Origin of the sequence: Kaistella sp. SH40-3 (assembly GCF_030686865.1) — a bacterium.
GTDB lineage: Bacteria > Bacteroidota > Bacteroidia > Flavobacteriales > Weeksellaceae > Kaistella.
Genome location: NZ_JAQYUS010000008.1, coordinates 55,597 through 143,022 on the forward strand (window position 1 = coordinate 55,597; position 87,426 = coordinate 143,022).

Here is an 87,426-nt window from a genome sequence, read left to right on the forward strand (position 1 = left end):
TGGTTGGTCTTCTCGGTTTTAAAGATGAACTGTTCAGCAGAAAATTCTATTATAGTTTTGTTGATGCGGATCGAAACTCCAAGATTAATGCTGAATTACAAGTACAGATTCTTAAACAAGACGAGTCCCCAATTTTATATACAGCAAAACCAAACGAGCCATTTGTTTATACCACCAAATCTAAAACTCTTACGATGGTGGTTTCTTCTCCTTATTATAGAACAGATACCATTCAGCGAAATTTAGAAACAGCACCTGAAGCAGAAACGATCGAACTAAAACCAAACGATTATGCGATTATGCTTTTCTACTATTCTAAATCGATTAAAGATTTAAAAAGAAAAAGAGAATCTTTGAATTATCTCATCAGCGACAACGCTCTAATTTATCAGGTTTATGACAATGAAACCTATGGCGTGGAGACGATGGATAAGCAACGGTACATCAATTTGGTGACTTTGCCCTCAACCTCTCTGGAAAACCTGGAAGTTATTGATACCAAAAATGATAAGAATAATAAAATAATTATGATTAAATTTAAAATTGCAACAGATGAAAAACCAAAATAAAATAGTTATTCTCCTAATAAGTTTACTTTTAATTACTTTCTCTTGCAATAAAGAAAGTGCGCAAAGATCTGATTTAGAAATCGTTCGAAACAATAATAATAAAAAATCTTATCCTGTAACTAAAATGGATAGTGCGCAAGCAATTACGTTTATTACGAAACAAAAAATCCAGGAGTTGCTTGATTTATCAACTTTATATACCGCTGGAAATCGAGACACCGAAATCGATTCAGTAATTTTCGCGCAGATGAAAAGCTATTTTGTAGATCAAGATTCTAGTAAATTAAGTCCGCTCCTTTTACAATTAGATAGTTTAAAAGTACAAACTGCGAAAGTGGGTAACATTTCAGTAACGAAAGAAATTAGAGGAAAAGACACTTTGGATCTAGCGAAGTTCTATGTAGAATATTTTGATTTTAAAAACAGATTAATCGGCTCATTTGAAAAAAATGCGCAGTATGTTTTGAAACCTTCACCCGTTAAGTTTGTAAAAGAGTTCAAGTTTTACTTCGTTGATTTTGATTCTAAATTACCAAAAGACAGCACTTCCGTTGGCGTAACCAAATAATTTAGGGGAACATCAAATTCTGATACATCTTCAACCTTTTCATTAGGAGGAAAAAAACTTACGCCTACTTTCATGGCGTTTGAATTAATTTCTGCAAAGAAACGGTCATAAAAACCTTTGCCGTAACCTACTCTGCTTCCAAATTCGTCACAATAAAGAAGCGGTGTAATGATAAAATCATAATCTTTTACTCCACAATCTTCATTACCAGCAGGTTCTTTAATTCCCCAGGAATTTTCAATTAAAGGAGTTTCTTCGGTAATTTCTAAGGCGATTAGTTTTCCTTTGACAATTTTAGGGACAAAAACACGGATTTTACTTTTAAAGAAATAATTTAAAAATAATTTTGTCTCAACTTCACCTTTCTCAGGAATAGATAAGAAACAATGAATTTTCTGATTTTCTTTTAGATTAAATTCAGAAAAGAAGTTTGCGAATATTTTTTCTGATAAAGAATGAACTTCAGATTCAGTTAAAGATCCTTTCTTTTCTAAATAGACTTTTCTGATTTCAGATTTTTTCATTTTTAAAGGTATTAAAAAAATTGCGTTCCACTGAAACGCAATTTACAAATTGATATTTAAATTTCTTTGACTGAAATAATTTTAACCGGACAAGCCTTTGCTGCTTTATCAAGCGATTCAAATGCTTCATGATTTGGAATCTTCAAAGTATAAAATCCTTTTTTATTTTCGGTTCTCAACAAAACCGATTTCCCATCTTTCTTGGACATCCGAAAATACTCCGGCGCAAATTCTGCGCAGTAATTACAGCCAATGCATTTCTCACGTTGAAGCGTTACGATGATCATTTTTTATAATAAGTAATGAGCAATAAGTAATTAATCTACTGCAACAATTTTATATAATTTATCTGAAGGTCTCACTTTGAAATCTGTTTTAAAAGTAACCACATCAGATTTCGTGGCTTTTTCTGCATCGGGTTTCTCATCAACTCGCATTGATTCTAAAATCATTTCTTGCGAACCTGTTGTTGGACCTTGAATTAAAACTTTATCGCCAACGGTTAAATCGTAGGCTTCAATTAAAAATTCTGCGATATTCGATTTTGGGTAGAAATGTCTTCCTTTTCCGATATATACTTTTTTCTGAGTTGCGGCTGAACCGTTTTCTGCTGACCATTCTCCGAGTTCTTGACCGAGATAATAACCACCCCAGAAACCTCTGTTATAAACGGTTTCGAGTTGTTTCATCCACTCTGCCACTTTTTCTTTGGTGTAAGTTCCGTCTGCAATTGAATCGATGGCTTCCCGATAACATTTGGTTACAGTTGCTACATATTCCGGTGCTCTACCACGGCCTTCGATTTTTAGAACACTCACTCCAGCCTCAACGATTTGATCTAAAAAACTGATGGTACACAAATCTTTAGGAGACATCATGTATTCGTTATCGAGTTCTATTTCGAAACCGGTTTCCTGATCGATGACGGTATATTTTTTACGGCAGTTTTGTTTGCAAGCACCTCTGTTTGCGGAAGAATTCGCTGAATGTAAACTCAGATAGCATTTTCCTGAAACTGCCATACAAAGTGCGCCATGTCCGAAAATCTCAACTTCAACCAAATTTCCAGATGGACCTTTTACTTGTTCTTTAATAATTTGATCACAGATTTTTTTAATTTGAGACATGCTCAATTCACGGCTCATCACCATCGTATCGGCGAAAAGCGCGTAGAATTTTACGGTTTCAATATTGGTAATATTAATCTGGGTGGAAATATGAACTTCCATCCCGATTTGTCTTGCGTAAGAAATTACCGCCTGATCCATCGCAATTACTGCAGTCAAATTTGCTGCTTTGGCTTTATCTAAAAGCGTTTTAATTAAAGATAGATCGTGGTCATAAATAATCGTATTTAAAGTAAGATAAGTTCGAACTCCTTTCTCTGAGCATCTTCTGGAAATTTCCGGTAAATCATCTAAAGTGAAATTCATGGAAGCTCGCGCTCTCATATTTAATTGTTCGACTCCGAAATAAATTGAATCTGCACCGTTATCGATTGCTGCCTGCATAGAAGTGAAATCACCGGCAGGCGACATCAATTCTATTTTTCCTGATTTCGTCATTACCCTAAAATTTTATATAATTTGTCAGATAAACGAATTCTAAACGGAGTTTCGAAAGTGACTTGATCTCCTACTTTAGCCGTTTCACAAGGACCTCCATTTGCGAAAAGTTCCGTAACCTTCAATTCTTGTTCGCCAGTTGTTGGACCAGAAATCAACACTTTATCACCAATTGAAAGTTCATTGTTTTCAATTAAAAACTGAGCGATTTTGGATTTTGTATAATAATGTTCGGCCTTTCCAATCAATACTTTTTTGATGGCTATTTTTTGTCGGATATTTTTTGTTTCGGCTTGTGCTAAAGTTTTCTTTGGTAAATCGCCTGAGTTCTTAAATTTCAAAGCATCTGATTTCCCTTTTCTGAAAACTTTATTACCAACTTGGATTCCCCTTCTTAATTTTATTTGTTCTGCTAAAGGTAAATGGATGATTTCTAAACATTCTGTAGAACAGCAGTTTTCCATCGCGGCTTTACAATCATCACATTGAATAAACAGTAAATGACAACCATCATTCGCACAATTCGTGTGATTGTCACATGGTTTTCCACACTGATGACATTGTGAAACAATATCGTCTGTGATTCTTTCTCCTAAACGATGATCAAACACAAAGTTCTTTCCAATGAATTTACTTTGAATATTTTCTTCTTTGATCTGACGGGTATATTCGATAATTCCGCCTTCCAACTGATACACATTTTTAAAACCCTGATGTTTAAAATAAGCGCTCGCTTTTTCACAACGGATTCCACCTGTGCAATACATGAGCAGGTTTTTATCTTCTTTGAAATCCTGTAACTGTTCGTTAATAATCGGTAAACTTTCTCTAAAAGTTTCAACATCCGGCGTAATCGCACCTTCAAAATGTCCGACTTCACTTTCGTAATGATTTCTAAAATCAACTACAATTGTATTTGGATCTTCGAGCAAACTGTTAAATTCCTTTGCTTTGAGGTGAATTCCTTTATTGGTGACATCAAAGGTTTCATCATTTAAACCGTCAGCAACAATTTTATGTCGGACTTTTATGGTGAGTTTTAAGAAAGAATGATCATCATGCTCAATCGCTACATTGAGTCGAATTCCTCTCATAAAATCACAAACTTCCAGCGTATCACGGAAAGCATCTATGTTTTCGGCAGGAATACTCATTTGAGCATTGATTCCTTCGTGCGCAACATAAATACGGCCAAGCGCATCGAGTGCGTTCCAGGCTATAAATAATTCGTCGCGAAATTGTTTGGGATCTGAGATTTTGGCATACGCATAGAAAGACAAAGTAAGACGTTGCTTACCGGCTTCATCAATAAGTTGAGCTCTTTCTTCTGCGCTTAAGGTGTTATACAGTTGCATGCTATAAACGGTTTAAGTGAGAATTTTAATTTGCAAAGATAAGAAATTCTGATCGGTTGACTCTGAGACCACATCAATTGATGATGTGATAATAGTCAGATTTTAATTATTAAAACGCTGTGTAAATATGTTTTAATATCTTTTGATCGACTTCTGTAAAAGGAACTTTTCTTCTGCCCATCGCTAATTCTGCAACTTCGTATGCTTTTTCTAATTTGAATTTTTCGTCGCCTTTCATTCCGCCCCAAGAAAAATTATCGATTAAATTGGGTGGAAATCCGCTTTTGAAAATATTGGCAGCAACTCCTACAACTGTCCCAGTATTAAACTGAGTGTTAATCGCTGCTTTGGAGTGATCACCCATAATTAAACCCGCAAACTGCAATCCTGTACTTACAAATTTTTGGGCTTTATAATTCCACAATTTTACAATGGCGTAATTATTTTTTAGGTTAGAAGAATTGGTATCTGCACCGATATTACACCATTCACCGATGACAGAATTTCCGATAAATCCATCATGACCTTTATTAGAATATCCAAAAATGACGATATTATTAACTTCACCACCAACTTTACAATGCGGACCAATCGTTGTTGCGCCATAAACTTTGGCGCCTAAATTAAATTTAGATCCTTCACAAAGTGCAATTGGACCACGAAGATTACAACCTTCCATTACTTCGGCATTTTTACCGATATAAATTTTTCCAGTTTTGGTATTTAAAGTTGAGAATTCGATTTCCGCTCCTTCTTCGATAAATAAATCTTTTTCATCTCCTAAAAACCCATTAGTCTCAGAGAGTTTCGCAGATGTCTTTTCTTTGGTCAATAAATCGAAATCAAAATTAATTGCCTTTTCATTATATGTAAATAAATCGGTTGGCTGCTTAAAGAACAAAACATCTTCTTCAACATCAGTCATTTTACTGATCTGATTTAAAGAAAAATTTTCCATATTGATTCTGACCGCCAGCAATTCATCTTTGTAAACCAATGCTTCTCCTAGTTGCAAATCTTTAATCTGCATCAAAAGATTTTCGCTCGGCAAAAAATTGGGAACAATAAATAAACTTTCTTTTGGTTCGTATTTTTTAAATTTTTCCTGCAGATAATCTTCGGTGAGATAAGAAACTTCCGATGAATTCAACAACTTTTGCCATCTTTCTGAAAAGGTTAAAATCCCACAACGCATTTCTGCGACAGGTCGGGTAAAAGTTAATGGTAAAAAATCTTCCCAAAACTGGGCATCTGAAAATACGAGTTGCATAGATTATAATTGATGGTTAAAAATGATTGATTGAATGCCATCAAATACAAAATTTCTAACAAAATAATTTGTAGAAAATTCGTGCATTCGCGGTATTTCTAAAAACTTTGTCAAAGATTTAAACTTTGACATAGTGCTTGAAATCAAATTTACAATAAAAAAAGTCTTTCAAAAAACTTGAAAGACTTTAATTATCGTTAAAATTCGAAAATTATTTCGCGAATTTTTTGTACTTGTTCATGAATTTATCAACTCTACCTGCTGTATCAACTAATTTCACTTTTCCGGTATAGAAAGGGTGAGAAGTTGAAGAGATTTCCATTTTGATCAATGGGTAAGTTGAACCTTCGTATTCAATAGTGTCTTTGGTATCTGCAGTAGATTTGCAAAGAAACATCTCGTCGTTACTCATATCTTTGAAAACAACAAGTCTATAATTTTCTGGGTGGATTCCGTTTTTCATAACTTATTTTATTATTAATAATTAAAGCTTTGCTTTCGAAATAGTAATGGTATTTCTCTGCTAAATTTTAGACCGCAAAAGTACAAATATTTTTCTAATCTCCAAATACTATATCAACTTAATTAATAATTTTTCTGTTCAACAATTTTAATTAAATTTGAAATCTATATCTATTCCCTATAAAATGAATAAATTCAAACTCATACTCGCCTTTTCTTTTTGGATTCTTTTAACGACAATCAGCTGCAACAGAGACGATATCAACTTTGAAAGCCCAACCCAAATGTTGCGTTTTTCACACGACACTCTATTCCTCGACACGGTTTATAATCAGGTTCGCTCCGAAACTTATGCTGTAAAAATTTACAACACAGAAGATAAAGATGTCATGATTCCAAAAATTAACCTGGAAAAAGGCACTGGTTCCTTATATCGAATTAATGTTGATGGAAAAGCAGGAACCGATTTTACTGATATTCCTTTAAGAAAAAACGACAGTCTTTACATTTTCGTAGAAATAGCACCGATTGCCAATGCTCCAGAAGCAATTGCTGAAGATCGGATTAACTTTCAAACTCCGGCCGGAAGTCAGCATGTGACCTTATTTTCTGTGGTTCAGGATGCTGAATTTTATATTCAAAGTAAAACGAATCCAAATGTTCTGACTGCAAATACGACATGGACGAATAATAAAGCGAAAATAATTTTCGGTGATTTAACACTTGATTCAGGAAAAACACTCGATATTCAAAAAGGAACTAAAATTTATTTCCATAAAAACAGTGGATTGAAAATTTCTAAAAATGCCAATCTTAACATTAATGGAACTTTAGGAGAAGAAGTTATTTTCCGTGGAGATCGAAATGATACGCGATACGATACGATTCCTAAAAACTGGCAGGGAATTATGATGGATGCCAACTCTAATTTAACAATGAATTATGCAAAAGTTTTTGGCGGAACTGTTGGCTTAGAAATGAATCAAACGAATGCAACCATTGCTAACTCTATTTTCCACACGCATCAGGAATTTGGGATCATGGCAATTAATTCTGTAGTGACGGCTAAAAACTTAGTCATGAATAATTGCGGGAACGCAGATTTTGCTATTTTCAAAGGTGGAACTTATAATATCATACACTCTACTTTGGCGAATTACTGGAATTTGAATTCTGCACTTCCAGGATTGGGATTGTACGCAGCCAATGAATATGATAATGGCACTTCAATTGAGCAAGGTTCTTTAACTTTAAATATAAAAAACTCGATTATTTATACCGATAATGATAATGCAGTTCTTTTTAAACCAACTGCTGGACAAACTTTTAATTACAGTTTCCAAAACTCATTAGTAAAATACGGTGGCAGTGCAAATTATACTTTAGACACAGGTTCGATTAAAAATCAAGATCCAAAATTCCAGAATTACTTTACCCAAAAAATGAACTTGAGATTAAAAAACGATTCGTCCGCAAAAGGAAAAGGAAACATAGGAACTGCAGGAACAGTTCCGCAGGATATTATAGGAGTTACCAGAACGGTTAGTCCAAGTATGGGAGCCTACCAGTAACACAACTGTTACTTTTAAAATCCCCTAATTTCTAAATTAGCGAACCTTGCAGCCCGACTTGAACGAAGCTCTTTTTGCGACGAGGAACGAGGAACAAAAAAGCGGGAGTGGAAGGCGGAAATGTCTGCCATAAAAAAACAAGATATATGGAAATCACAAAACTTCAACAGGAGGTTGATGAATGGATAAAAAAAATAGGTGTTCGGTATTTTAATGAACTCACCAATATGGCGATGCTAACTGAAGAAGTTGGTGAAGTTGCCCGAATAATTGCCCGACGATATGGCGAACAAAGCGAAAAAGAATCTGACAAATCAAAAGATCTGGGCGAAGAATTAGCCGATGTTTTATTTGTTATTTTATGTTTGGCAAACCAAACAGGAACGAACTTGCAGGAAGCATTTGACCGCAAAATGAAAGTAAAAACAGACCGCGATAAAGATCGTCATCAAAATAACGAGAAACTAAAATAAGAACTCGTCATTCTTAATTTTAAAGATAAAAAATAAAAATGAGGCTTGAAAAATCAGAATTAAAAGACAATGAAACCATAGAAATTAGCGGTTCGAAAAGTATTTCGAATCGTCTTTTGATTTTGAGTCATCTGTTTGAAAATATCATCATCGAAAACCTTTCGAATTCCCAAGACACCCAACTTTTACAAAAAGCATTGGAAAGCGATTCTGAAACCATCGACATTCACCACGCCGGAACTGCCATGCGTTTTCTGACTTCTTACCTTTCAATTCAAGAAGGAAGAACCACGATTTTAACTGGTTCTGACCGAATGACACAAAGACCAATTCAATTTCTGGTCGATGCTTTAAGGGATTTAGGAGCGGATATTTCTTATGTCGAAAAAGAAGGTTTTCCACCTTTGAAAATAGTTGGAAAAAAGATCGTTAAAAGCAAAGTCATGATTCCGGCTGACATTTCGAGTCAGTTTATCTCTTCATTAATGTTGATTGGGGCGGAGCTGGAAAACGGTTTACAAATCAATTTGATCGGGAAAATTACGTCACGCCCTTATTTAGAAATGACTTTAAGAATTCTAAGAAGAATAGGGGTTTCCACGCAATGGGAAGGTCAGGTCATTAAAATATTTCCGAATATTCAAACAGATAAAAGTTCGCAAATCACCAAATGCATTGCAGAAAGCGACTGGAGTTCGGCCTCCTATTTTTATTCTTTGGCTGCTATTGGCAGAAAATCGATTAACCTCAAAAGTTTCCGTCCGCACTCGCTTCAAGGCGATTCTGCGATTAAAGAAATCTATTGGAACTTCTTTGGCGTGAATACGATTTCCCAAGGTTCAGAAAGTAAAATTTCATTAATGCCGGAAAGCACTTTTGTCTTCCCAGAAGAGATTTCGCTGGACATGAATGATTGTCCGGACATCGCACAAACGCTTTGTGTAACAGCGACGGCTTTACAAATACCTTTTAAAATCACTGGCTTATCAACTTTAAAAGTAAAAGAAACGGATCGTTTGGTGGCCTTAAAAAACGAACTTTTTAAAATCGGCTGTATTACTGAAATAACGGAAAACTCGATTCATTCGACCAAATTCTTTGAGCCGAATGAAGATCCTTCAATTGCAACATACGATGATCACAGAATGGCGATGAGTTTCGCGCCGTTTTGCTTAATTAAACCATTGACGATTGAAAATAAAAACGTCGTTGAAAAATCCTATCCACAGTTTTGGGAAGATTTTCAAACCGTTACAGAACCTATTCTTTAAACCACATCCAAATTAATTTTGAATAATATAATAAAAAATGAAGACTTTTAAACTTACCGCACTCTCATTTTTAATGGTCGTTTTGACTTCTTGTAAAATCTCAGTCAAAACTTTACCCGAGAAAACTACAGTAAATTCGGCGCAGGAACTTCATAATATTTCATTGAACGGAAAAGTATTCTCTGCGGTTTGGCAACAGAATGCGGGTGAATTTCGAGCTTTGTGCTATCAAGCGTATAATCTTGCGCAGATTAGAATTGATGAAAACTTGAAAATAGCATCAACAAAACCTTTAGCCATTATTACCGATATTGATGAAACTTTTCTAGACAATTCACCTTATGCCGTAACAGAAGCCGAACTTGGTAAAGATTACGACGCAAAAACTTGGATGAACTGGACTGCAAAGGGAGAAGCAAAAGCATATCCCGGCTCGTTGAATTTCTTTAATTATGCTGCTTCAAAAAAGGTGCCGGTTTTTTACATTTCGAACCGTGATGAAAATGATCGAATTGGAACTCTTAAAAATTTAAAAGATTTAGGATTTCCTAATGCAGACAATGAACACCTGCTTTTGAAAAGCACCACTTCTGATAAAGAAGCCCGCCGTTCAGAAGTTCTAAAAAATTATAATGTCATTATTTATATGGGCGATAATTTAGCAGATTTCTCGAAAATGTTTAATAAAAAATCACAAGCAGAACGCAATGAGTTGGTTGATGAAAACTATAGTGAGTTTGGGAAACGTTTTATCATGCTGCCAAACTCGGGTTATGGAGATTGGGAATCGGCTTTAAATGGATATAATCATCAATTAACACCTGCAGAAAAAGATCAAGTTTTCTTGAAAAATTTGCGAGGATATTAATTCAATTTCAGAAAGAAAACTTTTTACATTAAAAAAAATGACAATACTCATCACCGGAACTTCTGCCGGAATTGGATTTACACTGGCTGAATATCTCGGTAAAAAAGGACATACCGTTTTCGGATTGAGCCGTAAAAACGTGGAATCCGAATATTTTAAAACGATTCCAACCGACATCACCGATCATGACCAGGTTCAAAATGCAATTGTTGAAGTTTTAAAGACTGAAACCAAAATTGATGTACTCATCAATAATGCTGGAATGGGAATGGTTGGCGCAGTTGAAGATTCTACACAAGAGGAAATCCTGAAATTATTCAACCTCAATCTGGTTGGTTCGGTACAAATGATGACCGCCGTTTTACCAAAAATGCGCAAACAGAAACTAGGAAAAATCATTAATATTTCAAGTATTGGAAGCGAAATGGGATTGCCGTTTCGTGGATTTTATTCGGCCTCAAAATCGGCTTTGGATAAAGTAACAGAAGCAATTCGTTATGAAGTTTCTCCCTGGAATATTCAAGTTTGTGCTTTGCATTTGGGTGACATAAAAACGAATATCGCTGAAAACAGAGTAAAAACAAAAGTTTCTGAACCGTATCAAAATACCTTTAACAAAGTGTATGGATTGATGAATTCCCACGTTGACGAAGGAACAGAACCGATTAAAGTTGCGGAATACATAGAAAAATTACTGGAGAAGAAATCCTGGAAAGCCCATTTTTATTTCGGAAAATTTGGACAGCGAATCGGAGTTCCCTTAAAATGGCTTCTCCCTCAAAATTTTTACGAAAATTTAATGCGGAAATATAACAAATTAGATTAATTGCTATCTAAAATAAAAGTATATTTATCAGACTTTAAATAGCATAATATGAAACCATTCATCACTTTATTACTCGTTGTTTCTGGAATAATTTCCATGAATGCGCAATCAAGTAACATTAACGAAGCGTATCGATTCAATAAGTTCATGGAGAAAATAAGTACTCCGAAAGGTCAATTAACTTATGCAGACATTCGGGGAAATGCTTATTACAATGCAGTTTTCATGTCAGCAAAAGTTCAAAACGCAACGACTTTAATGAATGTTCGCTACAACAAATACACGGATGCTATTGAGATTTTAAACGATGGAAATATTTATGTTTTGCCAAAAAGCGAAAAATATTCCAGAATCGCTTATGCAAATTCACCAGCCGTTTTTGTTTACTTAGATTCTGGTGAAATGCAAGGATATTTCTATGAAGTTGTTCCTGGAAAAACAAGATTACTTAAAAAACTGAAAACGGAGTTTAGACCAGAAGTTCCTGCAGTTAATACATTTACCTCAGCAATTCCACCAAAATTTGAAAACGTAAAACCGGTTTATTATTTCGAAACCAATAACCAGTTTATAAAAATTCCTAAAAACACCGACGATCTCATCAAGCAATTCACAGAAAACAGATCTGAGATCGCAGCATTCATTAAATCTAACAAACTGAAAATCAGTAAAGAAGAAGATTTAATTCGTTTGGCTCAATTTTTAAATAAGTAAGTTTCTAAAATAATTCCTGCGCAATTTTTTTAATATTATCACTTTTCCCCATGGAGTAAAAATGGAGAACCGGAACTCCAAAATCAAACAATTCACGACATTGATTCACGGCCCATTCAATCCCGATTTGTTTTACAGCGGCATTATCTTTTGCATTTTCTACGGCAGAAATTAAATCTTCTGGTAAATCGATTTTGAAAACCTGTGGCAAAAGTTGCAATTGCTTCTTGGTGGCGATCGGTTTAATCCCAGGAATAATCGGAACTGTAATTCCCATTTCTCGTGCACTTTTTACAAACTCGATGAATTTTTTATTGTCAAAAAACATCTGCGTTACGACGTAATCGGCACCAGCATCAACTTTTTCTTTCAGCCATTTCAAATCATAATTCATAGAAGGCGCTTCAATGTGTTTCTCTGGATAACCCGCAACACCAACACAAAATTTATTATTCTCTTCACAGATCTTTTCATCATGCAAATATTTTCCACGTCCTAAATCATTCATTTGTTGAACCAAATCAGTCGCGTATTTATGACCGCCAAGAGTTGGTTCAAAATACTGCTGCCCTTTCATCGCATCACCGCGTAACGCCATCACATTTTCAATTCCGAGATACATACAATCTACCAAAAGATACTCGGTTTCTTCTTTCGTAAAACCGCCACATAAAACATGCGGAACGGTATCTACATTATATTTATGCTGAATTGCTGCACAAATCCCCAAAGTTCCCGGACGCATTCTGGTGATTTTTCTTTCCATCAAACCATTTCCTTTATCCAGATAAATATATTCTTCTCGAGATGTTGTCACGTCGATAAATGGCGGTTTAAATTCCATGAGCGGATCGATATTTTTATATAAATCTTCGATTCCCGTTCCTTTCGTTGGCGGAATAATTTCTATAGAGAACAACGTTTTTCCGTTCGCGTTTTTTATGTGATCTGTAATTTTCATTTTTTATTTGTCAATGAGAAACTAGCGAACTAATCTCTCTTTAATTTTTTAATGTTTTTTTGGGCAGACAATTCCGCCTTCCGTTCCCGTTTTTTTCTTAAAATTTTTCCACCACCATTTCCCCTGCAAAAATTTCAAGAAAAAAGAGCTCCACTCAAGTCGGGCTGCAGATTCGGTTTTTTTAATAAATCTTGTATCAATTTAGACGATTTCGGTTTTGATAATTGATAATTGATAATTGAATACGCCCTTTCAGGGCTTCGCAACGAATTTCTGATTTTTTCAATTCATCCATTTTGATGATTTCTTTTCAATGGGCTTCACCCATTGCTGTTGATTGCGCCACTTCGTGGCTTTTTTAATCTGCCAAATTTGGACTCAGCCATTTTCTCGCAAATTCCAAATCAACACCTTTTCTGTCAGCGTAATCTTTCAACTGATCTTCAGAGATTTTTCCAACACCGAAGTATTTCGATTTCGGGTTTCCAAAGTAATATCCAGAAACTGCGGCAGTCGGAAACATTGCTAAACTTTCTGTCAGTTCTAAACCGATATTTTCTTTCACTTTAAGCAAATTCAAAATCGTGGTTTTTTCCAAATGATCTGGACAAGCAGGATAACCTGGAGCGGGACGAATTCCTAAATATTTTTCGGCAATCAAATCTTCATTTTCTAACTTTTCATCTTCGGCATAACCCCAGAATTCTGTTCGAACTTTATGATGCAGAAATTCCGCAAATGCTTCTGCTAAACGGTCGGCTAATGCTTTAACAATAATTGCATTGTAATCATCACCATCATCGTAATATATTTTTGCTAATTCCTCCGTTCCAAATCCTGTTGTTACGGCGAACGCTCCGACATAATCTTGTTTTCCTGAAGTTTTTGGAGCGATGAAATCACTTAAAGCATGATATTCTTTTCCGGCAGATTTCTTAAGTTGTTGTCTTAAAGTATGGAATTTTGCCAGTTCATTTTTCTGTTCGTCGTAAACCAAAATATCATCTTGATTATTTGAGTTTGCAGGGAAAATTCCAAAAATTCCTTTTGCGGTAAATAGTTTTTCATCAAGGATTTTATCTAACATTACCTTGGCTTCTTTAAATAATTCAGTCGCCTGTTCACCAACAACCTCATCGGTTAAAATCTGCGGGAATTTCCCATGAAGTTCCCAACTTCTGAAGAAAGGAGTCCAGTCCATAAAGTCAAGCAATTCTCGCAAATCTTGATTTTCGATGATATGAATTCCTAGATTTTTAGGTTTCGAAATGTTTTCATTTTCCCAATCGATGGTGAAATTTTGTTTTCTCGCTTCTTCGATTGTTACATACTCTTTGTCTATCTGTCGGTTCAAAAACTTCTCACGGAAATCTTCGTAATCGATTTTTAAATCTGCTTTATATTGTACATTATTATGATCCAACAATTGAGAAACCACGCCAACTGCTCTGGACGCATCATTCACATGAACGACGGTATGTCCATATTTTGGAAATATTTTTACGGCGGTATGCGCTTTTGAAGTTGTGGCGCCACCTATCAATAATGGAAAGTTTAAATTTTTTCTTTGCAATTCATCGGCAACGTGAACCATTTCATCTAAACTTGGCGTAATCAATCCGCTCAATCCAATCACATCAACCTGATGGTCAATCGCAGCCTGAATGATTTTTTCCGCCGGAACCATCACGCCTAAATCGATGATTTCATAATTATTACAACCCAAAACAACACTCACAATATTTTTTCCAATATCGTGGACATCGCCTTTTACGGTTGCCATTAATATTTTCCCATTGGGTTTTTGTTTCTCATCTTTTTCTGCTTCAATGAAAGGTTGCAAATAAGCGACGGCTTTTTTCATTACGCGCGCAGACTTTACAACTTGAGGCAAAAACATTTTCCCACTGCCGAATAAATCGCCGACAACGCTCATTCCAGTCATTAAATTAATTTCAATAACATCCAAAGGTCTTTTGGAAACAGTTCGTGCTTCCTCAACATCTTCAATAATGAAACGGTCAATTCCTTTGAGCAAAGCGTGGGTAATTCTATCTTGCAATGGTTCTTTCCGCCATTCTAATTCTTCAACGAATTCTTTTTTGGTCGATTTTACTCTTTCGGAATAATCAAGTAATCTTTCTGTTGCGTCATCTCTTCTGTCGAGCATTACGTCTTCCACCAATTCCAATAATTCTTTCGGGATTTCGTCATAAACCTCCAACATCGATGGATTCACGATTCCCATGTTCATTCCGGCTTTAATGGCGTGATAAAGAAAAACGGAATGCATTGCTTCCCGCACATTATCATTTCCTCTAAACGAAAACGAAACATTAGAAACTCCACCGCTCACGGAAACATTTGGTAGATTTCCACGAACCCATTTTGTAGCGTCGATAAAATCCAAAGCATTTCTTCGGTGCTCTTCCATTCCAGTTGCAACAGGGAAAATATTCAAATCGAAAATAATATCTTCGGACGCAAAACCAACTTGGTTCACCAAAATATCATAAGATCTTTTACAGATTTCGATTCTTCTGTCGTAATTATCGGCTTGTCCGTTTTCATCGAAAGCCATTACAATGACTGCTGCTCCGTATCTTTTAATGGTTTTCGCATGATGGATGAATTCCGCTTCACCTTCTTTTAAACTTATGGAGTTCACCACGCATTTCCCCTGAACGACTTGCAATCCTGCTTCCAGAATTTCCCATTTCGAAGAATCAATCATTATTGGAATCCGGGAAATATCGGGTTCTGATGCAATTAAATTAAGAAATTTAACCATGGCATATTTTCCGTCGAGTAATCCATCATCAAAATTAACATCCAGGATTTGAGCACCGCCATCAACTTGGTCACGGGCAACATCGAGTGCTTCAGAATATTTTTCTTCTTTTATCAATCGAAGAAATTTCTTAGAACCGGCAACATTTGTTCGTTCACCAACATTAATAAAATTGGATTCAGGTGTTATAATTAAAGGTTCGAGACCTGAAAGTTTTAGATATTTCATTTTTTCTTATTCTTTTTAATAGCCACGAAGTGGCGCAATCATCATCATCATTGGGTGTAGTCCAATGAAACAGCACATTTTCATATACAAGCCACGAAGTGGCGACATCAATAGCATTGGGTGCAACCCAATGAAAAACACAGGATACGAATCAAAGCCCTGAAAGGGCGAAATCAATTTTAAACATTTATCAATCCCAGATATATCTTTCATCATATTCAACATCATATTTCTTTAAAAATGCTAAAAATTCTTCCTGAAATGATTTCTTTTGATGATGTTCTTCCTGATTAATAATATATTTTTTCACCACTTCAATTTCAGTCGGATTTACCGAAAATGCTCCATATCCATTTTGCCAATAGAAATTTTCGAATTCCTTACCTTTTGTTTTGATCCATTTTGATGAATGTGACTTCACCTCTTCCAGCAGTTTCATTAAGGCAATCTTCTTTGATAATAAACATAAGATATGAACGTGATCTTTATGTCCACCAATTTGAATTGGATCACATTCCAAATTTTTACAAATACCGCCTAAATAATTAAACAATTCTTCTTGTATTTCTTCTGTTATTAGAGGATTTCTGTGTTTGGTACTGAAAACTAAATGCACATAGATTTTGTTTAAAGATTGTCCCATTTTCGTTGTGTTTATTGAAATTATAATAATTCAATTTTTGATTTCATAGGGCTGCACTTCGTTTACCCTATGCTTTTGATTTCGGTCTTTCAGACCTTTTGATTTCTGGTTATTTTCATTAGCATCATTGGGCCGCGCTTCGCTTACCCAATGCTATTGATTTTGCCACTTCGTGGCTTTACGGTGATATTCAACAATTTATCAACGTAACATTTTACCACTGTCTTTTGATAATTCATTCATGTTCAATTGCTATCGGTTTATACAGTTTTAGATTTTGACGCTAATTTTTCGAGGTTCATAATCATTCACCAAATCAGCAATCGCTTTAATGTGTGGTGGCGTAGTTCCGCAGCAACCACCAATAATATTGATGAGACCTTTTTCTGCATATTCACGAATTTGTTCTGCCATGAATTCAGGCGATTCATCATATTGTCCGAAAGCATTCGGTAAACCAGCATTTGGATAAGCCGAAATAAAGAAGTCAGAATTCTTGGATAAAGTTTCCAAATAAGGTGTTAATTGTTTCGCTCCTAAAGCACAGTTTAATCCGACGCTCAGTAAATTCAAATGAGATATAGAAATCAAAAATGCTTCGGCGGTTTGTCCGCTCAAAGTTCGTCCGGAAGCATCGGTAATTGTTCCCGAAACCATAACTGGGATTTTAATATTCCTTTCTTCCTGAATTTCGTCAATCGCAAAAAGGGCGGCTTTCGCATTTAGAGTATCAAAGATTGTTTCAACCAAAAAAATATCTGAACCGCCGTCTAAAAGCGCTTTCGCCTGTTGTTTGTACGCAATTCGCAGTTCATCAAAAGTGATCGCTCGAAAACCCGGATCATTAACATCCGGACTTAAACTTGCCGTTTTATTGGTTGGTCCCATCGAACCAGCCACAAATCTTGGTTTGTCTGGATTTTGACTAGTAAATTCATCACAAACTTTTCGTGCAATTTTCGCTGATTCATAATTAAGTTCGTAAACCAATTCTTCCATGTGGTAATCTGCCATGGCGATGGTCGTTCCTGAAAAAGTATTGGTTTCGATAATATCAGCGTCGGCTTCTAAGTACTTTCTATGAACTTCTTCGATGGCGTGTGGTTGAGTGAGTGAAAGTAAATCGTTGTTTCCTTTTAAAGAATATTCCCAATCTTTGAATCGTTCGCCCCGGTAATCTTCTTCCGAAAATTTATAGCGCTGAAGCATCGTGCCCATCGCTCCATCGAGGATGAGGATTCTTTCGTTTAAGGCTTTATAAAGTGCTGCTGTATTTTTCATTTTTTTTAAATAAAATTAAAATGACCGTTATTTATTTTCAGACAATCTCAGAATATCTCCGAACACTCCCCTGGCAGTAACTTTTGCGCCGGCGCCGGCACCCATAATTACAATTGGATTTTCACCATAACTTTCGGTGTAAATTTCAAATATGGAATCTGAACCTTTTAATTGTCCGAGAGCAGAATTGGCGGGAACAGAAATTAACTGAACATCGAGTTCTCCTTTTTCCTGCTGCAAATCGCCATGTAAATCTCCGACCAAACGCAGGACGTGATTTTCTTTTTGGTTCTTTTTCACTTCATCAAAATGAACATCTAAAAGATCTAAACTCTTTAGGAAATCATTTTTATCAAGATTTACTAAACTTGCAGGAATTAAACTTTGGATATTGATATCGCTAAATTCGTTGCTTAAATCAAGTTCTCTGGCTAAGATTAAAAGTTTTCTGGCAACATCATTTCCTGATAAATCTTCACGCGGATCGGGTTCTGTAAATCCTTGATCCATTGCTTCTTTTAAAACAGTTGAAAATTTCTCGTCTCTCACTGAAAAATTATTAAAAATATAACTGAGTGAACCGGAAAAAACGCCTTTAATTCGAGTGATATTTTCACCGGATAAATGCAGTAATTTAATGGTATCAATTAAGGGTAAACCTGCTCCAACATTAGTTTCATAGAGATATTTTTTATTTTTCTTATTCAAAACATGACGGAAATTGCGGTATTCAGAAATTGGTAAAGTATTAAAAATCTTATTTGAAGAAACCAGATCGAAACCGTTTTCGGCCAAACGCGTATAATTTTTCACAAAATCTACACTCGCCGTATTATCGACTACAATTAAGTTTTCTAATTGGTTAACCTGTGAGAATTTAATTAAAGAATCCATTGTAGATTCTTCTTCTGCAACCAAAATATCATCTGCCCAACTTTTATTAAAGCCACTTTTATTAAAGGCAATCTTTCGGGAATTTGCTACCGCAACGATTTTTAAATCAAGTTTTTTTCGATTGCGGATTACTTCTGAATTTTCTAATACCTGATTAATCAAGGTCGATCCAACTTTACCGTGACCAATCATCGCTAAATGAACGGTTTTGGGTTTTGAAAAGATTTCTGCCTCGATGATATTTTTCGCTTTCTCATCTTGTGAAGAAGTAACGACCAAATTAATTCTATTCTCTGCCAGGACTTGATTTAAAATTAAAGGGAAAATATTATTTCTGGCTAATTCTGACATAATTTTATTAAAATCCTGCGCTACAAATCCCAAGACAGAAACATTATTAATGCTAAAAATCTGACTTACTTTTCCTGACTTTCGTTCTTTTTCAAATTCCTCAATCAAACAGTTTACGGCTTTTTCGGAATCACTTTCGTTAACCAAAACTGAAATCCCATTTTCTACGGCTTGCTGAGAAATAACGCCCACGCTGATTCTTGCGTAAGTCAATGCTTTAAAGATTCTGCCATCAATTCCGACTTCTCCCAAGAAATCTTTTCCTTCGAACTTGATGATTGATTTGTTTTTTAAGATCTTTATTTCGTTCCTATTTTTCATGAATGATTGTATTTAAAATTTGATTAAGTTGGCCGTATTCCATTAAAAATGCATCGTGACCGTGAATGGATTTTATTTCGTGGTAGAAAATATTTGATTTTTTTTGCTTTAAAAATTCTTGACATTTCCGCATTTCAAAAGCAGGGAAAAACAAATCAGAATCAACACCAATGAAATGAATGTTTGCTTTAATATTTTCCAGTTTTTTCTCATCAGTATTAATAGTCATCAACAAATGATTCATGAGCCGATAAGCATCCAAACTAAATCGCTCGTTCAATTTTTCTCCATGGAATTTGAGCCAGTCGTGGGAATTTAAAATCTTCTTTTCAGGATGAATTTCATTTTTAAATCTTTCATTTAAAGATGCCGGCGTTCGGTAACACAACATCGCATGCACTCTGGCTTTTTGCAAAGGTTGAATTGGATGATCCAATAAAAACTGCTGAACCAAACATTGAGCATGCAACCAATCTGAAGTTTTATAATCGCAAGCAACCGGAATGAAGTTTTCTGCCAAATCAGTATTAATTGCTAACATTTCCCAACCAATTGCGCCGCCCAAGGAACCACCAATTAAAGTATGAAGTTTAGAAATATTTAAAAATGATAAACCTTGCAGGAAAATAGTCGCAATATCTTTCGGTGTGAAATCCTGATATTTCTTAATTAAACTCCCATCAAAACCATTTCCTGGAATATTAAAACAAATGACAGAGAAAGTATTGGTATCAATGATTTTATTTTCGCCGATTATAGAATTCCACCAACCATTTTCTCCGGTAACATTTGAATTTCCAGTAAAGGCATGATTCACCAAAACGATTGGCACAGAATGCAATTCCGGACCAAATAGTTGATACGACAAATCGATATCAAGGATTTTTCCTGATACTAACTGATGTTTTTTGAGCGTGATATGTTGTAGCGAAGTTTTCAATTTTTCTTAAAATTAAAATTGAAAATGCTACCTGAGAAAGGTAAAAATAGTTTCTGTTATCTCTTCCCAAATAGGGATAGAATGTAGCACCTTCTCCGTTTCCGAAGGGTTGCCAAGGTTTCATTGAGTCTAATCTCTCCACCTTTCTTAATAACATTTTCAAATATGTAAATGAACTTATTTCGTTGCAAAGGAAAGCATTAAATTATACCCTGACAAATTTTCGGAAATTTTTTATTTCTTAATTTCGCACCAGAAATTTTTATAAATGACGACGGAGAAAGAAAGAATGCTCGATGAAAACTGGAAAACCTGGGGACCTTACGTAAGTAACAGACAATGGGGAACGGTTCGTGAGGATTACAGCAGTAACGGAAATGCCTGGGGACACACCACTTACAATGACGCAATAAGCAGAGCGTATCGATGGAGCGAAGATGGAATTGCCGGAATTTGCGACGCAAAACAGCGACTGTGCTTTGCTTTTTCATTTTGGAATCGCAAAGATAAAATGATCAAAGAACGATTTTTTGGTCTCAGTAATTATGAAGGAAATCATGGTGAAGACGTAAAAGAAATCTACTATTATCTTGATAATACGCCAACTCATTCTTACATGAAAATGGTGTATAAATATCCAATTAATGAATTTCCTTATGACGATTTAATTGCAGAAAACGGAAGAAGATCAAAACATGATCCTGAGTATGAAATAATTGACACGGGCATTTTTAATGATGATAATTATTTTGATATTTTCATTGAATATGCTAAAATTAATCATGATGATTATTTAATTCGTGTCACTGTAAAAAACAGAAGCGGACAAAAAGCACCCTTGGTTATTCTTCCAACGATTTGGTTTAGAAACAACTGGAGTTGGGGTCACGGAGAATATGAACCTCAACTAAAATCTTCGGCGAGTGGCGACATTGAAATTCATCATGAATCTTTGCCGGTTATAAAACTGTATTCAAGAGATCAAAATACAGAAGCACTTTTTTGTAATAATGAAAGTAATCCCGCAATCATTTCCGGTGCAAGCAGCGAACCAAGATACTATAAAGACGGTATCAATAATTTCTTAGTTCATAACGACAAAGATGCAATGAACCCTGACAAAACGGGAACGAAAGCCTGTTTCGTAATCAATACAGAAATCGACGCTGGCGGAAGTCAATCTTTCGATTTCCGATTGAGTCCACATGATATGGAAAATGCTTTCTTTGACTTTGACGACGTCTTTAGTTTAAGAATTAAAGAGGCCAATGATTTTTATGACGGGATTCAAGAAGACATTCACGATGAAGAAGAAAAATTAATTCAAAGACAAGCTTTTGCCGGCTTACTGTGGAATAAACAATTTTATCATTACAATGTTTCAAAATGGTTGAAAGGAGATCCTAAATTTGATGCACCGAGAAACCTGGACCATCACGTGCGAAATTTGGAATGGGAACATATGCAGAATAAGGATATTATTTCGATGCCCGACAAATGGGAATATCCGTGGTTTGCAACTTGGGACTTGGCTTTCCACTGTGTTCCGTATGCAATTTTAGATTCAGGTTTTGCCAAGCATCAATTAAAATTATTGACGAAGGAATGGTACATCCATCCGAACGGACAATTGCCGGCATACGAATGGGATTTCAATGATGTCAATCCTCCTGTTCATGCATGGTCAACATTCAGAGTTTTTAAAATTGATCAAATGATTAATGGAAAACCCGACGTTCCTTTTCTGGAAAGTGTTTTTCAAAAATTATTATTGAATTTTACGTGGTGGGTGAACCGGAAAGATAAAAATGGAAATAATGTTTTTGGCGGCGGATTCTTAGGTCTGGATAATATCGGTGCTTTTGACCGAAATATGGAATTCAAAAATGGAGACCATTTAGAGCAAGCCGACGGCACAAGTTGGATGGCGATGTACGCTTTGAATATGATGCGGATTTCAATGGAACTGTCTCTATATAATCCGATTTATGAAGATATGGCGATTAAGTTTTTCGAACATTACTTATATATTGCCGAAGCCATGGATAATCTGGGAGAAACTAAAAATGGTCTGTGGAACGAAGAAGATGGCTTTTTTTACGACCTTCTGCAATTGACTAACGGTGATTCTGTTTCTCTAAAACTGCGAAGCATTGTGGGCCTTATACCAATGTTTGCGGTGGAAGTTGTAGAACATACTTTACTTGAAAAACTCCCTAATTTCCGCAAGAGAATGGATTGGATTCTGAAGAACAAGCCGGAACTCGCTAATTTAGTTTCCCACTGGGAAGTGGAGGGTAAAGGTGGAAAACACTTAATGAGCGTATTAAGGAAAACCAGGTTGACCCGAATTCTGCAGCGAATGGCTGACGAAAAGGAATTTCTCTCTCCCTACGGAATTAGATCGATGTCCAAAGTTTATGAAGATAATCCTTACACCTTTTCAGTCGATGGAAAAGATTTCAAAGTGAAATATACTCCCGCTGAAAGTGACAGCAGCATGTTCGGCGGAAACAGCAACTGGCGCGGTCCGATTTGGTTCCCAATTAACTTCCTGATTGTAGAAAGTTTACAGCGTTTCCATTATTATTATGGTGACAGTTTGCAAATCGAATATCCAACCAACAGTGGAGAAAGTCGCAATCTAGATTTTGTGGCGACGGATTTAAGCAAACGGCTTTACTCTATTTTCAGTAAAGATGAACATGGAAACCGACCTTTCAATGGTGGAAATGATTTATTAAATCACAATGAATTCTTTAAAAATTACATTATGTTTCACGAGTATTTCAATGGCGATACCGGCGAAGGAATTGGTGCCTCTCACCAAACCGGCTGGACAGCGACGATTGCGAAATTGATTCAGCCGAGAATGGGCTCGAGGTCGAGATAGATTATAAGTTAAAAGCAGCATTTTGAAATGCTGCTTTTTATTTATAGAATTGATTTTATTACTTAAATCTTTTCAATGGAATTCAATTCCTTTAAGGATTTTGTCATGATGAACTTCTGAAATATAAATTTCGTCAAACCAAAGTAAATTACAACTTGCAAGATCATTCCTGTAACCAATCCGATCTTATACGGTAAAGATTCGGATGCATCGTTAATAATCCCGTTACTTTTAATTTGTACTACATCTAGAAATGCTCCGCATCCTTTTATGAATAGGAAAACGCACGCCACATAATAAAATAATTTATTGTTCATTTTTTTCTTTTATTAATTTAACTAAATACCAACTTTATCCCCATTCACAAAAACCTCATAATTTACCGTTACATTCGGTTCCATAGTTTTTGAAACAGAACAGTATTTCTCAAATGAAAGAGCGGCGGCACGTTCTGCTTTTTTCGGATCAACATTTCCTTCAAGATGAAAAGAAACCGTAATTGTTTTAAACGGTTTTGCTTCGTCAACCTGAATTCTTTCACCCACAACTTCGGCAGAAAACTTGGTGATTTCCTGTCTTTGCTTTTTTAGGATTGAAACCATATCGATTCCGCTACAACCGGCAACAGCCATTAAAATCGTTTCCATCGGAGAAATTCCTTTTGTTCCTTCTGATTGAGAGGTGTTGTCTAAAAGTATTTTATTGCCCAAAGAATTGGTGCATTCAAATAAATAATCGTCGTTGATTCTATTTAGGGTAATTTTCATAAAGTTTAATTTTTAAATTTAAAAAGTAAAAATAGCGAATTTAATTAAAGAATTCCTCTCGCTTTTATTTCCAGATATTTATTAATGACTTCAATATTCAAATTTTCGGGCAAAGTATAAACCGTGTAAATTCCATATTTTCGAAGTTCCTGAATAATTAATTTCTTTTCGTACTCAAACTTCTCCGCGATAATTTCATCATACACTTCCTGAATATTTTCAGGATTGGTATTGATTAAACTTTGAAGTTCAGCGTTTTTAAAGAAAATAATTACGAGCAAATGGTTTTTTGCAATTCCACGCAAGTATTTCATCTGTCGGTTTACGGCATCCAAAGTTTCAAAATTGGTAAAAAGCAAAATCAAACTTCGTTGTCCGATAGTATATTTTACATCCTGATACAATCTGCTGAAATCACTTTCGTACGAATTAGTTTGAATATTATAAAGTGCTTCAGAAATCTTTCTCAACTGTCCCGATTTATTATCTGCCGCAACTTTATGTTCTGTTTTTTTGGAGAAGGTCATCATTCCGGCGCGGTCATTTTTTTTAAGAATAATGTGACTTAAAGCCATGGTTGCATTAATCGAATAATCGAGTAAACTCAAACCATTAAAAGGCATTTGCATCGTTCTTCCATTATCAATCAGCATAAAAATCCGTTGTGATTTCTCATCCTGAAACTGATTGACCATCAACTGATTTCGTTTCGAAGTTGCTTTCCAGTTGATCGTTCGCACATCATCGCCGGGAACATATTCTTTAATCTGCTCAAACTCCATCGTATGACCGAGTTTACGGATCTTTTTAATTCCACCCAATAGAAACTCGTTTTGAAGCGCCATCAATTCATATTTTCTTAAATGAATAAAAGACGGATAACTCGGCAACATCGCTTCTTTTTGAAAAGTAAATCTCTTAGAAACCAATCCTAAAGGCGATTCCGCAAAAACATTGAGGTTTGCAAAACTATATTCACCGCGTTCTTTCGGTTCGAGTAGATATTCAAAAAGGATGTTTTTATTTTTATCAATGGTTCTTTCAATATTAAAATCACGCTTCTGAAATTGAAACGGAATTTCATCAATCACTTTGGTTTTAATGGTAAATGGATAATTATTTTTAATATCTATTTTTATTGAGTTCTGATCGCCGTTTGATAACTTCTCCGGTAAAATCCTCTGTGCCTGAACTGCATTTTTTTGATTAAAAAGAAGCATGTAATCCACAATGAAAGCGATCACCACCAAAGTCAATAAACCATGCGCAACCAACATCAACACCGGAAAGAAAAAAGCCAGAATATAAGTAAATCCCACGCCAAAAAGCGTGAAGAAAAAACGGTTATTGATGTACAAATTCCTCATTTTAAAAGTTGACCTTTTTCAAATTACTCATTACCAATTACTTATTGCTCATTAAAACCTATCTCGGAATTTCAATCGCCTCCAAAATCTGGCGAATAATTTCATCCGCAGTTAATCCTTCCATTTCGCGTTCTGGGGAAACCATGACTCGGTGGCGAAGAACGGCGTAACTTGCTTCTTTGATATCTTCCGGCGTTACGAAATCTCGTCCACGAACTGCAGCAAATGATTTAGAAGCCGTCAATAAAGCCAAACTCGCTCTCGGAGACGCACCCAAATAAAGGAATTGATTTTCTCTCGTGTTCACAATAATTTTCGCAATATATTCTAACAACTGAGTTTCTACAACAACGTCTTTTACCAAATTCTGATACGTTTTCAACTGTGCTCCGGAAATCACTTTCTGCACGGCATCAGATTTATCTTCTAATTTATTTTCGTGTTGGTTTTTAATGATCTGTACTTCTTGCGTAAGATTCGGATAACCAACATTTATTTTAAAAAGAAAACGGTCGAGTTGCGCTTCCGGAAGTCGATAAGTTCCTTCATGTTCGATTGGATTTTGAGTGGCGACAACGAGGAAAGGTTCCTGCATTTCGTACTGTTTCCCATCCATGGTGATTTGGCGTTCTTCCATGACTTCAAATAAAGCGGCTTGCGTTTTAGCGGGTGAACGGTTGATTTCATCGATTAAAATAAAACTGGAAAAAATGGGTCCTTTTTTAAATTCAAACTCAGAATTTTTAACATTGAAAATAGAAGTTCCCAAAATATCAGACGGCATCAAATCGGGCGTAAACTGAATTCTGCTGAACCCGACATCAACTGTTTTCGCCAATAATTTTGCCGTAATCGTTTTCGCCACGCCCGGAACACCTTCGATCAAAACATGACCATTCGATAAAAGTGCGACCAATAAATGTTCAATCATCGATTCTTGACCGATAATCACTTTGCCGATTTCTGCTTTTACCTGTTCCAAACTTTTCTGAAGTTCGGTCATATCCAATCGGGAATGAAATTCTGTATTCGTATTTTCTTGATTTTGCTTTTCAAAATTTTCCATAATTATATTGGGTTCAATGGGATTCTATTTTAATTAAAATTGCTGTGATTTTAAAGTAAAATCTCGTCTAACAATTTATTCATTTTTATTAAATCTGACTGCATCACGCTTGCATAAGGATCCTGTCCTTTTTTAATTAGTTCGGTCGCTTCCCTAATTTTTTCTACACTTTTACCAGTTTTCAAATGAAGAAGGTGAATGAACTTTTCATCTAAATCTTTGGTATCAATCAACAAATCCATTCGGACGCGATTGAGGAAATATTGTGCTTTCTTGGCCATCATATCGTGGAAATCACCTTCCTGTAAATAGAGATTCCCGATGCTTTTTACAAATTCTACGGATTTATTTTTCTTCGGTTCGATGATCGGAACAATTCTCTGTTTGCGTTTTGCATTAAAAATGATGAACAGTAAAAGTCCGGCTAATAATAACCACCAAGCATAACGCAAACCAGGATTTGCCAAAATAAATCGCAAGGGTGAACGGGATTCGGCTACATTTTTATTATCACCTGAAAACCAAACAGTTTCACGATCAGGAAGATAAGAAAATACATCCTGAACATATTTTTCATTGCCGGGTTTTAGCAAATAATAGTTGGTTAAAATCAACGGTTCTGAATGCAAATAAAAATGACCTTTTCCATGATTGACTTTAATGAAATTAGCCATTTTGCTATCACTTTCTTCCTTTCCTAAAATTTCGTGATCTTTTGAAATCAATTCAAATCCTTTTCCGGAGGGCAATTTATCTAACTTTAAAGAATCAGCCGCAAATTTATTATCGGTCAGTAATAACAAATTAAAATCTTCATAACTGATCGTCGACAACGAGAAACCTAAAGAATCTGAAATACTCTGATGCAAGAAATCTGAAATAACCATCACATCCGACCCTTTTTCTACGTTCTCCAAAATTTTATTCCAGGATTCCGAATCCAGTTTAGATTCGATAATTAAAATATTATGAGGTTTTAATTTTTGAGTTTTGTAGAAATCGTAAGGTGAAAGATCGGTTCGTTTTACTTTATCATTCAAAAGATGATTCACTTCTTTACTGAAGATAAAAAGTCCAAAAGGTGATTTTTCATTAACATCGAAATTCTTACGCCAGTCGGTCACATCGGATTTACTGAGTTCCAGCAACGCCAAAACTACCATCACGACGATGAAAATTAAACCATATAACTTGAACGTTTTATTCATATTTAACTATTATCCAGAAAGGATTTTCTATATCTTAAAATTTAAAAACTTTTGTTTGAATTGGGTATAATTCTCTTCGTTAACTTCAAATTCGCCATACCAAACGTAATCGAAAATATAAGCCAGTTCTTTGAAATTGGATTTTAAATGATCTGTTTTTAGTTCTGATAAATAATCTTTATTTGTTTTTTCCGGATTCCAATTGATGAGTTTTTTATCCGCCAATTTCTTTAAAACCAACAAAAATTGATAACGAACCGCGGATCGATAATCTTTCTGTCTTTCGAATTTTTCAATGCTTTCATTGAAATTAATTTCGTGGATATTTTCCTGAAGATCCTGATTCTCGATATTAATTTTATTATTCTTCTTGCTAAAAAAGAAATTGCCGTCTTTGCCCAGTAAAAATTTAATTAAAAAGTAAAGTACAAAACCGATAATAATGACTGCGAAAATCCGCATGATATTTTCCGCATAAGAAGCCGTTTTGTTAGGATCTACTTTACCAAAAATGGATTCCAAAATTTTCTTTATTCTTTTCTGAATCTTTTGCCAAATCGATTCTCGGGGTTTTATCGTCGTGTAATCGTAATCTGCACCTTTATATTTGGACTGAAATTTCTCTTCAAAACTTTTAGGGAAAACAATATTATCGGTGGTCGGATTTTTGAGTAAAAGAGAATCGGTGTAAAACTGCTCATTCTTGCGAATTTGAATAGAATCTTTAAAACTGGAAATAGACGGTGGCGGAAGTTCCTGAGAATTTCCACCTATAAATTGTAATAGAAAAAAGAAGAAGAATATCCTAAATTTCATTGGTACCAATCGTGTCGATTTCTGATAAGTCTAAATTACGGTGAAGGTCGGTTCTGCTGTCATAATACTGCAATCCTGAGTTTACAAAAATCACGTTAATCATTAAAAATGAAAATAAAAGCGACACGCCATAAAACAGGAAAAACACAATTCCCATCGGACCTTCAAATGGATTTTGCTGCAATTCACCAGATTCTGGAATGGTCATCATTCCACCAAATATAAACATCATCGGAATCATGGTGAAAATCGATGTAACTACTTGAATAATAAAATACATCACGATCGTTGAACCCCAATATTTCCAAAAAGGAGATTTCTCCCTTCCGTTTTTATAGGAAAATTGCGCCCTCACGGCATAACTCAAAGATTCAAAAAAACCTTTCTTCGTATTGAAATAATCGAACATTAAAAAATTTACGACATTCATTAAAGCAGGTCCCAATAATATCAGTAAAAAGAACCCGATAAGAATAAACATTAAAACCACCGTTAAGCCGAAAACGATCATTGCTAAAGGAGTTACGATGAAAAATAATCCCAGAAACAGAATTAGAAACCGTCCGATATTATTTTTTAAATCACTTAAAATATCGTCGGCTTTAATATTCTTATTTCCCGTTTCTGTCAATCTTTTCAGATAGAGAATCGGATAAGAATAGGAAACCATCGTCACCGCCAAAAACAGTATAAACACGATTGTCGATACCAAAATCAAGATCGCTGAATTTTCTTGAAAGTAGGCTTCAAAATAATGGTTTTGCCCGCTCGTATTGGAACCCATAATTTGCGAGAACAATTCCCGATAACCAAAAACGAAAATGATAACCATCAGAATTAATAAAATCCCGTTGATCAAAAGATAATTTTTGAAATAGTTTTTTCCGTGCTCTTTAAAAAAAGCAAAGGTGTCGCTAATGAATTGGCCGAAGTCCCGTTTCTGATAAAATTGCATCATGTATTTTTGATTTTTTTGCTACTAAATAAGGATAGATAAAATAATAATAACCGATCAAAGAAAGCGTTCCGAAAATAAGAAGTCCATTAATAATTCCCGGCATTACCAAAGCATATCTGGTGACATAACCCTCAATAATTCCCGCGACAATCGTAAATGGAACGGTACTTAAAAATATTTTAAAGGCATCTTTAAAACCTAATTTAAAGGAATTAAAACGAGAATACGTTCTGGGAAATAAAATCGAAGCGCCTAAAATTAATCCTGCCATCGCCTCTACGACCATGCTGAAAATTTCGAAAACACCGTGAAGCCAAATTCCACTCGCACTTTCTTTCAACGCACCATGTTCGTGAAAAAAGTATTGAAATGAACCGAGCATAATACTGTTTTGCAACAACGCATACAAAGTTCCTACTCCACCGAAAACACCATAAATAAAAAGAACAGCGCCGACTTTTAGATTATTAAAAATAATAGAAATCGCACTTCCCCAATTTGAACCTTGCTGATAAACACCGACCGCATTTCCTTTTTCGATATTCTCAATCGTTTTGTTGACATACTCGTCACCCAAAATAATTCTGACAAAATCTTTATCGTAATACGCTGAAACAAAACCAATTAAAGTAAATAGAATAAAGAATCCAAAGGCATAAAATAAGTACCTTCGATAGTGATGTACCAAAAGCGGAACTTCAGTTTTAAAGAACTCAAACAATCGATTTTGCTCTGTTCTTTTGGTTTTATAAATTCTTTGGAAAATAAGTGAAGAAAGATTGTTCAGGTAAACCGTGGTCTTACTTTTCGGGTAATAAGTTTGTGCAAACGATAAGTCATTCACCAGATTAATGTACAGCGAAGAAAGATCATCGGGATTTTTTTTAACTTTTCCTGCGATAACCTGCTCGATTCCCAACCATTTTTCTTTATTTTGTTTGATAAACGCAACCTCTCTCATCTGATGCTAAAATAATAAAAATATGTCGCTGATCGCTATAAATACTTCACAAAATGTAAATATTAATTTCAATACAGCAAGTATTGGCGAGCGAATTTTGGCATTTGTCATTGACATCCTCATCAAAGGGGCGTACGTATTTACGCTTTTCTGGTTCCTGCTCCGAGTATTTAATTTCGGTTCTTATATGGACGGACTCGATAATTGGTCGCAAATGGCAGTTTACATTATCCTTACAATACCAATTCATATTTATACTTTGGTCAGCGAAAGTTTGATGGAAGGACAGACTTTTGGAAAGAAACTGGTCAAAATTAAAGTGGTAAAAATCGATGGATTTCAGGCAAGTTTTGGTGACTATTTGATGCGCTGGTTTTTCCGGCTGATCGATGTTTATTCCAACTCCGGCGTGGTCGGATTAATCAGTATGATCGTTTCAAAAAACAATCAAAGGTTGGGCGATATGGCTTCCGGGACGGCCGTTATTTCCTTAAAAAATCGAGTCAATATTTCGCATACCATTCTAGAAAACCTGAAAGAAGATTACGTTCCACTTTTCCCGCAAGTGATAGCATTGACCGATAACGACGTGAGAATCATCAAGGAAAATTATCAAAAAGCCCTGAAAATTGATGACCGACAAGTGGTTTCAAAACTCTCCACAAAAATCAAAGAAATCCTGAAATTAGAAATCGATCCCACCAAAATGACAGAACGGCAATTCATCAGCGTCGTCATCAAAGACTACAATTTCTACACGGGAAAAGATCTGTAAATTATTTTATTTGGGCAGACATTTCCGCCTTCCGTTCCCAATCTTTTTTTGCCATTTCTAACCTCCTCTGCAAAAAAAAGGATTTCCACTCAAGTTGGGCTGCAGCGTTTGCATTTTAACAAAATCAGTTAAGAGTAGATAAATCTTGTTTCCATTTATTTTCCTTAATTTTAAGGAACTAAATCGATTAAAATGAAATACGAAAATAACAGATCAGGAAATGGCGGTGTTTTAACTTTGAATAAAGAAGACGAAGAAGTGGGCAGATTAACCTACACCATTTTCCCGGATGAAAATAAATTTGTAATCTCTTATGTCTTGGTTCATTCAAAATTTGAAGGAAAAGGAATGGGAAAATATTTGGTCGAAGAAGGCATCAAATTCGCCCGGGAAAACAATTGGAAAGTATATCCGCATTGTTCTTATGCGCGTTCCGTCATGCACAGAATGAAAGATGTTGACGATATATTATTAGAACGTTAAAACACAAAACCCATAGAAATTCTATGGGTTTTGATTTTTTTAGGTATTGTTTCTTAATTCTTATTGATGTGATAATACGCCAACATTTTGTAATACAGTTTAGCCGCTAAGAAAGCAGTTGGTTTCGGCATCGGAGAATCCATTAATTCTACAATATCAAAAGCAACCACATTGCATTTTTCAAATACTTTTCTCAACAGTTCCAAAGTTGGATACCATTGCAAACCGCCCGGTTCCGGAGTTCCCGTTGACGGAGCAATTGAAGGATCAAATGCATCTAAATCAATCGTAATATAAACGTTTCCGGAAACTTTTTCCAAAACGTCATTAATCCAGTTTTCGTTGTTTGCGATTTGGTGCGCCCAGAAACACTGTTCTTTATTTACATACTGCATTTCCTCGAGGTCGCAAGAACGAATTCCGACCTGAACCAAATTATGTTTTTGGCTCGCTTCATAAACTGCACAAGCATGATTAGAAGTTGAACCGTGAAAGTCCGGACGTAAATCGGTATGCGCATCTAACTGCAAAACCGTTAAGTTTTCATATTTCTCGCCAACCGCACGAATCGATCCAATAGAAACAGAATGTTCACCACCAAAAAGGGTAAATAATTTTCCCTCGTTTGCAAGGAGTTCTTTCGTTTTTTGATAAACCGCTTCGGTCATCGCTTCAGGAGAAGATTTCTCGGAGATTTCACCAGCCAGATAAACACCTTCCAAATAAGGCTCAGTTCCAGTTTCAATATCGTACAATTCCATGTTTTCGGAAGCGTCTAAAAAAAGTTCCGGTCCTTTATCAGCACCTTTTCCCCAAGTGGAAGTTCCATCATAAGGAACGGTTACCAGCACTACTTTTGAGGTTTCCAGTTGAGCATTTTCTTCCGGAATATCTGCGTATGTTTTCATATAATCTTTGATGTTAGTTTTGTAATAATTGAGGTTCAAAGATAAATATTTCAAAATAATTATTACTCTTTCCCCAAATTGTAAAAACAACAATAATACATTTTCTAAATTTTCAAGTTAGATAATTAAATTAATCGCTAATTTTATAGTAAACTTTAAATAGCGAATATTAAATCAAAAATGTAAATTGATGAAAACTAAATATTTAATAGGACTACTTTTATTGACTTTCCAAATATTTCTCTCCCAAAACATTACGGGTTCCTGGTACGGAAATCTAGATGTTCAGGGACAAAAACTCCCTTTGGTATTTCATATCGAACAAGAAGGAAATGATTTAAAATCAACTTTTGACAGTCCAACTCAAGGCGCCAAAGGAATTCCGATTCAGAAAACTTTATTTGAAAATAACGAACTGACTTTGAATGCTTCTAACTTAGGAATTACGTTCAAAGGGAAATTAAATAATAAAAAAATCGAAGGAATTTTTTCCCAAAGCGGAATGAACTTTCCATTGATTCTTACCAGAAACGCAGAAACCACAGTTGTCAATCGGCCACAGACACCGAAACCTCCTTTTAATTACAACAGCGATGACGTCACTTTTAAAAATGACACGGAAGGAAATACACTTGCGGGAACAATTGTTACTCCCAAAAACTTCAAGAAAAGCCAACCCATTTTGGTAATGATTACCGGAAGTGGTGCACAGGATCGAAATGAAGAAATGTTCGAGCATAAACCATTTTTAGTCATTGCAGATGATTTGGCTAAAAAAAGAATTGCCACTTTACGTTTGGACGACCGCGGAATTGGCGGATCAGAAAAAGGAAAAGAAGGTGCCACCTCCGAAGATTTTGCGACAGATATAAATTCAGCCGTGAACTATCTCGTAAAAAACGGTTACAAAAACATTGGATTAATCGGTCATTCGGAAGGTGGAATGATTGCGCCGATGGTTGCAGATCTGAATAAAAATGTAAAATTTTTAGTTCTTCTCGCCGCTCCCGGAATTCCAATTCTTGACTTGGTTTTGGATCAGAACAAAAAACTGGCAGAAGGTGCCAATTTACCTCAAGACGCGATTGATGAAGTATTGGCGATAAAATCGAAAACATTTACGTACGCAAAAAACTATAAAGGAAAAGATTTCAAAACCGACTTTACTAAATATTTGGAAGAAAATTTCCCAAAAATGACAGCGCAGGAAAGAGAGGCTTATATTGCACAAATGTCTTCGGCGTGGTTTCAGTATTTCATCAAGTTTAATCCGGACGATTATTTATCCAAAGTTAAGATCCCAGTTTTGGCAGTAGACGGAAGTTTGGATATGCAGGTTTCGGCGAAAGAAAATTTAGCCGGAATTAAAAAATCTTTAACTAAAGCGGGAAATAATAAGTTTGAAACCATAGAATTTGAAGGTTTAAATCATCTTTTTCAAACGGCAAAAACAGGAAACCCTTCTGAATACGGACAAATTGAAGAAACCTTTTCCCCTAAAGTCTTGGACAAGATCAGTTCCTGGATTTTAGCATTGCAATGATTCTAAAAGATTTGTTTAATACAAAATATGCCAACATTTATGAAACCTAACAGTAATACAGAAAACGTTAACAATCCAGATCACTGGATTTTAGGGATTCTTTATTTCAACAAAAATGATCAGCGCTTATTTCCACCGAAAAGATTTAAATATTTTGGCTGGACGATCAATTTTGCAAATCCTTATTCTATTTTTGCATATTTAATTTTAATCGGTGCGGTGCTAGGAATCCTTTATGTACTCCGAAACTTATCCACCTTTAACTAAATATTTATGCCATTAAAAGCAGTTTTATTCGATATGGATGGTGTCATCGTTGACACGGAACCACTACACCGTAAAGCCTATTTCAAAATGTTTGATGATTTGGGAATTGAAGTTTCCGAAGAATTGTACACTACATTTACAGGTGCAGCAACAAAAAAAGTCTGTGAAACGCTGGTTGAAAAATATCAGTTAAAACAATCACCGGAGGAGTTAGCAATTATCAAAAGAAAGTATTTTAAACATTATTTTTATAATGATCCAGATTTCAATTTAATTGCAGGGGTTAAAGGTTTGATTGAGAATTATTTTGAAAATAACATCAAACTGGTTTTGGCGTCTTCTGCGAGTATGACGACGATTAAAATGGTTTTTGAAAAATTTGATTTAGAGAGATATTTTATCGGTAAAGTAAGCGGCGATGACCTGAAAGAATCAAAACCGAATCCAGAGATATTTTTAATCGCCGCTAAAATTGCCGCCGAACCAAAAGAAAACTGCATGATCATCGAAGATTCTACAAACGGAATTATCGCCGCACATTCTGCCGGAATTTTCTGTACGGCTTATAAAAGTGAGCATTCCATCAATCAACATTACGAGAAAGCGAATCTGGTCATTTCAGATTTTTCAGAGATTGAAGTTGAGAAGATCTCTAAATACTTTTGATCTTTTTGAGAAGCAAAAAAAACTTTTATCACATTAGTGCACAGAAGTTACCTTAGTTTTTCATTGAAATACGAAGTGTACATTAGTTTACATATTGTAATTCCTGAGGGAGATTTAAAAAAATATTTCTTATGAAACTCCTTTGAAAAGAATCCTGAACATTATTCTAGCCCCGATGGAAACGGCATCCTTTTTCTTTTCACGAAAGTGAAAGGAAAAGATAGAGTGGACAGCGGGACCGCAAATAAATAAGGAGCAACGTTTTTGTTGCTCCTTATTCAGTTTAATATCCTAATAATTTCAAGACATCTTCCGGTTGCTGTTCGTCCCGAAACATGGTGTAGACAAAATTACCTTCTTCATCTTTATCAATCAAAATATGCTTTGGCTGTGGCATCAAACAGTGATGAACTCCGCCGTAACCGCCAATGGTTTCTTGGTAAGCACCAGTATTAAAAAAACCAATATATAAGGGTTTCGTGTCACTAAAAGTTGGCAAATAAATCGCATTCGTATGTTGTTCAGAATTGTAGTAATCATCTGAATCACAGGTTAATCCACCCAGAAAAACACGTTCATAAGTATCATCCCAACGGTTGAGGGGAAGCATAATAAACTTGCGCGAAATCGCCCAGGTATCCGGTAAAGTCGTCATGAAAGAGGAATCGATCATATTCCATTTTTCACGGTCATTCTGACGTTTCTGAGAAATGATTTTATACAAATGGCCACCACTTTCGCCAACTGTAAAACTACCGAATTCGGTATAGATGTTTGGTTCTTCTACTCCTTCTTCTTCACAGAATTTTTTGATTTGAGAAACGATTTCATTCACCATATATTGGTAATCATAATCGAAATTCAAAGAAGTTTTAATTGGAAAACCACCACCGATATTAAGGGAATCAACTTCCGGAGCAATTTTTTTCAAACGCGCGTACACGCGTAAACATTTGTATAATTCATTCCAATAATAAGCAGTATCCTTAATTCCAGTATTGATGAAAAAGTGCAGCATTTTTAATCTCGCATTCGGATGATCTGCAATTTTTTGGCTATAATAGGGAATAATATCTTTGTACCCGATTCCTAATCTGGAGGTATAAAATTCAAATTTCGGTTCTTCTTCCGCCGCAATTCTAATTCCGATGTTAAAATTACAATCGATGCTTTCTGTCAATTTATCTAACTCTCGGTAATTATCTAAAATGGGAGTGATGTTCTCAAACCCATTATTGATCAACTCAGAAATTTTTGCTAAATAATCATCGGTTTTAAAACCGTTGCAAATCACTTCAACAGTTTTATCGAATTTCCCTTTTTCATAAAGAGATTTTACAATGTCGATATCGTATGCAGAAGAGGTTTCCAAAGAAATATCGTTTTTCAACGCTTCCTCTAAAACGAAAGCAAAGTGACTGGATTTTGTGCAATAACAGTAACGGTAACTTTTCTTATAATCATTGACTTCAAAAGCCTCTTTGAACCACGCTTTTGCACGCTGAATATTCATAGAAATCTTGGGAAGATAATTAAATTTCAAAGGCGTACCAAATTGCTCTATCACTTCCATTAAAGGGATATCATGAAATTGAAGGCTATTTTCCGTGACATTAAATTCTTCGGTTGGAAAATATAAAGTTTGGTCGATAAGTTCTGAATATTTAATCTTCATTTTTATAGAAAAGTTTACTGTATTTAATTTGCAAAGTTGGTAAAAAATATTGGGTTTCTATTTTAAAATTCCGTTAAAATTAATGTTGACTTTTATTTCCGACAAAGACCACTAGATTCCCTCCTTCAAATTCGATGGTTACCTCATCTTCCGCAGCAAAATTTCTGGTTCCTATTCTATGGGTAATATCTAAATTTTCTTTATTTAAAGGCCAATTCAAACCAATCGTAGTCACTGTTTCAGTTGTCGGAAATGGATATAAAGAAATCAATCGGTTTTTAACTTTTTCTAAGACTAATTTTTTCGGTGCAAAGAAATAGGTCGAGCATTCATCAAAAAAAGTAATCTTCAAATCGTTTTTAAATAGAAATGCCACGGTGAGGTTTCCTAAAAAATGATCCATTTCTCCACCACTTGCGCCGTAAACTTCAACGGTTTTAAAACCTCTTTCTTTAATAATTTCTAATGATTTCTCGAAATCAGTTTTATTCTGATCTGGGGTATAAATGAATTTCTCCTGATAAACACTTTCATCATTTCCCGAATGAGAATCGAAATCTCCGGAAATAAAATCGAGTTTTTCTAACGGAAAATCTTTCTCCTTTAAATAATGAAAAGCACCATCTGAACAGGCAATCAAAGAGTAGTCAACAATATTAGGAAGAACTTTGGGCGGAACACCATTAATGAAAAGTAGCGCTTTATCGGTCATTTGGATTCCAGTATTCTTCAGATTCATTATTCAGTTTTGAAACATAACGGGCCAAAACAAATAGATAATCAGAAAGTCGGTTCAGGTATTTAATGAGTTCTGGACGTACCTCTTCAGATTCATTAAGGAAAACTAAACTGCGTTCTGCACGTCGACAAACGGTTCTACAAACATGCAGTGATGTCGCAGATCTTCCACCGCCTGGAAGAATAAAGTATTGCAATGGTGCTAATTCTTTTTCAAAATCGTCCATCCAATGTTCGAGTTCTTCGATTTCAGTATCTGTAATCATTAAAGCCAAACGGGATTTTCCGTTTGCTAAATTTAATTTATCCGTTGGTGTTGCCGATTCTGAACCTAATGTAAATAAATCAAACTGAATTTTCTTCAGTTGGTTTAAAACCTTTTCGTCTTTAACTTCACTTTTGGCTACGCCGATAAATGAATTGAGTTCATCTATTGTTCCGTAGGATTCCACTCTGGCAGATGCTTTGGAAACTCGCGTTCCACCGTATAAAGCAGTCTCTCCTTTGTCGCCGGTTTTGGTATATATTTTCATCTTTCTAAAATTTTATCATTGCAGTAAATTTAGGGATTTTCTACTTACTGCTTTTCGAGATTATCTACAGTTGGTCTAAGACAATTTTCCAAAGTGTTTGATTATAACTTCTAAAAAAATTGACATGTCCGATTTCATTCTTTTCAGATTCAGAAACTTTAACTTCTCTGTAAGTAGTTTTTAAATTAGGATATACGTTTTTCAATAAATTCCGCATTCCTTTTTGCGTGACCCATGTGTCATCTTCGGCATGAATAATAAAGGTTTTCTGAGTTAATTCTTTTGAAATATTTTCGCCTATTTTTTCATAAAGTCGACTTGTAGATTTTTTATTTAAAATTAAAGTCTGCCAATCGAAAGCAACGCCCTTTGGTAAAGATTCTCCTAAACCAAAACGGTGCGCCGGGAAGTAGCTGAAAAAATGAGTCATGACCGGAAGTGCAATCCCGAAACCGAGTAAAGCGGTGACTGCAACGCTGAAAGTTAGATTCCCAATATAGGCATCTTGTGTTCCTACGAAAATAAATTTCTCGAAATTTTTTGAATATTCATTCATTCCCAGAATTAAAGCACCAACCGAATGTCCCAAACAAAACTTGGTATATTCGGGATAATCCTTCTGAATAAAATCGGTTAAAGTTTTAAAGTCAACGGTTCCCCAAATTCGCATCGATGAGTCAAAACCTTTCATTTTAACTGGTTTTGATTCACCAATTCCGCGATAATCATAGGTGATGACTACAAATCCATGTGCTGCTAAATATTTGGCAAATGAAAAATAAATCTGTTGCTTTACTCCTGTTGCAGAATTAATAAGGACTAATTTTTTATTGGAAGTTGCAGGTTCAAAAACTTTAACAGAAAGTGGAATTTGTTCGGAAGTATTTAGAATGAGTTCTTTCATTGTAATGAAAATTCCACTTGTAAATAAGTGGAATTAATTTTTAAAAATATAAATTTTAAAGGAAATAAAAAAGCAAAACCGATATGCTCAATATAGCAATCTATCCTTCAATAATATCTTTCAGATAAGGAAGTCCACTTTGGGAACCTCTATTTTTAGTTACTTTCAAAGAAACATCATTCCCAAATCTCACACAATCATCAATGCTGTTTCCATGACATAATGCGACTGCGAAACCTGCTGTAAAAGCATCTCCCATTCCCATTTTATGTAAAACTGAATCGTGATCGTTTCGGTAATATTTCATTTCTGTACCATTGAAATAAGTTGTAGAATTTGTATCGTCGCGAACAAATACTTTATTCGGATACTTTCTTAAAATTTGCTCTCTCGGTTCATCACCAAAAATAATCGACAACTCATTGCTTTTCGCAACGATGAAGGAGGCATTTTCAATTATTTCCGCAGAAAGAGGTTTCGCAGGTGAGGCATAAATTCCCATTCTGTTGCCATTTTCTTTTACCAGTTTTGCGGTATATTCAACAACATCCATTGGGATCTCCAGTTGAATTAGAACCAAATCCGCTGTGGAAAAAAATTTTTCTGCTTCTGCAACGTGTTTGGGTTTTAAACAATAATTAGAGGCAGGCACTACGACAATTGAATTAACTCCTTTGGCTGCGACAACATAGGCGGTACCAGTTGGGGCTTCTTCGGTTTCTATAACATAACCGACATTAACGCCCTCCTCAACTAAATTTCTTAAGATCTGCTGACCAAACGGATCCATACCTACAGCACCAATAAAATAAACACTTGCTCCCAATCTGGAAGTAGCGACCGCTTGGTTGGCTCCTTTCCCGCCAAAAAAACTTTCTGATTTCTCTGCCATCACCGTCTCATTAGGCAATGGAGGACGCTCAGTGTTTAAAACTAAATCGATAGAAGAACTGCCAATTACAATAATTTTTGGTTGTTCGGTAGTGATTTTCATTATGCTTAAAACTTATCTTTCAAATGTACTTAAATATGATACGATTAGAAACTATTTTATCTTAATTAATTTCTACAAGTTCACAAACTACTTTTACCGGAATATTGTTTTTATCAAATCCGATATAAGTTGCGTAAAACCCTTCGCCGTAACCTGTTTCAAAAGCAAACAAATTTCCTGGTTTTTCATCGTGGGGTTTTAAAAAAGCATACTGATTCACAGCGCCTTCTTCATGAAAAAAATGTTCGTGGAAAAACTCCTCATAAATTCCCATGAAATCCTCACCTTTTCTTTTGAATAAATGCTGTTCTAACAGAATCAGATTTTGTTGGGTTTCGAAATCCATTAAACAGCCCATTCCGCTTTCTACAGGGAAACCGTAGATTTCTCCTTCTGCTAGATCTGAAATATTCTGACCTTCAGAAACTGCAAGTTTCCAAGTCGATACTTCTGAATTATTGAAAACGATTTCTACGTAAGCTACGCAATTACTTTCAATCTCTTTATGCACCAAAACCGGAAATTCGCCTGTAGGAAAATCGGTAGTGAAAGCAGGCATTTCGCTGGTAATCAACGGATCGCTTGCAACCAATTTCCCCGAAGTCAAAATAATATTTCCAGCCTCGAATGTTTCAATTAAAGGACTTTCTACAAAATTTTTGTCGAAATGTTTTTTGATATTTTCGATGTGGTTCATGATAAGGTTTTCAATTTTTCTTCGAGCAAGATTAATTTATCCTGCGCGTCTTTTTTCTTTTTCAATTCATTATCAACCACTTGTTGTGGTGCTCCTGCCATGAATTTCTCGTTGGATAATTTTTTATCTACTGACATCATGAAACCTTTTAAATATTTGATTTCTTCTTCAGTTTTTGTTTTCTCTTCTCCTAAATCTAAATTTTCACTTAAAGGAATTGAAACTTCTGTTCCACCAATTAAGAAAGAGAACGTGGGTTTATCTGCTTTTTCAGCGAAATGAATTTGTTCAATGTTCGCTAATTTTTTGACTAAATTTTCATTATCAAATGATGTTGCATTGGTGAAAACCTCCACACTTTCACGTGGTGAAATCCCTTTGCTCTGACGGTAATTACGAACACCAGAAATCAAATCTTTAGAAACTTCAAACTTTTTGATTAAGTCTTTATTATAATCCTGAACTTTTCTTTGTTGTGCAATAACCAAAGCATTTTCTACGGTTCTTTCAGAAATATTCTGCCATAATTCCTCAGATAAAAATGGCATAAATGGATGCAACAATTTCATCAATTCCTCAAAATACTGAATGGTTTGATTGTAAACTTCTGTAGAAATCGCTTCACCATAGTTTGGTTTAATCGCCTCTAAATACCAAGAACAGAAATCGTCCCAAATCAATTTATACAGCAAATGCAAAGCATCAGAAATACGGAATTTTTCAAACTGATCAGCAATTTCAACAATCGTTTTATCCATTTGATTTCCGAACCAGGAAATTGCCTGTTGATTTGCCTCATTGGCTTTTATAGAATCATCTTTTTTCCAACCTTGAATTAATTTATTGGAGTTCCAGATTTTCGTCGCGAAATTTCTTCCCTGCAACATTAATTCTTCATCAAAAAGCAAATCGTTTCCTGCTGCCGAACTCAATAGAATCCCGACTCGAACGCCATCTGCTCCATATTTCTCAATCAACTCAATTGGGTCCGGAGAATTCCCCAGTGATTTCGACATTTTGCGTCTTTGTTTATCCCGAACAATTCCAGTAAAATAAACACTCTTAAAGGGAACTTCTTTTCTATACTCGATTCCCGCCATAATCATTCGGGCGACCCAGAAGAAAATAATATCTGGACCCGTCACCAAATCTGAGGTTGGGTAATAGTAATTAATATCTTTATTTTCTGGATCTAAAAGGCCGTCGAAAACCGACATTGGCCACAACCAAGAAGAAAACCAGGTATCCAGTGCGTCTTCATCCTGACGAAGATCCGAGATTTCAAGATTTGAGATTTGAGACTTTTCTCTCGCAAGAATTAAGGCTTCTTCAATCGTTTCTGCTACCACAAAATCATCCTGACCATCACCATAGAAGAAAGCCGGAATTTGCTGACCCCACCAAAGCTGACGAGAAATATTCCAGTCGCGGATGTTTTCCATCCAGTGTTTATAAGTGTTCTTGAATTTTTCTGGGTGAAATTTCACCTCATCATTCATCACCACATCCAAGGCAGGTTTGGCAATTTCAGACATTTTCAAAAACCATTGAACAGAAACTTTAGGTTCGATGATCGCACCTGTTCTTTCAGATGTTCCTACTTTATTTACATAATCTTCTGCTTTTAACAAAAGATCATTTTGCTCTAATTCTTTTACAATTTCCTTACGAACGACAAATCTATTTTTACCGGCGTAATGCAAACCGTGTTCATTCAAATTAGCATCATCATCTAAAGAATCAATCATCTGCAGATTATGACGTTTCCCGATTTCATAATCATTGGTGTCGTGAGCCGGCGTAATTTTCAACGCTCCAGTTCCAAACTCAATATCAACATAATCATCTTCGATAATTGGAATTACACGATTTACAATAGGAACAATAACGTTCTTACCTTTTAAATGAGCATATCGCTCATCGTCAGGATTGATACAAACCGCAGTATCTCCGAAAATGGTTTCTGGACGGGTTGTTGCAACGGATAGAAACTCTTCAGTTCCTTCAATTTTATATTTTAAATAATACAGTTTTCCGTTTTGTTCTTTGAAAATAACTTCTTCATCAGAAATATTGGTCTTCGCTTCGGGATCCCAGTTTACCATTCGGTAACCTCTGTAAACCAAACCTTTGTTATACAAATCAACAAAAGATTTAATAACCTGTTGAGAAAGTTTTGGTTCTAACGTAAAGCGAGTTCGTTCCCAATCGCAAGAACAACCTAACTTTTTCAATTGCTCCAGAATTGTTCCACCATATTTGTCAGTCCAATCCCAGGCGTGTTTTAGAAATTCTTCACGGGTAATATCTGCTTTATTAATGCCTTCTTCTTTCAATTTCGCCACCACTTTTGCTTCAGTTGCGATGGAAGCGTGATCAGTTCCCGGAACCCAGCAAGCATTGAAACCTTGCATTCTGGCCCTACGAACTAAAATATCCTGAATCGTATTGTTCAGCATATGACCCATGTGTAAAATTCCAGTTACATTTGGCGGAGGAATTACAATCGTATACGGAGGTTTTTCGTTAGGTTCGGAATGAAAATAATTATGTTTCAGCCAGTAATCATACCATTTCTGTTCGGTTTCCTGTGGCGTATATTTCTCTGAAATCTGCATTTGTTATATCTTTGACTTAATAGATGCAAAAATAGGGAAATAAAAAAAAGTGACCTTACTATTAAAAAAATATTTAACTTTGTTTGTTACATTCAATCAAATAACCAATTATTAAAAAATAAAAAAATGAAAAAAATCTTCGCAGGCCTATTTTTGGCTGGATCTTTTGCACTTGCTTCAGCACAAACTATTTCATTCGATAAAACAGTTTTCGATTACGGAACCGTAAAGGTTGGCGCAGACGGTCATAGAGTTTTCACTGTAAAAAATACTGGAGACAAGCCTCTTATTATTTCAAAAGTTCAGGCATCATGTGGTTGTACAACACCAGAATGGAGTCAGGATCCAATAATGCCAGGAAAAACTGCTCAAATAAAAGTAGGATACAACACCACTCTTGTTGGACCGTTTACAAAAATTATTGAAGTATATTCAAATGACGCTGAAACAAGCAGATCAACGATTACGATTAAAGGTAATGTAATGGAAAATCCTCAAACTGCAATGGTTGCGCAACCAGCGGCTAGAGTTGAAACTGCAGTAGTAAAATCTGCGGTTGCAGAAAAAGTTGCTCCCGCTACAGCTAAGCAAGCAAAAAAATTAAATGCAAAAAACTGATATTCAATCTAATTTGTAATAACAGATAAACTTTAAAATCATTTCATAATTGAAATGATTTTTTTATTTTAGTACAAATATTAAAACTATGGATTTAGATTTTAGTGATAATTTCATTGTGAAAAGTAAATTTTCTATCGATGATTTCCCAACTGAATACGAAGGGAAACTGACCAAGAAAGGGGGGAAAGAAATGCTCGCTGCAGAGAAAGGAAAACTTCACGAACTGCAAGAGCGATTGTACAGCGATGGAAGCAAATCTATTCTGGTTGTATTACAGGCAATGGATGCGGCAGGAAAAGACTCATTAATCAAACATGTTTTTGGAGGTGTTAATCCGCAAGGCTGTTCTGTTACAAGTTTCAAAACACCAAATGATAAAGAATATGCTCATGACTTTTTGTGGCGGCATTATATGGCTTTACCTGAAAAAGGAAAGATCGGTATTTTTAACAGAAGTCATTATGAAAGTGTTTTGGTGTGTAAAGTTCATCCCGAATATAATTTAAATGAAAAAGTCTGGAAGTCAGTTAATGATTTTGATGAAAAGTTCTGGAAGAAACGATATGAAAGCATTAGAAATTTTGAAAAGACGCTTGCTGAAAACGGAACAACCATTATTAAAATATTTTTGAATGTTTCTCAAAAAGAACAGAAAAAAAGATTCCTGGAACGAATTGACGATCCTACCAAAAACTGGAAATTCTCTGCAGGTGATTTACCCGAACGAGAGTTGTGGAGTAAATATATGACTGCCTACGAAGAAGCCATTAATGAAACCTCCAAAGATTACGCGCCATGGTATGTGATTCCCGCTGATCATAAATGGTTTACCAGAGTTGCGGCAATTCAGGTCATCATTGATGCAATGGAAAAAATGGATTTACAATATCCCGTAGTTTCGGAAGAAGGCAAGAAAGCATTACTCGATACAAAAAAAGAACTGGAAAAAGAATAAAAAAAAAGCAGAAATAAAAATTTCTGCTTTTTTTATAAAAACCCACAAGAGAAACTATAAGCCGGATTCTGTTTTTTGACCGAAATCAAAACGCCTGTTATTTATCTACGCTTTACATTGCTGCAAAACTTTAGCTGCTTACCCCTCGGTTTTTGGAGCGAGCCACTTCCTATCTCGACGAATCGAGAAATCCGATATACTTAACATTGCACCGCAAAGAGTTTACCTGGTTTCACTATAAATTAATATACATACTTTCTGTTGCACTGGTCCTGATCTCGCGACCGACGGATGTTATCCGCTTTGCTGCCCTATGGTGTCCGGACTTTCCTACCTCCGCCGAAGCGGAAATCAACAAGCCGTTTTTCTTGTGGGTGACAAAGATAGGAATTTTCTACTTTCACAATCATTATTTTTAACTAGTAGGTACGACTTACCAACTGTTCCACTTAATTTTTTGGAAAGAAATTTGCTAGTGAAGAATTTATTAAATTTTGATACTTTTGAATTATGAATTATTTTGAAATTGTTTACGCCGTCCTGAAACGTTGGTACAGTAGTCTTGCAGAAGCGACACCTAAATTGGCAGTCGGAATATTGGTTTTTTTCATCTTTTTAACGATGAGTTCTTACCTCAGTAAAATATCGGTAAAGATTTTTCATAAGTTTTTTCCCAAAAGCAAGAATAACTCAATTGTTACTTTAATCAAAGTTTTTAAGTTTCTTATCATCCTTTCTGGAGCATTTATTTCCTTTGAAATAATGGGCTTGGGCGGTTTTGTTTTAAAGTTTATAGGTAGTTTAGGAGTTGCCGGTGTGGTAGCTGGTGTCGCTTTGAAAGATTTGGTTTCATCGATGTTTTCGGGCGCTCTGGTTGGGATCGATAAATCATTTGCAGATGGCGATTATGTTTCTATTAAAGATGTGACTGGCGTTGTAGAAAAAATCGGATTTTTGACCACAAAAATTATTACTGATGATGGAAAAAAAGTTTTTGTACCAAACCAATTGATTTTCAGCGCACCTTTTACGAACTTTTCTTCCTCTGGACAAAGAAAAGTATTTCTGGATTTACAAATTGCCAGCAGTCAGGATTTAGAGAAAACCACGCAGGTTATTTTAGAAGAGATTAACAGTTTTGATTTCACTGATCATATTGAGGAAACCCAAGTAATTATACTGAAACAATCATTTGGAATTTTCTATTTGCAAGCACGCTTCTTTATGAAAAGTGGTAAAAATATTATGAAAGTGAAGAGCGATGCTTTAATTGCCTTAAAAAAAAGGTTAGAAGAATCGGGAATCGAATTAGCGACTCAGATTCAGATTGACAACAATGTTTAAACACTGATATTTTATAAACTATTACCATTTTAACTGTATGAAGCATATTGCACGCAAAAAAAAAGGATGCTAAAATTAGCATCCTTTTCATTTTAACTGAAATGTAATTATTTTTTAATCATTAATTTCTCGGTTACTTTTTCACCATTCTTTAATAGAATTGATAAAACGTAATTTCCGTTCGCTATTTTCTCAACGTTAATTTTTCCATTAGCGGACACAGTTCCTGAATTTACCAATCTTCCAGATGCATCATAAATCATGAATTTCGCACCTTCTGATTTGGCCATTGAAATATTCACTTCATTTTTCGCTGGGTTTGGATAAATAGAAGCAGTTTTCAACTTACCATCGACTGTGGCTAAATATTTTTTAATTTTGAAGTTAGACTTATTCACGGCAAAATACACGTTATTAACTGCTTTTACCATAATTCTCGCTGAAGCAATATCTTCATTAGGAAGATTTACAATAGCAGTACCATTATTAGGAACGCTTTCCGAAAGGACCACATCGAAGTTAGCACCACTATCTTTAGATAAAAGGATGCTCACACTTGAGGTACTCACTTCTCCAGCATCTGTTCCGGCAACATCCCAAGTTACCGCAATTGGGTTTTGAGCACTGTACTCAACGTTCGTCGTTTGAGACGTAACAACAAAAGGTCCAGAATCTGCAACAGTTATTTCCACTAGGGCTCTTGCTGATTGGTTTCCTGTTGGTTTGTTATCATTTACTATAAGAGAGAAGTTTAATGCGCGGGCAACACTTGGTGTAACTTCCCATTTTGGAATAAGGTTATTTTGGACTACAGAACTCAACATTGGGAAATATCTCTTAGGAGAAGTTGACGGCAAAAACGACCTGTAGATAGGTCCTCCTGTAGCTGTAGCAACTGGTGGCTGGGTACTGGCCTGATTATCCAATTGCTCCCATAGATAAGTTAATGGGTCATTATCTGCATCGGTACCAACACCTGTTAAAACAAATGCAGTTCCTTTAGGAATTGTATAACTATCTCCTGCGTCAGCAGTAGGAATCGCATTATTGTTATCTGTTTTTACGGAACAATCAGTTACTCTGGATATAATTTTATAAATCTCATTCACACTTGCAGAATGGAAGTATGGATCACTATTATTTTGAACATTGTTTGCACTGCCGCAAATCCCGGCATACGCCATAATTGTTGACCCACTACCTGGTTCAAAAGCAGTTGTATTATTCTTATTTCCACCACCACAATTTCCTGTCGTAGCATTAAAAGTATGGTTCGCTCCAAACTGGTGACCCATTTCGTGAGCAACAAAATCAATATAAAACGCATCATTAACTGGAGAAGGTAAACCTGTAACTCCCCGCGCTTTATTACTGCCACAGATACCACCTAAAGAAGCGACACCTCCACCTCCTGTAGAAAACACGTGTCCAACATCATAACCATTAATACCGATAACATTATTAAGATTGGTTTTATTTTCGCCTAACATGACCGCGCCATCATTATTGGTGTAAGGATCAGTAGTTGCATCGGTGTAAATTACAAGATCTGTATTCGCTACCAATACCATTGTTAATGAAAACGTTTTTTCATAAATTCCATTTACTCTGGTCATAGCAACAACCATTGCTGCAAGTGCTTTTGGAACTGTTCCACCATGAAAAGCAGTGTATTCACCGGTAGCGGCTAAAGCAAGACGGTACGTTCTAAATTTTCCATCAGCTACTAAGGGCGCTTTATTTCCAACTCCCGCTTCTTGTTCCACATTTTCTCCTTCTACTTTACATTCAAACAAATGATTGTTTACAGGCATATCTGCTCTTTTGTAAACTATGTAATTAGAGTTGTCTTTGGTATAACTATCAAGATAACTCACTTCCCAACCATCAAAATACATGGCACTTATTCCTTGATCCGGAGTAATACTGAAGCGAATTGAATTGTGAGCATTTCCTTTTTCATATCCAACATAAGATCTAAGTTCCGGATATTTTGCCTGCAAAGGTGCTTCCATTACAGACGCTTCCTCAACAAGATAGGATCTAAATTTACCATTGGCATCTGGAAAAGTAATTAATCGACCTTCTTTAGTTGAAAATCTTGCAGGTGCAGCGGCCAAATCATTTTTAATTTTTTCTACATCTACTTTATAAACCGAAAATTCTTTTGGTTTAGAATCTCTTGCGGTTAAACCGGTTTTGGGTAATGTATTTACCTTTGACCAGTAATTCTGTCCAAAGCCAAACGCTGCGAACATCAAGCAGGAAAGGGTAAAGATTTTTGTTTTCATAATACGTTTTTTACTATTTTAATTTTTGATAGTTGAATACTATTTTTTTGGGGTTCACTTTCTTTAATAATTTTACGAGAACATAGGGCGAAATCCTGCTCGATTTTTGAACGTCGGGATTATGGAACTCCCCAACATCTACATAAATGGTATTGCCTTTTCGCGAAATTTCTTTTATTTCAACATCATTGGAGTTTTTCACAAGAGGTTTGAAAATAATATAAGATTCATTGTCCGAAAGCGACGGTATTGGTGCTAATCGATTTCCTGGTGATTTTGAATGGATGACTTTGTAAACAGAATCGATTTTTTCCTGCGTATTTAAAACCAAATATTGCTCAGAGATCAAAGGATAAAAGAAATGGCTAACTTCTTCAAAATTAATTTTATCCGCTGCAGCATTTGCCGATTGAGAATCACAACTGAAAAATAAAACAACAAGAAACATGTAAAGATAATTCATAATTGAAAAGCAAGAATAATACTTATTTAAAGCAAATATACCAATTTATACAACAAACCAACCTTGTCATTAAAAATAATTCATCAACTTTATTAATTCATTTCGTTTTTAATTTTATTAAAAAAAGAAATAAAAACACATCAACGTAGAAATAAAAAACCGTCTCACCAAATAATGACGAGACGGTTTTAAATAGTTATCTAAAAAATCTTAGTGACCTAAAACTTCTTTTACTTTATTAGCAGCTTCTTCCAAAGTAATTACAGAATGAACTGGCAAACCAGAATCATCAATTAATTGTTTTGCTTCTACTGCATTGGTTCCCTGTAATCTCACGATCAATGGAACAGGAAGACTTCCCATCGCTTTGTAAGCATCTACGATCCCTTGAGCAACACGGTCGCAACGTACGATTCCTCCGAAGATGTTAATCAAAATTGCTTTTACATTTGGATCTTTCAAGATAATTCCGAAAGCTTTCTGAACTCTTTCCGCATCAGCCGTACCACCAACATCTAAGAAATTCGCTGGGTTACCACCAGATAATTTAATGATATCCATAGTTGCCATCGCAAGACCAGCTCCGTTTACCATACAGGCAACGTCACCATCCAACTTCACGAAGTTCAAACCAGCATTACCAGCTTCAACATCAGTAGGATCTTCTTCTCTTGTATCTCTCAGTTCAGCCAAATCTTTGTGACGGAACAATGCGTTGTCATCTAAAGAAACTTTAGCATCAACAGCGATAATTTTATTGTCAGAAGTTTTTAAAACCGGATTAATTTCAAAAAGTGAAGCATCAATTCCAACATAAGCGTTGTAAAGGTTTGCAATAAATTTTACGAAATCTTTGTGAGCAGCACCTTCTAAACCTAAGTTGAAAGCAATTTTTCTAGCCTGGAAACCTTGCAATCCCACAGATGGATCTACAACTTCATTATGAATTAAATGAGGAGTTACTTCTGCAACGTGCTCAATATCCATTCCACCTTCCGTAGAATAAACGATCATATTTTTCCCTTGCGCTCTGTCTAAAAGGATAGAAACATAAAACTCTTTGGTTTCAGTTTCCCCTGGATAATAAACATCTTCAGCAACCAAAACGAAATTTACTTTTTTCCCTTCCGCAGAAGTTTGTGGAGTAACCAACTGCATTCCGATGATGTTTCCAGCATTTTCTTTCAGTTTTTCCATGTTCGGAGAAAACTTAACGCCGCCGCCTTTACCACGTCCACCAGCGTGAACCTGTGCTTTAACGACCCAGCCTTCGTTTCCGTTCATTTCAGTCAGTTTTTTCGCTGCTGCTTCTGCTTCTTCCACAGTGTTTGCGATAAAACCTCGTTGGATGTTAACTCCGTATTTTGCCAAAATCTCTTTGGATTGGTACTCGTGAAGATTCATAATATTTTAATTAGATATTTATTTTTTAAAGATTGACAAATTTAAGAAAATTTGATAAGATAGGAAGCATATCCATTTAAATTTTTGGGCGCACAACTCCGGCTTTCACTACTCGCTTTTTTTTGCAAGTAATTGTTGCACTGAATTAAAAAGTGGATCAGCAAAAAAAGAGCTCAAACAAACCGTTCAATCCGGGGCGCGATTTGTTTATCATTAGTAGACTCGTCTATTTTACTTCATTTGCCTGTCAATCTAATTTGATTAATTGGTCTCTATGCTCGAGAACCTTTTGTTTACCGAAAATAACTTTAAATTTGAACAAAATTGATCTACAAGTAATTTAATACAATGAAATTTAAAAAACCAAATAAGAAATGGACGATCATCTGGTTTATTTCAGCCCTTATTTTCGTGCTCGCTGTTTTTCCGGTTCCAGCCCAAAAACCGATCAAATATGTTGACAGAGAAACCGGACAGGTTCTAATTGAAAATGTTTACGGCGAAAAATGGCTGGATTGGTTGTATCACAATCCCGTCGGGGAAGCAACTTTATGGACCATTGCAAAACGAAAACTCATCACTTCCCTTTACGGTGATGAAATGGAAAAGCCGGCCTCTGCAGATAAGATAGTGCCGTTTGTAAAAGAATACGGCGTTGATCTCAGTATTGCACAAAAACAAAACTTCACCAGTTTTAATGATTTTTTTATTCGCAAACTCAAACCGGAAGCCAGACCAATCGTTGCAGATTCCCTCGCAGTAGCCTCGCCAGCAGATGGTAAAATTTTAGCCTATGAAAATATTAAAAACGCTGATTTTTACATCAAAGGTTTTCGGTTTAATGTGAACACCTTTTTAAACAATCCAGACTTAGCAAAAAAATACGAAGACGGTACAATGATCGTTTTCCGACTCGCACCGCCGGATTATCACCGGTATCATTTCCCAATAAGTGGAACTACAGGAAGTTCAAATATTAAAATTAATGGAGATTACTACTCCGTAAATCCATTGGCACTTCGTAAAAAAGCCGAAATTTTCTGGTTGAATAAAAGAGAATACGGCGTCATGAAAAGTCCGTTATTTGGCGATGTAGTAATGGTAGAAGTTGGTGCAACAATGGTCGGAAGCATGATTCAAACGTACACTGGTACAACAGTTAAAAAAGGCGAAGAAAAAGGATATTTTAAATTTGGAGGTTCTACCGTGGTTTTGTTGTTTGAGAAAGATAAAATTAAAATTGATAATGACTTATTAATGAACACTTCAAAAGGCTTGGAAACGACCATAAAAATGGGTGAACGAATTGCAATCCAAAAATAAAAACCGACTATTTTCTACGACTAAGAATTAATTTCCACTGTTTTCTTTTCATAAAAGGTGGTTGCGATTCCTGCTAAGATAATAACGCTTCCAACCATTTGAATCACCGTGATTTTTTCATTTAAAATAACTGCTGCTAAAATTGATGCAAATATCGCCTGACTTAACAAACTCAGCGATACTCGAGTTGCACGCATATTTTGAGTGGAATAACTAATGAGCAACCATGCAATTAACTGACAAACAATTCCCTGAGTTAAAAGTGAAATCCAGGCTTCGTTTGAAAAGCCGAAAAAATGTTCACCGAAATACATATTAATAAAGAACAGAAAAACCGTACTGAAAATCATACTATAAGTGATGAAAGTAATGACTTCTAATCTCGCCAATAATTTCTTACTTGTCAATATATAAAGCGCGTACAATACTCCAGAAAGAATTCCGAGGAAGAACGCACTGTCTAATTTCAATTCTAAAATTGTATCAATTCCGACAAAAGTCAGCATTCCGATCAAGGCAATTAAAGTTCCCAGCCAAAAACTTTTCCGTGGGCGATAACTCAAAAAAATAAAAGAAAAAACACCGACCCAAATTGGCGACAGATTAGTCAATAAAGTCGCTTGAGTTGCTGACGAATGCTGAATAGAAATATTCCAGACGGCAATATCTGATGCGAACAAAATACCACAAACTGCGATTGGCAGAAGTGTTTTGAAATCTTCTAAATACAGTTTTTTCTTATAAATTGCAAAAGGCAAAATAATCGCCGTTGCAATTGCCATTCTATAAAACGCAGAAATTAATCCGGATGTAAGATTCATCCGAACGATTACCGGAAAAATGGAGATGCATAAAATCCCAAGGAATAATGCAATTCTAGGCTTTGTCATTTTTTAATACTTTCTACCGACTTCTTTGCAGATTTCTAAATATTCATCGGGCATTTTCGAAAACATTCCCTGTTCAAAATACTGATCGGAATGCGGAATGTAAATGCTGTACTTCTTACCAAGTGGAATTAAGGGAATGAAAAACAGTTCAAAATAATTTTTATAAACGGTAATAATCGCATTGACTTCAAAACCGTTTTTCATGATTTTGAGTTGCTCTTTACCGACCGGTTTTTTATTGATTCCAAAGATGAAGAACATTTAACAACTAAATTTATTTTATTTCTTTGAAGGATTTGGCAATTTTTCTAAACTCCTCCAGATTCTTGTTCTTATCTTTCAGAGCACACCAGGAAATAATTTGATAGTAATGCTTAGCAGTTTCTACAATGGTAACATGGTAAAACAACTGGGTAGAAAGTTCAGACTCATCTTCGAAAAAAGATCCTTCAATACTTGTTTCCACCGCATTTTGATCATTAATCATTAGTGCTTTTGGCGTAGTATACTTCAGGGATTTATCATCCTGCAAACCATCTGTAATCGCTTTAGAATAATGTTCACCTGCTTCTACCAAATTAGAAAATGCGATTTGGAAAAAGGTTAGATTATCTTTTTCAGTCTGAATAACAATTGAATATTTTTCGTTGATAGGACTTGAAAACTGTGCAGAAGCAACATCATTCAAATCATAACTTTTAACGTAGCCTATCGGATAAGAAATCGTGAACGGCGCACCAAATTGATAATCATTCATTTGTTGTGCAGAAAAGATTCCGCTTAAAAGAACAGCGATAAAAAGTACAATTTTTATTCTCATTATTGCACTTGGTTTTTAATAAAATAATAAATCAACATCGCCCAGGAAATAATCATCAATAAACCACCAAATGGGGTAATTGGCCCTATTAATTTTGATGGAATGGAGGCAACCTCACTGAATGCCAATAAATAAATACTTACCGAAAAAAGAAAAGTTCCCGCAATCATTAAAATAGAAATCCATTTTTCTGAGGGAGATTCAAATTTTAAAATATAACCCACGATCAATAAAAAAAGTGCGGAATACATCTGATATTTCACACCGGTTTCGAAACTCGCAAGTTTATCAATTGATAAAACCTTCTTTAAAGCGTGCGCTCCAAACGCTCCTAAAATCACAGACACCAATCCGTAAACGGCACCGATTATTAATGTTATACTTTTCATAAATAGTTATTTATTTTTTTTAAGGAATTATAGAATCGCCAACCTTCATCAGTATTTGTTCACAAAGGTCGTTAGTGGCAATTCCGTATTATAATTTTCCTGTTTGATAAGTGAGGACTAGTTTTCCGATAATTGATAAAATCCCGATGGCAATAAACATCCACGAGAATTTCTTTGATTTTTCAAAGCCGGGATCTTTGGTGACTTTAAGAAAAATCCCAAAAATTAAAATTAAAAGACCTAGAAAGATTTGAAACATATTATTTATTTCTCAATTTATTAAACTCGCTGATCACTTCATGGTGCGTCACCGTTTTGTCTTTAAAGTAAGTTACAAAATGATTTTTCTCTTCTTCGGTTGCTCCTAATTGATTGAGAATATTGAACAAGTGCATTTTCATATGGCCTTTTTGAATTCCAGTCGTCACCAAAGAACGCAATGCTCCAAAATTCTGAGCCAAACCAGAAACAGCCAAAATACTCATGAGTTCCTGCGCAGAAGGTTTCCCCAACAAAGCCAAAGAAAATTTAACAAGCGGATGAAGATTAGTCAAACCACCAACAACGCCTACAGAAATTGGCAAGTCAATCCAGAATCTAAAAATTCCGTTGTCAATTGTACAATGCGTTAAACTCGAATATTTTCCATCTTTTGCAGCGTAAGCGTGTGCGCATGCTTCGGTCGCACGGAAATCATTTCCTGTTGCAATCACCACTGCATCTACTCCATTCATAATTCCTTTGTTATGAGTCGTTGCACGATACGGTTCGATTTCAGCGATCGTTACAGCACGTTTGAATTTGGTTGCAAACTCTTCGTTAGAAATTCCACTATCGTCTTTTAAATCCTCGATCTTGCAAGAAACCTCAGCTCTTACAATACAATCCGGGGTAAAGTTGGATAAAATATTCATCACGATTTGTAAAGAATCTTTCTCTTCCTGAGTGAAAGTGTCTTCTTTTTCAACTTCCTCCTTTAATGTTTTTCCAAACTGCTCCAAACAAGAATTAATAAAGTTGGCACCCATAGAATCTACCGTGTCGAAACTCGCTTTCAATTGAAAATAATTTTCTAACTCAGCAGATTTATCGATGAGATGGATATTGAGAATTCCACCACCGCGATTTCGCATATTTTTAGTAATCTCTTCGGTCGCTTCAAACAATCTTTTCTTTAATTTAAAGTTAAAGAAATGCAAGATTTTATGCGGCTCAACATCTAAAATAAAATGCGTGTGACCTAATTTTTTGGTATTGATGATGGTTGTTTTAAAACCACCTTTATCAATCCAGAATTTTGCTGCTTTTGAAGCTGCTGCAACTACCGAACTTTCTTCTACTGCCATTGGCAGCGCCAATAATTTCCCATCGATGAGGAAGTTTGGTGCAATTCCGTAAGGCATATAAAAATTAGAAATAGTGTTTTCAGAAAACTCTTCGTGTAATTTTTGCAGCGTGTGATCGCCGTTCCAATATTGCTGAAGCACCTGTTCGTAACTGCGGTCTTCATTCAGATATTCTTTGATGAGCCAATCTATTTTTCTTTGTTTTGAGAGTTTAGAAAATCCTTCAACCGGTTGGTGATTCATAGAAATAATTTTTGAAATTCAAAGATAGGAATTTAGGTTGGAAGTTTATGGTAAGAGTTGCAACGTTAAAAAAACCGCATCAAGATTAAATCTTAATGCGGTTAAATTATTTGAAATTAAATTTTCAGTTACGCTTCTAACTGCGTTCCCAAATATTCCCATTCCTGAAGAGCCAAATCTAATTCCTCTTTTTTAGAATTATAAACTTCTAATGTTTCTTCAGATGGATTCTCAGTCGTAAAAGTTTTTTCCATTTCTTCGATTTTCAATTCGAGTTCAGAAATTTTCTCTTCGACTTTCTTTATTTTATTTTGAATGTTTTTTTGATCTTTACTAACGATAACCTGTTTCTTTTCAACTGGTTTTTCAACCACTTTTATTGGTTCTGGCTCATTTCGTAATTCCTGCAATTTCGATTTCTCGGCAGAAATTTCACGGATGCTTTCTTTCTGTCGGAATTCTAAGTAATCATTAACATCGCCCAAAAATTCTTTCATTCTTCCATCACGGAATTCAAAAATCTTATCGCTCAAACCTTGCAAAAATTCACGGTCGTGAGAAATAACAATCAGCGTTCCTTCAAATTTCTGCAAAGCCAGTTTGATGATTTCTTTCGACTGAATATCCAAGTGATTCGTCGGCTCATCCATAATCAATGTATTGAATGGACGCAGTAATAATTTACACAAAGCCAAACGGTTACGTTCCCCTCCGGAAAGCACTTTTGTTTTCTTGGTAACATCATCACCTTGAAAAAGGAAACTTCCCAACAAGTCACGTACTCTAGGACGGGTTTCTTCTGTCGCAGCATCTTCGGCTTCCTCTAAAACAGTTTTATTCGGTGTTAAAACCTCTTCCTGATTTTGTGCAAAATAACCAATATTTACATTATGTCCCAGATTCCATTCGCCTGTGTAATCGGTAATTTCTCCGGACAATATTTTTGCTAATGTTGTTTTACCTTGACCATTTTGACCTAATAAAGCGATTCGCTGTCCACGCTCAATAAAGAAATCAACCTCATCGAAAATTTGTTTTTTACCGTAAGCTTTTCCTAAATTTTTGGCTTCGAAAATTATTTTTCCTGGAGTTACAGCTGGTTGAAATCGAATATTAAATTTTGAAACATCATCAGTATCAACTTCAATTCTTTCAAGTTTATCTAATTTTTTAATCAATGATTGCGCGAAAGAAGATTTAGTTGCAGAGGCACGGAAACGGTTGATGTTATCTTCCATCTGCTTAATTTCTACATCCTGATTCTTCTTGGCTTGAATTTGCTTTTCTTTTCGCTCTTTACTTAACTCTAAATATTTGGTATAGTTGGCTTTATAATCGTCAACCTTTTTATTATTAATATCAAAAGTTCTGTTACAAACCGAGGTCATAAATTGCTTATCGTGACTTACCAAAACGATTGCGCCTGGATAATCTTTCAAAAAACTTTCGAGCCAAATAATGGATTCCATATCCAAGTGATTGGTTGGTTCATCCAGCAACATCAAATCATTTTTCTGCAAAAGCAATTTCGCTAATTCAATTCTCATTCGCCAACCGCCAGAAAACTCGTCGGTGATTTTATGAAAATCATCTGCCTTAAAGCCCAGTCCCAATAACACTTTCTCAACATCACCTTCTAAATTGTACGCATCGTGATGCATTAAAAGATCATTTAATTCAGTCATTCTATGAATTAAATTTTCATAGTAAGTACTTTCATAATCTGTTCTGGTAACCATTTGATGATTCACGTCTTCAAGTTCATTCTTCATAGCATTGATGGCTTCAAAAGCTTGAAGTGTTTCATTCCACACCGTACGACCTTTCACAAAATCTAAATCTTGTTTTAGGAAACCTATGGTCACGGTGCCTTCCTGAACGATGCTTCCTTCGTAGAAATTAATTTCGCCCGTAAGCATTTTTAGCAACGTAGATTTTCCCGCTCCATTTTTACCGACCAAACCGATTTTATCATCTTTTTTGATGGTGAAATTTACGTTTTGAAACAGGTAATTTCCAGAGTGATGAAGACCTAAACTTTGAACAGAAATCATATGATATAATACTAATTGATGAGTGATTTTTCGAGGTGCAAAAGTAGTGAAACTAATTGAATTACAGACTAACTTGCTGAGACAGTTCTTCATTTTTAAAAGATTAATTTTTATCTTTACGGATATTTAAAATTTAAAAATGAAAAAATTAATCGGTCTTCTTACTTTCTTTTTCTTTATTTGCGCTTACGGACAATCCCTAAAAGTGATGTCCTTTAATATTCGGCTATCATTAGAATCCGACAAAGAAAACTCTTGGGAAAACCGCAAAACCGAAGCATTACAATTAATGGATTATTACCATCCTGATTTTTTTGGGGTTCAGGAAGCGGTTCCACAACAAATGCTTGACATTAAAAACAATCTAAAAAATTACGATTTCGTGGGAGTTGGTCGCGACGACGGAAAAAACAAAGGCGAATATTCTGCTCTATTTTACGACACAGAAAAACTACAGGTTTTAGAATCCGGAACTTTCTGGCTAAGCGAAACGCCAAACATTCTATCAAAAGGTTGGGATGCTGCCTATAATAGAGTTTGCACTTATGCTTTATTTAAAATGAAAAAAGGAGGTAAAAAATTCTGGGCCTTTAATACGCATTTCGATCATATCGGAAATGTTGCAAGAGAAAAATCAGCAACTTTGATTTTAGAAAAAATAAAAGGACTCAATGTCAAAAATCTTCCCGTGGTTTTAACAGGTGATTTTAATTTAACAGAGGACACGGATCCACTGAAAATCATTTCCGCAGAAATGCTAAACACCTATCATCATTCAGCGAAAAAACCATATGGACCGAAAGGGACATTTACCAATTTTGATGTCAATACCATTCCAACAGAGCGCATTGATTATATCTTTGTGAAAGATTTTGAGACTGAAAGTTTTAGAACCATTAATGACAGAAGAGAAAATTTACTGTATCCATCTGACCATTTCCCGATTATGGCAGAACTCTCTTTTTAAAGTCTATCTTTTTTCTGTGGGAAAATCGATTTCAAATCCGACTCCTCTAATTGATTGAATTTTTATCTGCTCATCATAGCGGAAATATTTTCGAATTCTACTTATAAAAACATCCAGACTTCTGCCAGTAAAGTAATCATTGGCTTCCCAGAGAGTATCTAAAATATCGTCGCGTTTTATAGTTTTCTTATTATGCTTTAAAAGATAAAGCAAAAGGTCTTTTTCCCGAATGGTTAAACGTACTTTTTCTTCTGAATGAGACAGCAAAAGCTTTTCTGAGTCTAAAGAATATTCTCCTATTCTGAACTGCGTTTTTACAGTTGCGGGTAAAACTCTTTTAAGAATATTTTTTATGCGAAGAATGAGTTCTTCTGGTTCACACGGTTTAGCGATATAATCGTCGGCTCCGATTTTCAAGCCGGTTAATCGGTCTATTTTCTGATTTTTGGCAGATAGAAAAAGAAATGGAAAATGAGGATATTCTTTCAAAATTATTTTAGCCAAAGAAAAACCGTCGATATTCGGCATCATAATATCTAAAACCCCAATATTAAAAGAGAAATCAGAATTTAAAATCCCCACAACATCTGCAGGATTTTGAAACCAAACGACATCAAAATCACTTAATTCTAAATATTGTTTTAGAATAAGTCCAAAATCTGCATCGTCTTCTACTAAAAGAATTTTAGTTTTCATATGGCAGATTTATTTTAAAAGTTGTTCCTTCTTTTGGCTGGCTTGAAACGGTAATTGTACCATTATATTTTTTAATAATTTTCTGAACAAAATAAAGTCCCAATCCAAGACCTTTGGTATCATGGATATTATTGGATTGTATTCTGTAAAATTTTTCAAAAATATTTTTAAACTCTTTCTTTTCAATCCCTTTTCCATTGTCGGAGACCTCAATGTCTAAAGTAAACGCTGACTGAATAATATTAATTTTAACAATTGAAGCACCATATTTCACACTATTTTCGCAAAGGTTTTTCAAAACGGTTTCCATTAAATTTTTATCAAAAGGAAATTCCTGCGAAGTATTATTATTTAGAACAAACTGAACATCGGGATAAATAAACACCAAATCCTGAATAACAAAACCCCAGTCTTCTGGTTTTATTTTGATGGTTTCACCTTCGTTATCATCTTTATATAATTGAAACATCAAACTTTCTAAACGGGTAATTTGCCGATCAATCAAAGGCAGTGTTTTGGGATTCCAATCTTTTTTTAAAGTTTTGCTCGCAATTTTCAAAGTAGCGATTGGCGTTTTGAATTCATGTGAAATATTATCAACTGCCGAATGTAAAATTTCTACCAATTTCTGTTGTTTAATTAAATTTTTGATCGTAAAAATATACAACAGCAAAACAGCAACTAATAAAGCAAAACAACAAATCATAAGAACAACTAATTCTTTAAAAATAATACTCTTAATATTTAGGATTTCGTAGCTTGTTTTACTTTTCACAAGAAAAGTATTGTTTTTAGTGATTTTATCTTTGTCTTTGGAAGGAGAGGTTGAAGACGTTTCCCAAGTGCCCGTATTTAAAATCTTTGGATTAGAAACTTTATTTTCGGTTTCGTAGAGAACGATTGGTTTATCGATGAGACTGTGATTGTTCGGTACAAAAACGATAGAAACATACTCAATCTTTGCCGCGACCTTATATCCTTCACTTTTAAATTCCTGATCGATATACTGACTGAATTTCTTTTGGTTGCTCTTTCTATTAATTTCAAACAAGTTTAAGAATTCCTGTTTGGTGATTTCTTGATTGTTGTATTGAATAAAAATACTCTGCAACGAATCACTCGAGAATTTCTTAATTCCGCCATGATCTTCTAATTGTTCGGTAATATCACTCAATCCTGTATAGATATTCCTATTGATTTCGTTTTCTTTCAACTGATAGGTTTTAACTAGGAAATAAGCCTGAATCCCTAATAAAAGAAGAAACAATACGGTAAAAGCTGCGACAAGATTTTTGCTTTTGGAAATCATATTTACAAAGATATAGGTTTAAACTTTTGCCTAGGAGCATTAACCCATCGTTAACCTTCCATTAACCGAAATCTTCGGTAGTTTCAAAGACCTTTGCTACAGCAATTTAACGAATAATACTTTTGCTTTTCCTCTCTTATTTAATCTAAAAAAAAATCAATGTATAAAATCTTACTTTTTTTATTTCTGCCTGTAATGCTATTTTCTCAAAAACAAAAAATTGAGGGAACGGTGATAAATATTCAAAACGAAAAACTTCCGATGGTCACTGTTGAAGTTTATAATTTTCAAAAGACTTTAATTAAAAAAGTAGTGACCAATGAAAACGGAGGATTTGTGCTGGAAGGAATTTCTGAAACCAAAGTTAAATTGATTTTTAAAGATTTGGAATATAATGAACTTGAAGAAAATCTAGATTTAGCAAAACAAGATAAACCGCTTCATATTATTTTGAAAAAAAACATTCAAGAAATTCAGGAAGTGGTGATGACTAAACAAAAACCTGTGGTAACAAGAAAGATTGACCGCTTGTCATTTAATGTAGAAAACAGTAATATTTCATCGCAAAACGCTTGGGAAATTCTAAAAAAAACGCCGGGAGTTTCTGTGAAAAATGATGCTTTAACAATAAAAGGAAGTCAAAGTATTTTAGTAACCATTAATGATAAAAAAATAATGTTAACTGGCGACGAACTGAAAAACCTTTTAGAAAATACGCAAGGAGAAGAGATGAAATCCGTAGAAGTCATTACAAATCCCCCTGCAAAATATGAAGCCTCTGGAAGTGCGGTGCTCAATATCATCATGAAGAAAAATACAATTGAAGGTTACCGCGGTATTATTTCTTCAAAATATGTGCAAAGTCAGTATGCAAAAGGAGTAGCAGGAATTTCTCAATATTACAAAAAAGACAAACTTTCGGCAATGGCGAGTTATTATTTAGGAGGTGGAACTTATTATAGGGAAGGCACAGATTACGTAAATTATATAGAAGATCAAACCAAATGGATCAGCACGATGAATCGGAAAGACCAAAACAAAAGTCAAAACACAGTCAACTTTAACATTGAATATGAAGTAGACAGTCTCACCAATTTGAGCCTAAACTACTCTGGATTTTTCAGTCCGAAATCTTTTGGCAATTATAATGTTCCTACCTTAATTCTTAACAATCAGAATATGATAGAATCTTATTACACTACAATTAATGATCACTATTCACGCGATATCAATAATGCTGTAAGTTTTCAGCTTGATCGGAAAATCAATAAAAAAAGTAAAGTTAGTTGGACTAATTATTTCGCAGGAAACAATGCTCGAAAATATCAGAACATTCTCACTTATTTGGTTTTCGCCAATGAAACTCCGACAGAAAATAATTTTCTAACCAACAACAAAAGTGATGTTCAACTCTATTCTACCCAAGCAGATTATGATTGGAAAACCGAAAAATGGGAAGTTGAATCGGGCGCAAAATATAGTTTTGTAAAAACCAATAGCGTGCTTCAATTTTCCGAAAACAAAAACGGAGATCTTCAATATTCACCAGACAAAAGCAATACGTTCGATTATCACGAACACAATTTCGCACTTTATTCTTCCCTAACCTATAATCCCGGAAAATGGAATTTTAAAGCAGGTTTGCGTGCAGAAAAAACAAATTTGGCAGGAATAGTTTCAGAACCATACGAGGTAAATAAAGATGATTATTGGAAACTGTTTCCAACTTTGTATGCGCAATACACCACTACGAATAATCATCAGTTCGGATTATCCTACGGCAAAAGAATCAGCAGACCTTCTTACTCATGGTTAAATCCCGCAAAGTCGTACTATAATTTATTTTCCTATTTTCAAGGTGATCCTAAGTTAATAGCGACGCTGGTGCATAACCTCAACTTTAATTACACCTACAAAGACTGGAATCTGGATTTTTATTATCGAAAAGAAATTAATCCTTCCATGGAGATTTCCTTTCAAGAACCAAGTACCAATTCGCTAATCTACCATTTCACCAACATAGAAAAAGGTCAAGCCTACGGTTTGAGTTTGTTTAAGAATTTTCAAATCAAACCGTGGTGGAGTTTTAGTTTATCTGAAAACTTAGAACACAATGAAAATTATTTCGTCGGCGTAGATGCAATTTTATATAAAAATAAAGTTTGGAATTGGTCTTCCGACCTTTCAACCAGTTTCATACTCAATAAAAATAGCGATTGGAAAATAGAAGTCGGTCATCAATATAACTCTCCGTCGATACAGGGAACATTTACAATTTCTGGTTCATCTTCTACTTATTTGGTGATGAATAAAAAGTTTTTCAGCAAAAAATTAGAATCCAGTCTTTTATTTAATGATATTTTTAAAACTTCCCACGAGAAAGTCACTACTAAATACGCAAATCAGGATAATTATTTTTTGGATTATGGAGATACCCGAAATTTTATAATTTCCATAAAGTTCAACTTTGGAAATCAAGCTGTGAAAAACGCTAAAACAATTGAAAAAGTCGAAGAGGAAAATAGGATGTAGAGCTATTTTTAAAAAAACTTTTGGAACAGTAAAATACAATTTTGCTGTTCATTTTATTTAAAACCAAAACGATCATTTAGGTTAAAACAAAAGAATCCATCATGACTGATGGATTCTAAAAACACAAATGATGAAAAAAAATTTATTCAACACTGTTACCAGCAATTGAACTCTGCAAATATTACCTTTATTTTTCAGATATCAAAATTCTTTCTACTTTATTTTTAAATTTTGATGATAGATGATTTAATTTTAAAAAAAAAAGAATCCGCAGATTTCTCCACGGATTCTAAAAACACAAATGATGAAAAAAAATTTTTCAATAATATAACGGCAAAAACCGTGCAATATTATGTTAATTGAAAGTTAAACTTTTTACAACTCTGTTGGTCGGAAAACCAAACCGCTTTCATCAAAGTAATCCAAAGTGATTCGATCGCCATCACTAACATGACCAGCCAAAATTTCTTTAGACAATTTATTCAGAACTTCTTGCTGCAGGACTCTTTTCAAAGGCCGCGCACCAAAACTAGGATCGTATCCTTTGTTGGTAATATACTGAATAGCATCATCGGTTGCCGTCATTATAATACCACGTTTTTCTAACATTTCATTAAATCCACGCAATTGATAAAGGACGATTTTACCAATCTGTTTTTTATTTAAAGGTTGGAAAAGAACGGTTTCATCAATACGATTTAAAAACTCAGGTCTTAAAGTTTGTTTCAATAAAGCGAAAACCTCTTCTTTTGATATTGCTACAATTTCATCCACATTATCATCGGTTATTTTATCAAAATTTTCCTGAATGATATGCGACCCAAGGTTTGAAGTCATAATGATAATTGAATTTTTAAAATTCACGACTCTTCCTTTATTATCAGTCAACCGACCATCATCTAAAACCTGCAGCAATGTATTGAAAACATCTGGATGCGCCTTTTCAATTTCATCTAAAAGCACGACCGAGTAAGGTCTTCTTCGAACTGCTTCGGTTAACTGTCCTCCTTCATCGTAACCCACATATCCTGGAGGGGCACCCACCAATCGAGACACCGAATGTCTTTCTTGATATTCACTCATATCGATTCTGGTCATATTATTTTCGTCATCGAATAAATATTCGGCAAGTGCTTTTGCCAATTCGGTTTTACCAACTCCGGTTGTTCCGAGAAATAGGAAACTTCCGATAGGTTTTTTCTCGTCATTTAATCCTGCACGATTTCTACGAATTGCGTCTGCGACTGCTTCTATGGCTTCTTCTTGACCTACTACTCTTTTGTGCAGTTCATCTTCTAAATGAAGTAATTTTTCGCGTTCTGACTGAACCAATTTAGTTACCGGAATTCCGGTCCATTTTGAAATAACTTCTGAGATGTTCTCGGCAGTTACTTCCTCCTTAATCAATTCATTTTGATGGTTTTGCATTTCTAATTCAAGTTTCTGCAATTCATCTTCTTTGGCTTTAATCTTACCATATTGAATTTCAGCAACTTTCGCATAATCTCCAGTTCTGGAAGCGCGTTCTGCTTCTAACTTCAAGGCTTCAATATCTTTTTTAATGGAAGTTAGATCTTCAGATTTTTGTTTTTCTTTCAGCCATTTCGCATTGATTTCATTTCGCTGTTCCGAAAACTTCGCAATATCTTCTTTCAAATGAGAAACTTTAAGATCATCACCTTCTCGGGAAATTGCGGCTAATTCAATTTCCATCTGAATTATCTTGCGATCCAAAACATCGAGTTCTTCAGGTTTTGAATTGATTTCCATTCTCAACTTCGCAGATGCTTCATCAATCAAGTCGATGGCTTTATCTGGTAAAAATCGATCTGAAATATATCGCTGCGACTGTTCAACAGCTGCAATAATCGCTTCGTCTTTGATTCGAACTTTGTGGTGCGCTTCATATTTATCTTTAATTCCACGCAGAATAGAAATAGCAGATTCAGTATCTGGCTCTTCAACCATCACCTTCTGAAAACGTCTTTCCAACGCTTTATCTTTTTCAAAATATTTTTGATATTCATTTAAAGTCGTTGCACCTATTGCTCTCAGTTCTCCTCTTGCCAAAGCAGGTTTCAGAATATTTGCAGCATCCATGGCACCTTCACCACCACCGGCACCAACCAAAGTGTGGATTTCATCGATGAAGAGAATAATCTGCCCATCTGATTTTATGACTTCATTAATTACTGATTTAAGTCTTTCCTCAAATTCACCTTTGTATTTTGCACCAGCGATTAAGGCACCCATATCTAACGAGTACAATGTTTTATCCTGCAAGTTTTCAGGAATATCTCCGGAAATAATTCGGTGTGCAATTCCTTCTGCAATCGCAGTTTTACCAACACCAGGTTCACCGATTAATATCGGATTATTCTTGGTTCTTCGGGAAAGAATTTGTAGAACACGACGGATTTCTTCATCGCGCCCAATTACTGGATCGAGTTTTCCTTCCGCCGCAAGTTCATTAAAATTCTTGGCGTATTTATTTAAACTTTGGTAGGTTTCTTCAGAACTTGCAGAAGTTGCTTTAGATCCTTTTCGCAATTCTTTGATGGCCATTTCTAAACCATTTTTGGTAACGCCCATATCTTTGAGCATTTTCGAAACATCAGAATTTACATCTAATAAAGAAAGCCAAAGATGTTCGATGGTTACAAACTCATCATCCATTTTCTTGGCAACATTCGGAGCATCGAGCAAAACTTTATTCGCAGACTGTGAAAGATAAATATTTCCTCCTTCTACTTTCGGAAGTTTTTCGATATTCTCGCGGTTTCTTTCTCTGACCAATGTTAATTCTGCTTCTGATTTCTTTAATAAAAATTCAGAAATATTTTCATCTATCTGGAAAATCCCTTCCAATAAATGTTGTGGTTCAATACTTTGATTGCCGAACTCCATCGCAATCTGTTGCGCTTTCTGAATGGCTTCTTGTGATTTTACGGTATATTGATTTAAGTTCATCATATTAATTTTTAAAATTTTAAGAAACAGTAAGAATCCATATAAAGTTACGAATTCCTACGCCTCTAATCAATTATTTTTCAATTCTTATTTCTATTCCTCAAAAACCATTCTTTTAAATATAATTAATAAAAAGCGGTCAAAATTTCCGAATTCAATAAATATTACTAGAAATAAATAGTCAAAATTTCCGAAATTGCGGATTTTGCAACTTTTAATGAAGACAAATAGGTAAGTTATATTGTAACCTATTGTTATAGAATAGAGCGATGATGGAAATCCTTTTTCTGGCTTTCAAAAAATAAGTATATTTGTTGAACTCACTTTTATTGAGATTTCAAAATATTATGCATCATTTTCATCAACTTAAAGCAACTAAAGTATCCAAAGAAACCAACGATTGCATTCATATCGCTTTCGAAATTCCGGAAAACTTAAAACACGAATTTTCTTTTAAACAGGGACAATATATTAATGTAAGATTTGTTTTTGGGGAAGAAGATTTGCGACGAAGTTATTCTATAATCAACGCACCGAGTGAAGACCATTCTGAACTGGAAATTTTGGTGAAACATCTTGACCAAGGTAAAGTTTCAACTTATCTGAATCAGGAATTGAAAGTGGGCGATGTGGTGGAAGTAATGGCGCCGTCTGGGCATTTCTATACGCATTACCATATTTCAAATCAAAAAACCTATATCGGTTTAGCAGCAGGAAGTGGGATTTCGCCCGTGTTGTCTAATATCAAAGAAGCGCTTTATCAGGAACCTCAAAGTTCGGCTTACCTCTTTTTTAGCAATAGAAGTTTCACAGATATTATCTTTAAAAAAGAAATCGATGATTTGGTTGAAAAATTTGAAGGCCGGTTAAAAGTAGTTTTCCTGTTGTCCAGAGAAAAGCATTACGAAGATGAACTTTTTGAAGGAAGAATTTCAGCAGAGAAACTCGATCTTTTATTCCAAAGATTTGATGGTATTCCAGTTCAGGATTCCACTTATTTTATTTGTGGACCGTCGGAAATGATCAAAGGAATTTCTGATTATTTGAAAAAAGAGAAGAAAGTTCCGTCGCTTCAAATTATGTATGAATATTACGCCGCTCCTGATGAAGAAGGAAATGCAGAAATGAGTGATGAATTTAAAGCCATTCCGAATTTAGAAAGCATGGTCACTTTAATTATTGATGATGATGAATATTCATTTCACCTTAATTCAAAGAAAAACAGCATTTTAGACCAAGCGTTAGCAGAGAAACTTCCGGTTCCGTTTGCCTGCAAAGGTGGCGTTTGCTGTACCTGCAAAGCACAGGTTATGGAAGGTGAAGTATTTATGGAAAAGAATTTCGCCTTGACTGATGATGAAGTTGAGCGAGGTTTTGTATTAACCTGTCAATGTCACCCGACAACCAATGTGGTGATGTTGAATTACGATGTATAATCGAGTAATTTTTAAAAACTAACAATTATGAAAAACTGGAAATTTGCCTCTTTAATCGAAGTTGAAAAAGAATTTAAAGTAGAAGGAATTAATATTTGGAATCATTATTGGCATTGCTCTGACCGTAAGATTGAAGTTATTGGACCGCTCAGCGGAAATCCGTATCTATTCAATGAATACGAAATTAGAACTCCGGAAAAAACAATCACTTTCGTAGTGGGAGAATTTTCTGAAGGAAGAATTGGACTTTATCTATTAGAAGAAGACGCGATTAATGCGCATCAAACTACTAATGCCCTATAATTTTTAGAAGACACCTTATGAATCACGAAAAATTTTTAGAATACGTACAAGCCGAAAATAAAGTAGAACCAAAAGACGTAATGCCCGATGACTACAGAAAGTTATTGGTAAGACAGATTTCGCAACACGCGCATTCCGAAATTGTAGGGATGTTGCCGGAAGCCAACTGGATTTCGCGCGCTCCTACTTTGAGAAGAAAAATGGCACTTTTGGCGAAAATTCAGGATGAGGCGGGACACGGTCTTTATTTATATGCTGCGACAGAAACTTTAAATAATGGAGAAATCGCTGCAGACCGAGATTCTACTTACAATGATATGCTTTCCGGAAAAGCAAAGTACTCCAGCATTTTTAATTATCCTGCACTTTCTTGGGCAGATATTGGAGCAATCGGCTGGCTCGTTGATGGTGCTGCGATTATGAATCAGGTAATGCTGATGGGGAATTCTTACGGTCCATATTCCCGAGCAATGGTAAGAATTTGTAAAGAAGAATCTTTTCACCAGAGACAAGGTTATGAAATTTTGATGACGCTTTGCCGTGGAACGAAAGAACAGAAAGATTTAGCACAAGAAGCGCTGAACCGTTTTTGGTGGCCAGCATTAATGATGTTCGGACCAAATGATGCCGATTCTCCTAACTCTCAAAAATCGATGAATTACAGAGTAAAACGGGAAAGTAACGATTCTCTTCGTCAACGGTTTGTAGATGTAACGGTTTCGCAGGCAGAATTTTTAGGTTTAAAAATTCCGGATGAAAATCTAAAATGGAACGAAGAAACCCAACATTACGATTTCGGTGAATTGCCTTGGGATGAATTTATGGAAGTTTTAAAAGGAAACGGACCGTGTAATAAGAAACGTTTGGAGACTAAAAGAAAAGCGCAAAGGGAACATTCTTGGGTGAAGGATGCTGCGATGGCTTTTGCAGCGAATATGAAAAAGGAAATAGTAAATAATTAATTGCCGCTCAAAACTTTTCAACCACAAAAACAAGAAAAGTTTTATTAAATAAGTTATTCAAAAGCTTGCAAAAGGATTATCGGTTTAAGATTTCACTTTTTGTACTCTTCTGAATAACTTCTTTTTTTTAATAATCTCTTTCGAGATTTAGAACAACACTACTCAATTAATAAAATCTAAATATATGATTTGGCAAGGACGCTTCGATGGTGATGAACCTTTATATCACAGAATTTTTCAACGGGTTTCTCTGGAAGATGATTACGATACCATTTCAACGAACGATTTCGTTTTACACGGTTTTGCAGTTGATGAAGGCGTGAAACGCAATAAAGGAAGAGTCGGCGCACGAAACGCACCAGATATTATTCGAAAAAATATTTCTAATTTCCCTGTTATCAGTCCTGGTTTTACTTTAAAAGATTTTGGTAATATTGATTGTGAAAATGAGGATTTAGAAAACGCCCAGAATAAACTTGCAGAAAAGATTAAAATCGTTTTACAGAAAGGAGGCAAATCAGTCGTATTCGGTGGCGGACATGAGGTTATGTTTTCTCATTATTCTGGAATAAAAAAAGCATTTCCAGATAAAAAAATAGGTATCATTAATATAGATGCCCATTTCGACAATCGCGAAATCGACCCAAGTATAGGTCCAAGTTCAGGAACAGGATTTTGGCAGATTGCTCAGGAAGGCGATATTCATTCTTTACATATCGGTATTCAAAGAAATTCAAATACATTAAAACTATTTGATACTGCACATGAATATAATATGAAATATATTTTAGCAGACGAACTTTTCTTTGAGAATCTACCAAACCTTTACGCTAAACTCAATGAATTCATTAATCAATCAGACGTTGTTTATCTAACTGTTTGTATGGACGTTTTCAATGTTTCAGTTGCACCAGGAGTTTCCGCCTTGGCTTATAATGGAATTTTTGCCGATGCCGCTTTCATGCATTTGTTCAAACTTATTTTAACGTCTGACAAATTAATTGCGATGGATGTCGCAGAAGTCAATCCCATGTATGACACCAACGAAATCACCGCAAGACTCGCAGCATCTTTTATTAACGAGTGGTTTATGATCAAATGAAAAACACATCATTCGATCTAAGCATTCAAATATAATTATCTTATTTTTGATTATTCCATTAATATAAAGTACTTTTCAATTACCATAATTACAAGAAAAAATCCCAATACATTTTTGTATTTATTTTTTCTAAAAGCTGAATTTAATTAAGGTGAAAGTCATTAAATACCCTTTAGATTATAGATTCTTTGATGATCATGTCAGGAAATGTTCTTAAATTAGCTGCGAAGTTATTGGGAACATGCTAATTAAGTTTTACCAAATTTAATCTTAGATTAATACTTTAATTATTCTTAAAAAAACTTCAAATCATAAAGAATTTTATATATTTGCACCAATTAACAATTAATTAAAATAAATTACTATGTCAGACATTGCATCAAGAGTAAAAGCTATTATCGCTGATAAACTCGACGTTGAAGAAACAGAAGTAACTCCAGAAGCTAGCTTCACTAATGATTTAGGAGCTGATTCTTTGGATACTGTAGAATTAATCATGGAATTCGAAAAAGAATTTAACATTCAAATCCCTGATGACCAAGCAGAGAAAATTACTACGGTAGGACACGCTATTGCTTACATTGAAGAAGTAGTGAACAAATAATATTCTATCAACAAAGAAAAAAAATTTATGGAATTAAAAAGAGTAGTTGTAACTGGCTTTGGTGCGATTACGCCTGTCGGAAAAAACGCTAAAGAATTCTGGGAAAGCCTTGTAAAAGGTGAGAGCGGAGCTGCTCCTATTACTCTTTTTGATGCCACAAAATTCAAAACCAAATTCGCGTGTGAAGTCAAGAACTTTGATCCATTGGAACATTTCGATAAGAAAGAAGCCAAAAAGATGGATCGTAACACGCAATTAGGTCTTATTGCAGCAAGAGAGGCCGTAGAACATTCCGGTATTATCTCAGACAGTTTAGACCGAAATCGTGTAGGCGTAATTTGGGGTTCTGGAATTGGCGGTTTAGAAACTTTTGAAAAAGAAGTATTGGGTTGGGCGAATGCAGACATTCCAAGATTCAATCCTTTCTTTATTCCAAAGATGATTGTCGATATCACACCAGGACACATTTCAATTGAGTACGGCTTTCATGGGCCTAACTATGCAACAGTTTCTGCATGTGCATCTTCTGCAAACGCATTAATCGATTCTAAGATGCTCATCCAATTAGGAAAAGCAGATGTAATTGTTTGTGGTGGATCTGAAGCAGCAGTTACTGCAAGTGGCGTTGGCGGATTTAACGCAATGATGGCACTTTCGACCAGAAATGATGATCCAAAAACAGCCTCAAGACCATTTGACAAAGACAGAGATGGATTTGTTCTTGGTGAAGGAGCAGGTTGTATTATTTTGGAAGAATATGAGCACGCTGTAAAACGTGGCGCAACAATTTACGCTGAATTAAAAGGAGGTGGAATGAGTGCAGATGCCTATCACATGACGGCACCTCACCCTGAAGGTTTAGGCGCTTATCTCGTAATGAAAAACTGTTTAGAAGACGCTGGTATTACTGCCGATGAAGTAGATCACATCAATATGCATGGGACCTCTACTCCATTGGGAGATATTGCAGAATCTAATGCAATTTCAAAATTATTGGGAGAACACGCTTTCGACATTCAGATTAATTCTACCAAATCGATGACTGGCCATTTACTTGGTGCAGCAGGAGTTGTTGAAGCAATTGCAGCAATACACACCATTATCCACAACATCGTTCCACCTACCATTAATCATTTTACTGATGATGAAAGGATTGACAGCAGATTAAATTTTACATTTAATCATGCAGTGAAGAAAGAGGTGAATGTTGCAATGAGTAATACTTTCGGTTTCGGCGGACACAATGCTTGTGTGCTCTTTACCAAAATTTAAGACCCAGAAAATTCTATGGAGTTAAAGAAATACATTTCTAAATTCCTAGCTAGAAGAAAAAAAAATCTCTCGGAGAAAGACTATTTTTTAAGCAGTGAAATGACCAAAATTACGGGTTGTCCTGTTCGAGATATTAATTTATACCGTGAAGCATTTTCTTTAAAAACTTCATCTAAAACTAAGCAAACAAAAAACTACGAACGACTAGAGTTCTTAGGAGATTCGGTGTTGGGAACAATTATTTCCTGCCACCTTTTTGCGACTTATCCTGATGCAAATGAAGGATATCTTACCCAGATGAAGTCAAAAATTGTGAACCGGAAAAACCTCAATAAATTAGGGACTGAACTTTCATTGACTAAATTTTTGCAAAACGAATCTAAAACTGCGCTCAGCGAAAATATCTCCGGAAATCTTTTTGAAGCCCTAGTAGGAGCAATATATCTTGACCAAGATTATGACACTTGTAGAAAAATTATTCTAGAAAGATTATTAACTCCGTCAGAGATTAACAAACTTGAGCACAAAATTGTAAGTTACAAAGGCTTACTGTTGGAATGGAGTCAAAAGAAAAAAGTGGTCATTAAATATGAAACTTTAGAGGAAGTTCAACCCAATAAAAATTTGGTTTTTAGAACTCATGTCTGGCTTGGTGACGATAAAATCTCTAATGCTACCGAAACTTCTAAGAAAAAAGCAGAAGAAAAAGCAGCACAAAGAGCATTTTATATTTTAAATAAAAAACAAAGTATTCTTGAAAACCCAAAAGTTCACTCTCGAGATTGAAGAAGACGATGAAATTACTTTAGGATTAGTACGTCTCATAAAAGAAGTTCCCGACTACGAACTTTTTTACCATCTTAATTCCTTAAACCCATTTAAGTTTACCAGAATTAAAGATCTTCTATTTCAAGGAACATATTATGATTATTATTATCCAAGGTTTCAGGCATTTCATCATGATTCAAAAATTTGTATTCATTTCATTGCCAACAAGTCAAGTTACAGTGTTCAAAAAAAGATTTCAACAGAACTATTTAACACAGAGGTAGATACGAAATATTTACTCGATCACTTTCCGGATGTTAATTACATTATTAAGACTTCTGAACCATTTGATGATTTTTCAGTAATTTTGCTCCCTGAAAATCTTATGTTTCAGATTCAGGATTTTCAATTAAGCCCTATCGAGGAGCTTTATCAATTAATTCAATATTATGAATAAATATTTAAAAAAGACAAAAATTATTGCAACCCTTGGCCCAGCATCTTCTGATAAAGAAACGATGACTCAGTTGGTTCAAGCTGGTGTAGATATTTTCAGAATAAATTTCTCTCACGCTGATTATGATCTTGTTAGAAAAAACGTAGAAATGATCCGCGAAATTAATAAGGAACTTGGACAATCTGTCGGAATACTGGGAGATTTACAAGGTCCAAAACTTCGTGTAGGTATTGTAAAAGAAGGATCATATTTGAATCCAGGCGATATCCTAACCTTTACCAATGAAAAAATTGAAGGAGATTCTACAAGAGTTTACATGACGTATCAGAAGTTTCCTCAAGACGTAAAAGCCGGGGAAACAATCATGATTGATGACGGAAAATTGGTTCTACAAGTTATTGAAACCAATAATGTAGATACCGTAAGAGCAAAGACTATTCAGGGAGGACCGTTAAGTTCTAAGAAAGGCGTAAATCTTCCGAATACGAATGTTTCGCTTCCTGCCTTAACGGAAAAAGACATAGAAGATGCTAACTTTATATTAGATCTTGAATTAGACTGGATTGCCTTATCATTTGTCCGTCACGCGCAAGATATTATTGATTTAAAAGAAATCATTAAAAATCACCCGACCAATAAGCAGAAAACCCCAATTATTGCAAAAATCGAAAAACCAGAAGGAGTCAAAAACATTGACGAAATCCTTATGGAATGCGATGGTTTGATGGTTGCCCGTGGTGATTTAGGTGTAGAAGTTCCAATGGAAGAAGTTCCAGCAATTCAGAAAAACCTGGTAGAAAAAGCACGTAAATATTCGAAACCGGTAATTATTGCAACCCAAATGATGGAGACTATGATTAACAGTTTAACACCTACCAGAGCCGAAGTAAATGACGTAGCAAACTCCGTGTTAGATGGTGCTGATGCAGTAATGCTTTCTGGTGAAACATCTGTTGGACGTTACCCTGTAGATGTGGTGAAAAACATGTCGAAGATTATTAAGAATATTGAGCAAACACATTTTTACAGACATAAAAACTCACCAATTGAACATGATTTCGATTGTATTGATGAACGTTTTATTACAAATAGAATATGTTTAGCAGCGGTAAGAATTGCAAAAACAACCAATGTTGAAGCAATTATTACTTTGACTTATTCAGGATATACGGCTTTTCAAATTTCTGCTCACCGACCGAATTCAAATATTATTGTTTTCAGTTCTAACAAACGCGTAATTACTATGTTGAATTTATTATGGGGAGTTCGTGCATTCTATTATGACATGCAAAAATCCACCGATGAAACGATCATTCAAGTGAATATGCTGGCACATACTTACGGTTATGTGGAACAAGGTGATTTTGTTTTGAACCTTAATGCAACACCAGCTTATGAAGACGGAAAAACAAATACTTTAAGATTAACCAACATTTAAGGTTTTTAATCAATTAATATAATGCGTTCCAATGGAGCGCATTTTTTTTTGAAGTGTAATAAGTAGAGAATAAAAAAGAACGGATAAATAATTATCCGTCCCTAAAATTTTAATTTTATCATTTGTGTTTAGAATGCAAAAATAAGTTATAAATCTATTTGAAATTTGTACAAGTTTGTACAGTTATAATTGTTAAATTTTTCCTAAGTTTGTTTAACAAGTTAAAAAACAAATGAATACCGACCGAAGAATTTTAAATGAACTAAGAATTTCGGTTTCAAATAAATTAGGGAAACAAATTTCTTCTTCAGTTCATTGCGATGAACTTTCTGCGGAAATTAATAAAATGGGAATCGTCATCAATCCACAAACTTTTAGAAGGTTTTTTGGGCTGATTAAGAATAGTGGCAAATTTCATATTTATACTTTAGACACGCTCGCACAATACTGTAATTTCAGGGATTATGCCGATTTCAAAAAAGGTCTTATTCAAAATGAAATCGATTTATTTTTAGAAAATCTGCACACTGAAACCGATGATTTTAATTACTGGTCTTTAAGTGAAACTATTTGTCGTAAAATTATTGATTCTCCAACGCTGCTCATCGAGGTTCAGCATCAATTAATAAAATACCCTTTAGCCCGAACCTTTTTTATGGAGCATCATCCTCTGCGGGATTTAGCAGGAACGGTCTATGTGCAATATTTTCAGGATTATCTAAAATTTGAACAGAGCAATGAAGCAAAATTATTTGCATTCGGATTTTTATATATGGGCGCTTTTTTAACAGATAATAAGGAATTTAAATTTCTTTATTCCGAGCGAATAAAAAATATTGAACTCACTTCAGAAGTTTATGTTTTGCCTGCTGGCAGAAAATTCGGCGTTCTCCTTCTTGAATCCTGGTCAAAGAAAGACAAAAAAGATTTTAAAAAAATTTATAATCAGATGTTGATTGCAAGGGAAAATTATACGCATATCTCCGAAAAATCGGTTTGTAGTTTTGAGTATGCAGTGTTAGAACATTTAATTTTTACGGATAAGACTGAAGAAATGCGTTTTCTAATTGAGAACAATACTTTTCAAAAATACAATGATCGAGAATTTGTGCCGCAGGACAGAAAAGAAAACCACGACGTTTGCTGGAATATCATGTGTGCTGTGGCATATTTAAAAATGAAAGAACATAGCAAATGTGAACAATATTTGAATAAAGTGATCTTAGAAAATCTTTCTTTGGGTTGGAAAAAATACTATTCTATTCTTTTTTATTTTGTAAAATATGAATTTGCAAATGATAAGGAAAGAATAACCATTAAAAACACCCTTGAAAAATTGATTGATGAAACACACTTTACTTTTTATTTAAAAAAAGTTGAAAAGTTAGAAATCAAGAATTTAAAAAATCAACAACTTAGAAAAGCAGTTTCATGATAAACCGTAAACAATTCCTAAAAAAATAATCCGTTCAAGAAATTGAACGGATTATTTTAAATATAATTTTAACCTTGTCGGTTTTGATTATTACATCATTCCCGGCATTCCACCACCCATTGGCATTGCTGGTTCTGCACTTTTCACTTCAGTGATTACGCATTCTGTGGTCAATAACATTCCTGCAACAGATGCTGCGTTTTCTAAAGCGACACGTACTACTTTCGTAGGGTCAATAATTCCTGCTTCATACATATTCACGTATTGATCGTTTTTCGCATTGAAACCGAAATCTCCGCTTCCTTCTGCTACTTTTGCAACCACTACAGAACCTTCTCCACCTGCATTTTCTACAATTTGTCTCAATGGTTCTTCAATGGCTCTTTTAACGATTTTGATTCCCGTAGATTCGTCTTGGTTTTCACCTTCAATATTCAAAGCAGAAATTGCTCTTACTAACGCTACACCTCCACCAGGTACGATACCTTCTTCTACTGCAGCTCTTGTTGCATGTAAAGCATCATCAACTCTATCTTTCTTTTCTTTCATTTCAACTTCAGAAGCAGCACCTACGTAAAGTACGGCAACACCACCAGCTAACTTCGCCAATCTCTCTTGAAGTTTTTCTTTGTCGTAGTCAGAAGTTGTAGTTTCCATCTGCGCTTTGATCTGGTTCACACGACCTTTGATTTGTGCTTCGTCTCCTCCACCGTTTACCAATGTTGTGTTGTCTTTGTCGATCACTACTTTTTCAGCAGTTCCCAACATTTCCAAAGTTGCGTTTTCCATCGTGAAACCTCTTTCTTCAGAAATTACAGTTCCACCAGTTAAGATTGCGATATCTTCTAACATTGCTTTTCTTCTGTCGCCAAATCCTGGAGCTTTTACAGCAGCAATTTTTAATGAACCTCTTAATTTATTTACAACTAAAGTTGCCAAAGCTTCACCTTCAACTTCTTCAGAAATAATTAATAAAGCTCTTCCTGCTTGTGCAACTGGTTCTAAAACTGGAAGCAAATCTTTCATTGAAGAGATTTTTTTCTCAACCAAAAGAATATATGGGTTTTCTAATTCAGTTACCATTTTCTCAGGATTAGTAACGAAATAAGGCGACTGATATCCTCTGTCAAACTGCATTCCTTCTACAACATCAACAGTTGTATCGGTTCCTTTTGCTTCTTCAACAGTGATTACTCCTTCCTTACCAACTTTACCAAAAGCTTCTGCGATTAGTGTTCCAATGGTATCATCGTTATTTGCAGAGATAGAAGCAACTTGTTTAATTTTTTCTGATGAATCACCAACTTCCTGAGATTGAGATTGAAGACTTTCAACAACCGCAGTAACTGCTTTATCGATTCCTCTTTTCAAATCCATTGGGTTTGCTCCTGCTGCTACGTTTTTCAAACCTTCGCGAACGATTGCCTGAGCTAAAACGGTTGCGGTAGTGGTACCGTCTCCAGCGATGTCATTGGTTCTAGAAGCAACTTCTTTTACCATTTGAGCACCCATGTTTTCTACTCTATCTTCAAGTTCGATTTCTTTTGCAACAGAAACTCCGTCTTTGGTTACATGTGGTGCACCGAAAGATTTTTCGATTACTACGTTTCTTCCTTTTGGACCTAAAGTTACTTTAACTGCATTAGCCAATGCATCAACACCTCTTTTCAAAGCGTCTCTTGATTCAATATCGAATTTTATTTCTTTTGCCATTTTTATCTGTATTATGTAATTTAGAAATTACTTTATATTATTAATTAAATTTTAATGCGGGATAATCTTGTAATTTTTACAAAAATTTATCCGATAATTCCTAATAAGTCACCTTCTTTTACAATAAGGTAATCTTTACCATCTAACTTCAATTCGGATCCAGAATATTTTCCATAAAGAACTTTGTCACCAACTTTCACTGTAGTGGGTTCGTCTTTTTTTCCTGGTCCAACTGCAACAACAATTCCTTCCTGTGGTTTTTCTTTTGCAGTGTCTGGAATAATAATCCCTGATGCGGTCGTAGTTTCAGCAGCGGTTGGCTCAACAAGAACTCTATCTGCTAATGGTTTGAAATTTACTGACATATTTTAATTTTTTAATTATTAATTAACTGCAGTGGATTTGACTAAAAGAATGCCAAGCATATTTTTCTGCACTTCTGTCACTGATAACTTTGTAGTGAGAAATTATGGCAGAAAAAAAAACATTTAAAAAATCTTAAATGGATACGTAATTAACTCTTTTTTCTTCTCCTTTTTCTTGTTTTTTAGGAGCCTTTAGTAAGTCAGTTCCCTCATCTATTGACAAATACTATTTCTTCCCAGCAGCCTGCATCGGATTTATCTTTCCATTCGCCGCACCTCTAGACACTGCTCCTTGTTTTTGTTTAAAGACCTGGAACTTGGAAGTCGGTTCGGCGATTTCTCCCCAGAAATTATTAGAAGTATCTATATCTGCAGTTTCCTTCATCGGATCGAGTTGTATTGATTTTAATTTTTTGCCGAAGTAAAAAGTTTTAGAAACCTCTTCTTCATTTTTTCTCCAAATTTGAGCGGAAGATTTATCGTTCAATTTCGTTCCATCTTCAAAGGTAAATTCTAAAATAATTGGCATTACCAAACCGCCTTTGTTTACAAAATCAACTTGATAAGCGTAAATGTTTTCTAATTTTGTTTTTTCTTTTGGTGGGACTTTTTCAAAATTATCTACCTTTAATTTATACTCTTTTGTTTGATCCACTTTTTCCAGTCCGCGATTATAGCGCCAGTAAAAATCTTGAGTTTCTTTATCTTTATCGGTATAGAAAGTAATGTTTTTATCTGCTCTATTAATGATTTTCGATTTATCTTCGAACGCATTTTGCAAAGGTGGATCTACATTATAAGTAAGTTCTCCCGCTTTCGGAATGGCATCTAAATCTGGTTTTAGAACAGTAACTTTATCGATGGCGATATCAACGGGATCAATTCCATAAAACCAACCTCTCCAAAACCAATCCAGATTTTCTGCACTTGCATCATTCATCGTCCTGAAGAAATCTGCAGGTTCCGGATGTTTGAAAGCCCATCTTTTGGAATACGTTTTAAATGCTTTGTCGAACAATTCTCTTCCAATAATGGTTTCCCTTAAAATATTTAAACCTGTTGCAGGTTTTGAATAAGCATTGGGTCCAAACTGAATAATATTTTCAGAATTCGTCATAATCGGCTCCAACTGCTCTTTTGGTAATTTCATGTAATCAACGATGGTATGTGCCGGACCACGACGCGATGGGAATTTATTATCCCATTTTTCTTCGGTCAGATATTCTACAAAAGTATTCAAACCTTCATCCATCCAGGACCATTGTCTTTCATCGGAATTAATGATCATTGGGAAAAAGTTATGTCCAACTTCGTGAATAATTACGCCAATCATTCCGTTTTTAATTCCTTCAGAATAGGTTCCGTCTTTTTCGGTTCGTCCATAATTAAAACAAATCATTGGATATTCCATTCCGTTAGCCGCTTCAATGGATTGTGCGACGGGATAAGGATAGGGAATCGTGTATTCTGAATACGTTAAAATTGTATGCGCAATAACTTTGGTTGAAAATTTTCTGTAAAGATTATAGGCCTCCTTCGGATATAAACTCATCGCCATCACCTCATTTTTATTTTCTGGAATAATGACTTTCATTCCGTCCCAAATAAATTTACGGGAAGAAGTCCAAGCGAAATCCCGAACATTATCTGCTTCGAATTTCCAGATTTTTCTTTCTTTAGATTTATTTTTTTCTGCTTTTTTTGCTTCTTCTAAAGTTACAATTTCGATGGGTTCTTTTGCGGTTTGTGCTCGTTTCCATCTAACCAATTGTGCTGGCGTTAAAACCTGTTCGAAATTTTTTCCCGCTCCTGTTGAAGCAACAATATGATCTGCCGGGACATTCATCGACACTTTGAAATCTCCAAAAGCCAACGCAAATTCTGCACGGCCTGTAAACTGATTATTTTGCCAACCTTTGAAATCACTGTAAACGCACATTCTCGGATACCACTGGGTTATGGTATATAAATCATTTCCATCTTCGGAGAAGAATTCGTAACCACCGCGGCCGCCCATTTTAATTCGGTCAGGGATATTGTAATTCCAGTCAATTTTAAATACAAATTTTTCTCCTTTCTTTAAAACTTTTGGGAGATCAATTCTCATCATGGTTTTGTTGACCACATAAGACATTGGTTTCCCAGCAGCATCGGTCACTTTCTCTAACTTAACGCCATATCCATTATTCTTAGCAGGCAATTCTGTGGTCTTTAAATCATCGGAACTTAACTGTTTTGGTAAAAAAGAAGAATTATCATAACCTGCATTGTTCACTGAAGAATGTTCATTTTCATCCAGTTGCAACCATAAATAATCGAGTTCATCTGGCGAGTTATTGTAATAAGTAATGGTTTCTGAACCTTTTAGATTTCTTTTCTCTTCATCTAAATATGCAGTGATATCATAATCTGCACGATTTTGCCAATATCCCTGTCCAGGTGCTCCAGAACCGGTTCTGTAATAATTCGGCGTAGGAAGTATGGTTCCTAATTGCTCAAATTTATTACCGTGATTACTTTTCGGATTGTTTTGAATATCTTGTCCAAAAATGAAAAAGGAACAAAAAAGGAAAGTTAAAATTTTTAATTTCATTGTAATAATAGATAAGAGTTATCGAATATTCAAATTTAATTATTTTTATTCGGTTGTCTGTATTTTTTCTGATAAATCAATTTGAATCTAACTACTCATCTGCGCCCAAATAAAAACTTAAATACGCTCTAAAATCATTTGTGCGGAAAGGATAATTGAAATGACTGAAATCCCAATAATCCAATACTTCTGCTGGAATTTCAAGAATTTTGAAAGCAGTTATAACATAACCATAACCAACAGCACCACTGTGATCTGCCCTAATTCTAAACCAATATTAAAACCTAAAAGCGGAACGGCAATATTTTGTGCTGATGCCATCGCCATTCTCGCCGTATTGGCAAAACCCATTCCGTGAATTAAACCGAAAATCAACGCTAAAACATAATTGATTTTCATAAGTTTTTTTTGATTTTCACGAAATAAAATATTGTCGAACGCAGTGAGCATAATGGTTACTGGAATTAAAATCTCTACCAATGTAGAGGGAAGTCGCATGATATCGAGAACACTTAATGCGAGGGTTAAAGAATGTCCTATTGTAAATGCGGTAATAAGAATCAGTATTTTGCGCCAGTCTTTGTAAAAATAAACGGCCACTAAAACCAATATAAATAATTGATGGTCAAGAGCATCCCAAGAAATAATATGTTCCCAACCGAGTTTTAAATAGAATAAGAAATCCTGCATTAAATTTTTCGTGTAAAAATAGAATAGTTAAATCAAAAAATCAACACTTTAAAGATTTTTTAAGGGAAACATCAATGGATTAAACAATTGTTTGAATATCTTCATTAGAAACTTGTGAAACAGTAATTAATACAATAGTTTTGCGAAACTTAAATTAATTAAATTAAACATGAAAAGAAAACTACTTTTTATAACAGGAAGTGTTTCGACAATTCCTTTACAGACTAAACTACGACAGGTTAAGCACTTCTTAACTTTGTTGTTTTTGTTATCATTTGGGATCATCTTCGGACAATACCAAAAGATCGACTACAAATTTGAAACGCTTATTAAAGAAAGCAAAAATTCAAATCAAACTGCGCAGAAATTAAACAATTTGGCTGAAAGTTTAAAGCTAGATCAGCATCTTGTTGTAACTGGTAAAGGAGCACAAACTATGTATTCATGTATTGTTTACACCGATCATGCTGAAAAATTAAAAGCAAACGGAATATTAGTACAAAGTACGCTGCCAAAGTTTGTGACCGCTCTGGTAACTATTGACGATTTAGAGAAAATGGCTCAAATGAAAGATGTAATATCTATCATCGCACCAGATTTTGATGAGTTGCATAATGATACCAGCAGAATTCAATCGGGAGCAAACCTACTTCAAGCAGGTGTTTTAAATAACACCACTTATAATGGTGAAGGAGTCTTAGTTGGAATTTATGACAGTGGAATCGATTGGAAACATCCTGATTTTAGAGATGCAAACGATCCTACTAAAAGTAGAATTATAAGCATTTGGGATCAAACCTTGACCAAAATTGGCTCAGAAGTAAGTCCTGCAGGTTTTGCAAAAGGAGTGGAATACAGCAAAGCACAAATCGAAGATGAATTAGATGGAACTCCTGCAAATTTTGTAAGACAAAAAGATACGAATGGTCATGGAACGCACGTTGCTGGTACAGTAGCAGGAAATGGTGCTGGTTTTCCAGATAAAAGGCACAGAGGATTTGCGCCGAATGCACAAATCGTTTTTGTAAAAGGGGGAGACGGATCTTTTTCTCAAGCCAATACAATTGATGCAATCACTTATTTTCAAAATGTTGCAACAGCACTCAACAAGCCTATCGTATTCAATATGAGTATTGGTGGTCAGGGAACTGCGCATGATGGAACTTCTGCACATGAAGTTGCTATTGATGCATTTACTACTTCAGGTCCTGGTCGTGTTGCTGTAATTTCTGCAGGAAATGTTTACGGAACAAATATTCACAGAAAAGTAAATATTGACCCTAGTTCTACAGGAAGTTTCAGCATTACTGCAGGAAGCAGTACTTCAGTTTCATCTGTATTTTCATTCTATATGTACGGAAGCAGTGATAATGATGTAGTAGCAAAATTAACGACACCAGATGGTGGTGTTTACCTTTCTCCACCAGGAGCCACAACTTCTCATCCTATTCAAGGAGGAAAATTCACGGCTTTAGTTTACAACTGGGTTTCATCTGCAAATAACAAAAGATATGTGCAGGTTGTCATTACAAGAAATACTGGAACTACAGATAACAGTCAAGGACTTTACACCATGGAACTTACCAACAGTGGAACAACTCCAATGATGGTTCATGGATATAAAGTTTCAGAAGGTGTTGCTTCGGTTTTAACTGATGCGGATAATGAATATATTGTAGGTTCACCTGGTAATGCTACCAATGCAATTACTGTTGCTTCTTATATCGCAAGATTAACTTCTTATAAATCGAATCCTTCACCTGGTGGTTATACACTAACAAACAATCTAGCCGAAAATATTTCGTCATTTAGTGCACAAGGTCCAAGAGCAGATGGTTTCCAAAAGCCAGATATTACCGCTTCGGGACAATATGTAATTTCTGCAATGTCATCAGACGCAATGTTGGCACCAAGTTCTTCTGATAATATTGATGGAACTTATTACAAAAAAAACCAAGGAACAAGTATGTCTGCGCCAGGAGTTGCAGGTGCTGTAGCATTGCTTCTGCAAGCAAATCCTAATCTAACTGCAGCAGAAGTAAAAGCAAAACTTACAGCAAACGCTAGACAAGATGCGATGACAGGAACCGTTCCTAATCCGAGATGGGGATTCGGTAAATTAGATATTTATAAAGCAGTGGCGGATGAAATCGGCTGTCAAACTTCTGAAACAGAAACGATTGCTTACGATGAGCAATTCTACATCAGTACTCAAGATAGCAATACGACTTCTAACAATACTATTTTTGCAGTAAAATATACGCCTACCATTACAGGAAAATTAGGATCTGTTTTATTTTATACTGGTTCTGGAGCATCTGGTGATATTCCAGTGACGATTGCAGTGAGAACGGTAGAAGATGGAAAGCCAGGTCAGGTTTTGGCTGCTAAAACTTTTAATTCTCTCTTGAACGATTTCCAAAGAAGCGCTTGGAATTCTGTAGATTTTAGCCAGTTTGGACTTTCAGTGACAACAGGACAAGATTTCTACATAACAATTGACGCTTCAGGAGGAGCAATGTCATTAAGAAGAGAAAGCATCAACTTAGATAATAGAAGTATGTTCTCTACTGATGGCGGTACAACCTGGGCTCCATCAACATCTGATTACAGAATTAGAGCGATGGCGTATGAAGACAAACCTCAAATTAAAAAATTAGCTACACAAAATGAGACCGTTTCTTTTGTAATGGCAGAAGGTAAAAACTATGTAACTACGAATTGTAACTTAGTTGGTTTGGTAGAAAAAACTGCCACCAATACTATTACTGGAAATGTTATGGCAAAGGTTTGGTTGACCAGTCCGGAATCAACACACGTAGCAAGAAGATATGAATTTACCCCTGCTACAAATCCAGGAACTGCGACAGGAAAAGTTACTTTGTATTTCGAGCAATCAGAATTCGATGCTTACAATGCAACTAACTCTAAAAAACTACCAACTTCGCCAACTGATAATGAAGGAAAATCAAACATTTTGATTGATAAATTCGCGGGAACAAGTTCAGATAATTCAGGTTCAATCACATCTTACACCAACGGATTTGTAACACTAATTCCAAGCATTGAAAACGTGAAATGGAACCCTACTTACCAATATTGGGAAGTAACGATTGACACTACAGGATTCAGTGGATTCTTTGTAAGAACAAGTTCTTCTTTCCTTGCGACCGCAAATGCGAAACAAGATCAAGTTGCGATTTATCCAAATCCAGTTAAAGATGTTTTGAATATTGACCTTAAAAACAACCAAGGAAATGTGAAAATTTTCGACTTATCTGGAAAAGTTATTGTAACAACTTCAGTAAACAAGTCTGGTTCAGTTGATGTTTCTAAACTTTCGAAAGGAATGTATATCGTAGAAATTACAACGAATGGAAATTCTAAAGTGACCAAAAAAATCATTAAAGAATAAATTCCCTCTTATAATTTATAGTAAAGTGGCAGTCGAAAGATTGCCACTTTTTTTATCTTTGTTAAAATATCATCTTCATGTTATCAAAAAGATTTCTTTTATTTTTTATCACCACTTTTTTGGTTCTTACTTTAAGTTCTTTTAAAAGTTATTCATCTTCTTTATCTAATGAGTTTCACCCTTATCACGTAGGTTCAGTAGAATTTAATTATAACTCAAAAACCAAAACCTTTGAAATTACTGGGAAGTTTTTTTTGGATGATTTAGAAAATGCCTTGAAAGAAAAATATGGAACAGCAGTTCATTTTAATGATGAAAAATACAAAGCAGAAATCAATGAACTTCTGAAATCATACTGCAGTGATTATTTAAAATTAAAGACTGACAACAAATTTTTAAAAATTAATTATATAGGATTTGAAGAAGACAGCGAAGCGGTGAATATTTTCTTAGAATCAGAAGCAACGAATCCACCCAAGAAAGTAGAAACAGCAGTGAGTTTTCTTTACAACCTTTTCGATGATCAAATGAATATCATCCACATCATTGTTAATGGAAAACGACAAAGTGAAAAACTAAATTATCCGAATCGGTATTTGTATAAAAATTTCTAAAACTCAGAATTAATCTTTTCTGCAAATTTTAAAAGTTTGGGAAAGAAAACATCGAAATGCTTTTGTAATTGCGGTTTGTTATTCAGAAACAAGTCAAAAACATCCAAATCTTTTTCCAAATACTTTGCTTTGTTCAACACATTTTGGATTGAATATTTAATTCCCCAATCTTCTTTGTAGTTGTACAACCAGTTGTCTTTTTCCATTCCATCAACCATTTTTAGCAAACGTTCTGGCAGAAACTCTTCGTATTTCCGCAAGGCTTTATAAACTTTTTCAGCGTGGTTTTTCAACGCATCATCGCTTAAAGAATTTGCTAAAAAATAATCCATCGAAACATCTACAAACGCTCCAGCATACAATCTTACTAATGGACTGAATATTTTTTTGGCATCCTGCATTTCCGGATCAGCATCAGTAAACGTATCGATTTCGCGATGCAAAGTAATTCCCTGTTGCATTCCGAGAGGATAGGAATAGCGATCTCTGTTCGGAATACTATCTTCCAAAAATTGCCCCACGATTTGTTCATCGGAAAAAGCGAGAAAAGAATGGGCCAGGTAATTCATTGTTTTAGATTTTAAATGAAGTTATAAAAACATTAAAACAGACATTCATGAAAATCCTCAATCTTGCTTACTTCGACTATTGTAATTCCGTATTTTTTCTTTGGAATTTTATTAAGGTTTGAAACAAATATTTTTTCATAACCTAACTTATCGGCTTCAGAAATTCGTTGCTCAATTTGTGGAATCGGCCTAATCTCTCCACTTAAACCAATCTCGCCTGCAAAACAGAAATGCTCAGAAATCGCAATATCTTCATTGGAGGAAAGAATAGAAGCGACCACTGCCAAGTCTAATGCAGGATCTCCCGTTTTTATTCCGCCCGTAATATTTAGGAAAACATCTTTCGCTCCCAACTGAAAACCGGCTCTCTTCTCTAAAACGGCCAAAAGCATATTGAGTCGTTTTGAATCAAACCCAGTACAACTTCTCTGCGGCGTTCCATAAACTGCCGAACTTACCAAAGCCTGAATTTCGATCAACATCGGACGGTTTCCTTCTAAAGTTACCGCAACAGAATTCCCTGAAAGTTCTTCAAATTTCTTGGTGATTAATATTTCAGATGGATTTTTAATTTCCTTTAAACCCTGGGAAACCATTTCATAAATACCAATTTCTGCAGTTGAGCCAAAACGGTTTTTACTCGCTCTCAATAATCTGAATAAATGATTTCGGTCGCCATCAAAATTCAAGACCACATCAACCATATGTTCCAAGACTTTTGGACCGGCAATTTGTCCGTCTTTGGTAATATGTCCAACCAGAAAAGTCGGTGTATTTGTTTCTTTAGAAAATTTAATAATTTCATTCGAACATTCCCGGATCTGAGAAACTGTTCCTGGAGAACTTTCGATCAATTGACTTTGCAGCGTTTGAATCGAATCGATAATCATAAAATCTGGCTTCAATTTCTTGGCTTCATGTAAAATTTTTTCCACCGAAGTTTCTGTAAAAAGAAAACAATTAGGGTTTTGAAGTTCCGTCAATCGGTCTGCGCGCATTTTAATTTGAGACGCACTTTCCTCCCCCGAAACATATAGAATCTTCTTCTTCATTTTCAAAGCCAATTGCAACAACAAAGTAGATTTTCCAATACCTGGCTCACCACCAATCAAAGTCACAGAACCCAAAACGATTCCACCACCGAGTACGCGATTTAATTCCTCAGAAGGAGTTGCAATTCTCTGCTCCTCATTGGTCTCCACTTCAATAATATTAATGATATGTTGTTTAGATCGGTCTGCATAACTTTTCGCGGGAGATTTCTCTACGATTTCCTCTACCAAAGTATTCCATTCTCCACAATTCTTACACTGTCCCAACCACTGCGGATACTGTGATCCACAATTCTGACACAGATATGCTGTCTTAACTTTTGCCATGCTGCAATTTCCTGAAAATAATTGAAATTTCAATACTTTTAATGCTTACAGTATAAATAAATTGTTTTCTAAGGAGCAACCAGATTTTCGCTTCTTACCAATCCCATCCCGATCTTCATTACAATTCCTCATTTCGGTACTCGTCTTGCTCGCACCTCATTCCGGGATTTTCATTTCGATCGGGGCTAAAACTTCAGGCAGTTTGTTTTACCACTATTTTTGAACCAAGATATTTTTAAGATATCGATAAGAGCCAATTAATATCTCTTACCCTATTCTTGCTATGACTTAATCGTACAAAAAACCTCCTACAATTAAATGTATGAGGTTTAAAAAAACTGGTCTCGTTCTTCTGACATGATAAACTACTGAACTACTTTTTCATCATTGGGAATTAATCTATTCTCTATC

The 87,426-nt window shown here is 35.1% G+C and carries 80 protein-coding genes, 1 other RNA gene and 1 riboswitch (1 of these 82 only partly in view); of the genes, 32 read left to right on the forward strand and 49 right to left on the reverse strand.

Going from position 1 to position 87,426, the window contains the following annotated elements; genetic code table 11:
- Window positions 1-569, forward strand: partial view of a hypothetical protein gene (locus PUH65_RS12615; protein ID WP_305520494.1) — the 3' end only. It extends 601 nt beyond the left edge of the window; the window shows 569 of its 1,170 coding nt (coding positions 602-1,170); its start codon lies off the left edge, out of view; it ends in the stop codon at window positions 567-569.
- A complete protein-coding gene (locus tag PUH65_RS12620) occupies window positions 553-1,137 on the forward strand; it encodes a hypothetical protein (protein ID WP_305520495.1) in 585 nt (194 codons plus the stop codon). Before PUH65_RS12615 ends, PUH65_RS12620 begins: the two co-directional genes overlap by 17 nt.
- Here the strand turns inward: PUH65_RS12620 and PUH65_RS12625 are convergent.
- From PUH65_RS12625 to PUH65_RS12650, 6 genes are all read right to left on the reverse strand, one after another.
- Window positions 1,074-1,661: a 5-formyltetrahydrofolate cyclo-ligase gene (locus PUH65_RS12625; protein ID WP_305520496.1), complete on the reverse strand. Its 588-nt coding sequence runs from the start codon at window positions 1,659-1,661 to the stop codon at window positions 1,074-1,076. The genes PUH65_RS12620 and PUH65_RS12625 overlap by 64 nt on opposite strands.
- A gap of 56 nt (window positions 1,662-1,717) precedes the next feature.
- Complete coding sequence (locus PUH65_RS12630; RefSeq protein ID WP_305520497.1) at window positions 1,718-1,948, reverse strand: ferredoxin; 231 nt, start codon at window positions 1,946-1,948, stop codon at window positions 1,718-1,720.
- A 30-nt stretch (window positions 1,949-1,978) separates the two neighbouring features.
- On the reverse strand, window positions 1,979-3,226 hold the full coding sequence (locus tag PUH65_RS12635) for a peptidase U32 family protein (protein WP_305520498.1): 1,248 nt from the start codon (window positions 3,224-3,226) through the stop codon (window positions 1,979-1,981).
- On the reverse strand, window positions 3,226-4,581 hold the full coding sequence (locus PUH65_RS12640; protein WP_305520499.1) for a rhodanese-related sulfurtransferase: 1,356 nt from the start codon (window positions 4,579-4,581) through the stop codon (window positions 3,226-3,228). Before PUH65_RS12640 ends, PUH65_RS12635 begins: the two co-directional genes overlap by 1 nt.
- A 109-nt stretch (window positions 4,582-4,690) precedes the next feature.
- The gene (locus PUH65_RS12645; RefSeq protein WP_305520500.1) at window positions 4,691-5,851 is read right to left on the reverse strand and encodes a GlmU family protein; all 1,161 of its coding nucleotides are present in this window, start codon (window positions 5,849-5,851) and stop codon (window positions 4,691-4,693) included.
- Window positions 5,852-6,062: 211 nt separating this feature from the next.
- A complete protein-coding gene (locus PUH65_RS12650) occupies window positions 6,063-6,314 on the reverse strand; it encodes a type B 50S ribosomal protein L31 (protein WP_133438841.1) in 252 nt (83 codons plus the stop codon).
- Window positions 6,315-6,498: 184 nt separating this feature from the next.
- Here PUH65_RS12650 and PUH65_RS12655 point away from each other — a divergent pair, with 184 nt between their 5' ends.
- The 6 genes from PUH65_RS12655 to PUH65_RS12680 all read left to right on the forward strand — a co-directional run bounded on the left by PUH65_RS12655 (window position 6,499) and on the right by PUH65_RS12680 (window position 12,036).
- Window positions 6,499-7,884: a hypothetical protein gene (locus PUH65_RS12655; RefSeq protein WP_305520501.1), complete on the forward strand. Its 1,386-nt coding sequence runs from the start codon at window positions 6,499-6,501 to the stop codon at window positions 7,882-7,884.
- Window positions 7,885-8,030: 146 nt separating this feature from the next.
- Complete coding sequence (locus tag PUH65_RS12660) at window positions 8,031-8,357, forward strand: nucleotide pyrophosphohydrolase (RefSeq protein ID WP_305520502.1); 327 nt, start codon at window positions 8,031-8,033, stop codon at window positions 8,355-8,357.
- Window positions 8,358-8,395: 38 nt separating this feature from the next.
- A complete protein-coding gene (locus PUH65_RS12665) occupies window positions 8,396-9,628 on the forward strand; it encodes a 3-phosphoshikimate 1-carboxyvinyltransferase (protein ID WP_305520503.1) in 1,233 nt (410 codons plus the stop codon).
- Window positions 9,629-9,665: 37 nt separating this feature from the next.
- A complete protein-coding gene (locus tag PUH65_RS12670; protein ID WP_305520504.1) occupies window positions 9,666-10,496 on the forward strand; it encodes a 5'-nucleotidase, lipoprotein e(P4) family in 831 nt (276 codons plus the stop codon).
- 37 nt (window positions 10,497-10,533) lie between these two features.
- The gene (locus PUH65_RS12675) at window positions 10,534-11,322 is read left to right on the forward strand and encodes an SDR family oxidoreductase (RefSeq protein WP_305520505.1); all 789 of its coding nucleotides are present in this window, start codon (window positions 10,534-10,536) and stop codon (window positions 11,320-11,322) included.
- 48 nt (window positions 11,323-11,370) lie between these two features.
- The gene (locus PUH65_RS12680) at window positions 11,371-12,036 is read left to right on the forward strand and encodes a hypothetical protein (RefSeq protein WP_305520506.1); all 666 of its coding nucleotides are present in this window, start codon (window positions 11,371-11,373) and stop codon (window positions 12,034-12,036) included.
- A gap of 4 nt (window positions 12,037-12,040) precedes the next feature.
- On the opposite strand, the gene metF is transcribed toward PUH65_RS12680, so the two are convergent.
- The 7 genes from metF to PUH65_RS12715 all read right to left on the reverse strand — a co-directional run bounded on the left by metF (window position 12,041) and on the right by PUH65_RS12715 (window position 20,446).
- Window positions 12,041-12,997, reverse strand: a complete 957-nt coding sequence (metF, locus tag PUH65_RS12685) for a methylenetetrahydrofolate reductase [NAD(P)H] (RefSeq protein WP_305520507.1) — start codon at window positions 12,995-12,997, stop codon at window positions 12,041-12,043.
- Window positions 12,998-13,355: 358 nt separating this feature from the next.
- A complete protein-coding gene (metH, locus tag PUH65_RS12690; protein WP_305520508.1) occupies window positions 13,356-16,016 on the reverse strand; it encodes a methionine synthase in 2,661 nt (886 codons plus the stop codon).
- A 15-nt stretch (window positions 16,017-16,031) separates the two neighbouring features.
- A complete protein-coding gene (locus PUH65_RS12695; protein WP_305520509.1) occupies window positions 16,032-16,232 on the reverse strand; it encodes a hypothetical protein in 201 nt (66 codons plus the stop codon).
- Complete coding sequence (gene tnpA, locus PUH65_RS12700; RefSeq protein ID WP_305520510.1) at window positions 16,207-16,659, reverse strand: IS200/IS605 family transposase; 453 nt, start codon at window positions 16,657-16,659, stop codon at window positions 16,207-16,209. Before tnpA ends, PUH65_RS12695 begins: the two co-directional genes overlap by 26 nt.
- 270 nt (window positions 16,660-16,929) lie before the next feature.
- The gene (locus PUH65_RS12705; protein WP_305520511.1) at window positions 16,930-17,940 is read right to left on the reverse strand and encodes a homocysteine S-methyltransferase family protein; all 1,011 of its coding nucleotides are present in this window, start codon (window positions 17,938-17,940) and stop codon (window positions 16,930-16,932) included.
- A 27-nt stretch (window positions 17,941-17,967) separates the two neighbouring features.
- Window positions 17,968-19,506 (reverse strand): homoserine dehydrogenase, encoded by a 1,539-nt coding sequence (locus PUH65_RS12710; protein ID WP_305520512.1) that lies wholly within the window; start codon window positions 19,504-19,506, stop codon window positions 17,968-17,970.
- Window positions 19,496-20,446, reverse strand: a complete 951-nt coding sequence (locus tag PUH65_RS12715) for an alpha/beta fold hydrolase (RefSeq protein WP_305520513.1) — start codon at window positions 20,444-20,446, stop codon at window positions 19,496-19,498. Before PUH65_RS12715 ends, PUH65_RS12710 begins: the two co-directional genes overlap by 11 nt.
- A 53-nt stretch (window positions 20,447-20,499) precedes the next feature.
- A riboswitch (SAM riboswitch) is annotated at window positions 20,500-20,603 on the reverse strand.
- Between the two features lie 111 nt (window positions 20,604-20,714).
- On the opposite strand from PUH65_RS12715, the gene PUH65_RS12720 reads away from it, so the two are divergent.
- Window positions 20,715-23,339, forward strand: a complete 2,625-nt coding sequence (locus tag PUH65_RS12720; RefSeq protein ID WP_305520514.1) for a glucosidase — start codon at window positions 20,715-20,717, stop codon at window positions 23,337-23,339.
- A 62-nt stretch (window positions 23,340-23,401) separates the two neighbouring features.
- Here PUH65_RS12720 and PUH65_RS12725 read toward each other — a convergent pair whose 3' ends face one another.
- The 8 genes from PUH65_RS12725 to PUH65_RS12760 are packed head-to-tail and all read right to left on the reverse strand — an operon-like array spanning window position 23,402 to window position 30,482.
- Window positions 23,402-23,656 carry a hypothetical protein gene (locus tag PUH65_RS12725; RefSeq protein WP_305520515.1) on the reverse strand — a complete coding sequence of 85 codons (255 nt, stop codon included), beginning with the start codon at window positions 23,654-23,656 and terminating at the stop codon, window positions 23,402-23,404.
- Between the two features lie 21 nt (window positions 23,657-23,677).
- Window positions 23,678-24,106, reverse strand: a complete 429-nt coding sequence (locus PUH65_RS12730; RefSeq protein WP_305520516.1) for an OsmC family protein — start codon at window positions 24,104-24,106, stop codon at window positions 23,678-23,680.
- Window positions 24,107-24,150: 44 nt separating this feature from the next.
- Window positions 24,151-25,473: a DUF58 domain-containing protein gene (locus PUH65_RS12735; RefSeq protein ID WP_305520517.1), complete on the reverse strand. Its 1,323-nt coding sequence runs from the start codon at window positions 25,471-25,473 to the stop codon at window positions 24,151-24,153.
- A 58-nt stretch (window positions 25,474-25,531) separates the two neighbouring features.
- Window positions 25,532-26,539, reverse strand: coding sequence for a MoxR family ATPase (locus PUH65_RS12740; RefSeq protein ID WP_305520518.1), 1,008 nt, complete (start codon window positions 26,537-26,539; stop codon window positions 25,532-25,534).
- Window positions 26,540-26,589: 50 nt separating this feature from the next.
- The gene (locus PUH65_RS12745; protein WP_305520519.1) at window positions 26,590-27,747 is read right to left on the reverse strand and encodes a DUF4350 domain-containing protein; all 1,158 of its coding nucleotides are present in this window, start codon (window positions 27,745-27,747) and stop codon (window positions 26,590-26,592) included.
- A 27-nt stretch (window positions 27,748-27,774) separates the two neighbouring features.
- The gene (locus tag PUH65_RS12750) at window positions 27,775-28,563 is read right to left on the reverse strand and encodes a DUF4129 domain-containing protein (protein ID WP_305520520.1); all 789 of its coding nucleotides are present in this window, start codon (window positions 28,561-28,563) and stop codon (window positions 27,775-27,777) included.
- The gene (locus PUH65_RS12755) at window positions 28,553-29,521 is read right to left on the reverse strand and encodes a DUF4013 domain-containing protein (protein ID WP_305520521.1); all 969 of its coding nucleotides are present in this window, start codon (window positions 29,519-29,521) and stop codon (window positions 28,553-28,555) included. The genes PUH65_RS12750 and PUH65_RS12755 overlap by 11 nt, the downstream gene beginning before the upstream one ends.
- The gene (locus tag PUH65_RS12760) at window positions 29,478-30,482 is read right to left on the reverse strand and encodes a stage II sporulation protein M (RefSeq protein ID WP_305520522.1); all 1,005 of its coding nucleotides are present in this window, start codon (window positions 30,480-30,482) and stop codon (window positions 29,478-29,480) included. Before PUH65_RS12760 ends, PUH65_RS12755 begins: the two co-directional genes overlap by 44 nt.
- 22 nt (window positions 30,483-30,504) lie before the next feature.
- Here PUH65_RS12760 and PUH65_RS12765 point away from each other — a divergent pair, with 22 nt between their 5' ends.
- Both PUH65_RS12765 and PUH65_RS12770 read left to right on the forward strand, forming a co-directional pair.
- Entirely contained in the window at window positions 30,505-31,257 is a 753-nt protein-coding gene (locus tag PUH65_RS12765; RefSeq protein WP_305520523.1) for an RDD family protein, read from the forward strand.
- Window positions 31,258-31,449: 192 nt separating this feature from the next.
- Window positions 31,450-31,740 carry a GNAT family N-acetyltransferase gene (locus PUH65_RS12770; RefSeq protein ID WP_305520524.1) on the forward strand — a complete coding sequence of 97 codons (291 nt, stop codon included), beginning with the start codon at window positions 31,450-31,452 and terminating at the stop codon, window positions 31,738-31,740.
- 53 nt (window positions 31,741-31,793) lie between these two features.
- On the opposite strand, the gene speB is transcribed toward PUH65_RS12770, so the two are convergent.
- On the reverse strand, window positions 31,794-32,648 hold the full coding sequence (gene speB, locus PUH65_RS12775; protein WP_305520525.1) for an agmatinase: 855 nt from the start codon (window positions 32,646-32,648) through the stop codon (window positions 31,794-31,796).
- Between the two features lie 190 nt (window positions 32,649-32,838).
- On the opposite strand from speB, the gene PUH65_RS12780 reads away from it, so the two are divergent.
- From PUH65_RS12780 to PUH65_RS12790, 3 genes are read left to right on the forward strand one after another with little or no spacing between them, the layout of a single operon-like run.
- Window positions 32,839-34,191, forward strand: a complete 1,353-nt coding sequence (locus PUH65_RS12780) for a S9 family peptidase (RefSeq protein ID WP_305520526.1) — start codon at window positions 32,839-32,841, stop codon at window positions 34,189-34,191.
- 39 nt (window positions 34,192-34,230) lie between these two features.
- A complete protein-coding gene (locus PUH65_RS12785) occupies window positions 34,231-34,458 on the forward strand; it encodes a DUF5808 domain-containing protein (protein WP_305520527.1) in 228 nt (75 codons plus the stop codon).
- Between the two features lie 6 nt (window positions 34,459-34,464).
- A complete protein-coding gene (locus PUH65_RS12790; RefSeq protein ID WP_305520528.1) occupies window positions 34,465-35,124 on the forward strand; it encodes an HAD family phosphatase in 660 nt (219 codons plus the stop codon).
- Window positions 35,125-35,407: 283 nt separating this feature from the next.
- Here the strand turns inward: PUH65_RS12790 and PUH65_RS12795 are convergent, their stop codons facing one another.
- From PUH65_RS12795 to PUH65_RS12825, 7 genes are all read right to left on the reverse strand, one after another.
- Window positions 35,408-36,799, reverse strand: a complete 1,392-nt coding sequence (locus tag PUH65_RS12795; RefSeq protein WP_305520529.1) for an arginine decarboxylase — start codon at window positions 36,797-36,799, stop codon at window positions 35,408-35,410.
- Between the two features lie 79 nt (window positions 36,800-36,878).
- Window positions 36,879-37,538 (reverse strand): thiamine diphosphokinase, encoded by a 660-nt coding sequence (locus PUH65_RS12800; RefSeq protein WP_305520530.1) that lies wholly within the window; start codon window positions 37,536-37,538, stop codon window positions 36,879-36,881.
- On the reverse strand, window positions 37,501-38,070 hold the full coding sequence (locus PUH65_RS12805; protein WP_305520531.1) for a cob(I)yrinic acid a,c-diamide adenosyltransferase: 570 nt from the start codon (window positions 38,068-38,070) through the stop codon (window positions 37,501-37,503). Before PUH65_RS12805 ends, PUH65_RS12800 begins: the two co-directional genes overlap by 38 nt.
- Before the next feature lie 64 nt (window positions 38,071-38,134).
- Window positions 38,135-38,974 (reverse strand): serine aminopeptidase domain-containing protein, encoded by an 840-nt coding sequence (locus tag PUH65_RS12810; RefSeq protein ID WP_305520532.1) that lies wholly within the window; start codon window positions 38,972-38,974, stop codon window positions 38,135-38,137.
- A gap of 100 nt (window positions 38,975-39,074) precedes the next feature.
- Window positions 39,075-39,968, reverse strand: a complete 894-nt coding sequence (locus PUH65_RS12815) for a ribokinase (protein WP_305520533.1) — start codon at window positions 39,966-39,968, stop codon at window positions 39,075-39,077.
- A 61-nt stretch (window positions 39,969-40,029) separates the two neighbouring features.
- Window positions 40,030-40,665 (reverse strand): DUF4241 domain-containing protein, encoded by a 636-nt coding sequence (locus tag PUH65_RS12820; protein ID WP_305520534.1) that lies wholly within the window; start codon window positions 40,663-40,665, stop codon window positions 40,030-40,032.
- Window positions 40,662-43,283: a valine--tRNA ligase gene (locus tag PUH65_RS12825; RefSeq protein WP_305520535.1), complete on the reverse strand. Its 2,622-nt coding sequence runs from the start codon at window positions 43,281-43,283 to the stop codon at window positions 40,662-40,664. Before PUH65_RS12825 ends, PUH65_RS12820 begins: the two co-directional genes overlap by 4 nt.
- Before the next feature lie 126 nt (window positions 43,284-43,409).
- Between PUH65_RS12825 and PUH65_RS12830 the strand changes: the two genes are divergently transcribed.
- Both PUH65_RS12830 and PUH65_RS12835 read left to right on the forward strand, forming a co-directional pair.
- The gene (locus PUH65_RS12830; RefSeq protein ID WP_305520536.1) at window positions 43,410-43,901 is read left to right on the forward strand and encodes a DUF1573 domain-containing protein; all 492 of its coding nucleotides are present in this window, start codon (window positions 43,410-43,412) and stop codon (window positions 43,899-43,901) included.
- A gap of 88 nt (window positions 43,902-43,989) precedes the next feature.
- Window positions 43,990-44,859 (forward strand): polyphosphate kinase 2 family protein, encoded by an 870-nt coding sequence (locus tag PUH65_RS12835; protein WP_305520537.1) that lies wholly within the window; start codon window positions 43,990-43,992, stop codon window positions 44,857-44,859.
- 41 nt (window positions 44,860-44,900) lie between these two features.
- On the opposite strand, the gene rnpB is transcribed toward PUH65_RS12835, so the two are convergent.
- An RNA gene (rnpB, locus tag PUH65_RS12840) (RNase P RNA component class A) lies at window positions 44,901-45,230 on the reverse strand.
- A gap of 139 nt (window positions 45,231-45,369) precedes the next feature.
- Here rnpB and PUH65_RS12845 point away from each other — a divergent pair.
- On the forward strand, window positions 45,370-46,203 hold the full coding sequence (locus PUH65_RS12845) for a mechanosensitive ion channel family protein (RefSeq protein ID WP_305520538.1): 834 nt from the start codon (window positions 45,370-45,372) through the stop codon (window positions 46,201-46,203).
- 107 nt (window positions 46,204-46,310) lie between these two features.
- Here PUH65_RS12845 and PUH65_RS12850 read toward each other — a convergent pair whose 3' ends face one another.
- The 3 genes from PUH65_RS12850 to sucC form a co-directional block, all read right to left on the reverse strand.
- Window positions 46,311-48,494: a reprolysin-like metallopeptidase gene (locus PUH65_RS12850; protein WP_305520539.1), complete on the reverse strand. Its 2,184-nt coding sequence runs from the start codon at window positions 48,492-48,494 to the stop codon at window positions 46,311-46,313.
- Between the two features lie 13 nt (window positions 48,495-48,507).
- Entirely contained in the window at window positions 48,508-48,957 is a 450-nt protein-coding gene (locus tag PUH65_RS12855; RefSeq protein ID WP_305520540.1) for a hypothetical protein, read from the reverse strand.
- A gap of 210 nt (window positions 48,958-49,167) precedes the next feature.
- On the reverse strand, window positions 49,168-50,361 hold the full coding sequence (sucC, locus tag PUH65_RS12860) for an ADP-forming succinate--CoA ligase subunit beta (RefSeq protein ID WP_305520541.1): 1,194 nt from the start codon (window positions 50,359-50,361) through the stop codon (window positions 49,168-49,170).
- Between the two features lie 348 nt (window positions 50,362-50,709).
- On the opposite strand from sucC, the gene PUH65_RS12865 reads away from it, so the two are divergent.
- Window positions 50,710-51,684 (forward strand): phosphatidylserine decarboxylase, encoded by a 975-nt coding sequence (locus PUH65_RS12865; RefSeq protein WP_305520542.1) that lies wholly within the window; start codon window positions 50,710-50,712, stop codon window positions 51,682-51,684.
- 20 nt (window positions 51,685-51,704) lie between these two features.
- Here the strand turns inward: PUH65_RS12865 and PUH65_RS12870 are convergent, their stop codons facing one another.
- The 7 genes from PUH65_RS12870 to PUH65_RS12900 all read right to left on the reverse strand — a co-directional run bounded on the left by PUH65_RS12870 (window position 51,705) and on the right by PUH65_RS12900 (window position 57,426).
- Window positions 51,705-52,574 carry a DMT family transporter gene (locus PUH65_RS12870; RefSeq protein WP_305520543.1) on the reverse strand — a complete coding sequence of 290 codons (870 nt, stop codon included), beginning with the start codon at window positions 52,572-52,574 and terminating at the stop codon, window positions 51,705-51,707.
- A 3-nt stretch (window positions 52,575-52,577) separates the two neighbouring features.
- On the reverse strand, window positions 52,578-52,835 hold the full coding sequence (locus PUH65_RS12875) for a hypothetical protein (protein ID WP_305520544.1): 258 nt from the start codon (window positions 52,833-52,835) through the stop codon (window positions 52,578-52,580).
- 13 nt (window positions 52,836-52,848) lie between these two features.
- Window positions 52,849-53,394, reverse strand: a complete 546-nt coding sequence (locus PUH65_RS12880) for a hypothetical protein (RefSeq protein ID WP_305520545.1) — start codon at window positions 53,392-53,394, stop codon at window positions 52,849-52,851.
- A complete protein-coding gene (locus tag PUH65_RS12885; protein ID WP_305520546.1) occupies window positions 53,394-53,783 on the reverse strand; it encodes a DUF423 domain-containing protein in 390 nt (129 codons plus the stop codon). Before PUH65_RS12885 ends, PUH65_RS12880 begins: the two co-directional genes overlap by 1 nt.
- Before the next feature lie 88 nt (window positions 53,784-53,871).
- Window positions 53,872-54,042: a hypothetical protein gene (locus PUH65_RS12890; protein WP_305520547.1), complete on the reverse strand. Its 171-nt coding sequence runs from the start codon at window positions 54,040-54,042 to the stop codon at window positions 53,872-53,874.
- Between the two features lies 1 nt (window position 54,043).
- Entirely contained in the window at window positions 54,044-55,372 is a 1,329-nt protein-coding gene (locus PUH65_RS12895; protein ID WP_305520548.1) for a hydroxymethylglutaryl-CoA reductase, degradative, read from the reverse strand.
- A gap of 128 nt (window positions 55,373-55,500) precedes the next feature.
- Window positions 55,501-57,426: an ABC-F family ATP-binding cassette domain-containing protein gene (locus PUH65_RS12900; protein ID WP_305520572.1), complete on the reverse strand. Its 1,926-nt coding sequence runs from the start codon at window positions 57,424-57,426 to the stop codon at window positions 55,501-55,503.
- Window positions 57,427-57,565: 139 nt separating this feature from the next.
- On the opposite strand from PUH65_RS12900, the gene PUH65_RS12905 reads away from it, so the two are divergent.
- The gene (locus tag PUH65_RS12905) at window positions 57,566-58,393 is read left to right on the forward strand and encodes an endonuclease/exonuclease/phosphatase family protein (RefSeq protein WP_305520549.1); all 828 of its coding nucleotides are present in this window, start codon (window positions 57,566-57,568) and stop codon (window positions 58,391-58,393) included.
- A gap of 3 nt (window positions 58,394-58,396) precedes the next feature.
- On the opposite strand, the gene PUH65_RS12910 is transcribed toward PUH65_RS12905, so the two are convergent.
- Both PUH65_RS12910 and PUH65_RS12915 read right to left on the reverse strand, forming a co-directional pair.
- Window positions 58,397-59,089 (reverse strand): response regulator transcription factor, encoded by a 693-nt coding sequence (locus tag PUH65_RS12910; protein ID WP_305520550.1) that lies wholly within the window; start codon window positions 59,087-59,089, stop codon window positions 58,397-58,399.
- A complete protein-coding gene (locus PUH65_RS12915; protein WP_305520551.1) occupies window positions 59,079-60,398 on the reverse strand; it encodes a sensor histidine kinase KdpD in 1,320 nt (439 codons plus the stop codon). Before PUH65_RS12915 ends, PUH65_RS12910 begins: the two co-directional genes overlap by 11 nt.
- A gap of 159 nt (window positions 60,399-60,557) precedes the next feature.
- Here PUH65_RS12915 and PUH65_RS12920 point away from each other — a divergent pair, with 159 nt between their 5' ends.
- Window positions 60,558-62,930: an outer membrane beta-barrel family protein gene (locus PUH65_RS12920; RefSeq protein WP_305520552.1), complete on the forward strand. Its 2,373-nt coding sequence runs from the start codon at window positions 60,558-60,560 to the stop codon at window positions 62,928-62,930.
- 375 nt (window positions 62,931-63,305) lie between these two features.
- On the opposite strand, the gene clpB is transcribed toward PUH65_RS12920, so the two are convergent.
- The gene (gene clpB / locus PUH65_RS12925) at window positions 63,306-65,900 is read right to left on the reverse strand and encodes an ATP-dependent chaperone ClpB (protein ID WP_305520573.1); all 2,595 of its coding nucleotides are present in this window, start codon (window positions 65,898-65,900) and stop codon (window positions 63,306-63,308) included.
- 347 nt (window positions 65,901-66,247) lie between these two features.
- Between clpB and PUH65_RS12930 the strand changes: the two genes are divergently transcribed.
- The 10 genes from PUH65_RS12930 (at window position 66,248) to PUH65_RS12975 (ending at window position 75,677) form a co-directional block, all read left to right on the forward strand.
- Window positions 66,248-67,336, forward strand: a complete 1,089-nt coding sequence (locus PUH65_RS12930) for an FAD-binding oxidoreductase (RefSeq protein WP_305520553.1) — start codon at window positions 66,248-66,250, stop codon at window positions 67,334-67,336.
- Between the two features lie 27 nt (window positions 67,337-67,363).
- Window positions 67,364-67,639, forward strand: coding sequence for a hypothetical protein (locus PUH65_RS12935; protein ID WP_305520554.1), 276 nt, complete (start codon window positions 67,364-67,366; stop codon window positions 67,637-67,639).
- A gap of 17 nt (window positions 67,640-67,656) precedes the next feature.
- Complete coding sequence (paaA, locus tag PUH65_RS12940; protein ID WP_305520555.1) at window positions 67,657-68,601, forward strand: 1,2-phenylacetyl-CoA epoxidase subunit PaaA; 945 nt, start codon at window positions 67,657-67,659, stop codon at window positions 68,599-68,601.
- 184 nt (window positions 68,602-68,785) lie between these two features.
- Window positions 68,786-69,703 (forward strand): formimidoylglutamase, encoded by a 918-nt coding sequence (hutG, locus tag PUH65_RS12945; protein ID WP_305520556.1) that lies wholly within the window; start codon window positions 68,786-68,788, stop codon window positions 69,701-69,703.
- Window positions 69,704-70,067: 364 nt separating this feature from the next.
- A complete protein-coding gene (locus PUH65_RS12950) occupies window positions 70,068-70,307 on the forward strand; it encodes an acyl carrier protein (RefSeq protein ID WP_002976354.1) in 240 nt (79 codons plus the stop codon).
- A 27-nt stretch (window positions 70,308-70,334) separates the two neighbouring features.
- Window positions 70,335-71,579: a beta-ketoacyl-ACP synthase II gene (gene fabF / locus PUH65_RS12955; RefSeq protein ID WP_305520557.1), complete on the forward strand. Its 1,245-nt coding sequence runs from the start codon at window positions 70,335-70,337 to the stop codon at window positions 71,577-71,579.
- A gap of 15 nt (window positions 71,580-71,594) precedes the next feature.
- On the forward strand, window positions 71,595-72,365 hold the full coding sequence (gene rnc / locus PUH65_RS12960; RefSeq protein ID WP_305520558.1) for a ribonuclease III: 771 nt from the start codon (window positions 71,595-71,597) through the stop codon (window positions 72,363-72,365).
- Window positions 72,334-72,804, forward strand: coding sequence for an IPExxxVDY family protein (locus PUH65_RS12965; RefSeq protein WP_305520559.1), 471 nt, complete (start codon window positions 72,334-72,336; stop codon window positions 72,802-72,804). The genes rnc and PUH65_RS12965 overlap by 32 nt, the downstream gene beginning before the upstream one ends.
- Window positions 72,797-74,242: a pyruvate kinase gene (pyk, locus tag PUH65_RS12970; RefSeq protein WP_305520560.1), complete on the forward strand. Its 1,446-nt coding sequence runs from the start codon at window positions 72,797-72,799 to the stop codon at window positions 74,240-74,242. The genes PUH65_RS12965 and pyk overlap by 8 nt, the downstream gene beginning before the upstream one ends.
- 232 nt (window positions 74,243-74,474) lie before the next feature.
- Window positions 74,475-75,677 carry a hypothetical protein gene (locus PUH65_RS12975; protein ID WP_305520561.1) on the forward strand — a complete coding sequence of 401 codons (1,203 nt, stop codon included), beginning with the start codon at window positions 74,475-74,477 and terminating at the stop codon, window positions 75,675-75,677.
- A gap of 90 nt (window positions 75,678-75,767) precedes the next feature.
- Here PUH65_RS12975 and groL read toward each other — a convergent pair whose 3' ends face one another.
- The 4 genes from groL to PUH65_RS12995 all read right to left on the reverse strand — a co-directional run bounded on the left by groL (window position 75,768) and on the right by PUH65_RS12995 (window position 81,038).
- Window positions 75,768-77,390, reverse strand: coding sequence for a chaperonin GroEL (groL, locus tag PUH65_RS12980; RefSeq protein ID WP_305520562.1), 1,623 nt, complete (start codon window positions 77,388-77,390; stop codon window positions 75,768-75,770).
- A gap of 86 nt (window positions 77,391-77,476) precedes the next feature.
- The gene (gene groES, locus PUH65_RS12985) at window positions 77,477-77,755 is read right to left on the reverse strand and encodes a co-chaperone GroES (RefSeq protein WP_305520563.1); all 279 of its coding nucleotides are present in this window, start codon (window positions 77,753-77,755) and stop codon (window positions 77,477-77,479) included.
- Window positions 77,756-77,981: 226 nt separating this feature from the next.
- Entirely contained in the window at window positions 77,982-80,348 is a 2,367-nt protein-coding gene (locus PUH65_RS12990) for a M1 family metallopeptidase (RefSeq protein WP_305520564.1), read from the reverse strand.
- 219 nt (window positions 80,349-80,567) lie between these two features.
- Window positions 80,568-81,038, reverse strand: coding sequence for a HupE/UreJ family protein (locus tag PUH65_RS12995; RefSeq protein WP_305520565.1), 471 nt, complete (start codon window positions 81,036-81,038; stop codon window positions 80,568-80,570).
- Window positions 81,039-81,207: 169 nt separating this feature from the next.
- Here PUH65_RS12995 and PUH65_RS13000 point away from each other — a divergent pair, with 169 nt between their 5' ends.
- Window positions 81,208-84,453, forward strand: coding sequence for a S8/S53 family peptidase (locus PUH65_RS13000; RefSeq protein WP_305520566.1), 3,246 nt, complete (start codon window positions 81,208-81,210; stop codon window positions 84,451-84,453).
- A gap of 77 nt (window positions 84,454-84,530) precedes the next feature.
- On the forward strand, window positions 84,531-85,067 hold the full coding sequence (locus PUH65_RS13005; protein WP_305520567.1) for a DUF6702 family protein: 537 nt from the start codon (window positions 84,531-84,533) through the stop codon (window positions 85,065-85,067).
- On the opposite strand, the gene PUH65_RS13010 is transcribed toward PUH65_RS13005, so the two are convergent.
- Both PUH65_RS13010 and radA read right to left on the reverse strand, forming a co-directional pair.
- Window positions 85,064-85,636, reverse strand: coding sequence for an ACP phosphodiesterase (locus tag PUH65_RS13010; RefSeq protein ID WP_305520568.1), 573 nt, complete (start codon window positions 85,634-85,636; stop codon window positions 85,064-85,066). The genes PUH65_RS13005 and PUH65_RS13010 overlap by 4 nt on opposite strands.
- A gap of 32 nt (window positions 85,637-85,668) precedes the next feature.
- Window positions 85,669-87,015, reverse strand: a complete 1,347-nt coding sequence (gene radA, locus PUH65_RS13015) for a DNA repair protein RadA (protein WP_305520569.1) — start codon at window positions 87,013-87,015, stop codon at window positions 85,669-85,671.
- Window positions 87,016-87,426: the final 411 nt, after the last annotated feature.

Bases quoted from the DNA above. Each gene is read 5' to 3' on its own strand.
- PUH65_RS12620 (WP_305520495.1), top strand. From the start codon at position 553: ATGAAAAACCAAAATAAAATAGTTATTCTCCTAATAAGTTTACTTTTA.
- PUH65_RS12625 (WP_305520496.1), bottom strand. From the start codon at position 1,661: ATGAAAAAATCTGAAATCAGAAAAGTCTATTTAGAAAAGAAAGGATCT.
- PUH65_RS12630 (WP_305520497.1), bottom strand. From the start codon at position 1,948: ATGATCATCGTAACGCTTCAACGTGAGAAATGCATTGGCTGTAATTAC.
- PUH65_RS12635 (WP_305520498.1), bottom strand. From the start codon at position 3,226: ATGACGAAATCAGGAAAAATAGAATTGATGTCGCCTGCCGGTGATTTC.
- PUH65_RS12640 (WP_305520499.1), bottom strand. From the start codon at position 4,581: ATGCAACTGTATAACACCTTAAGCGCAGAAGAAAGAGCTCAACTTATT.
- PUH65_RS12645 (WP_305520500.1), bottom strand. From the start codon at position 5,851: ATGCAACTCGTATTTTCAGATGCCCAGTTTTGGGAAGATTTTTTACCA.
- PUH65_RS12650 (WP_133438841.1), bottom strand. From the start codon at position 6,314: ATGAAAAACGGAATCCACCCAGAAAATTATAGACTTGTTGTTTTCAAA.
- PUH65_RS12655 (WP_305520501.1), top strand. From the start codon at position 6,499: ATGAATAAATTCAAACTCATACTCGCCTTTTCTTTTTGGATTCTTTTA.
- PUH65_RS12660 (WP_305520502.1), top strand. From the start codon at position 8,031: ATGGAAATCACAAAACTTCAACAGGAGGTTGATGAATGGATAAAAAAA.
- PUH65_RS12665 (WP_305520503.1), top strand. From the start codon at position 8,396: ATGAGGCTTGAAAAATCAGAATTAAAAGACAATGAAACCATAGAAATT.
- PUH65_RS12670 (WP_305520504.1), top strand. From the start codon at position 9,666: ATGAAGACTTTTAAACTTACCGCACTCTCATTTTTAATGGTCGTTTTG.
- PUH65_RS12675 (WP_305520505.1), top strand. From the start codon at position 10,534: ATGACAATACTCATCACCGGAACTTCTGCCGGAATTGGATTTACACTG.
- PUH65_RS12680 (WP_305520506.1), top strand. From the start codon at position 11,371: ATGAAACCATTCATCACTTTATTACTCGTTGTTTCTGGAATAATTTCC.
- metF (WP_305520507.1), bottom strand. From the start codon at position 12,997: ATGAAAATTACAGATCACATAAAAAACGCGAACGGAAAAACGTTGTTC.
- metH (WP_305520508.1), bottom strand. From the start codon at position 16,016: ATGAAATATCTAAAACTTTCAGGTCTCGAACCTTTAATTATAACACCT.
- PUH65_RS12695 (WP_305520509.1), bottom strand. From the start codon at position 16,232: ATGATGAAAGATATATCTGGGATTGATAAATGTTTAAAATTGATTTCG.
- tnpA (WP_305520510.1), bottom strand. From the start codon at position 16,659: ATGGGACAATCTTTAAACAAAATCTATGTGCATTTAGTTTTCAGTACC.
- PUH65_RS12705 (WP_305520511.1), bottom strand. From the start codon at position 17,940: ATGAAAAATACAGCAGCACTTTATAAAGCCTTAAACGAAAGAATCCTC.
- PUH65_RS12710 (WP_305520512.1), bottom strand. From the start codon at position 19,506: ATGAAAAATAGGAACGAAATAAAGATCTTAAAAAACAAATCAATCATC.
- PUH65_RS12720 (WP_305520514.1), top strand. From the start codon at position 20,715: ATGACGACGGAGAAAGAAAGAATGCTCGATGAAAACTGGAAAACCTGG.
- PUH65_RS12725 (WP_305520515.1), bottom strand. From the start codon at position 23,656: ATGAACAATAAATTATTTTATTATGTGGCGTGCGTTTTCCTATTCATA.
- PUH65_RS12730 (WP_305520516.1), bottom strand. From the start codon at position 24,106: ATGAAAATTACCCTAAATAGAATCAACGACGATTATTTATTTGAATGC.
- PUH65_RS12735 (WP_305520517.1), bottom strand. From the start codon at position 25,473: ATGAGGAATTTGTACATCAATAACCGTTTTTTCTTCACGCTTTTTGGC.
- PUH65_RS12740 (WP_305520518.1), bottom strand. From the start codon at position 26,539: ATGGAAAATTTTGAAAAGCAAAATCAAGAAAATACGAATACAGAATTT.
- PUH65_RS12745 (WP_305520519.1), bottom strand. From the start codon at position 27,747: ATGAATAAAACGTTCAAGTTATATGGTTTAATTTTCATCGTCGTGATG.
- PUH65_RS12750 (WP_305520520.1), bottom strand. From the start codon at position 28,563: ATGAAATTTAGGATATTCTTCTTCTTTTTTCTATTACAATTTATAGGT.
- PUH65_RS12755 (WP_305520521.1), bottom strand. From the start codon at position 29,521: ATGATGCAATTTTATCAGAAACGGGACTTCGGCCAATTCATTAGCGAC.
- PUH65_RS12760 (WP_305520522.1), bottom strand. From the start codon at position 30,482: ATGAGAGAGGTTGCGTTTATCAAACAAAATAAAGAAAAATGGTTGGGA.
- PUH65_RS12765 (WP_305520523.1), top strand. From the start codon at position 30,505: ATGTCGCTGATCGCTATAAATACTTCACAAAATGTAAATATTAATTTC.
- PUH65_RS12770 (WP_305520524.1), top strand. From the start codon at position 31,450: ATGAAATACGAAAATAACAGATCAGGAAATGGCGGTGTTTTAACTTTG.
- speB (WP_305520525.1), bottom strand. From the start codon at position 32,648: ATGAAAACATACGCAGATATTCCGGAAGAAAATGCTCAACTGGAAACC.
- PUH65_RS12780 (WP_305520526.1), top strand. From the start codon at position 32,839: ATGAAAACTAAATATTTAATAGGACTACTTTTATTGACTTTCCAAATA.
- PUH65_RS12785 (WP_305520527.1), top strand. From the start codon at position 34,231: ATGAAACCTAACAGTAATACAGAAAACGTTAACAATCCAGATCACTGG.
- PUH65_RS12790 (WP_305520528.1), top strand. From the start codon at position 34,465: ATGCCATTAAAAGCAGTTTTATTCGATATGGATGGTGTCATCGTTGAC.
- PUH65_RS12795 (WP_305520529.1), bottom strand. From the start codon at position 36,799: ATGAAGATTAAATATTCAGAACTTATCGACCAAACTTTATATTTTCCA.
- PUH65_RS12800 (WP_305520530.1), bottom strand. From the start codon at position 37,538: ATGAATCTGAAGAATACTGGAATCCAAATGACCGATAAAGCGCTACTT.
- PUH65_RS12805 (WP_305520531.1), bottom strand. From the start codon at position 38,070: ATGAAAATATATACCAAAACCGGCGACAAAGGAGAGACTGCTTTATAC.
- PUH65_RS12810 (WP_305520532.1), bottom strand. From the start codon at position 38,974: ATGAAAGAACTCATTCTAAATACTTCCGAACAAATTCCACTTTCTGTT.
- PUH65_RS12815 (WP_305520533.1), bottom strand. From the start codon at position 39,968: ATGAAAATCACTACCGAACAACCAAAAATTATTGTAATTGGCAGTTCT.
- PUH65_RS12820 (WP_305520534.1), bottom strand. From the start codon at position 40,665: ATGAACCACATCGAAAATATCAAAAAACATTTCGACAAAAATTTTGTA.
- PUH65_RS12825 (WP_305520535.1), bottom strand. From the start codon at position 43,283: ATGCAGATTTCAGAGAAATATACGCCACAGGAAACCGAACAGAAATGG.
- PUH65_RS12830 (WP_305520536.1), top strand. From the start codon at position 43,410: ATGAAAAAAATCTTCGCAGGCCTATTTTTGGCTGGATCTTTTGCACTT.
- PUH65_RS12835 (WP_305520537.1), top strand. From the start codon at position 43,990: ATGGATTTAGATTTTAGTGATAATTTCATTGTGAAAAGTAAATTTTCT.
- PUH65_RS12845 (WP_305520538.1), top strand. From the start codon at position 45,370: ATGAATTATTTTGAAATTGTTTACGCCGTCCTGAAACGTTGGTACAGT.
- PUH65_RS12850 (WP_305520539.1), bottom strand. From the start codon at position 48,494: ATGAAAACAAAAATCTTTACCCTTTCCTGCTTGATGTTCGCAGCGTTT.
- PUH65_RS12855 (WP_305520540.1), bottom strand. From the start codon at position 48,957: ATGAATTATCTTTACATGTTTCTTGTTGTTTTATTTTTCAGTTGTGAT.
- sucC (WP_305520541.1), bottom strand. From the start codon at position 50,361: ATGAATCTTCACGAGTACCAATCCAAAGAGATTTTGGCAAAATACGGA.
- PUH65_RS12865 (WP_305520542.1), top strand. From the start codon at position 50,710: ATGAAATTTAAAAAACCAAATAAGAAATGGACGATCATCTGGTTTATT.
- PUH65_RS12870 (WP_305520543.1), bottom strand. From the start codon at position 52,574: ATGACAAAGCCTAGAATTGCATTATTCCTTGGGATTTTATGCATCTCC.
- PUH65_RS12875 (WP_305520544.1), bottom strand. From the start codon at position 52,835: ATGTTCTTCATCTTTGGAATCAATAAAAAACCGGTCGGTAAAGAGCAA.
- PUH65_RS12880 (WP_305520545.1), bottom strand. From the start codon at position 53,394: ATGAGAATAAAAATTGTACTTTTTATCGCTGTTCTTTTAAGCGGAATC.
- PUH65_RS12885 (WP_305520546.1), bottom strand. From the start codon at position 53,783: ATGAAAAGTATAACATTAATAATCGGTGCCGTTTACGGATTGGTGTCT.
- PUH65_RS12890 (WP_305520547.1), bottom strand. From the start codon at position 54,042: ATGTTTCAAATCTTTCTAGGTCTTTTAATTTTAATTTTTGGGATTTTT.
- PUH65_RS12895 (WP_305520548.1), bottom strand. From the start codon at position 55,372: ATGAATCACCAACCGGTTGAAGGATTTTCTAAACTCTCAAAACAAAGA.
- PUH65_RS12900 (WP_305520572.1), bottom strand. From the start codon at position 57,426: ATGATTTCTGTTCAAAGTTTAGGTCTTCATCACTCTGGAAATTACCTG.
- PUH65_RS12905 (WP_305520549.1), top strand. From the start codon at position 57,566: ATGAAAAAATTAATCGGTCTTCTTACTTTCTTTTTCTTTATTTGCGCT.
- PUH65_RS12910 (WP_305520550.1), bottom strand. From the start codon at position 59,089: ATGAAAACTAAAATTCTTTTAGTAGAAGACGATGCAGATTTTGGACTT.
- PUH65_RS12915 (WP_305520551.1), bottom strand. From the start codon at position 60,398: ATGATTTCCAAAAGCAAAAATCTTGTCGCAGCTTTTACCGTATTGTTT.
- PUH65_RS12920 (WP_305520552.1), top strand. From the start codon at position 60,558: ATGTATAAAATCTTACTTTTTTTATTTCTGCCTGTAATGCTATTTTCT.
- clpB (WP_305520573.1), bottom strand. From the start codon at position 65,900: ATGAACTTAAATCAATATACCGTAAAATCACAAGAAGCCATTCAGAAA.
- PUH65_RS12930 (WP_305520553.1), top strand. From the start codon at position 66,248: ATGCATCATTTTCATCAACTTAAAGCAACTAAAGTATCCAAAGAAACC.
- PUH65_RS12935 (WP_305520554.1), top strand. From the start codon at position 67,364: ATGAAAAACTGGAAATTTGCCTCTTTAATCGAAGTTGAAAAAGAATTT.
- paaA (WP_305520555.1), top strand. From the start codon at position 67,657: ATGAATCACGAAAAATTTTTAGAATACGTACAAGCCGAAAATAAAGTA.
- hutG (WP_305520556.1), top strand. From the start codon at position 68,786: ATGATTTGGCAAGGACGCTTCGATGGTGATGAACCTTTATATCACAGA.
- PUH65_RS12950 (WP_002976354.1), top strand. From the start codon at position 70,068: ATGTCAGACATTGCATCAAGAGTAAAAGCTATTATCGCTGATAAACTC.
- fabF (WP_305520557.1), top strand. From the start codon at position 70,335: ATGGAATTAAAAAGAGTAGTTGTAACTGGCTTTGGTGCGATTACGCCT.
- rnc (WP_305520558.1), top strand. From the start codon at position 71,595: ATGGAGTTAAAGAAATACATTTCTAAATTCCTAGCTAGAAGAAAAAAA.
- pyk (WP_305520560.1), top strand. From the start codon at position 72,797: ATGAATAAATATTTAAAAAAGACAAAAATTATTGCAACCCTTGGCCCA.
- PUH65_RS12975 (WP_305520561.1), top strand. From the start codon at position 74,475: ATGAATACCGACCGAAGAATTTTAAATGAACTAAGAATTTCGGTTTCA.
- groL (WP_305520562.1), bottom strand. From the start codon at position 77,390: ATGGCAAAAGAAATAAAATTCGATATTGAATCAAGAGACGCTTTGAAA.
- groES (WP_305520563.1), bottom strand. From the start codon at position 77,755: ATGTCAGTAAATTTCAAACCATTAGCAGATAGAGTTCTTGTTGAGCCA.
- PUH65_RS12990 (WP_305520564.1), bottom strand. From the start codon at position 80,348: ATGAAATTAAAAATTTTAACTTTCCTTTTTTGTTCCTTTTTCATTTTT.
- PUH65_RS12995 (WP_305520565.1), bottom strand. From the start codon at position 81,038: ATGCAGGATTTCTTATTCTATTTAAAACTCGGTTGGGAACATATTATT.
- PUH65_RS13000 (WP_305520566.1), top strand. From the start codon at position 81,208: ATGAAAAGAAAACTACTTTTTATAACAGGAAGTGTTTCGACAATTCCT.
- PUH65_RS13005 (WP_305520567.1), top strand. From the start codon at position 84,531: ATGTTATCAAAAAGATTTCTTTTATTTTTTATCACCACTTTTTTGGTT.
- PUH65_RS13010 (WP_305520568.1), bottom strand. From the start codon at position 85,636: ATGAATTACCTGGCCCATTCTTTTCTCGCTTTTTCCGATGAACAAATC.
- radA (WP_305520569.1), bottom strand. From the start codon at position 87,015: ATGGCAAAAGTTAAGACAGCATATCTGTGTCAGAATTGTGGATCACAG.